The following is a 114,659-nucleotide window of genomic DNA, read 5'->3' on the forward strand; positions in this document are numbered from 1 at the left end:
CGATAATTTGATAACACTCAGTTTGAAGAAGCTGCTTTAGCGTCCACTATGTGGTTCTCGATGTACGGTCGAGAACAACGTCCTCGTCACGAGGACTCTATATAACTACATAATATAGAATCGATTCATCGCAAGATGTTTCGGCGGCTATAGCGAGAGGGAAACGCCCGGTCACATTCCGAACCCGGAAGCTAAGACTCTCAGCGCCGATGGTACTGCAGGGGGGACCCTGTGGGAGAGTAGGACACCGCCGGACTTAACGTAGAAACACCAGGAAAGCCATCCCTCCGGGGATGGCTTTCCTGCGTTAACAGGCCACCCACGCGGGTGCCCTGTTTTCGTTAAGCCGCTCTCTTTCGACCGCGTTCAGTAGCGTTCTCAAGACCCCGGCCGTACGCCTGCGGGGTGACGACGCCTCCGCTGCTCAGCTCAAACACTCGAACTCGGCACCCCGCGAATACCCCGACACCCCGCCCACAACGTAGACGCTGTGCGAGCGTCGACGTGCTCCAGCCGCGGTAAGAGCGGGCGTCTGCGAGCCGGGAGCTTACGGGACTGTGGCTATCTAGGAGGTCGTCCATCTGCTTGCTATAGCAAGCATCCTTTGCTTTGGCTCCCCATACTTAACGGGAGGGCCACGCACCCGGTGCTTTGCCCCTGTCGGTGAATCAGCGGTTGGGGAAGCCGTGGGGGAGACCGGTCAGAACCGGCGCGAGCCGGGCCAGACGCTCGCGCTCGAGGATGAGGGCGGTGTACTCACGTTCGCGGCGCACGGCGGCTACGCCGACGAGGAAATACTCGGCCGGAGCGTCAGGCAGCGGCCAGACGAAGGGGGCGACCTCGGCGGCGAGGGACTGAGCCAGATGTTCGCGGGTCACGGGGGTCATATGGGACGACTGGCGCAGGTACTGGGCAACACGACGGGCGAGGCGGTCGGGCAGGCGCGCGATATCGACCGTCTGCGACCAGGGCAGCAAGGCGTCTGGTAGGGGGCGCGGGACTTTTTTATTGCGCTGCACACGTTCGTGCTGGCTGTAGGTACCGGCCAGCAGGTCGCCGAGGCGCTTGGAACGCCCATTGAGCAGGGCAGTGATGGCGGCGAGACCTCCGACGGTCATGATGATCTCGAGCACGCCGGTTAGGGCGCGAATGAACGCGTGACGCAGGGAGATCGCTCCGCCGTCGTCTCGTACGATGCGGGCGCCGATGGCGAACTTGCCAAGCGAGCGGCCGTGCGTGAGGGTTTCGACCAGGACCGGCACGACCACCAGCGAGAAGACGAGGGCAACAACGTTCAGTGCCTGGGTGAGCGCGGCGTCGGTATAGGCCGCGAAACTCAGATAGAAGCCCAGAAGAATGAGCAGGTACAGGGCCAGATAGGCGATCGCGTCGATGATCGCCCCGGCGCCGCGGAGGATGACGCTGGCCGGCCGCACGTCGAGCGCGACCGCCTCACCGGTGACGAGTTCATCGTCACTGTCAAAATCAGCGGCACGGTCGGTGGGACGCGCGGTCTCCTTCATGTCTACTATTGAACCAGATGGATCTCGACGCATATACGGCCGCGCACCGCGCCGACTGGGACCGCCTGACCGAGCTCGGTGCCCGGCGGGGTCTGTCCGGTGCCCAGTCGGATGAGCTGATCGAGCGATATCAGGCCGGGGCCACTCAGCTCTCCGCGATCAAATCGACCGCCGGCTCTACCCTGGAAGGCGACCGGCTGTCGGTCGGCCTGTCCCGCGCCCGGCTGCGCTTCACCGGCGTGAGCGTCAATGTGTTGGCGCAGCTTCCCCGGTTTTTCGTTGCCCAGCTCCCCGCGGCTTTATATCGGCTCCGCTGGCTCACCCTCGCGGTCGCCGTGGTCACGGTCGTCGTCGCTGGACTGTACGCCGTGTGGGCCTACAACGATCCAAGGGTCTTGGCCAACCTGGGAACAGAGGCGCAACTCGCGCAACTGGCCAACGAGGACTTCGTGGGGTATTACTCCGCGAACCCGGCGGCCTCCTTCGCCGGATTCGTCTCGACCAACAACGCCTGGATCGCCGCGCAGTGCATCGCCTTCGGCATCACCGGGGTCTACGTGCCATTCATCATTCTGCAGAACGCCATGAACCTCGGCACCACGGCCGCCATCATGTTCGCCTACGACAAGGGCGACGTGTTCTTTCTCTACATTGCTCCGCACGGGCTGCTCGAGCTCACGGCGATCTTCGTTGCGGCTGCCGGCGGACTGCTCATTTTCTGGGCCTGGATCGCCCCCGGCGCACGTACCCGAGGTCAGGCACTCGCCGAAGACGGCCGAGCGCTGTTCACCGTGGCGATCGGACTGGTGTTCGTGCTGTTGGTGTCGGGCATTATTGAGGGCTTCGTCACCTCGCAGCCCTGGCCGTGGCCGATCAAGATCGGCATCGGAGCGGTGGCGCTCGGCGCGTTCCTGTTCTACATGATCGTGGTCGGCGGGCGCGCAAGCAGGGCCGGAGAAACCGGCGACCTCAGTGAGTTCGAAGCGGGGAGTACGCGCATTTACAGCGCGTGAGTCAGAGCCGCCCGGCCGCCTTCAGCGCGATGTAGCGGTCAGCCAGGGCGGGCGGAAGCTGCGCGGGGGAGGCGGTGACGACATCCGCTCCCAGCTGGCGGATGGCGGCCGACACGCGCGCCACGTCGAGCAGGGCCCGCTCAGCGGCCGCCGCGCGGTAGATCTCGTCGCGTCCGCCGCGGGTGGCCGCCGCGAGCACGGTAGCTGGGTCGAGCACGGAGGCCACGACCACCGTGTGCCGCTTGGTGAGCTGCGGCAGCACCGACAGCAGCCCGGTCGACGCTCCCGCAGCGTCGATGGAGGTGAGGAGCACGACCAGGGCATGCTGGCTCGTGACCGCGCGCACCTGGCCGGGAACGGCCGCCCAGTCCATTTCGATGAGCTCCGGGTCGATCAGCGCCATGGAATCGACCATCTGCGACAGCAGGGCCGCGCCGGTCGCTCCCTGCACCCGGCCGCGCACCCGGCGGTCGAAGGCGAGAAAGTCCACCCGGTCGCCGGCCACCGAGGTGAGGGCTGCGAGCAGCAGGGCCGCTTCGAAGGCGGTGTCCAGCCGGGGCTCGTTGTCGACGCGGGCTGCGGACGTGCGGCCGGTGTCGAGCAGAATCACGACCCGACGGTCGCGCTCCGGCCGCCAGGTGCGCACCATGACGTCGCCCCGCCGGGCCGTGGCCCGCCAGTCGATCGAGCGCACATCGTCACCGCGCACATATTCGCGCAGCGAGTCGAACTCGGTGCCCTGCCCGCGCACCATCACGCTCGTGCGTCCGTCGAGCTCCTTGAGTCGTGCGATACGGGAGGGCAGGTGTTTGCGGGCGTGAAACGGCGGCAGAACCCGGATGCGCCCCGGCGCGTTCAGTGAGGCCTGACGGTTCCACAAACCCAGCGGCCCCAGGGAGCGCACCGTCACCTGTTCGACCCGGCGCTCCCCCCGCCGAAACGGAGTGAGCGTCAGCGAGACCAGCCGCCGTTCGCCGCGCACAATCACCACCCGGCCGCGCACGAGGCCGGCACCCGCCGACGGCTGCCAGGCATCCCGCACCACGGCGTTCAGGCGCCGACGACCGGTATTCGTCAGGTACAACTCGCTCGTGGCCGATTCGCCGAGGCGAACGCGGGCGGGCAGCATCCGTTCGACCGAAACGGCGCGCGGCGACGCGGCTAGCGCCAGGTCGAGACTGCCGAGCAGAAGCACGAAGACCAGCCAGAGGGCGAGCACGCCGGCCGCCGCCTCCACGGAGGGCCCGAACAGCACGATGGGCACCGCGCCGAGGGCGAGGAGAAGAACGAACCGTCCGCTGAGCGTCATCGTTAGATCGGAACCTGAACCTGCTGCAGCACTCCGCGCAGAATCGCATCGACCGAGACGCCTTCGAGTTCGGCTTCGGGGCGCAGCTGCACACGGTGCCGCCAGACCGGCAGCGCCATGGCCTGCACGTGGTCGGGGGTGATCGAGTCGTAGCCGCTCAGCCAGGCCCACGCCTTGGTAGCGGCGAGCAGGGCGGTCGTGCCGCGAGGGCTGACCCCGAGCTTGACCGAGGGGCTCGTGCGGGTGGCGCGGGCCAGGTCCACGATGTAGGCGAGCACATCGGCGCTCGACCCGACCCGAGCGACGGCATCCTGCGCCGCGGCGAGTTCGGCCGCGCCGAGAACCGCGCTCACACCGGCACCGGCCAGATCGCGCGGATTGAAGCCGGCCGCGTGGCGGCGCAGCACCTCGATCTCATCGACCCGCTGAGGCACTTCGAGCACGAGCTTGAGCAGAAACCGGTCGAGCTGTGCCTCGGGCAGCGTATAAGTGCCCTCGTATTCGATCGGGTTCATGGTCGCCGCCACGATGAACGGCTCTGGCAGCTTCAGCGACTCGCCGTCGACGCTGACCTGACGCTCCTCCATCGCCTCGAGCAGCGCGGACTGCGTCTTCGGCGGCGTGCGGTTGATCTCGTCGGCGAGGCAGATGTTCGTGAATACCGGCCCCTGCCGAAACTCGAATTCGCCGGCCTTGGCGTCGTAAATGAGCGACCCGGTCACGTCGCCGGGCATCAGGTCGGGCGTGAACTGGATTCGTTTGGTGTCGAGACTGAGTGCGTGGCTGAGGGTGCGCACGAGCAGGGTTTTCGCTACGCCCGGCACGCCCTCGAGCAGCACGTGGCCGCGCGCGAGCAGCGCGATGATCAGCCCGGTAACCGCGCCGTCCTGCCCGACGACGGCCTTGCCGACCTCGGTGCGCACCCGGTTGAGGGCGGCCCGCAGCGCGGCGGCATCCGCTGCGTTGGTCGGCGCGGTGTCGATCTGATCAGTGGGAGTCGTCATGGGTCCATTCTCTCGGCTGGAGGGGGGAAGATTTCAGAAGAAGCGGATGCCGGCGCCCCGGCCCGCACGGCCTGGCTGGTCGCCGTTTCGAGGGCCTGCAGGGCGACTCCGAGCTCCATCAGCTGGGCATCGGAGACGGGGATGGCACCCACGAGAACCCGGCGAACCTCGTCGGGGGCGCGGCCGGTGATAAGCGCCACCGTGGCGATGACCTCGTCCAGGTGGGCGAGCCGGCCGAGGCCGACGGTTCGGGCGAGGCGTTGCACGGCGCCCACGCGCAGGGCGTCGATCGCCCGCAGGCGGGCGTTACTGCGCGCATAGAGTCGGGCTCGACCCTCCAAAGTCTCGCTCGCCTTCACCGTGACCGGCAGATTCTCGGCTACGAGCGGCCCGAAGCGCCGGCCGCGCCAGACTGCGGCGGCGACGCCGACGAGCGCGAGCAGCATGAGCACCGGGGTGACCCAGCCGGGCGTCAGGTCAGCGAGTGAGGGTGGCCCCGTGCGGGGCAGGTCGGCCAGGGTCGGCAGGTACCAGACCAGCGAGTCGCTCGGCCCGAGCAGGCCGAGGGCGAACGCCGCATTGCCGTAGCCGGTCACGTTCTCGTTGTTGAACACGCGCGGGTCGGGCACAAGCGAGACGAGGTCGCCGGTTAGTTCGTTCTGCACCTGCACCAGCGAGAAGGTGTCGGTGCCGCTCGGAAAGCAGCCGGTGACCAGCGGATGCTCGCCCTGCGGAATCGACAGGGTGTCGCCGCCCGGCACCAGCTCCCCGGCCCGGCTTGCGGCCGGAACCGAGCAGTCGGCCGTCAGCGTCTCCGCATCGGAGACACCGCCGAAGCCCACGGTGGGCGCCAGCGCCTGCAACGCCAAGAAATCCGGTGCAACGACCACCGTGCGCGCGGCGAGGTCGCCGAGTTCGCTCAGCTGCGACTGGTCGAGGTAGCTGTTCTCGTCATAGAGCAGCACGGTGGAATCCGCGCCGACCGCCCCGCGCACCTCGGCCAGGGAACCGGCCAGAGTCACGGTGACGCCCTGCTGGCGAAGCACTTCGACCAGGGCCATCGACCCGGCCGGAGCCGCGTTGTCCCCGGCCAGTGCCCGGCCGGCAGCCTGGCTGCCACCCGAGACGAGCACGGCGATGATGGCGATGGCCAGTATGCAGGCAGCGGCGATCACCCAGAACGAGGAGCGGCGAAGCAGCGCGCGCAGGGTCGGCGTTGCCACGGTCGTGGCGCTCGCAGGGCCACCACCGGCGCGGGCGCCGGGCGCAGCGGCATCCTCTGGAGACGTCAGCGTCGCGCTCATGACCGACCCGCCTCGGCCAGCGGGGTCAGCACGACGGGCATCGCAGAGCGCAACTCGGCCTCGAGCGCGGCCAGAGCGCGATAGTCGGGCTCGGTGCCGGCCTGCTCCAGATAGCGCACCCGGTCGAAGGTATCGGCGGCGAGAGCCAGGGCCGGGCCATGCGCCGGAAAGACCTGCCGGGCTCGGGTGGCGAAATCGTGCGCGGTCGTGCCGGGCGAGACAGCGAGCACCGTGCGTTCGGCGAGGCCGCGGGCCAGGGCGCGAAAAATTTCCTCGCAGGCCAGGCTCCAGTCGCCCGCGCTCGCCGCTGCCTCGGCGGCCGTGCGCATCTCGGCGCTGCTGCGCTGGTCGATCGTGCCGAACAGGTCGAGAGCGGCGCGGCGTCGCCTGGCCAACCTGGGGGCGCCGAACAGCAGCCAGCCGGCCACAAGCGCCGCGAGCACCAGCACGACCGCGACAATCGGCAGCCAGTCTTTCAAATTGCCGTCGCCGCTGATGGTCAGGGACTGGAGCCAGTCCAAAAAGGCCTGGGACGCCCGGTCGAACCAGGTGGGCCGGGCGGCGGCGTACGGGGCTTTGGCGAGTTCCTCGCGAAGCCACTGGCGGGCCTCTGCCGCGTCGGGAACCACCGGTACATCACGCGGCACGCCGAACGTGATGCGGTCAACCAGCGATCCGAGCTGCGCCAGGCTCAGAGCCGTCATGCCGCCGGATACCCCGTGCCGGGAGCGGTCGGTACCAGATACGGGTCGGGAACATTGCCGCCCTGCGCCGCCGATTCCACGTAGCGCGCCAGCTCGAGGTCGAGCCCCTCCTTGCGCATGCGCAGGTCGAGGTAGATCAGCGCTATGGCCGCCGACTGCACGACGGCCGCCACTGCGGCCACCGGAATAGCGATGATCAGGCTGAGGGCGGTGATGATGTAGGTCGTCTCGTCGGTGAATGCCCCGTTCGGGTCGATCAGCGACGCGCCGATTCCCATGAGCAGTGATACGGGCGTGGTGATGATCTGGGTGATCACCTGCACGATCAGGCCGATTAGCAGCAGTACGCCCAGGGTGCGCCAGAAGTAGCCGCGAGTGAGTGACCAGGATCGAACAACGGATGCCCGCACGCCCAGTTTCTCCAGCACGATCAGGCTCGGCACGACACTGGTTTTGGCGTACAAGAACGCGCTCACGGCCGCGAGCAGCAGGCCGCCGAAGATGCCGACCAGAACGCCGGCCACGAATCCGGCGGTACCGCCGACGCTGATCAGCGCCACGACAATGCCGGCGATCACGGCCACACCGATGAAGAGTGCCACGGTCAACAGCACGGTCCACAGCACCAGCGGCCAGAGACGGGTCGCCGCTGTGCGCCACAGCGCGCCGAGCCGTAGTTTCTCGCCGAGGGTCGCGCGGGCCACTTCGAGCACGATGACGGCCTGCAGCAGGGCCGAAGCGATGAGTGACAGGGCGATCGGGATAATGGCGGACAGCGCGCCGGCCAGTAACGAGCCGGCGGTGACGGCATCCTTTTGGTCGAGCGGGGCGCTGTCGATGCGGTCGATGGCCCAGAACGTGACGAGCCCGACAATGACCACGGTGATGAGCATGATCGCGGCCTGCACGATCAGACCGCTGCCGAAGGTTGCCTTCGGATTGCGGCGCAAGACCTGGAACGACGCGCCAAGCAGCGTACCGAATCCGATCGGTCTCAGTGGAATCAGCCCCGGCTTGGGCGGGGGCGCCCAGCCCTGCCCGGGGGCGCCGCCCGGGTACGGGCCGCCCGGGTACGAACCGTACGGATGCGGTGCGCTCTGATCGGGCGAGACGGGCGGCGCGAACTCCCCGTAGCGCGGTGCAACGGGGGCGTCGGGGGCTTGCCAGGGGTCTGTCACCATTCAATGCTGGCACAGGTCGATCAAGAAATGCGCTCAGAGGCACTCTGTCAGCGCGCTCAGCTACTCTTATGCCAGACTTTGCCCTACTCATCGGGCAATCTGCTGAGCGAACCACATCAGAACACACGTGACTGACGTTCTGGAAAGAGACCCATGACTGCACGAATTTTGGTTATCGATGACGATACCGCCCTGTCCGAGATGATCGGCATCGTTTTGCACGGCGAAGGCTTCAATCCGGGGTTCTGCGCCGATGGGTCCCTCGCCCTCGAGACGTTTCGCACCGAGAAGCCCGACCTGGTATTGCTCGACCTCATGCTGCCCGGCCTCGACGGGATCGAAGTGTGTCGGCTGATCCGCGCAGAATCGGGGGTCCCGATCATCATGCTCACCGCGCGGTCCGACACCACCGACGTGGTCAAGGGTCTCGAGTCCGGCGCCGACGACTACATGGTGAAGCCGTTCAACCCCAAGGAATTGGTCGCCCGCATTCGCACGCGCCTGCGCCCGCCCGCCGCCGACGGTGCCCTCGCCCTGCACATCGGTGACCTCGTTGTGAACGCGGTCGGCCACGAAGTCACCCGCGGAACGGCCGCGATCAATCTGACCCCGCTCGAATTCGACCTGCTGCTCGCCCTGGCGTCCAAACCCCAGCAGGTTTTCACCCGCGAGATGCTGCTGGAACAGGTCTGGGGCTACCACTACAAGGCGGACACCCGGCTGGTGAACGTGCACGTGCAGCGGCTGCGCGCCAAAGTCGAGCATGACCCCGACAATCCGAAGATCGTCATGACGGTGCGCGGTGTCGGCTATCGCGCCGGCACGGTCAGCTAGAGAACTACGACCGCCCATGTGCGCCCGGCGATTCCCGCAGAAACGGTTTCTCAAACCGTGCCCCAGCTGACCTATTGGAGCAGGCCGCGTAACTGGCCGAGGCTGGTGCGCGCGTCGTGGCGTTCCTCCCTGCAATTTCGTACGGTGACGATCTCGGTCGCGCTGTCCGGGCTGGCGATTCTGGTGGTGGGCGTCTACATGTCGGTCAGCATCGGCAACGACCTGTTTCAATCACGACTCAGCCAGGTGCTGCTCGAATCCGACCGTGCCACCAGCTCCGCGCAGAGCCTGTTCGATTCCTCCGATGCCACCGACCGGGTGCAGGTGCAGAACCTGCTCAGCTCGGCCCGCACCTCGATCTCGGCCGCCTCCTCGAGCCGGCTGGTCGCCGTGTTGCGGGTGCCTGGGCAGGATCCGTCGACCGTCGCGCCGCTCGACTCCTCGACGTTCGGGCAATCCACCGGTGTGATCGGCACCGACCTGCGCACCGAGGTGCAGGCCAACGACGGCGATCAGTTCTGGCAGTCGGTCACCCTGACCGGTGAGGATGCCACGACCATTCCCGGCATCGTGGTCGGGTCGCAGATCACGGTTCCGGTGGCCGGCCGCTATGAGCTGTACATCGCGTACAGCCTGCAGGATGCCGAAGCGACGCTCCTGTTCGTACAGCAGACCCTCGGGGTGGCCGGTGTCACCCTCGTGCTGCTGATCGGGGCCGTATCGTGGGTCGTCGTGCGCTTCGTCGTCACGCCGCTGCGCGTGGCCGCCGAGACGAGCCAGAAGCTGGCCTCCGGTGACCTGGAAGTACGCATTCCCGAGAAGGGTGAAGACGTCATCGCCACGCTTGCCCGTTCGTTCAACGGTATGGCCGACAGCCTGCAGAGCCAGATTCGTGAGCTCGCCGACCTGTCCGAAGTGCAGCAACGCTTTGTATCGGATGTCTCGCACGAATTGCGAACGCCGCTCACGACCATCCGCTTGGCCGGCGATGTGCTGTACGACCAGCGGGCGACTTTTCCGCCGGCCACCAGCCGCACCGCCGAGCTGCTGCACACCCAGGTCGAACGGTTTGAGCTGCTGCTGAGCGACCTTCTCGAAATCAGCCGCTACGACGCCGGGTCGGTGGAGTTGGAAAGTGAACCGACCAATCTGGTCTACCTCGCCGAGGATGCCATCGACAGCCTCCGCTCCCTCGCCGAGACCAAGGGCAGCGACCTGCGACTTCTCGCCCCCGGCGGGTACCTGAACGCCGACGTCGATCCGCGGCGCATCCGTCGGGTGCTGCACAACCTCATCGGCAACGCCATCGAGCACGGTGAGGGCAAACCCGTCGTGGTCTCGGTCGACAGCGACGCGAACGCGGTGGCGCTCGCCGTGCGTGACTACGGGCTCGGCATGAGCCAGGCCGAGGTCGCGCACGTGTTCGACCGGTTTTGGCGTGCTGATCCCTCACGCCAACGCACGATCGGCGGGACCGGACTGGGGCTGGCCATCTCGCGCGAAGACGCGAGCGTACACAACGGCTGGCTGCAGGTCTGGTCGAGCCCCGGCGACGGGTCGTGTTTTCGACTGACTCTGCCGCGCACGGCCGGCGCCATGCTCGAATCGTCCCCGATCCCGCTGCCGCCCGACGACGCCACGGCCGCGCTGGGCGAAATCGGGCATGTGCCCGGAATCGGCGGGGGCCAGCATGAGTAGTCGCAGTTCAGCCTGGCGCGTCGTTCCGGCGCTGCTCGTAGCGGTCAGTCTCGCCGTCGGTCTCGGCGGCTGCACCGGCATACCGCGCGACGGCGTGGTGCACGCCGGCAATGACATCGCGCCCGACGACAATCCGGCGCCGGTCTTTCTGCCCGCACTACCGCAAAAGGATGCTTCGGTCGAGTCCATCCTGCGCGGATTCATCGACGCCTCCTCCAGCCCGGAGAACAACTACGACATCGCCCGCCAGTTTCTGGCTCCGGCGTTTCAATCCAGTTGGGATCCTACTGCGGGCGTCACCGTCGACAACGGTTCAGGGCGCACCCTGACCGTCATCGACGACGCCACCACCCTCGTGGCCGTCACGCCGATCGCCGAAGTAGACCAGTCCGGGGAATACCGCGAGGTCGACGCGAGCCCGGTACCGTTGCGCTATGAATTTGCGCAGATCGGCGGCCAGTGGCGCATCAGCGCGGCCCCAAACGGCACCGTGATCGATGAGAACACCTTCAATGACGTGTTCAGCGCCCAGCCGGTCTACTTCTACGACCCGGGATTTCGGTTTCTGGTGCCGGACCTGCGCTGGTTTCCGCGCGGGGCATCCGCTCCGACCAAACTGGTCAATGCCGTCCTGAACGGACCGAGCGCCTGGCTGACCGGCGCCGTGGCCACGGCGTTTCCGGAAGGCTCCAAGCTCACCGCCGACGCCGTGCAGGTCGTCGGGCGGCAGGCCATGGTCGACCTGAACAGCGAAGCCCTCAACGCCGATCGGCAGACCCTGCAGCGTATGAAGGCCCAACTGGCGGCGAGCCTGCCGACGGGCCTGACCGTCGAAATCACCATCGACCAGAACTCCCAGGCCATCACTGATCTGGAGTCCGGCGCTCCGCTCGTGGATCCGCGCGTGGATGCCAGGGCGCTCGTGCTGCGCGGCGACGAGTTCGGTTTTCTCGCCGCGACCGGGCAGAGCGTCACTCCGCTCGACGGTTTGTCTGACGCCATCGCCCAGCTGGCCCCGACCGCCGTGACGCTCGCTTCGGGGCAGGGATCGGCTGCTGTACTGGCCAGCGACGGCGTATACCTCGTGCGGGCCGGCGACGACCCTCAACTGCTCGATACGCGTGCCGGACTGCTCGCACCCTCGATCGACAACGACCGCTTCGTCTGGTCAGTGCCGGCCAACGATCCGAGCGCACTGGTCGTCTATGGCCCGTCGGGGGAGGCGACCGTACTGCCGACGCCGTGGCCGGAGGCCACGTCTATCTCGTCGCTGAAGGTGTCCAGAGACGGCGCCCGACTGATCGCGCTGCTCGGCACCGGTTCCGAGACCCGATTCGTGGTCGCCTCCATCATTCGCACCGGCGTTGTGCCGACCGGCATCGGCGCGCCCGTGCTGCTGGCATCGGGCGGCGGGGTCGGCCAGGGCGCCACCTGGATCAACGAGTTGACCGTCGCATCGCTCAGCCTGCTGCCCAGTGGCGAGGCCCGCATCGTCGCCCAACAGATCGGCGGCGTCAGTACCGTTTTGGAATCCCCGGTCAGCAGCCGGTTCATCGTCGGCAGCAACTCGGTGCGCGACCTGCGAGCCCTCACCGACACCGGCAGCCTCGAGGTGCAACGCGGAGCGGGCTGGCAGGCCCGCATCGGAGACGTGACCCTGCTCGCCACCCAGCAAGGCCTCGGCGGCTAGCTTCTCCTCCCCAGCGGGCGTCCAGGTCCGTTTGTGCACCGCTGGCGAAGTCGCACAGTCCCCACCGGCATCCCGCGGCACACTGAGGCCATGAGTAGACAGCTGCGCGATCGACTGGCCGCCGCCGGCCGCGACGCCTGGGCCACGCTGCTGCCGACCGAGTGCAGCGGCTGCGGTGCCGTCGACCGTGCCCTGTGCGCGAGCTGCCGGCTGGCGCTGGCGCCCGCCGTGCACGCGGTCACCCGCGACGACGCCCTCATCTGGGCCGCTCTGACTTATGCGGGTTCTGCCCGCCACGTGATCGCCGCCTACAAAGACGGCGGTCGAACGGATGCCGCCGCCGCGCTCGCCGCGCCGCTGCGAGCGGCCATCGTGGCCGCGCTCGTCGCCGTGCCAAACCTGACCGAGCCGAATCAGCCCGGGAGCCCGCGCGACATCCACCTGGTCACCATTCCGTCGTCCCGCCTGGCCTGGCGCGTACGCGGCTACCACCCGGTCGACGCCCTGCTGCGCCGGGCCGGCCTGCACTCATCCCCGGTGCTCGTGCAGCGCACCGAGGCCCTCGACCAGGTGGGTCTCGGCCGGGCGGCGAGGGCCTCGAACAAGAACAACAGTCTTGTCGCCCGGCATCCGCTCGACGGGGTGTCGGTGATCCTCGTCGACGACATTGTGACGACCGGCGCGACCCTGCTCGAGGCGCGGCGTGCCGTGTTCGCTGCGGGCGGTATCGTCGTCGGTCTGGCCGCACTGGCGGAAACACGGCGTCTGCTCCCCGCGCACAACCCTCCTTAGGCAAACTGATGGATAAATACTGTGACTTATCTGACCGTCACGGCTACGGTGGAGACAAAGGCGCGTAATGATCGCCCAGTTGTCGGGCGGTCCGCCAAACTGGAGGTCGTCATGGAAACTAACATCGTCGGACGCAACCTTGGGATCACTGATCGCTTCCGGGATTACGCGACGGAGAAGGCCGAGAAAATTGCCCTCCTCGCCGAGAAGGCCGTCGCGCTCGAGATTAAGGTCAGCCGCCACCACGAGAAGAACGGCGCTGCCGTCGGCAACGACCGGGTCGAACTCACCCTGATCGGCAAAGGTCCGCTGGTGCGGGCCGAAGCAGACGGATCCGACAAGTACGCCGCCTTCGACGTGGCGCTGGGTCGTCTGCTCGAACGCGTTCGTCGCGCCAAAGACCGCAAGAAGGTGCACCGCGGCGGGGCCCACCGTCCTACCTCGCTGCACGAGGCATCCGCTGTGGGATTCAGCGTCATCGACATCACCCCCGCCAACCCCGAAACGCTCGAGCGGGTGCGCACCGGCGCGATCCCGATTGTGCAAGCGGATGCCCCAGAAGCCTCCGCCGAGGAGGACTACTGCCCCGTCGTCATCCGTCGCAAGGTGTTCGCGGCTGCTCCCATGTCCGTCGACGATGCCCTCTACTTCATGGAGCTCGTCGGCCATGACTTCTACCTGTTCCAGGACATCGAGACGAAGCGTCCCAGCGTGGTCTACCGCCGCAAGGGCTGGGACTATGGGGTCATTGAGCTCGACGGTTCGTCGAGCGAGTTGCAGGAGGCTGTGCCCGTTGCCAGCGGGCGTGCCAACTGACCAACTAGCATTGCCTTAGCCGCCGACCAGGTCGGTGCTCTGGCATCTGCCAGACGAGAGGTGCAGGCTTGTGCTGCAGAAGTCCGATTGGGCTGCCGCAGTGCGAGCCTGCACCGTTTGACTAGTGGAGTACATTCGTGGCGTCAATTCTTGAAAAGGTTCTTCGTGTTGGTGAAGGCCGCGTTCTGCGCCGCCTCGAAAACTATGCGAAAGCCATCAACGCGCTGGAAGAAGACTTCCATGAGCTCACCGACGACGAGCTGAAAAACGAAACCGTCACCCTGCGGGAACGGTATTCCAACGGCGAATCGCTCGATGACCTGCTGCCGGAGGCCTTCGCCGCCGTGCGCGAGGCCAGCACGCGCACCCTCGGACTGCGTCACTTCGACGTGCAGCTCATGGGCGGAGCAGCCCTGCACCTCGGCAACATCGCCGAGATGAAGACCGGTGAGGGCAAGACCCTCGTCGCCACCACCGCGGCGTATCTCAACGCGATCAGCAGCCGCGGCGTGCACGTCATCACGGTCAACGACTACCTCGCGAGCTACCAGAGCGAGCTCATGGGGCGCGTCTTTCGCGCCCTCGGCATGACGACCGGATGCATCCTTTCCGGCCAGACTCCGGCGCAGCGTCGCGAAATGTATGCCGCCGACATCACCTACGGCACCAACAACGAGTTCGGTTTCGACTACCTGCGCGACAACATGGCGTGGCAGGCCAGCGACATGGTGCAGCGCGGCCACTACTTCGCCATCGTCGACGAGGTCGACTCGATCCTCATCGACGAGGCCCGTACCCCGCTGATCATCTCCGGGCCGGCATCCGGTGAAGCGAACCGCTGGTTCAACGAGTTCGCCAGCCTGGCCAAGCGTCTCATTGCCGACGAAGACTTCGAGGTCGACGAGAAGAAGCGCACCATCGGTGTGCTCGAACCCGGCATCGAAAAGGTCGAGGACTACCTCGGCATCGACAACCTCTACGAGTCGGCCAACACGCCGCTGATCTCCTTCTTGAACAACGCCATCAAGGCGAATGCCCTGTTCAAGAAAGACAAGGACTACGTCGTCATGAACGGCGAGGTGCTCATCGTCGACGAGCACACCGGCCGTATCCTCATGGGCCGCCGCTACAACGAAGGCATCCACCAGGCGATCGAGGCCAAGGAGGGGGTCGCGGTCAAGGCCGAGAACCAGACCCTGGCCACGGTCACCCTGCAGAACTACTTCCGCCTGTACGCGAAGATCTCCGGAATGACCGGAACGGCCGAGACCGAAGCCGCCGAGTTCATGAGCACCTACAAGCTTGGCGTGGTGGCCATCCCCACCAACAAGCCGATGCAGCGCATCGACCAGTCCGACCTGATCTACAAGAACGAAGAGTCCAAGTTTCGTCAGGTCGTCGAGGACATCGTCGAACGACACGAAGCGGGACAGCCGGTTCTGGTCGGCACGACCAGCGTTGAGAAAAGCGAGTACCTGTCACGCCTGCTCGCCAAGAAGGGCGTGCGTCACGAGGTGCTCAACGCGAAGAACCACGCCCGTGAAGCTGCGATCGTCGCGCAGGCCGGTCGACTCGGTTCGGTGACCGTCGCCACCAACATGGCCGGTCGTGGTACCGACGTGATGCTCGGCGGCAACGCCGAATTCCTCGCCGTTGCCGAGATGAACGCCAAGGGCCTCAGCCCGGTCGAAACCCCCGACGAGTACGAACTCGCCTGGGACGACGTGTTCACCGCGGTCAAGACCAACGTCACCGAAGAGGCCGAGAAGGTGATCGCCGCCGGCGGTCTTTACGTGCTCGGTACCGAACGGCACGAATCACGCCGCATCGACAACCAGCTGCGCGGGCGCAGCGGACGTCAGGGAGACCCGGGCGAGAGCCGCTTCTACCTCTCGCTCACCGACGACCTCATGCGCCTGTTCAACGCCGGTGCCGCCGAGGCCCTCATGGGCCGCCAGGGCGTGCCAGACGACATGGCGATCGAATCCAAGGTGGTCAGCCGCGCCATCCGCAGTGCCCAGTCCCAGGTCGAGGGTCGCAACGCCGAGATCCGCAAGAACGTGCTCAAGTACGACGACGTTCTCAACCGTCAGCGCGAGGCCATCTACGGAGACCGCAGGCACATCCTCGAGGGTGACGACCTGCACGAACGCACCCAGACCTTCCTCACCAACGTCATCGACGAGGTGCTCGATGTGCACGCCGGCGACGGCAACGGTGACGACTGGGACTTCGATGCAATGTGGACCGAGCTCAAAACGCTCTACCCGGTGGGACTGACCATCGATGAGGTCGTCTCCGAGGCCGGCGACAAGGGCAAGATCAACCGCGACTTCATGCGCCGGGAGATTCTCTCTGATGCCAAGCTGGCCTATTCGCGCCGGGAAGTGAGCCTCGGAGCCCCGGCCATGCGCGAACTGGAGCGCCGTGTCGTTCTCTCGGTGATCGACCGTCGCTGGCGGGACCACCTCTACGAGATGGACTACCTGAAAGACGGTATCGGACTGCGCGCCATGGCTCAGCGCGACCCGCTGGTGGAATACCAGCGCGAAGGTTTCGCCATGTTCCAGCAGATGATGGGTCAGATTCGCGAGGAGACCGTCGGGTTCCTGTTCAACCTCGACGTTGAGGTGACTGCTGGGGCCGGTGCTGTCGCCGGGCCGGTCGTCGCTGCCAAGGGACTCACACCGGCCGACGCTCCGGAGGAGAAGCTCAGCTACACCGCACCGAGTGACTCAGGCGGAGTCGAGGTGCGCAACCAGCGCGGCCAGATTCAGCAGGCAGCCACTGACCGGGCCCGGCGCTCGGCCACCGTCGCGGCCAGCGACGACGAACCGGCCGAAGCAGCCGGCCCTCCTCAGCGCGGAGCGTTCGGGCAGAAAACCGAGGGTGCAGCCCCGGTGAACCGGGCCGAACGCCGATCGCAGGGTAAGAAGAACAGCTAGACCCCACGCCAGCACATCGATGTGCGCCCGTCCGGCGGCGCGCGGCGATGCGCGTGGGTGGGGCATCCGTCTGCTGGCCGGGCGGTTCTGGCCTCATAGGACGACGAGTACAGTAGCTCTCCAGCGCTGGTCCAGGGCTTCCAGCTGCAAGGAGACGACGTGCGCGCGGCGTTTGTCGTACACCACGATCACCGCGTTGAAACCGCCGGTCTCGGTCGGCCAGGTTTTGACCTGATCGATCCACAGTCTCGGCCGCTCCGCGACGATTCCCGTGATGGCTCTGGCACGAGAGGCGATCGTCACACGGATGTGAAGATGGGCGTAGACGTCGTCGGTGACCCATCGCGCGAGCTGCTCCAGGTCTCTGGCTCCGGCGATGGCCTCGATGGCCCGCAGTGCGAGGGCGCGCAGGAGCTGTTCTATTTCGTGCCCGTGCGCTGCTCCGATTGGTCTCGGGCCGGCACCGCGCGGGCTGACTGCGCGCTGGTCGACGCGGGGCTCCAACGGGTTGACCTGCAGACGGGCAGACCCGGAACCAGATGACGTCATTGTTCCTCCTGATATCGAACGTGCAACTCTTGTGGCGCAAAACCTAAGCAGTTTGATCGCTGCACTGTCGAGCGCTTAAAGAGCCTGTGCACAACCCGAGCGAGAACGCTCGGCGTCGGCTACTTTCAACGTGTGCGCTGGGATGATCTGTTTGACGACCTCGAAGGGCAACTCGAACGCGAGCTGCACGCCGAGGCCACTGACCTGCGCCTGCAGGAGGAACGTACGCGGTTGGAAAAGCTCTCCCTGCGCACCCGGTTGAGTAACGTGGTGCGATCGGCCGGCCTCGGAGGCACACTGCAACTGCGAATCGTACTGGTGTCCGGTGAGACCCTCTCGGTTCGACCGACGACGCTGGGCCGGGACTGGCTCGCGGCGGACCTGCCCGGCACCGCCAATGGGCGGGCTCAGTGCGTGATCCCGCTTTCGGCCGTCGCCGGGGTAGTGCTCAGCGCGGAGCAGAGCCTGGTCTCGCTCGCGGTCGAGTCAGAATCCACCGGAAAGCTCATCGAACGCGTCGGTTTTCCCTTTGTGCTGCGGGACCTGTGCCGGCGGCGGCGCTTCGTGGAACTCGACACTCGCGGTGGTGTCCTGGCCGGAAGCATCGACCGGGTGGCGCGTGACCATCTCGATCTGGCGGTGCATCCGCTCGGAACGCTGCGCCGCGCGCCGGAGATTCTGCACTACCGTCTCGTGCCGTTCTGGCAGATTCACGTTATTCGGCTCTGCTAGTTGTGGATAACTTTTTCACGACTTAGCGAAGTCGGGCACGATAGGGCCAATGCACCATCGGAATCGATTCAGAGAAGCGAGGTAACGGATGAAAACACCCCGTCCCACACGCACGCGCCGCCGCTTCTGGGTTGACCCCCGATTCATCATCGGGCTGGTGCTGGTCGCTGCTTCGATAGCGGGGGTCGGCGCGATTGTCGCCGGCACTGATCGCACTACGGCGGTCTATACCGCACGGCACACACTGACCGTCGGTGACCAGCTGAGGGCGGCCGACCTCGTTGAAACTCGGGTGCAGCTCGGCGGCGCGGCCGACCTGTATCTGGTTCCGTCGACTGGCTTGAAGGGTGGGCTGCTCGTCACGCAGACGATCCTGACCGGTGAACTGGTGGCCCGGTCAGCGGTCGGGGAATCGTCGGGGAGCGATGTGACCAGTGTCGTCGTCGACGTTCCCGGTCGACTGGCCGCCTCGATCGCGGCCGGTTCGGTCGTCGACATCTGGTCGGCGCGGGCGACCGGGCCGAGTGAGTACGCGCCGCCGACGATTCTCGTGGGGCAGGCTGTCGTCGTGCGGATCGTCGAACCGACCGGCATCATTGCCGCCTCCAGTGGGCAATCCGTGGAAATGCTCGTGCCGAAGGCCAACGTGGGCGCGGTGCTGGAGGCCATCATGAACGGCGATGCCCTCGCGATCGTTCCCGTGAACACCCCGGTGGTGCCCTGATGGCCCGGCTCGCGCTCGTGCTCGACCGAGCGACCGAGCAGCGCATGCTGGCCGACATCATTGATTGTGGGCACAGCGTGGTCACTCGCGTGGATACCGCCCGGGAGTTCCTTGAGACGCTGTCCCATGGGCAACCCCACGTCGTGGTCGTCAGTGGTCGCCGGGAATCCCTGACCGGCCAGTTGATCGCCGCCTGCGACGAGCGCGGCATTCGCGTTGTCGCCCTGACCGCGACGGAATTGGAGCGGCGGCACGCCGGCACCCTGGGCCTCTACGAAACTGTCGCGATACCCTGCGATTGGTCGGAGATTGAAGATTTGCTGGTGTCGGGGGTTGTCGTTCCGTTGCGGGTGGGGGAGCGGCACTTCACCGGCGGTGCACTCAATACCGGCTCGGTGATCGCGGTGTGGGGCCCGGCCGGCGCGCCGGGGCGCACGACACTGGCCATCAACATCGCGGCCGAAATCGCAGCGGCCGGTCACACCGTCGTGTTGGCCGACGTCGATACCTACAGCGCCTCGATCGCTCCGAGCCTGGGCATGCTCGACGAAGCGCCCGGCTTTGCCGCTGCCTGCCGTTTGGCCGGCAGCGACAGTTTGAACCAATCAGAGCTTGAACGTATCGCGCAACGCTACAACTCGCCCAAGGGTGCCTTCTGGGTGCTCACCGGCCTCGGCCGACCGTCGCGCTGGCCGGAACTGTCGACCGAACGGGTCACCCGCACCATCGACGCCTTGCGGCACTGGGTGGACTACGTCGTGCTGGACACCGGGTTCAGTCTGGAAAGCGATGAAGAGCTGACCAGCGACATGTTGGCACCCCGGCGCAACGCGGCCACCGTCACGGCCCTGCGGGTGGCCGACCATGTCGTGGCCTGTGGGCTGGCCGACCCGGTCGGTATGGCCCGGTTTCTGCGCGCTTGGAGTGACCTCACCGAGGTGATCGGCAGCAGCACGGTCAGCGTCGTGATGAACCAGGTGCGGGCGAGCGCGGTCGGGCTGAATCCGCGCGGGCAGGTCGCGGCAATGCTGCTGCGCTTTGGCGGCATCGAATCGCCCATTCTGGTGCCGCACGATCAGGGCGCCCTCGACGCTGCGGTCTTGACCGGCCGCAGCCTGCGGGACGCGAGCCCGAAGTCGTCAGCTCGAGCGAGCATCCGTCGGTTTGTACTGGAGGACCTCATCGTGGTTCCAGCCCGGGAATCAGAACGGATGCCGCGGCGGGTCAGGTGGCGCGGCCGTAAGGCCGCCCCGGCCACGTAACCCGCCGGATACACCTAGGCTATGGAGAGTGTCGACGCTCAGTGATCTCGTACTTGCCCAGGGCCGCAGCAGCGCGGAAGATGTGGACTGGCTCCACATGCTGGTCGCGGATGGCCAGCTGCTGGCCGACCTCGCCTTCGCGGATATCGTCGTGTGGGTTCCGACAACGTCTGAGAGTTTCGTCGCGGTCGCACACGCGCGCCCGTCGAGTGCCGCCACGCTGTTCTACCGGGACTTCGTCGGCCAGCACATCAAAGCGGAGTGGCGCAACCAGGTCACCGAAGCCTTTGAGACGGCGAAGATCGTCGACCGCGACGCTCCGGACTGGTACGAGGAGACTCCCACCCGGGTGCGGGCCATCCCGGTGTTGCGCCGGCTGAGCACGACCGGTGCTGAAGTGACCGCTGCTCCGGTTGCGGTGCTCACCCGCCACACCAACCTGAGTGAAGCGCGCACGCCGAGCCGTCAGGAGCTCACCTTCAACGACTGCGCGAACGACCTGTTCGCCATGATCGCCTCTGGCGATTTTCCCGACCTCGGTGCCCCGACCGGGCCGCGCCGTGGCGCGCCGCGCGCGTCGGACGGCCTGCTCCGACTCGATGTCGACGGCCTCACCACCTTTGCCAGCCCGAACGCGCTCTCCGCATTCAACCGGATGGGTTTCGCGGAGGAACTCGAGGGAGAGTCGCTCGCCGAGGTCACTACGAGCCTGCTCACCGGCACCGCCGTGGTCGACGAGTCCCTGCCGCTCGTCGTGACCGGGCGGGCGCCCTGGCGCACCGACATCGAGGCGCGCGGGGTCACCGTGTCGCTCCGAGCCATTCCCATTCGCAACCGGGGCGAACGCATCGGCGCGATCATTTTGTCCAGGGACGTGACCGAGCTGCGGCACCAGGAACGTGAGCTCATCACCAAGGATGCCACCATCCGGGAGATCCACCACCGGGTGAAGAACAACCTGCAGACCGTGGCCTCGCTGCTGCGCATCCAGGCCCGGCGTACCCAATCCGACCGGGCACGCGAGGCGCTGACCCAGGCGATGCGGCGGGTTGCGGCCATCGCCGTGGTGCACGACACCCTGTCGGAGGGGCTCAGCCAGATCGTCGACTTCGACGCCGTCTTTGAACGGGTGCTGCTGTTGACGGTGGAGGTGGCATCCGCTCACAACACCACGGTGCACCCGAAGTCGTTCGGCAGCTTCGGAACCCTGCCGAGCGCGTACGCGACGCCGCTCGCGCTCGTGCTCACCGAACTCGTCACGAACGCGGTCGAGCACGGCCTCGCCGGGCGGGAGGGCGAGGTCTCGATCGAGGCGCAGCGCAGCGACGAGACCCTCACGGTGATGGTGCGCGACACCGGTGCCGGGCTTCCGGAGGGCAAGGTCGGCTCCGGGCTCGGCACGCAGATCGTGCGCACCCTCATTCAGGGCGAGCTGGGCGGCACCATCGACTGGCACACCATGATGGGCAGCGGCACCGAGGTCACGATCGAGATCCCCCTGCGCTTCATGCAGGAGGGCTAGCTCCCTCCTGTCGCGCGGGTTTCTGCGCGAATTTCGGGACGGGGCCCAGGCCCCGTCCATGGGCCCAGTTTATAAACTGGGCCCATGTTCATAAGGTGGGCGCGGCGCGCGACGGCTCGCCGGGCACAAAAAAGCGAGCCCTCGGCCTTCCGGGAGTACCGGATGGCCGCAGGCTCGCGTTCTGTAGTTGTGCTGGCTCGCTAGGAAGCGCGGCGGGCGCGTGCGGCGCGACGCTTGAGTGCGCGGCGCTCGTCTTCGCTCAGGCCGCCCCAGACTCCCGAGTCCTGGCCGGTCTCGAGTGCGTACTGAAGGCACACCTCGGTGACGTTGCATCGGGCGCACACCGACTTTGCCTTCTCGATCTGGTCCACAGCGGGTCCAGTGTTGCCGACCGGAAAGAAAAGTTCCGGGTCAGCGGTGAGGCAGGCAGCTTTATCGCGCCAGTCCATAGGGATGCTCCTTTTATTACATGGGTGCACGGCCGATTGGCCAGAGTTGCAGGGGTGATAGCCGGTTGCAGGAAAGTGGGATCTGCGCGATAACCGCGTTGAAACAGCTCACGTCCCTGTGAGCGTCAACCGGGCCTCAAATATCGTCCCATAATAGAGGTATCAAATCAATAGTTTTGTATGGCTTTTCGCTGTGAACAGCGGCTCTGGTGCAGGGCGCCCAGCCTGGATTAACCTCCGGGCACTTCGACGCGCCCCAATGTTGGGGGTGCTGATCGCGCTCCTCGCCGTGGAAGCACTCGCCCTGTGGGCCTTCAGCGCCTGGTGGGTGCTCGAACTGCTCATCGCCACCCCGAACTCCGTCGGAGCCTCGCTGGCCCTGTTAGCCCTCACCGTGGTCGCTGCCGTATGGGTCAGCGCGATCACCGTCGGGGCGCTCCGCCGCCGTCCGTGGATTCGCGGCGCCGCCGTGACCTGGCAGCTCGTGCAGGTCATGATCGCTATCGGCTGTTTTCAGGGCATCTACGCCCGACCCGACGTCGGCTGGGCGCTGCTGGCCCCCTCGATCGTCGTGCTCGTGCTGGTTTTCAATCCGCGTGTGGTCGCCGCCACCAGTCACGAACCCGAGCCCGAAGCCGACTGACGCCGCTCAAGCTGCAGCAGCCTCGGGCCGTGACGACCAGATCAGGCGTCGATGCCGAGCTTCTTGCGCAGGCTCGCGACGTGGCCGGTGGCCTTGACGTTGTACAGAGCGTGGGTGATGATTCCGGCCTCATCGAGCACGAAGGTAGACCGCAGCACGCCGGTCACGAGCTTGCCGTAGAGGTTCTTCTCTCCCCAGGCACCGTAGGCGCGGTGAACCTCAAGGTCGGTGTCACTTAGCAGCGGAAAATTCACCGCGTCGTGCTCCTGAAACTTCTTGAGCTTGGCCGGAGCATCCTTCGACAGGCCGAGCACCTGGTAGCCGGCTGATTTGAGCGACCCGAGGTTATCGCGAAAGTCGCAGGCCTGGGTGGTGCAGCCGGGGGTCATGGCGGCCGGATAAAAATACACGACGACCTTGCTGCCGGCGAAGACCGCCAGCGAAACGGATGCCCCGTCCTGGTCGGTCAGGGTGAACTGGGGGGCTGTGTCGCCGACTGCAAGGCGTGCTGAATCCGTCATGCCTCCATCGTATCGATGTCGTATCTCAGCGGGCGGGGGCGAAGGTGGCGAGCAGGCGTTGCAGGGAATCCAGGCGCACTCGGCCGGTGTCGCCGAGCTCGCCAGCTTCAACGGCTTCGATGATGGCGCAATCCGGCGACCCGGGTAGGTGCGTGCAGCCGCGCGGGCAACGCTCGGCGATGGTGGCAAGGTCGGTGAACGCCTTCAAAATGTTGTCGGTGTTGATATGGCCCAGGCCAAAGGACCGCACGCCGGGGGTGTCGATAACCCACCCGCGGCCGGCATCCGTTTGTAGGCGCAGCGACACGGTCGACGACGACGTGTGGCGGCCGCGACCGGTGACGGTGTTGACGACGCCGATGGCCCGGTTGGTGCCGGGAACGAGCGCGTTCACCAGGGTGGACTTGCCCACGCCGGAGTGTCCGACGAAGACGGTGTCGTGGCCGACCAGCGCCGCCGAGATCTCCTCGATCGGCATGCCGCCCTCGCCGCTTTGGAACACCGGCAGGTCGAGTCCGGCGAAGTTGGCCAGAAAGGCTGACGGGTCGGCGAGGTCGGTCTTGGTGATACACAGGATGGGCTTCACGCCGGCGTCGTAGGCCGCGACCAGATAGCGATCCACCAAGCGGATGCGCGGCTCCGGGTTGGCCGCAGCGACCACGATCAGCATCTGGTCGGCGTTGGCCACGATCACACGCTCGACGGCGTCGGTGTCGTCGGCGCTGCGCCGCAGCAGGGTGTCCCGCGGCACGATGCGCACGATGCGGGCCAGGCTGCCCTCGGCACCGGTGGTGTCGCCGACGATGTCGACCCGGTCGCCGTTGACGACGGCGTTCTTGCGCAGCTCGCTGGCCCTGGCGGTCGTGATGCGCCGCTCGGTGGGCAGGTTCTCGTCGAGCATGACCGTGTAGCGTCCGCGATCGACAGAGAGGATGCGTCCGGTCAAGGCGTTCTCGTGGCTCGGGCGGGTCTTGGAGCGCGGTTTAGAGCCCTTGCGGCCGGGACGCACGCGCACGCTCGACTCGTCGAATTCGGGCTCGTCGTCGTCGGCGGAAGCCCACCAGGTGTCGCCGGGGTCGCCGGAGAGCTCGCCGGAATCGGCCAAGTCGTGAGGCCGGCCACGATCGTCATCCCAGGTGGGGTCGCCGGCGGGCGGCTCCACTGCCATCTACAGCGCCGCTTCGGTGAGCATCGCGTGCCACAGCTCGGGAAACTGGGGGAGGGTCTTGGCGGTCGTGCCGATGTTCTCGACGTCGACGCCCTCAATGCGCAGGCCGATCAGCGCTCCGGCGGTGGCCATGCGGTGGTCGTCGTAGCTGAGCCACTGGCCGCCGTGCAGGGGAGCGGGCTCAATCCTGAGGCCGTCGGGCAGCTCGGTGACCTTCCCGCCGAGCCGGTTGATCTCCGTGGCCAGCGCAGTGAGGCGGTCGGTCTCGTGGTTGCGAATGTGCCCGATGCCGGTGATCGTGCTGGGCGACTCGGCGAGGGCTGCCAGGGCCACGAGGGTGCAGGCGAGTTCACCGCCGGTGGACAGATCGAGCTCGACGCCGACAATACGCTCGCCGCCGGTGACGGTGAGGCGGTCGCCGGTGCGGGTGACGCTCGCACCGAATAGGGGAAGCAGCTGTTCGAGGTCGGCGCCGACCTGGGTGGTCTCGGCCGGCCAGCCGGTGATCGTGACGCTGCCGCCGGCCACAAGCGCGGCGCAGAGGAACGGCGCGGCGTTGGAGAGATCGGGTTCGACGTCGACCGTGCGGCCCGCGATCGGCCCGGGCGGGATGATCCACTCGCCGACGGCAGGAGTGGCCACGTCGACTCCGCGGGCGCGCAGCACCTCGATGGTCATCTCGATGTGCGGCAGACTGGGCAGTCGTTCGCCCGAGTGAGTCAGGTGCAGCCCCTGGTCGAACCGGGCGCCGGCCAGCAGCAGCCCGGAGACGAACTGGCTGGAGCTGCCAGCATCGATGGTCACCGCGCCGCCGGTGACCGCTCCACGGCCGTGCACGGTGAACGGCAGGGCGCGCTTGCCATCGTCGTTGATATCGCCGCCGAGGTCGCGCAACGCGCCGATGATGGGGCCCATCGGGCGGCGGCGTGCACCGGCATCCCCGTCGAATGTGGTCGGGCCGAGGGCGAGGGCGGCCAGCGGCGGCAGGAAACGCATCACCGTGCCGGCCAGCCCGCAGTCGATCGTGGTCGAGCCGAGCAGCTCGGACGGCGGGGTCACACGCAGGTCCGTGCCGAAGGCGCCGGTGCCGGGAACAGCCTCAATGGTGGCGCCGAGCTGACGCAGCGCGTCGACCATAAGGTCGCTGTCCCGTGAGTGCAGTGGCGAACGCAGCAGGGACGGTTCGCTGGCCAGAGCGGATGCGACCAGCTCCCGGTTGGTCAGCGACTTCGAGCCCGGCAGGGCCAGCACCGCCTGCAGCGGTGCGTCCGTGGTCGGCGCGGGCCACCAGGCATCCTCTTCGGTCGGCGAATTATCGCCGTACGGATCGAACTCCGGCTTGGAATATCTCGAGATCAACATCGGTTATCAGAATAGTCGGTGATAACAATCTGAGGGAGATCCGTAACGGTGTCAATGTTGTTGGAACGACCCCTGGCTGTGGGTAACAGCTTAGAATTGCGCGTGATGACTTCAGACACGCCCGTTTCCGCGGAAGACCTTTCCAGCAGCGACCCAGAACTCACAACCCTTGCCCCGACCAAGGCCGAACTGCGCGAGCAGACCCGCGGACTGTTCGAAGACCAGGCGTTGCCTTTTCTCGACCAGTTGTACGCGGCGGCCATGCGCATGACCCGCAACCCCTCCGATGCGCAGGACCTCGTGCAGGAAACCTTCGTGAAGGCGTTCGCCGCGTTCGCGCAGTACGAGCAGGGCACCAACCTCAAGGCGTGGTTGTACCGCATTCTCACCAACACCTTCATCAACCAATACCGCAAGAAGCAGCGCGAGCCCTACCAGGGCACCATCGACGAGCTTGAAGACTGGCAGCTCGGCGGCGCCGAATCGACCACCGCCATGTCGGGGCGTTCGGCCGAGGCCGAGGCCATCGACCACCTGCCGGACAGCGCTGTCAAAGACGCCCTGCAGTCCATTCCCGAAGACTTCCGACTCGCCGTGTACTTCGCCGACGTCGAAGGGTTCTCCTACCAGGAGATCGCCGAAATCATGAAAACCCCCATTGGCACCGTAATGAGCCGCCTGCACCGAGGCCGGCGACTCCTGCGCGAGCTCTTGGCCGGCTATGCGGTTGAGCGCGGGCTGGGCATGGGCCAGGGCCAGAAGACATCCAGGAGCGCAGACAAATGACCGATTGTGGTTGCGAGAAGGCCAAGGCCGAACTCGAGGAATACCTGCACAACGAACTTCGCAAGAATGATGCGGCCGATATTCGGGAGCACCTCGCGAGTTGCACCGACTGCAGCAGCGAGCACCTGGTTGGGCGCACGCTGACCGAGGTCATGCAGCGCGCCTGCAAGGAGACCGCGCCGGAAGACCTGCGCGACCAGGTTCTGCTGAAGCTCCGCGCGCTGCAGGCCTCGCACTAGAGCACCTGAGGCGCGCGTCTCAGGCACGCGGTGACGGTTCCACCTGCCCGAGCAGGAAGACGGCACCTGTCGCATCCGCTATCTGGGCGAAGGTTCCGAAGTCGGAATCCCACGGCTCCCGCAGCACGGCGCCACCGAGCTCCGTCGCCCGTGCCGCGGATGCCCGCACATCGGCGACGCCGAGATAGACCTGCCAGTTCGACGGTACTCCCGGGGGCAGCATGGCGTCGGCGTCGTACACCCCGCCGGTCATCGATTCGTCGTGGCCGAAGGTGCTGTACCGAAAGTCGGTTGTGTCGCTGAGCGGAATCGGCGTCCAGCCGAAAACCTCCTCGTAGAAGGCGATCGCGGCCGTGAAATCGCGGGTGATCAGCTCGTGCCAGACCGGCGTTCCAATCTCATTGTCGGCACCGAAGCCCCGGTGGCCGGCGGCCTCCCAGACTCCGACGGCCGCGCCGGCCGGGTCGGTCAGCACCGCCAGGCGTCCCTGGTCACCGACCGTCTGCGGCGGGGCGAGCACGGCAGCTCCCGCAGCCCGCGCGGCCCGAACCGTTTCGTCGACGCTGTCGGTCGCGAGGTACGTGGTCCAGAAATCCCGGTTGCCGCTCGAGGGGTCCTGGGCGGTCAAACCGGCGATGGCGGCATCGCCGTGAAAGAACATCGTGTACCGGCCGCTCCCAGCGCCGGTCTCGACAGCCCGCCAGTCGAGCAGCGCGGCGTAGAACGCAATCGACTTGGCCGGGTTGCGCGTCACAAGGTCGATCCAGCACGGCTCCCCGAGCCGGTTTTCGGTGCGAAGGGGCATGATCTCTCCTCGGGTTGCCTGCGAGCCTAGAACCGTCGGCGGACAATCGCAACGCCAGCCGACCCGCATCCGCTCAAACGCGGCAAGCGGATGCTGCCATCTGCGACCACAGACAGCCGCGCAGACAGCAATGGAGGGTGACAACGTCACCCTCCATTGCTACCTAAGTTGCTGTGACCGTTACAGCGTCAGGGCGTCGCGCTGCAGCTTGGCCTGCTCGATCGCGTGACGCTTGGCCGACCCGGCAGCCGGCGAGGCCGACGCGGGGCGGGAGAACAGCCGCATGGCGCGCGGGCCGAGCTTGTTGGTCTCGAGGTAGAAGAACGGCCAGGCTCCCTGGTTCTCCGGCTCGTCCTGCACCCAGGCGAGTTCGGCGTTCGGGTACTGGGCGGCCACGCTCTTCAGTTCAACGGCGGGCAGCGGGTAGTACTGCTCGACGCGCACGAGGGCGATCTCGGGGTTCGGGTTCTTCTCGAGTTCGTTCAGCAGGTCGTAGTAGATCTTGCCGGCCATGAACAAGACGCGCTTCACGGCGTTCTTGTCCTGGATGCGGGCATCGTCGATGACCGTCTCGAACTTGCCGCTGGTGAGCTCGGCCACGGCGCTGGTCGCTCCACGCAGGCGCAGCATCGACTTGGGCGTGAACACGATCAGCGGGCGGCGCGGGCGCATGTACGCCTGGCGGCGCAGCAGGTGGAAGTACGATGCGGGCGTCGACGGGCGCGCCACGGTCATGTTCTCTTCGGCACACAGCTGCAGGAACCGCTCGATCCGGGCCGACGAGTGGTCGGGGCCCTGACCCTCGTAACCGTGCGGAAGCAGCAGCACAACGGATGACCGCTGGCCCCACTTCTGCTCGGCGGAGGAGACGAACTGGTCGATGATGGTCTGCGCGCCGTTGGCGAAGTCACCGAACTGCGCCTCCCAGAGCACGAGGGCGTCGGCGCGTTCCACCGAGTAGCCGTACTCGAAGCCCATGGCGGCGTATTCGCTCAGCAGCGAGTCGTAGATCCAGAACCGGGCCTGGTTGTCCTTGAGGTTGGCCAGCGGCAGCCATTCCTGGCCGTTCACCCGGTCGTGCAGAACGGCGTGACGCTGCACGAACGTGCCGCGTCGGGCATCCTGTCCGGCGAAGCGCACCGGGGTGCCCTCGACCAGCAGTGAGCCGAGAGCGAGCAGTTCGCCGAAGCTCCAATCGATGTTGCCGTTGCGGCTCATGTCGAGGCGCTTCTGCAGAAGCTGCTGCAGCTTGTTGTGCACGGTGAAACCGGCCGGCTTGTTGTTGAACGCGTCGCCAATGAGCTGGATGACGCTTTCGGGAACACCGGTCGTCTCCGGCTCGCCGGCAGCGTCCTCGCGGGCCTGTGCGTCGGCGTCGGCCTTGGCTGTGGCGGCCATTTCCGGGGTGATGATCGGAATCGAAGCGGTCTGCGCGGCGTGCGTCTCCATGAAGGCGCGCTCGAGGCGGTCCTGGAAGTCGCGGTGGGCGGCTTCGTATTCTTCCTCTGTAATGTCACCACGGCCGACAAGCGCTTCGGTGTAGAGCTTGCGCACGCTGCGCTTGGCTTCGACCAGGTTGTACATCAGCGGCTGGGTCATCGAGGGATCGTCGCCCTCGTTGTGGCCACGACGGCGGTAGCAGATGAGGTCGACGACGACATCCTTCTTGAACTCCTGGCGGTAGGCGAACGCGAGCTCGCCGGCCCGAACCACGGCCTCCGGGTCATCCCCGTTGACGTGAAAGATCGGCGCCTGGATGGTCTTGGCGACGTCGGTCGCGTAGACGCTGGTGCGGGCATCCTGCGGCAGGGTCGTGAAACCGAGCTGGTTGTTGACCACGATGTGCACGGTGCCGCCGGTGCGGTAGCCGCGCAGCTGGCTCATCTGCAGGGTTTCGAGCACAACGCCCTGGCCCGCCATCGCGGCGTCGCCGTGAATGAGGATGGGTAGGGTGGAGAAGGTGCCGATCGGCTTGCGGTCCTGCTTGGCCCGCACGATGCCCTCGAGCACGCCGTCGCCGGCCTCGAGGTGCGAGGGGTTCGCGGCGAGCGACACCGGAATCTCGGCGCCGTCTTCACCGCGGAAGGTTCCCATGGTGCCGAGGTGGTACTTCACGTCACCGGAACCGTGCACGGTGCGCGGATCCTGCGTGCCCTCGAACTCGCGGAAGATCTCACCGTAGGTCTTGCCGGCGATGTTGGTGAGCACGTTCAGGCGGCCACGGTGGGCCATGCCGATCGCGACCTCGTCGAGGCCCTGCTCTGCGGCGCCCTGCAAAATGGTGTCGAGCAGCGGAATGGTGCACTCGCCGCCCTCGAGGCTGAACCGCTTCTGACCGACGTACTTGGTCTGCAGGAACGTCTCGAAGGCTTCGGCCTCGTTGAGCTTGGCGAGAATGCGCATCTGCTCGTGGTGTGTGGGCTTGACGTAGGACTTCTCGATCTTCTCCTGCACCCACTTGCGCTGGGCCGGGTCCTGAATGTGCATGTACTCGATGCCCGTGGTGCGACAGTAGGAGTCGCGGAGCACACCGAGGATGTCGCGCAGCAGCATCTGGCGCTGGGATCCGAAACCGCCGGTCACGAAGGACCGGTCGAGGTCCCAGAAAGTGAGGCCGTGGGTGGCGATGTCGAGGTCGGGGTGACTGCGCTGCGAGTACTCGAGCGGGTCGATGTCGGCCATCAGGTGGCCGCGCACGCGGAACGAGTTGATCAGTTCCTGCACGCGTGCGGTCTTGTCGACGGCGCTGGCGAGGTCGACGCTGATGTCCGGTGCCCAGTGGATCGGGTCGTACGGGATGCGCAGGGCCGAGAAGATCTCTTCGTAGAAGTTGTGCTGGCCGATGAGCAGCTCGTGCACGATCTTGAGGAACTCGCCCGAACCGGCACCCTGGATGACGCGGTGGTCGTAGGTGCTGGTCAGGGTGATGGTCTTGGAGATGGCCAGGCCGGTGAGCGTCTTCACACTCGAACCCTGGAACTCGGCCGGGTAGTCGAGGGCGCCGGCGCCGATGATGCAGCCCTGGCCCTTCATGAGGCGGGGCACCGAGTGCACGGTGCCGATGCCGCCCGGGTTGGTCAGCGACAGGGTCGCGCCGGCGAAGTCGTCGGCGGTGAGCTTGTTCTGGCGTGCGCGCGTGACGAGGTCTTCGTAGGCGGCGAGGTACTCGCCGAACGTCATCGTGTCAGCGCGCTTGATGGCCGGAACCAGCAGGGCGCGGGTGCCGTCGGGCTTGGGCATGTCGATGGCCAGCCCCATGCCGACGTGGGCGGGGGCGACGACGGAGGGCTTGCCGTCGACCTCGTTGTAGTAGACGTTCTGGCTGGGGAACATCTTGAGCGCGCGAATCAGCGCCCAACCGATCAGGTGGGTGAAGGAGACCTTGCCGCCGCGAGCTCGCTTCATGTGGTTGTTCATGACGATGCGGTTGTCGATGAGCAGCTTGGCCGGAATGGTACGCACGCTCGTGGCGGTCGGCACGGTGAGGCTGGTGACCATGTTGGTCGCGAGCGACTTCGCCATGCCGCGCAGCGGAACGACCTTGTCCTGCTTGACCGGCTCCGAGTCGTCGACGACGACGGCCTGCGGGCTGGTCACGGGAGCGTCGGCGGGAACCGGGGCCGGCTTGGGCGCACTCGAGGTGGTGCGGGCCGTCGGCTGGTTCTCGGTGACGGGTACGGGGGCTGCGGTCGGCGTTGCAGCGGGCGCCGCTGCAACGGGTGCGACCGGTGCCGGTGTGGCCGGGGGAGCGGATGCTGCCGGCGCCGCCGACTGCGCTGCCGCCGGAGCGTTCGCGGTTTGGTGGTAGCTCTCGAGCACCGGCCACCACGATTCATCCACCGACTGCTTGTCGATTAAATATCGTTCGTACAATTCGTCAACGAGCCACTCGTTTGCTCCGAATTCGCCTGACGTTGTCTCGTCAGAAGCTCCACCGGTTACCTGGCCTGACACCGTGGGATCGCCCACTCTCTGCTTTGAATTTGGATGCCCTCGGCGGGTCAATCGCCGGGTCAATCTGCGTTTTCAGTGAGTCTGTCGCTGACGATGTCGACCGCCAGGTCAGTCTGCCCATCTAGCCTAATCCCATCCCGCCGGGCCATAAACACCCCACTGAGCGGCTAGCGTTCTTGGTATGCAGTTCTATGGAACGACGCCCAGCCACGATTTGACCTACTCTGACGTGTTCCTGGTGCCCGGCCAATCGGCCGTCACCAGCCGTTTAGATGTCTCGCTGGCCCCGGATGACGGCACAGGCGCCACGATACCTATCGTCTCGGCCAATATGAACTCGGTCACCGGGCCGCGTCTGGCGGCCTCTCTGGCGCGGCGTGGCGGGCTCGGGGTGCTGCCGCAGGACATGCACCTGCAGGACCTGGATGCGGCCATCCGCTGGGTAAAAGACCAATCGGTTCGTTTCGACACGCCGTTCGTGTTCGCGCCCGACGACACCGTCGAGCGGGCGTTGCGGCAGGTTCCGGCCGTTCCCGGGCAGGGAATCGTGATCCACTCCGGTACCGGTGACTACCTCGGCTGCATCGCCGCCAGCCGACTGGCCACCGCACTGCCCGACGCTCGCCTGGGCGATCTGCTGCACGGTGAACTAACCGCGCTCGACGCCGATGACGTCGACGGGCCGCGTCGCGCGTTCGACCTGATGACCGAGGCCGACATCGACTTCGCCCCGGTACTGCACCACGGCGTCGTGGTCGGAACCCTCAGTCGCAAGAGCGCGCTGCGCTCCACGCTCTACCAGAGCACCCTCGATGGCCACGGACGGCTCAAGGTGGCTGCGGCGATCGGGATCAACGGTGACGTCGCGGCGAAAGCCCGCGCGCTCGCCGCGGCCGGCGTCGACATTCTGGTGATCGACACCGCCCACGGCCACCAGGACGGCATGCTGCGCGCGCTCGGCATCGTCGCCGACCTGAACCTCGGACTGCCGATCGTAGCCGGCAACGTCGTGACCAAGGACGCCGTGCGCGACCTGGTCGGCGCCGGCGCCACCATCGTCAAGGTCGGTGTCGGCCCCGGCGCCATGTGCACCACCCGCATGATGACGGCCGTCGGTCGGCCCCAGTTCTCGGCCGTGCTCGAAACGGCCACCGCCGCCCGCGAACTCGGCGCTCACGTCTGGGCCGACGGTGGGGTGCGCTACCCGCGGGACGTGGCGCTGGCACTCGCCGCCGGCGCGGCATCCGTCATGATCGGTTCCTGGTTCGCCGGAACCGCCGAAGCGCCAGGCACACTCAATACGGATGCCCATGGCGCGCTCTACAAGGAAAGCTGGGGAATGGCCTCGACCAAGGCCGTACAGGCCCGGTTCGAACGCCTCGACGCGTACGACCTCGCCCGCAAGACCCTGTTCGCCGAGGGAATCTCGAGCTCGAAGATTTACCTTGATCCGCTGCGGCCGTCGATCGAGGACCTGCTCGACATGATTACTTCGGGCGTGCGCTCCTCGTTCACCTACGCCGGGGCTACCACCGTGGCCGAATTTCACGAGAAGGCTCTCGTGGGCATTCAGTCGGCGGCCGGCTACGAAGAGGGCAAGGCGCTTCCCGTTTCCTGGTAGGGCTGCGATCGCGCTGTTGGGGCGCCGGTATTTCGCGGGGGCAGCATCCGCTGGTCGCCGGGCGAGTGTCAGATGCGCCCGGTATACTCGGATGAATAATGGATGACCCTCCCACCGCTGAACCGTCTTCTCATAAACCCTCGCCGCTAGGAGCTGGCGGTGTTGCCTGTGTCTGAGCTGATCATGCTCGGGTTCGGCCTCATCCTCACCGTCGGAACGGGCCTTTTCGTCGCCAGTGAGTTCGCCCTGGTGAATCTCGACCGCGCCGACCTCGAAGCGCGACAGGGTCGCGGGGAGACCCGCCTCGCACTGACCATCTCCGCGCTGAAAATCACCTCGACGCACCTTTCGAGCGCGCAACTGGGGATCACCCTCACCACCCTGCTCACCGGGTACACCATCGAGCCGGCCCTGTCGTCGCTGCTGCGCGCCCCGCTCATCACGATCGGGCTTCCCGGCGATGTGGTTCCGCTGTTCGGCACCACGATCGCCATTGTCACCGCGACCCTGGTGTCGATGGTCATCGGCGAGTTGGTTCCCAAGAACTTCGCGCTCGCCCTGCCCATCCAGACCGCGCGCCTGGTGATCCCGTTCCAGACCGTATTCACGACAGTGTTCAAACCGGCCGTGCTGGTGCTGAACAACAGCGCCAACGGTCTGCTGCGCGCCATCGGCATTGAACCCAAGGAAGAACTCTCCGGCGCCCGCACCGCCGAGGAACTCTCCTCGCTGGTGCGCCGCTCGGCCAGCGCCGGACTGCTCGAAAAGGACACCGCGACCCTGCTGCACCGCACGCTGCTGTTCTCCGGACACGATGCTTCCGACGTTATGTCGCCGCGGCCGCGGGTGGCGAGCATCCACCGCACCGATTCGGCGCAGGCCGTCATCGACCTCGCCCGCTCCACCGGTTACTCGCGGTTTCCGGTCGTCGACGAAAGCGTCGATGACGTCGTGGGCATCGTGCACGTCAAGCAGGCGGTAGCCGTGCCGCGCGCCCGGCGAGCGGATGTCCCGGTGTCGGCCCTGCAGACCGACCCGGTTCGCGTGCCGGAGACCATGAAGCTCGACGACCTGCTCAGCGAACTCCGAGGCCGCAGCTACCAGATGGCGATCGTTGTCGACGAGTACGGCGGAACGGCCGGTGTCGTCACCCTCGAAGACCTGGTCGAGGAACTGGTCGGCGAGGTGGCCGACGAGCACGACCGGGCTCGCGCCGGCGTGGTGCGCTCGCCCGATTCCCTGACCTTTCCCGGCATGCTCCGGCCAGACGAACTGCTCGAACGCACGAACGTCGTCGTGCCGGAGCAGGGCCCGTACGAGACCGTCGCCGGTTTCGTCATGAGCGAGCTGGGCCGGCTGCCGGTGATCGGTGATCGGGTTCCGGTCAACGGCGGCTTCCTCACCGTTGAGCGACTGGAGGGGCGCCGCATCGACCGGCTGCGCTTCACGCCGGAGGCTGTGCCGGAACCCGCATTGGCCGTTGACACCAAATCCGATCGAAAGAAGGTGAGCGACAAATGAGCGACGGGGCCGGACTTGCCTGGTTGGTCGTGCTCCTCGCAGCCAATGCCTTCTTCGTCGGGGCGGAATTCGCCGTCATCTCGGCCCGCCGCTCGCAGATCGAACCGCTCGCCGAAGCCGGCAAGCGCAGCGCGAAGACCGCGCTGTGGGCGATGGAACACGCGACACTGATGCTCGCAACCTCGCAGCTGGGCATCACCGTGTGCTCGCTGCTCATTTTGAACGTGTCCGAACCCGCGATCCACCATCTGCTCGAGGTGCCGCTGGGCCTGACCGGTCTGCCGGACGGCGCAATCGGCACCATCGCGTTCGTCGTTGCGCTGCTGCTGGTCTCCTACCTGCACGTCGTGTTCGGTGAGATGGTGCCGAAGAACCTGTCCTTCTCGGTGCCGGACCGCGCCGTGCTGCTGCTCGCGCCGCCGCTGGTGTTCGTGGCCCGGGTATTCAAGCCCCTGATCGTGACACTCAACGCCTGTGCCAACGGTGTGTTGCGTCTGTTCGGAGTGCAGCCGAAGAACGAGGCGACGAGCGCGTACACCCTCGACGAGGTTGCCACGATCGTCACCCAGTCCACCCGCGAGGGCGTGCTGAGCGATGGAACCGGAGCGCTCAGCGCCGCGTTCGAGTTCACCAACCTCAAGGTGCGCGATGTGGCGGTCTCTCTCGGCAAGCTGGTTAGCTTGCCGGAATCGGCCACGCCGGCCGACGTCGAGAAGGCCGTGACGCGCCACGGATTCTCCCGCTACGTGCTCGCCGATACTGAGGGCTATCTCACCGGCTACGTGCACTTAAAGGACGTGCTCGACCTCGATGTTGCCGCGGCTTCGGCCTATGCCGCAACGCTGGCCGTGCCAGACAGTTACGCGGGAAGGATCCCGGCCAAGCGCATCCGTGCCCTGATCTCGATCTTCGAAGACACCGACCTTGAAGACGCCCTCGCCACCATGCGGCGTTCGGGCGCGCACCTCGCGCGGTCCTTCACCGCCGAGGGCGAGACCACCGGGGTGCTCTTTCTGGAGGACATCATCGAGGAGCTGGTCGGCGAAGTGCAGGACGCCACGCGTCGCGACTAGCCCCGCAGCTTCTGACCGCCTAGACGTGCTCGCGTCAACGGCAAGCGGATGCTGCTCCCGCCTTGCCAAGACGTCGACGCGGGCGTAAATGTTCCCTGAAAAATGCACATTCACCTATGAAAGTGCAGAAAGGGAAAGCTCATGTTAAACCAATTGGAAACCTACTCGGTGCTTCCCGCGCGCGATCTGGCGCGTGCCCGGCGCTTCTACAGAGACGTGCTCGGCATGGAACCCGATGAGGAACGCGTGGAAGGGTTGCTCTACCGCACCCCGAAGGGCGCCGCTATCGTGGTGTACGAAACCGAGAACGGCATCGCCACGACCAGCGCGGATCGCGCGGCCTGGTTCAAGGACACCGAGGGCAACATCATCTGCGTGTCGCAGACCGTCGCCTTCGGCCGCAGCGAAGCCGGGAGCGGGAGGGCTCGCAGAGCTCCACGATCAGCGACTGACTCGCCATCGCCCGTGCCGGGGCGAACGAGCGGACGACCGGGCGGTGGGCCCGCGAGCAGACCGAAAACGACCTATCGTGGAGGCATGGTGAAACCGCGCGGCTGGCTTGAATGGGAGGCCGAACAGGCCCGCGACTGGGTCTACCGGCCCCAGGCCGGCGACGACAAGTATTCGCGCGGCGTCCTCGGCGTGCGCACCGGCTCCAAGGACTACCCGGGCGCCGCGGTGCTCGGCGTCGACGCGGCCGTGCGCACCGGCCTTGGCATGGTGCGCTACCTCGGGCCGCGCCGCGCCGCCACCCTCGTGCTGCAGCGCCGCCCCGAGATCGTGACCGTGCCCGGTCGGGTGCAGGCCTGGCTGCTCGGCTCCGGTATCAACGCCAGCACCAGAACGGATGCCGTCACCACAGCCCTGACGGAAGCCCTTGCGGAGGGCCTGCCCACCGTTCTCGACGCCGGCGCCCTCGATCTGGTCTCCCGGGCGATCGGTCCGACCGTGATCACCCCGCACGCTGGGGAGCTGGCCGCTATGCTCGCGCACGAGGCCAAGCCCGGTTCGGCCTCCCAGATCGCCGCCAACCCGGGGGAGTGGGCCATTCGCGCCGCGCGCCTGTTCGACGTGACGGTGCTGCTCAAGGGTGCCGTCACCCACGTAGCGTCGCCGTCGGGCGCCCGCCTGACCGTGTCGACCGGGCCGGCCTGGCTGGCTACGGCCGGCTCCGGCGATGTCCTCGGCGGCATTCTCGGTGCGCTCCTGGCCACCCACTCCGACCAGCTCGAAACTGATGCCGCCTCCCTCGCCCCGCTCGCCGCCACCGCCGCGCTCCTGCACGCCGAAGCGGCGATGCTCGCCTCCGCCGGCGGCCCGATTGCAGCCCTCGACATCGCCGATGCCGTGCCGCGTGCCGTCGCCGCGCTGCTCGATCACTGGGCCGACCCCGGCGCGCGCTAGGCGACCCGCAGCCTCAGTCGCTAAAGCGGAATGCGGGCGAGAAAGTCCCGGGTGCGGCACTGGGGTGTGGCCGCCCTGGCCAACCGCTGTTCGGCATGAACCGCTAACCTGCAGTCGGACCGCAGGGCGTCGAGCGTCGCAGCGACCTTTTAGGCCGACTGACCGCCAATTCGACGAAATATGACGGATGCGCCGGCTGGTCCCGCACGACGGCCGGCTGTGCGAAAGTAAAGCGTGCGAATTCACGACGAGACCGGTAGCGGTCAGCGACCCCGGCGGCATCCCCTCGCCGCACTGTGGTCGGCCTTCGCTCTCGTGCACCTGCTGCTGATTCTTCTGGCCGTGTTCGGGCCGGGGTATCCGCTCGGTGACGTCGAGGTGGTCTACCGCGGCTGGGCCGAGAACGCGGCCGCCGGCAGCATCGTGGGAATCACCGAAAACTTCGTCTACCCGCTGCTCGCCCTCCTGCCGATCTTCGCCGCGTTCGCGTTCGGCGGCCCGGCCTACCTCGCCACCTGGTTCGCGCTGGTGACGGCGCTGAACGCGGGGGCGTTTGTCGTGCTCGTGCGCGAACACCGCAGCGCGGCCTGGTGGTGGCTGCTCTTTCTGGCGCTGCTCGGCCCCATCGCGCTCGTGCGCATCGACGCGATCACGGTGCCCCTCGTCATCGTGGCCCTGCTCTGGCTGCGCCGGCGCCCGTTCTGGGGCACGGCCCTGCTCACGATCGCGACCTGGATCAAGATCTGGCCGGTCGCCGTGCTCGCCGCCCTGTTCGTGGCGTCGAAACAACGCTGGCGGATGCTCGGGGTCGCCGCCGCCGTCACCGCGGCGGTCGTGGCCGTGGCCGCGGCGCTCAGCCTTGCCCGCGGCAGCGGAATTCACGTGCTGAGTTTCGTGGCGGAGCAGGCCGGCCGGGGGATCCAGATCGAATCGCCCGTCGCCGTGCCCTGGCTCTGGCAGGCCGCGCTCGGCGTGCCGGGCAGTTTCGTCTACTACGACCATCAGATTCTTACCTTTCAGGTCGCCGGCACCGGCACCACCGTCCTGAGCGTTCTGATGACCCCGCTGCTGGCGGCCGCTGCCGCTGCCGTGCTGCTCCTCGGCGTACGCGCCCAACGCATGGGCGCTGGATGGCTCGCGATGCTGCCGCCGCTGACGCTCGCGCTGACGGTGACCCTGATCGCGTTCAACAAGGTGGGGTCGCCGCAGTTCATCAGCTGGCTGGCCGCACCGATCATTCTGGGACTCGCGCAGAGCGGCCGGGCCTGGCGTACACCGGCGCTGCTCGGGCTCGCGCTCGCCGCCCTCACCCAGGTCGTCTACCCCTACCTGTATGACTGGCTGCTCGTGGCCAACCCGCTTATGGTGCTCGTGTTGACCCTGCGCAACCTGCTCGAGTTCGTGCTGCTCGGCTGGGCGATCGGGGCGCTCTACCGGCCGAGGCCCGCGCGAATCCGGCCTGGCTAACCACCCCGACTCCAGGTGCACCCCTCGAAGCCGGATCAGGCGTCGATCAGGCGAGGAGCCTCATAGACCTCTGACGAGACGCTCGTATACTCGTTGTTGGATTCCACGGTCGTGGTGGCTTGCGGGGCTGCTGATCTCAATGGCGCACCCGCAGTGCTGCTATCGACCTCCACCGGTATTCAGGAGCATTCTTGTGAGTTCTCGATCCCGCCCGTCACCGGCCGTTGGTGTCAGTGCTGAGCCCGCAGTGAAGCCCGTGGCGTGGCATACCCTCTCTGCCACGGTCGTCGCCACGATGTTGGACGTTGATCCCGGTGCCGGTCTGCAGGACGGCTCGGTTGAGGCGCGACAGGAAGAGTACGCACCCAATGTCCTGGCCGAGCCCAGAAGGGTACCGGCCTGGCGCAAAATCATCCGTTTATTGGCGGAGAAAATGACGCTCGTGCTGGTGATCGCCGCGGTGGTGAGCGCCGTCGTCTCACGCGAATGGGAGACGCCTGTCGTTATCCTCGCGGTGATCATCCTGAACACGGCATTGAATTATCTGCAGGAACGACGGGCCGAAAACAGCCTCCAGGCGTTGCGAACTATGTCTGCGGGAACGGCGGTGGTTCGCCGTAACGGCACCGAGCTGGAGGTTCCTCGGTCCGCACTGGTGCCCGGAGATATTGTTCTGCTCGATGCCGGGGACTCCATTCCGGCCGACGGCCGCATCGTTGAAGAATCGCGGTTGCAGGTGGCCGAGGCCACACTGACCGGAGAATCCGAACCCGTCGGCAAGACGACGCGTGCCCTCACGGTTGCGAGCCTGCCGCCTGGCGACCGCGACAACATGGTCTTCATGAACACCGAGGTCACCCGTGGCCGGGCCACCATGGTCGTCACCGCTACCGGTATGCGCACAGAGGTCGGTGCAATTGCGGCTTTGCTCAGCGAGGTGAAGGGCGAACGTACCCCCCTCCAAAAGAGGATCGACCAGTTGGCACAGATGCTGACCGTGGTGGCCCTGCTCGTGGTATCCGTTGTCTTTGTGCTGGGTCTCATCCGTGGGCAGTCGTGGTCCGACCTGCTGATCACCGCGGTGTCGCTGGCCGTGGCGACAATTCCAGAGGGACTCACGGCGGTCGTCGCCTTCACTCTGGCGATGGGAGCCGCTCGGCTAGCGGGCCGTGGGGCCATTCTCAAGCAGCTCTCGGCGGTGGAAACCCTGGGCAGCGTCACCCATATCGCCACGGACAAGACCGGCACGCTGACCATGAACGAGATGACGGCACACCGCCTACACATTCACGGACACGATTTTCTGGTTACCGGCGAGGGCTATGCGACGGACGGAAAAATTTTGACCCCGGAGGACCTGCCGGTGCCCGACCTGACCGAGGCGTTACTGGCGATGGCGCTGTGCAACGATGCCGTCATCCGTGACGGCAGGCTGGTGGGAGATCCGACGGAAGGTGCGTTGCTCGTGTTGGCCGAAAAGGGCGGTCTCGATGTTGAAGCAGCCCGGCAAGCTCACCCGCGCGTGGCGGAGGTCCCGTTCGATTCTGAGTACAAATACATGGCCACCTTCCACCGGCTGGCGTCGACAACGCCCAACTCGAACCCGTCCGCGCCGCTGACCGTCGACCAGTGTCTGGCAAAGGGGGCCCCGGTCGCGCTGATGCAGCTGGCCGATTCGGTACTCACCGCGCAAGGAATCCGGCCGATCACCGAGGAACATCGCCGACGGATCCACGCTGCCGTCCAGAAACTGGCCGGGGAGGGCCTGCGCACACTCATGATCGCCGGGCGGCGGCTTGACGCCGTTCTCCCAGACGACGAGAAATCGTTGCAAGCCATGGTCACCGGTTTGACGATCTACGCAATCGTGGGAATTGTCGATCCTGCCCGTGCCGAGGCTGCCGAGGCCATCGCCGTGGCGCGGAGAGCTGGCATCCAAGTCCACATGATCACGGGTGATCACCTGATCACGGCTTCGGCCATCGCCAAGAATTTGGGCATTCCCGGCGACGCCGCGTCCGGTCCGGACCTGGACAAACTGGACGACGGCGAGCTTGGCCGACGTGCTGCCGGTTACGGCGTGTTGGCGCGGGTCACCCCGGCACACAAGATTCGAATGGTCAAGGCTCTGCAGCAGGGGGGCAATATCGTGGCGATGACCGGGGACGGTGTCAACGATGCCCCGGCCCTGAAGCAGGCCGACATCGGTATCGCAATGGGCATCACCGGGACGGATGTGTCCAAAGGCGCAGCAAATATGATCCTCACCGATGACAACTTCGCCACCATCGTGGCGGCGGTCAGAGAAGGCCGCGGCATCTATGCCAACATCCTGAAGTTCGTGAGATTCCAGCTCACCACAGCGTGGGGGTTCGTGCTCATCTTTTTGATCGCGGGCGTCACCGGGCTGGCCGGCGGTGCGCCGTTCACCGCCCTGCAGATCCTCTGGGTCAATATCATCATGGACGGCCCGCCCGCGCTCGCCCTCGGCGTGGATGCGGCGGAGCCGGGCACGATGCTGGAACAGCCTCGCCCGGCCAATGAACGGCTGCTGACCCGAGGTCGGCTCGTCCGAATCCTCGGGTTGGGGATTGTCATGGCCGCTGGCACCATCGCCGTCCTGACCCTTGCGCCGGTCGTGTTCCCGGACAGGGCCGATGATGCGGCATTCGCCGGCACCCTGGCGTTTACCACGTTCGTGTTTTACCAGGTGTTCAATCTGCTTAACGTGCGTTCGGACACGCACTCCGTATTCTCGATCCAGACCTTGACGAACCGGAGCATCTGGGTCGCCCTGGCGGCCGTGATCATCCTGCAGATCTGTGTGGTGCAGCTCCAGGTTCTGCAGGGGCTCTTCGACACCACAGAACTCACTGCATCCCACTGGGGCCTGGCCGTGCTGGTGGGGTCTTCCGCGCTCTGGGTCGAGGAAATCGGTAAGTTCCTGGTGCGGTCGCGGGTCCGCCATCGGCGCGGCCCGGCCCCGAGTAGCAGTGCGCGCAATCCCAGCTCAGACCATCACATCTAAGGAGTCACAATGCTTGTAGCTTTTTCCGTCGCACCGTCCGTCGCCGCCGACTCGCAGGGGTCGGTGCACGACGCGGTCGCCGCCGCCGTGCGCATCGTGCGCGACTCCGGGCTGCCCAACCACACCGATTCCATGTTCACCACCATCGAGGGCGACTGGGACGAAGTCTTTGCCGTGATCAAGGCGGCGACCGAGGCAGTGGGAGCCTTCGGGCCGCGCGTTTCCCTCGTGCTGAAGGCCGACATCCGCCCAGGTCACACGGGCGAGTTGACCGGCAAGCTCCAGCGACTCGAGAGTGCGTTAGGGCAAGGGAAATCCGACTGAGCGAACCGCCACACGGGCTTCACGTCCTGATTGGGCGGTTAGCTTGTCCGTTCGGAGTCGGGCGGATCATCGGCAGTCAGTGAGCCGGCGTGGGCGCGTATGGTCGGGTTCAGACGAACCTTGATCAGGCTGGCGATTGTGGTCACCGTCAAGACGACAGCGATGACGACAAGGCTCAGGTTGGTGCTGATCTCCGGCACGCGGTCGTCGATACCGTGTCCCCAGTGCAGAACGAGTTTCACGCCGATGAAAGCGAGGATGAGCGCCAGACCGGTGGAGAGGTACACCAACCGGTCCAGGAGTCCCTTGACGAGAAAGAAAAGCGCACGCAGCCCGAGCAAGGCGAAGGCGTTGGCGGTGAAGACGATGTACGGTTCCTCGGTGATACCGAAGATCGCCTGTCGTCGTGAGCGAGTGCATCCGGGGTTCTTCCACCAAGGATAGACACATGAAGCATAATTCGGTAATCTGAGAGCGTATTTTAGAACTGTTATTTCACAGGATTTGCCCCTAGCAAGGCCAACTGGGTGCCACCCATCGGCCTGCGGGCCGGCATCGCTGTCACCCCCGTTACCGATAAGGAGAACTACCAATGAGCGTTGACGGCGCGATCGACACCGTTGAACTGGTGCCAGCCCCGAGCAATAGCATCGTGGTCGGACACGATGGCTCAGACTGTGCCGATTACGCACTAGCCATGGCCCTTGAACTCGCCGACCAGTTGCACGTTCCCGTTGTTGTTGTGCGGGCGTGGTCCATCGCGACAGCTCCGCGGCCATCAAGTTGGGAGTTCGGATATGTCTCTTCGTTCGAGGAGTACCTCTCAGCGGTCCACGATGAACTGGTGCGGGACGCGCGGACCAGCGTCGAGAATCATCTCGCGGTCGTGGTGAGTTACCGGGCGGTTCATGCCAGCCCTGCGAAGAGCCTCATTGCCGTCTCACGAGACGCTCGTATTCTCGTTGTTGGATCTCGCGGTCGTGGCGGCCTCACGGGGATGCTGCTCGGTTCCGTGAGTGAGCAGTGCGTGCGGCACGCGACATGCCCCGTCCTGGTCGTGCGGCAGCGGGGACGCAAGGTGGAACACGAGTGAACGTGACCGACACCAGATTTTAATCAAGCCCATCTCCAGCAGAAAAAGAGCGAGAATTCCCTTGAATAGATCCACGATCAGCGCTTCGATGGACGACAACCCGTCCGGGCCAGCTACCCCGCCGATGAGGAGTCCGGCCAGGAGCAGCACGATGCCTTTCCTCAGAAACACTTCATGGGCGATCGACTTCCACCGCGTCTTGCGCGAGATGCCTCGCGCAAGAACAATTCCCACCAGAATTGCGGGCACTTCCAGCAAGACCAGAAGCAGCGGCATGTGTTCTTCGAACGAGATCTGCTGGCTGCCGAGGTAGGCGACGGCCACGGCGTAGGTGCCCACGCTCACGGATCCGTAATGGGCGGCGATAGAGGCCGCATCCGCTCGCTTGAACCGGCCCAGATAGCGCAGCACGGGGAACGCGAGCAGGGTGAGGCCAAAACCCATGGTCACCACGGCCAGCATCTGCGGCAACAGGTTGGCGAAGGGCTGCTTAGCGAGTTCCACGCCGTCTTTGAGGCCAATGGCCAGCAACAGCACGATGCTCACAAACTCGTACATCGCCGCCGGAAGACGCAACTCTGAACGCAGAAGACCGGCCACTGCTCCGAGCAGAAAGAAAAGAATGATGGGATCGATCACATTGTGGCTCTCTGATTTACTCTGCTCGAAGTTCGAAGAAGCGGCGCGACTCCATGGTGACCAACCCCGTCAATGCACGCTGAGCAAAACGTGCTAACACTAGCGTGTATTGCGGAGCGTGTGTCGTCTATGATCAGACGATGGCCGCCTGGACCTTTCTTACTAATCACGCACACGTGCTGCTCTGCGTTTCTCAAGACCCCGGGATGCGATTGCGCGATATCGCAGTAGAAGTGGGAATCACCGAACGCGCCGCCCAACGCATCATCGCCGAACTCGTCGCAGATGGCTATCTCACGCGTCACCGCGACGGACGGCGCAACAGCTATCAGCTCTACCCCGAGCTTCCTCTTCGGCATCCCCTGGAACGACACCACAAAATTGGTGAGCTTCTTGGAGCGCTTGGATTGGATCCATAGATCGTGAGTAGCCACCGCAGTCGACCCTGCCAGTCGCCGTTGCCCGCATCGCTGCACTCGTGAGTTCACCGACCGAAGCTACGCCGACCCACTAATTTGCGATAACTCAAATGGTGACGCTGCTCACACCGCGACACGCTGGTCGCGCAGATGATGTGCGGCGGGCAGACGGGCCACGAGAGCGCCATGGGGCTTAGGCTTGACGCATGCCCCTCACTCCTGACGGGTCGACGCAGCTGTCGTCGACCCGTATTCGTCTTGCCCTGTTAGCCCTGGCCCTGGGCGGATTCGGCATCGGCGCGACCGAATTCGTCGCCATGGGTCTGCTGCCAAACCTCGCCGCCGACCTGCTGCCCGGCCTGTACGCCAACGCACCGGATGCCGCCAACGCGCAGGCCGGCTGGCTCATCTCGGCCTACGCCCTCGGAGTCGTCGTCGGTGCGCCCACGATCGCTGCGGCCGCCGCGCGCTGGCCGCGCAAGCAGTTGCTGCTCGCGCTGCTCACCGCATTCACCCTCGGAACCATCGCCTCGGCCCTACTGCCGACCTTTGAGACCGTACTCGCGGCACGCTTTGTGGCCGGACTGCCGCACGGCGCCTACTTCGGCATCGCCTCGCTCGTCGCCGCCCACCTGATGGGCCCGGGCAAGCGGGCCCGCGGCATCGCGATCGTGCTCAGCGGCCTCACCATCTCCAACGTGATCGGGGTGCCGACCATCACCTGGATCGGCCAGATGAGCGGATGGCGCGTCGCCTACCTCGTCGTCGCCGCCATTTTCGCGCTCACCTTCGCGGCCGTCGCCGTGTTCGTACCGTTCCAGAACGGCAACCCGAAAGCCACCATGCGGGCCGAACTTCAGGCGTTTGGCAAACTGCAGGTGTGGATCACCCTGTCGATCGGTGCGATCGGCTTCGGCGGGCTGTTCGCCGTGTACACCTACGTCGCCCCGCTGGTGACCCTGATCACCGGGCTGAAAGCCGCGGCGGTGCCGCTCATTCTGGTGGTCGTCGGTCTCGGCATGACGGTCGGCAACTTCGCCGGGGGAGCGCTGGCCGATTGGAGCGTGCGCCGCACCATGTACATCTCGTTCGGCGTGCTCATCATCGCGCTCGTCACGCTCGGCCTGTCGGCGCAGGTCCTGGCCGGGCTGCTGGTGGGCATGTTCCTGGTGGGGGCGGCAGCATCCGCTTTGTCACCGACCATTCAGGCCCGGCTGATGGACGTCGCGCACGAGAGCCAGTCGCTCGCCGCGGCGCTCAACCACTCCTCGCTCAACGTAGGCAACGCGCTCGGCGCGGCCCTCGGCGGTGTGGCCATCGCGGCGGGGCTCGGCTATCTCGCCCCGGTGTGGATCGGCGTGGGGCTGAGCGGGCTCGGCGTGCTGCTGACCCTGCTCACCTTCAGCATCGACCGTCGGCGTCGTCGGCGCGGCCACCATGTGCCCTACGGGACGCAGCTGATCCCGGTCGTGCGCGAGCACTGACGCCGTCTGACCGTGCCCGCCTTAAACGACACTGACCGGCCCTCATCGAGAAGGCCGGTCAAGTTCAGACGAACAATCAGTCGGTCTGCAGCAGGATGCCGTCGTGGATGGCACGCTTGCGCAGCGCGACCTTGGTTCCCACGTCGTATCCGGCGAGGCGGTACTTTTCGCGAATGCGTTTGAGGTAGCTCTTGGCGGTCTCCTCGGAGATGCCGAGCTGGTAGGCGACGGCCTTGACCGGCTCGCCGGCACCGTAGAGCGCCATGACCCGGCGTTCCTGGGCGCTGAGGCGGGGACCTTCGACGTTCTCGGTGGAGTTGAGCGCGTAGTCGAGCTCGGCCGAGATGTACGACTTGCCATTGTAGGCGGCGCGAATGGCGTCGACGATCATGCTGGCTTCCTCGCTCTTCACGAGGTAGCCGAGCGCGCCTGCCGCGAGGGCTTCGCGCACCAGTGCCGGTTCGGAATAGGTGCTCATGAGTACCGTCTTCACACCGGTCGTCTTGAGTGTGGAGATCTTCAGCGACACCGGAATGTTGTCCTTGAGATCGAGGTCGAGCAGCACGACATCCACCGGAAACTCGGGATGCGTCAGCAGCTCGGGCCAGGTGGTCACCGCCGCTACCATCTCGATGTCATCAGCGGCGCTGCGGATCCACTCGGTGAGGGCACCCAGGAGCATCCTGTGGTCATCGACCAGGGCTAAACGGATGGGACGGTCTGTTGTCGTCATTTTCTGCCTCCTACTGGTTGCACCCTATCGCCTAAATCCCCAATACTAGGCATCCGCTGGATTGTCGACACTGCACTCGATGTCTACCCGCAGGCTCCCGGCCCGATTTGAGTCCACATGCGGGCCAACCGCACGAATCGCCTGCCAGGTTTCGGGATCGACACGCCGCCGGGCGACCCCCGTTGTAGTCAATTCGATGGGGAAACGCACCTTGCGGTGCGGACCCGCCCCATGTGTGGGGGCAATCGGTCCAAGGCGCAGCGAAACGGATGTCCCCGACCTGGCCGTATCCCCGATCAGCAGCCAAATTGTCAGCAGCAGCCCATCGCGTTGCGGCGGGGAGAGCAGTCCGGCCAGACCGGCCGGATCGCTGAGCGCGACGACCGGACCGAGAAATTCGCTCTCGGTGATGGCGTGGTGCAGCCAGGTTTCGGTGCGCCCCTCGATCAGGTGCAAGCGCAGTTGGGTAGCCAGGGAGGCCGCCGTGGTCGCCGTCGACGGCGTCAGTGGCAGTGCGGTGCGGCCCTGGGCAACATCGTCGAGCAGGGTCTCGGCGTCGAGGTCGAGCCGGGCCAGCTGCTCGGAGGCGAGCATCCCGACCGCGAATCGTGGCTGGGAGACCGTGCTCTGCACCAGAACGAGGTCGAGTTCGCGCTGCACCATGCGCCGGAACGCCTGCACGATGCTCGCACCGACCAGCGGTGGTGCGACAGCGAGGGCAATGGAGAGGATGTCGGGGCCGAGGGTGAGCAGGTCGGCGCGCGTTTCGAACAGTGTCGCCGCGCTCATCGCCAGACCGAGGGCCACGGTGGCCATGGTGATTTCGCCGGTCTCGCGTAAGGTCACGATCGACAGTAGAAAAGCGCCGACGGCGGGTGCCGCGGTCGAAAAGTTTCCCGCGCCGGTCGCGCCCGAGGATCCGGCCAGATCGAGCGCCACCACGACCGCACAGGCGCCCAGGGCCGCCAGGAACAACCAGAGCGGCAGGAGGGAGGCCAGTTTGTGTACCGCGAGGTGAACGGCCACCGCGGTGGCCAGCAGAATGACCCAGGCCAGAATGCTCAGCACCGGAATGTGCGCCGGGTCCCACTCAATGATCAGGCGCGCGAGCAGGAACACCGCGATGAAGGCCCCGCTGATGCTCATGCCGATACCGAGGTGACGGGCACCCAAACCGTTCTGGTCCGACCGAAAGACGGTGATGCGGCCGTCACCGCGCAGAATCGTGCGGGGAAACCGCAGCGGCAACAGGTCGGCGCGGGTGCGATGCGCGGCGGATGCCGGTGGCCAGCTGCGTTCGGATGATCCGCCGAGCAGACGCGAACCCACACCGCGGGCCCGCGGGTGGGTGGCGATGGGCGCGGTGTCGCTAAACTGGCTCACTTGGGAACCTCCAGCACAACCGTGGTTCCGGCGCCGGGCGAGGAGAACAGGCGGGCGTTGCCGCCGACATCCCGAAGCCGGGCAATCACCGATTCGGCCACACCGAGGCGCTCCGTTCCCACCTGGCCGAGGTCGAAGCCGACCCCGGTATCGGTGACCATCGCGCGAACAGTGCGGGCGTCATCTGTTATGGTCACGTCGGCGTGGTCGACACCGGAGTGACGGCGCACGTTTTCGAGGCATTCGGAGAGGGCCAGCAGAAAGGAATCGAGTACGTTGCTGGATAGCTGCACCTGCCCGCTGCCGTGCCAGTTGACGGTGAGGCCCATGCGTTCAAAGCGTTGGCGCACGGCGTCGAGGGTATCGCCGAGGGAGAGCACCGACGCCGGTTCCAGGCTGTAGACCCCGGAGCGACGGGGCGTCGGCAGGCCGCCGAGGCGCAGCTGGCGTAGGAGTCGTGCGTCATCACCGGCCTGCTTCTGCAGGGCGATCGGGCTCACCCCCACGCCGGAGTGGGCCAGCAGGGTGAGGGTGGCGAGCACCGTGTCGTGCAGCAGACGGGCGTCCTGACGGCGTTGCGCTTCCAGCTCGCTCGCGTACCGCTCGGCCCGGTGGGCGCGGCCGATCGCGGCGATGCGGTGCATCACCCGGGGCACGCTCTGCGCGATCCACCAGGCAGCGAGCGTGAACGCCAGCCACATGCTCACGGTCAGCGCCAGCAGCACCGTGCGGTCGGGCGCATCGACGGTCACGACGGCCACACTCGCGATGGTGACTGCGAAACTCGCCACGAGCAGCAGTATCCGGCGGGGGCTGGTCAGCAGCACGGCCGCGACCGCGCACATCGGCGCGGTGGAAACCATGCCGATGACGCTCTCCTCGATCAGGTTCAGGGGAACACCCGGATGGCTGGCGAAGCCCACGATGAATATGATCGCTTCTCCGCTGAGCACGGTCAGAACGGCCCAGCGCAGCGCCCCGGTGCTGCCGAGCAAGTATTGTCCAACGGCCAGAAACAGCACGAGCACGAGACACCAGAGGCGTGCGTCGGCCTCCAGCCCGCCCGGCACCAGCAGGCAGGCCAGCGTCGTGGCCGTACCCACGAGCCCGGCTGCCTGCACCGCTCTGCGCAGGAGGCGGTCGCGCTCCTTGAGGATGCGTTGCATGGGGGCCTGTCCGGTTTGGAAATGAACGTGTTCTATCAGCACCATACCGGGCGACACGCGCGCGGGTTCGCCCTAGTGCAGCACCCGTCGAATCTGGGCGCCGATTGCCTCGTTCTCAATGAGGAAACCATCGTGACCATAGCCGGATTCCAGCACGACCGCGGTGGGTCCATCAATATTGTTGGTCAGATGCGCGGCGATGGTGCGCTGGCCATCCACCGGAAAGAGACGGTCGCTGTCGATTCCGACGACGACCGAGCGGGCGCTGATCCGGCCCAGGGCGGTCGCGACGCCGCCGCGACCGCGACCGACATCGTGGGAGTTCATGGCTTCGACCAGCACGATGTAGCTGTTGGCGTCGAAGCGTCGGGTGAATTTGTTGCCGTGAAAGTCGAGGTACGACTCAACGGCGAAGCGGCCGTTGGCGCCGAGCGGACTGATGCCGCTCTGCCAGCCCCGGTCGAAGCGGGCGTTCAGCTCGGCCGGGCTTCGGTAGTTGAGCAGGGCCATTCTGCGGGCCAGGGCCAGCCCGCGGGTCGGGCCGTCGCCATCCGCTTCGTCGTAGTAGTCGCCGGCTCGAAAGGCCGGGTCGGTGCGGATGGCCTCGATCTGCACCGAGTTGAGGGCGATCTGGTCGGCGGTCGTGACGGGCGGCGCCGCCAGAATGATCAGGCGTTCGACCCGGGCGGGGGTCTCGATCGCCCATTCGAGGGCGTGCATGCCGCCCATGGAACCGCCGATGACGGCCGCCCAGCGTTCGATGCCGAGCCGGTCGCTGAACACGCGCTGGGCGCTGACCTGATCGCGAATGGTGAGATAGGGAAAGCGGATGCCCCACTCCAGCGCGTCGGGTGCGAGCGAGGCCGGCCCGGTGCTGCCTTGGCAGCCGCCGAGCATGTTCGGCGCCACGACGAACCACCGGTCGGTGTCGATGGCCAGTCCGGGGCCGACGATACCGTCCCACCAGCCGCCGGTCTCCTGGCCGGGTCCGGGAGCGCCGACCACGTGGCTGTCACCGGTGAGGGCGTGCAGCACGAGTACGGCGTTGTCGGCGGCCGGGTTCAGGGTTCCCCAGGTTTCGTAAGCGAGGCGGGCTGCCGGAAGGCTGCCGCCGGCCTCGAAGCTGAGCGGGCCGAGGTTTTGAAACTGGCGGTGGCCCACTGGGTCGCCGTCACGCCAGGCTCCGGTCGCCGGAGGCTTGCCGAGTACCGAGCGCGCCTGGGCTTCGGTAATGAAGCTCGACGGGACCGTGTCTGCTGACGATTGCCATTCCATACAGGTCCATTCTGTCGGTCGAATGAACCGCCCGGGCGCATGTTACGTCGTACGCCCGGGCTGGGCCGATTTGGTTTAGGCGTCGGCGCGGTCGCGCTTGACGACGGCGCGGGCGGCGGCCAGACCGGCCTCGAGGTCGGCCTTGAGGTCGACGACGTTCTCGATACCCACCGAGAGGCGCACCAGGCCGGGGGTGACGCCGGCGGTGAGCTGCTGCTCCGGGGTGAGCTGGGCGTGCGTGGTCGACGCCGGGTGGATCACCAGGGAGCGTACATCACCGATGTTGGCGAGGTGGCTGAACAGGCTCAGGTTGTCGACCAGGGCGCGGCCGGCCGAGACACCGCCCTTGAGTTCGAACGAGAGCACAGCACCGACGCCGAGCGGGGCGTACTTGTTGGCGTTGGCATACCAGGGGCTCGACGGCAGTCCGGCGTAGTTCACCGAGGCGATGTCGTCGTGGTTGTCGAGCCACTCGGCGATGTCCTGCGCGTTCTGCACGTGGCGTTCGATGCGCAGGCTGAGGGTCTCAATGCCCTGGATGAGCTGCCAGGCGCTCGCCGGGGCGATAGCGCTGCCGAGGTCGCGCAGCAGCTGCACACGCGCCTTGATGACGTAGGCGATGCCGTCGCCGACCGCGGTGGTGTAGCTGGCGCCGTGGTACGACGGGTCGGGTTCGGTCAGGCCTGGGAACTTCTCGACGTTCTTCGACCACTCGAACTTGCCGCCGTCGACCAGCACGCCGCCGATGATGGTGCCGTGGCCGCCGAGAAACTTCGTGGCCGAGTGCACGATGATGTCGGCGCCGTGCTCGAACGGGCGAATCAGATACGGGGTGGCGATAGTGTTATCGACGATCAGCGGAATACCGGCGGCGTGGGCGACATCCGCTACCAGGGAAATGTCAAGAACGTTGATGCGCGGGTTGCCGATGGTCTCGGCGAAGAACAGCTTGGTGTTCGGGCGCACCGCGCGCTGCCATTCGGCCGCGTCATCCTGGTCTTCGACGAAGGTGACCTCGATGCCGAGCTTGGCCAGGGTGTACTTGAACAGGTTGTAGGTTCCGCCGTAGATCGAGCTCGACGACACGATGTGGTCACCGGCCTGCGCAATGTTCAACACCGCAAAAGTGGATGCCGACTGGCCGGAAGACAGCAGCAGCGCCGCGGTACCGCCCTCGAGCGCCGCGACGCGCTCCTCGACGACGGCCTGCGTGGGGTTCTGGATGCGAGTGTAGATGTTGCCGAACTCGGCCAGCGCGAACAGATTCTGCGCGTGCTCCGCACTGTTGAACACGTACGACGTGGTCTGGTAGATCGGGGTGGCTCGCGCGTTCGTAACCGGGTCGGGACGCGCGCCTGAATGAACCTGCTTGGTCTCAAACTTCCACGATGAAGAATTGTCGGTCACGATAGCCTCCGCGTCATTCAGCGCGGACTCTCCAGCGCTCTGGCCCCGAGCCTAAAGATGCCCGAATGGCCGTGCAAGAGCCGGCGAAACACAACGTCATGTTGTGCGAGCGCTTACGTGCGATTGTCATGCGGCAACACGATCGTGCCGGTCGGCGTCGTCGCCGTCTCCCGGAACAGCCACCGTACTTTCGGCTGGACCAGGGGCTGAACCAGCCGTCGAACGACGGGCAGCGACAGCACGATGGAGGTAATCACGCTCAGCACGATCATGCCCGGCAACACCCACGCGGGCTGTGGACCGTCGAGCACACCCGTCTCCCGTAGCGGGTAGAGCACGAAGGTGTGCAGCAGGTAGATGTACATTGTCGCCGCGCCCAGCTCGGTGAACCAGGTCGTGCGCCGCGGAATCAGCATAAGGAATGCCACGATGAGCGCAAACGCGAGCAGCATGACGGCCAAACGGATGCCGCCGGCCCACCACGCGGAATAGTCAAACGTCGCGTACCCCTCGTCATAGAGCAGGAATCGGCGCACCTGCAGGGTGCGGAGGGCGTTGATATTGAACGCGATCACCAGGTAGAGCAAGGCGAATAGCCCGATCGCGCCGGCCCGCCAGCGCCAGACCAGGCCGTTGCGGAGCTCGAGCCAGGTGTCGGTCAGCAGCCACTGGCGCAGTTTCCAGCCGAAAACAAAGAACGGCAGCAGCCCGAGGGTGCGGGACAGGGCGAACGTACCGTCTATATTCGGCAGGTAGCCGACCCCGATCGAGATAATAATGCTGATGATGAGGGGATAGCGCAGGAACACGAGGTACGGCAGGACAATCCGCCACATCACCAGGGCGAGCAGAAACCACAGCGTCCAGCTCGCTGTGGAGTAATCCAGCACGAACTTACCGCCGAGGATCCAGCGCAGCACCGTCCAGATCGTCTCGAAGATGAGGTACGGAAAGACGATGTCGGTGAGCAGCCGGTGCATCTGCCGTGCGTTTGGCGGTCCCGACTTGGCGAAGTAGCCGCTCACGGCCACGAAAACCGGCACGTGGAAGGCGTAGATGAACAGATACAGCGTGTAGGCGACATCGGCTTCGCCGATGAGTTTGAGAATCGCGTGGCCGATCAGCACGAGGGTGACGGCCACCCAGCGCGCGTTGTCCCAGAGGGGTACGCGACGCTTCTGTGGTGGAGTGGTGGTGTCCAGTGCGCTCATTGACACCATTCTCCCGCCACAATGGAGAAATGAGTATTCGACGAGTGGTTGTGACCGGAGCAAGTTCAGGAATTGGAGCGGCGACGGCACGCCTGTTCCGGGAGCATGGTTGGAACGTGGTGGGGGTCGCACGGCGGGCCGACCGTCTCAAAGCGCTGCAGGCCGAAACCGGAGCGGATGTCTTCACCGCCGACCTCACGGTGCAGGCGGATGTCGACGCCTTGCGCGACTACCTCGCCGCCAGCGGCCCGGTGCACGCCCTCGTCAACAATGCCGGCGGCGCCAAGGGTCTTGACTCGGTCGAGGCCGGAAGCATCGAAGACTGGGCCTGGATGTTCGAGATCAACGTGCTCGCCGTCAAGCGGGTCACCACGGCCATTCTGCCGCTGCTGCGCGCCGGTATGGCCTCCGGGGCCGGATCGGCCGATATCGTGAACGTCACCTCGATTGCCGGGCACGTGGCTTACCTCGGCGGTGGCGGCTACAACGCGGCGAAGTTCGCCGCGCACGCCATGACCGAGGTGCTGCGCCTCGAACTGTCGGGGGAGCCGATTCGGGTGATCGAGATCGCGCCGGGCATGGTCAGAACGGATGAGTTCGGCCTGGTTCGCTTCGACGGCGACGCCGACAAGGCCTTCGCGGCCTACGAGAACGTTCCCGATCCGCTCTCGGCGGAGGACATCGCCGAGACGATCGTGTCGAGCGTTGAGCGCCCCGCGCACGTGAACCTCGACCTGATCGTGATCAAGCCGGTCGCCCAGGCATCGTCGACCCGCGTCGCCCGCGGCCCCCTAATGGTGCGCGAGGACTAACCGGGGGCCGCGGGTTCCGGCGCGGCCCGGCTGCGCGGGACCAGCGCCAATTCGCGCCCGGAGCGAGAGAGAGTTCTGGCCTGGCCACAACTCCCACGCGACGCGCCGCGCTGGACCTGAGCCAGTGCGCGGGAGTTCCGCCTCCCGCGGGGCACAGCAAACGGGCCGGACAGGATGTGCATCCTGGCCGGCCCGTTCGTTGCACTGCGGGGGTTAGTGCTCGACAGCCTTCTCGGCGCCATGCCCGGTGAGCGAACGCACCGACATCTCGGCGGCGAGCTTCGGGCTCTCCTTCACCGTGCTGGTGACCGATCCGAGCCAGCCCAGGAAGAATCCGAGCGGGATCGAGACGATGCCGGGGTTGCTCAGTGGGAAGATCGCGAAGTTCACGTCAGCACCGAACATGGAGGTCTCCGTACCGGAGAACACCGGCGAGAAGATGATCAGCAGCACGGCCGAGGCGAGTCCGCCGTACATGCTCCAGACCGCGCCCCGGGTGGTGAAGCCACGCCAGAACAGGGAGTAGAGGATGGTCGGCAGGTTGGCGCTCGCCGCGACGGCGAAGGCCAGGGCCACCAGGAAGGCAATGTTCTGCCCCTGCACGCCGATACCACCGGCGATGGCCAGGATGCCGATCACGATCACGGTGCGACGAGCGACCTTGACCTCGTCGTCGGGGTTTCCCTTGCCCTTCTTGATGACGGAGCCGTAGATGTCGTGCGCGAAGCTGGTTGCAGCCGTGATGGTGATGCCGGCCACAACGGCCAGGATCGTCGCGAACGCGATGGCCGAGATGAAGCCGAGCAGCAGCGGACCACCGAGAGCGAGCGCGAGCAGCGGGGCTGCCGAGTTCACTCCACCGGGAGCGGCGAGAACGGTGTCAGCACCAACGAGAGACGCGGCACCGAAGCCGAGCACCAGCGTGAAGATGTAGAACGCGCCGATGAGCCAGATTGCCCAGACCACCGAGCGACGAGCTTCCTTCGCGGTCGGAACCGTGTAAAAGCGCATGAGCACGTGCGGCAGGCCGGCGGTTCCAAGAACGAGGGCCAGAGCCAGGGAGATGAAGTCCAGCGGGTTGGCGCCGTACTTCAACCCCGGAGCCAGAATGTCGGCGCCCGAGGCGGAGATTGCGACGGCGCTGTCGAGCAGGTTCGACAGGCTGAAGCCGTTGATCGCCAGCACCCAGATGGTCATGGCGAACGCACCGATGATGAGCAGGAACGCCTTGACGATCTGCACCCAGGTGGTGCCCTTCATGCCGCCGACCAGTACGTAGACGATCATGAGCGCGCCGACGACGGTGACCACGATGGATTGGCCGAGCTTGTCGTTGATGCCGAGAAGCAGCGACACGAGTCCGCCGGCTCCCGCCATCTGGGCGAGCAGGTAGAAGAAGCAGACGGCCAGGGTAGTCGTCGCCGCTGCCACGCGCACGGGGCCCTGGTTCAACCGGAAGGAGAGCACGTCGGCCATGGTGAACTTGCCGGTGTTGCGCATGAGCTCCGCAACCAGCAGCAGGGCCACGAGCCAGGCGACGAGGAATCCGATCGAGTACATGAATCCGTCGTAGCCGCTGACGGCAATTGCGCCGACGATGCCCAGGAACGATGCCGCCGACAGGTAATCGCCGGCGATGGCGAACCCGTTCTGCGGTCCGGTGAACGAGCGGCCACCCGTGTAGTAATCAGCCGCCGTCTTGTTGTTGCGGCCGGAGCGGATGACGATGATCAGGGTCACCGCCACGAAGGCCAGGAAAATCGAGATGTTCAGGACCGGGTTGTTCTCAACCGGTTTGACCGCGGTGGCCAGTAAGTGCAGTGCGTTCATCGCTGTTCCATCCGCTCGAGTTCAAGGCGAAGTTCTTCGGTGCGGGGGTCGATCTTGCGGTTGGCGAAGGTCACGTACGTCATGGTGATGGCGAAGGTCGTGACGAACTGGCCGAGGCCGAGGAGCAGACCGATGTTGATGCTGCCGAAGACCGGCGTGGCCATGAAGTCGTGCAGGTAGGCCGCTGCGAGAACGTAGGCGATGTACCAGACGAAGAAGAAGATGGCCATTGGTACGACGAACTTGTTGCGGGTGCGCTTCAACTCGAGAAAACGGGGGGTCTTCTCAAACGCCTCGTAGTCGATACGGGACTTCGGTGGGGCGTCTTTCACTGCTTCACTCATGGGGCCTCCTTGCCTCAGGGACGGAAAATTTGGGTTTTGCGGAAAAAGTGTGGGTGCGCGGTGGGGGTGGGGAGTGGTCGTGACCGGGTTAGGAAACGGATGCTGACAACGCTCGTTTCAGATCGTCAAGAACGGTGGGGTCTTCGATGGTGGGGGGAACGGAATATTCTTCACCATCGACGATTTGCCGAATGGTTTTGCGAAGAATCTTGCCCGACCGCGTTTTGGGCAGTCGGTCGAGTATGGTGACGTCGCGAAACGCTGCGACCGGGCCGACATGCTCCCGGACGAGGGCGACGAGTTCTGCGGCGAGTACGTCGTGTTGCACCGTACTGCCGGCTTTGAGGGTAACGAATCCAGCGGCACGCTGACCCTTGAGCGGGTCGTGCACGCCGAGCACGGCGCACTCGGCGACGGCCGGGTGCAGCGTGAGAACCTCTTCGAGAGAGCCGGTCGACAGTCGGTGCCCGGCCACGTTGATGACGTCGTCGGTGCGGCCCATCACGAACAGGTAGCCGTCCGCGTCGAAATGACCGGAGTCACCGGTGGCGTAGTAACCCGGAAAAGCGGTGAGGTAGGAACTTTCGAATCGTTCCTCACTGCCCCAGACCCCGAGCAGGGTCCCGGGTGGCAGCGGAAGGCGGATGGCGATGTTGCCGTCCTTGCCGATCTTTTCGATCGGCTTGCCCTTGGAGTCCAGAATGGCGATGTCATACCCGGGAACCGGAACGGTGGCCGAACCCGGCTTCGTGGGCAACTCCTCGATGCCGAGCAGGTTGGCGCAGATCGGCCAGCCGGTTTCGGTCTGCCACCAGTGGTCGACCACCGGGCAGTGCAGCCCGTTATTGGCCCAGTGGAAGGTTTCGGGGTCGAGGCGCTCGCCGGCCAGGAACAGGCTGGTCAGGCTGGACACGTCGTGATTCTTCAGCTCGAGCAGGTCGGGATCGACGCGGCGGATGGCCCGAATGGCGGTCGGCGCGGTGAACAGCACCTTCACCTTGTGCTCGTCGACGACGCGCCAGAACGCACCGGCGTCGGGCGTTCCGATCGGTTTGCCCTCGTAGATGACCGTGGTCGCGCCCGCCAGTAGCGGTGCGTAGACGATGTAGGAGTGCCCGACCACCCAGCCGACATCGGACGCAGCCCAGTAGACGTCGCCGGGGCCTACGTTGTAGACATTGCGCATCGACCAGTTCAGGGCGACGGCGTGGCCGCCGTTGTCGCGGATGATGCCCTTGGGCTTGCCGGTCGTGCCGGAGGTATAGAGGATGTACAGCGGGTCGTCGGAGCGCAGGGCCACCGGGTCGGCCGGTGCCGCCGTGGCCTCTTCGTCGGCCCAGTCGAGCCAGACGGCATCCGCTTTCTGGTAGTCGGCGGCCGACCCGGGAATGCTGTCCCGGTTGCGTACGATCACCGTGTGCACCGAGCCCTGGCTGAGGGCGAGCGCTTTCTCGACCAGCGGCAGATATTCCACCCCGCGGCCGGGTTCCAGACCGCCGGATGCCGTGACGATGACACTCGGGCGGGCGTCATCAATGCGTACGGCCAGTTCGGTCGCGGCGAAACCTCCGAACACGACCGAGTGCACAGCCCCGATGCGCGCGCAGGCGAGCATGGCGACGACGGCCTCGGGGATCATCGGCAGGTAGATGATGACGCGGTCTCCGGTGCCGACGCCGTTGGCGCGGAGCACGCCGGCGAATCTGGCGACGCGGCCGAGCAGCTCGAGGTAGCTCAGCTGAACCCGGGTGCCGGTCATGGCGGAGTCGTAGATGAGCGCCGTGTGGGCGCCCCGGCCAGCCAGAACGTGCCGATCGAGGGCGTTGTAGCTCGTGTTGAGCATTCCCCCGGGAAACCAGCTTCCGGTAGCTTTGCCGTTGACGGCGAGTGCACGTGTCGGCTGCGTGATCCAGTCGATACCCTCGGCGGCCTCAAGCCAGAAGTCCTCCGGCGACGAAATGCTGCGTCGCCAGGCCTCCCGGTAGCCCCCACCTGATTCGCCGTTCATGTCTACCTTCTCCATCGAAGTGCCTCTGTATACAAAGAGTGGTTGAAGTATTGCATATAACCCAGCTATGTGGAATAGGATCGCTATTGTGTATACAGAAACCGCAATGTTGGGGTTAGACGTACCGCTTCGAGCTAGCGAGCGGGCGTACCGTCAGCTGCGCGGGGAGATTCTCAACGGCCTCCTCGCCCCCGGCGCTGCCCTGCTCGAAGTAGAACAAGCCGAGCGCATCGGCGTCTCCCGCACCCCGCTGCGCGAAGCGGTCGCCCGGTTGATCGCCGACGGTCTCGTTGTCGGCCGTCGCGGCCGCGGTTTCGAAGTGACCGACATCTCCGTCGACAGCATCTCCGAACTGTACGAACTGCGCCAGGCGCTCGAGGTGCAGGCGATCCGCCTGGCCGCGACTCGGCGCGAACCCGCACCGTTCCTGAAGCTGCGCGACGCGTTTGTGACGGCGCCGGAGCTGCTGGACCAGGGCGATATCGGTGTGCACCGCTACTACGTGCTGATCGACGAACTCGAAGATGCCGTCGACGCGGCCGTTGAAAACCCCTTTCTCGTCGGCGCCCTGCGCGCCGTACGCACCCACTTGGCCCGTATCCGTCGGCTGGCCCGGAGAAATCCGATGCGGCTTCGTGCCGCAGCGTCCGAGCACCTGCTGATTATCGACGCCATCATCGCCGGCGACCCGTCGCTGGCAGCCCATGCCACCCATATTCATCTTCACCAAAGCCTCTTGAGCGTCCTCGCGACGATCGACGAGGACTCGGCAACTGGTGTCAATCCGGCTCTTGTCGATTAACGACTCCGGCCGACTAACGAAGGGATCCACCGTGCAACTGCACCACGTTCGAGTTCACAAGAGCGACGAGAATCTGGCCCGCGAGGACCAGCTGGCCTGGAAGATCGCCGAGGTCGCCGCCGACCCCGCTCTGGTCTCCGAGGAAGTGACCGAGATGGTCATCAACCGCGTCATCGACAACGCCTCCGTTGCCGCGGCCAGCCTGACCCGTCGTCCAGTGATCGCCGCTCGCTCGCAGGCACTCTCGCACCCGCGTTCCAACGGTGGCGACGGCGCGACCGTGTTCGGCCTCGCGCCGGCTCGCCGGGTGTCCCCCGAATGGGCAGCCTGGGCGAACGGCGTCGCCGTGCGTGAACTCGACTATCACGACACGTTCCTGGCCGCAGAGTACTCGCACCCGGGTGATAACATCCCCCCGATCACCGCCGTCGCCCAGCACCTCGCCGCCTCTCGCGGCCTGACCGGCGGCGACCTGATTCGCGGCATCGCCACCGGCTACGAGATTCAGATCGACCTGGTGAAGTCGATCAGCCTGCACGCCCACAAGATCGACCACGTTGCCCACCTCGGCCCGTCCGTGGCCGCCGGCATCGGCACCCTGCTCGGCCTCGACAAGGAGATCATCTTCCAGGCCGTCGGCCAGGCGCTGCACACCACGACCGCAACCCGCCAGTCACGGAAGGGCGAGATCTCCAGCTGGAAGGCGCACGCCCCGGCATTCGCCGGCAAGATGGCCGTCGAGGCCGTTGACCGGGCCCTGCGCGGCGAGACCAGCCCAACGCCCATCTACGAGGGCGAAGACGGCGTCATCGCCTGGCTTCTCGACGGACCGGAGGGTTCCTACGACGTATCGCTGCCCAAACCCGGAAGCATCAAGCGCGCGATCCTGGACAGCTATACCAAGGAGCACTCGGCCGAGTATCAGGCGCAGGCCTGGATCGATCTCGCTCGCAAGCTACACAACGAGCACCCGGAGCTGCTCGTGGCCGGTGCGATCGAGAGCGTCGTGATCCACACCAGCCACCACACTCACTTCGTGATCGGCTCCGGCGCCAACGACCCGCAGAAGTATGACCCCACCGCGAGCCGCGAAACCCTCGACCACTCCATTCCGTACATCTTCACGGTGGCGCTGCAGGACGGCACCTGGAACCACGTCGATTCCTACAGCCCCGAGCGCGCGGGTCGACCCGACACCATCGCCCTCTGGAACACCGTCACCACGACCGAAGATGCGGAGTGGACGCGTCGCTACCACTCCCTCGACCCGGCCGAGAAGGCCTTCGGCGGTCGCGTGGAGATCGAACTGGCCAATGGAACCCGCCTGGTCGACGAGATCGCCGTCGCCGACGCGCATCCACTTGGCGCTCGCCCGTTTGCCCGCGCGGAGTACATCAACAAGTTCCGCACCCTGGCCGCGCCGGTGATGGAGGTGTCCGAGATCGAACGCTTCCTCGCGCTGGCCCAGCGCCTGCCCGAGCTTGGTGCTGCCGACCTCGGGGGCCTGACCATCGTGGCCAAGCCCGGACTGCTCTCCGGGGTCGCCACGCCGAACGGAATCTTCTAATGCTGTACGCCGGCACGACCGCCGCCGACAAGCGGATTGCCCTGCGCCAGGGCCTAAAAAGCGGCAAGATTTTGCGCTACCCCGGCGCGTTCAACCCGCTGTCTGCCAAGCTCATTCAGCAGAAGGGGTTCGAGGGCGTCTACATTTCGGGCGCCGTGCTCTCGGCTGACCTCGGCCTACCCGACATCGGCCTGACCACCCTCACCGAGGTGGCCAGCCGGTCGCAGCAGATCGCCCGCATGACCGACCTGCCGGCGATCGTCGACGCCGACACCGGGTTCGGCGAACCGATGAACGTGGCCCGTACCATCCAGACCCTCGAAGACGCCGGCCTGGCCGGCATGCACATCGAGGACCAGATCAACCCGAAACGCTGCGGTCACCTCGACGGCAAGCAGGTCGTGGATGCCGACACCGCGATCAAACGCATCCGCGCAGCGGTCGACGCGCGGCGGGACCCGAACTTTCTCGTGATGGCGCGCACGGACATCCGTGCCGTCGACGGGCTGGACGCGGCCGTCACGCGCGCCAAACAGCTGCAGGATGCCGGGGCCGACGCGATCTTTCCCGAAGCGATGGGCAGCCTGGCCGAGTTTGAAACGATTCGCGCTGCGGTGTCGGTGCCGATCCTCGCGAACATGACCGAGTTCGGCAAGGGCGAGCTGTACACCGTGCAGCAGCTCGAAAACGTGGGCATGAACCTGGTGATCTTTCCGGTGTCGCTGCTGCGCCTCGCCATGGGGTCGGCCGCCCGCGGACTCGACGCGATCGAAGAGACCGGCTCGCTCACCACGATGCTGCCGGAAATGCAGCACCGCGCGGACCTGTACGAGTTGCTCGATTATGCGTCGTACAGTCAGTTTGATTCGGGTATCTTCGATTTCACGTTGAACCCGCACATTTCGACGCCCAGTTCGACGCAGGCCTAAAGGAGCACAATGTCTGACACCCAAACTGTCGAACCACACATCTATAAGGGACTGACCGGCGTCGTCGTCGACACGACCGCGGTCTCCAAGGTCAACCCGGAGACCAACTCGCTGCTCTACCGGGGCTACCCGGTGCAGGAACTCGCGGCGAAGAAGAGCTTCGAAGAGGTCGCCTACCTGCTCTGGCATGGCGAACTGCCCACAGACCAACAGCTCGCCGACTTCGAGGCACTCGAACGTTCGCTGCGGCACATGAGCCCGGTGGTCAAGCGCATCATCGACGAGCTGCCGCTGACCGCGCACCCGATGGATGTCGTGCGCACCGCGGTGAGCGTCATCGGTGCGAGCGACCCCGACGCCGAGAATCCGTCGACCCAATCCGACCTCGACAAATCAATTCGTCTGTTCGCCCAGCTGCCGGCGATCGTCTCCTACGACCAGCGTCGCCGGCACGGCCTCGATTTGGTCGAGCCTCGCGACGATCTCGGCTACTCGGCGAACTTTCTGCACATGGCCTTCGGCGAGGTGCCGGAACTCGTCGTGGTCAACGCCTTCGACGTGTCGATGATCCTCTACGCCGAGCACTCCTTCAACGCGTCGACCTTCACCGCTCGGGTCATCACGTCCACCCTGTCCGACCTGTACTCGGCCGTGACCGGGGCGGTCGGGGCTCTTAAGGGTGCACTGCACGGCGGCGCGAACGAGGCCGTCATGCATACGTTCGCCGAGATCGGTCTCGAAGCCGGATCGGCGGCGCGGGCCGAACCGTGGCTGGAGAAGGCGCTCGCTGAGAAGCGCAAGATCATGGGCTTCGGGCACCGCGTCTACAAGAGCGGCGACTCGCGCGTGCCGACGATGCGGGCCTCGCTCGTCACCCTCGTGGAGCATTACCAGAAGCCGGAACTGCTCGAATTGTACGAAGCCCTCGAGACGGCGATGACGAACCGCAAGGCGATTCTGCCGAACCTTGACTATCCCTCGGGCCCGGCGTACCACCTGATGGGGTTCGACACCCTCACCTTCACACCGATCTTCGTGGCGGCGCGCATCACCGGGTGGACCGCGCACATTATGGAGCAGAAGAAGAGCAACGCGCTCATTCGTCCGCTGTCGGCCTATAACGGCGTCAATCAGCGGCAGGTGCCGTAGCGCTGTTCTTTTCAGAGCGGATGTCGCGCTGCCAGCTGGCAGCGCGGCATCCGCTGTGTGCGTAACGGGTCGGGATCTAGCTAGCATTGATGAATGACACTTGATGCCGAGGCCGTGCCCACTTCGCCCGCTATTGACCGCGAAATTCTGCAGTGGACCGACTTCGCTGAAGCGTCGCGCGAGTTGGCGACCCGAGTGCGGGAGAGCAGTTTTCACCCGGATGTCGTGATCGCCATCGCCCGCGGCGGCCTGCTGCTGGCCGGTGCCATCTCCTACGCGCTCGGCACCAAGAACTGCGGCAGCATCAACGTGGAGTTCTACACCGGCGTCGACGAGCGCCTGCCCGAGCCGGTGCTGTCGGCGCCGATGCTCGACGCACCGGCCCTGGCCGGCAAGAGGGTGCTGCTGGTCGACGACGTCTCCGACTCCGGCCACACCCTCGCGCTCGTCATGCGCCTGCTTGGCGAGACCGCCATGGAGGTGCGCACCGCGACGCTCTACACCAAGCCGCGCACCGTGCACGTGCCCGACTTCACCTGGCGCGAAACCGACAGGTGGATCGTGTTCCCCTGGTCGGCGCTGCCGCCGGTGCCGGGTGCGCCCGAGGATATTGCGCCCGAAGCGCTCGCCGACCTGACGGATGGGGTGCCCGCATGAGCGTGCACCTGGTCGGCGGCGGGGGAGACGCCGAGAGCGACTTTCCGGTCTTCGCGACGTTCCTGTCCGAGGTCACGGCTCAGGCTTTCACAGCCGACCGCGACGAACCGATCGTGGCGATCATCACCGTCGGCCCGGGCTCAGCCCACGCCGAAGAACTGGCCGCTGCTCTCGGGCTTACCGCCGAGGCTCGACTGACCGTGCTCGCCCCCGGCGACGTCGCGGCCCTCACCTCCGTGTCCGCGGTCGACGGTATCATCATCGGCGGCGGCGTGACCCCCGACTATCTCGCCGCACTGCTGCCGATCGCTGGGGAGATTCGCCGCCAGGTATCGGCCGGCGTGCCCTACCTCGGTTTCTCGGCCGGCGCCATGATCGCCGCCGAACGCGCCCTGATCGGTGGCTGGCGCATCGGCGGCGTCGAGGTCACGCCCCAGGACGTGTCGGAGGGCCTCGACGAGATCACCCTCGCCCAGGGCATCGGACTGCTCGACGTGACGGTGGACGTGCACGCCGCCCAGTCCGGCAGCCTGTCCCGCCTGATCGCCGCGACCGAGGCCGGCCTCATCGACGGCGGCCTCGCCATCGACGAGAACACCGTGCTCGTGGTCGGCGAGGGGGCCCTCCGCGTGCTCGGAGCCGGCAGTGTCTGGAACGTCAGCCAGGCCGATGGCGGCGTGCTCGTGAGCACCATCGGTGCCTGATCTGCCCACCTGATGGCGGTAATTCAGCGGATACGCCCGCTTCCGCGCACGCGCCGCTGCGCAGTGCGCTCGTGAACCTCGACGCCCTTGCGGCCAGCGGTGAGATCGACCCGGGGTGGGCGCGAGCACTCGCGCCCGTGGCCGATGACCTGGCTCGGGTTTCCGAGTTTTTGACGAGCGAACGGGCCGCCGGCCACGAGGTGTTACCAGCGCCGGAGCACCTGCTGCGTGCGTTCCGGCAGCCGTTCGACGCCGTGCGGGTGCTCATCGTCGGGCAGGATCCGTACCCCACTCCGGGGCATCCAATCGGTCTGGCCTTCGCCGTCAATGCCGACGTGCGGCCCGTTCCGCGCAGCCTCGGCAACGTCTTCACCGAACTCGGCACCGACCTGGGCCTGCCGCGCCCCGAGCACGGCGACCTCTCCGCCTGGTCGAACCAGGGCGTGCTGCTGCTCAACCGAGTGCTCAGCGTGCGGGCCGGCGCTGCCGGTTCGCATCGGCGGCACGGCTGGGAAACCGTGACCGACCAAGCCATTCGCGCCCTGGTGGGGCGGCGACATCCGCTCGTGGCGATTTTGTGGGGCAAGGATGCCGCAGCGCTCACGTCCCTGCTCGGCGACACACCCGTGCTCGAATCGGCGCACCCGAGCCCGCTGTCAGCCCGGCGAGGATTCTTCGGCTCGCGCCCGTTCAGCGCGGCCAACCGGTTGCTCACCGAGCAGGGGGCGGCTCCGGTTGCCTGGGAGCTTCCGGTAATCTGGAACCAACCAGAAAGGGGAGTGCCCGGTGCTTGAGGAAGAATACGAGCCTCGTCGTCGGCTGCCCCGCCACCTGCGGCCGGAAGTTGCCGCCGAGGCATCGTTCGAATACGAGATGCGCGAGGTGCGGGCGACCGATCTGCCGCACATTCGCGAGATCTACAACTACTACGTGGCCAACAGCACCGTCACCTTCGACGAGGATGCGATGACGCTCGCCGAGTGGCGCGACAAGTTCTACTACCTGAACAAGCAGGGCATGCCGTTCATCGTCGCGGTCTCGCCGGCCGGCCAGATTCTCGGGTATGCCCTGGTCAGCCCGTGGAAGCAGAAGAAGGCCTACCGCTTCACGGTGGAGAACTCGATCTACCTCGGCGCCGCATCGACGGGCAAGGGTCTCGGGCGCGAGCTGCTCGGCGAGCTGATCAAACGCTCCAAGGCGGCCGGCCTGAAAGAGATCATCGCCGTCATCGCCGACCAGGGAGCGGATGCCTCGATCAAGCTGCACCGCGACTTCGGCTTCGAGGAGATCGGCCGCATGGGCAAGGTCGGCTTCAAGTTCGAGCGCTGGCTCGGCACGATTCTGCTGCAGAAGAGCCTGAAGTAGCCCCTCTCTCGCGACCTGTCAGAGGCGGGGGGTGTTCAGGCGGCCCACCGCGTTGAGCACCGCGCGGCGGGGGTAGATGCTCGCGACCCGCGCGAGCACGGCGTTGCGCGTTCCGACCAGCACAACGGAAGGCGTCACCGAGCGGTCGAGCGCAGAGAAAGAGGCGCGCATGACTTCCTCTACGGTGAGCGGCGTCCCCTTCTTGCCGCCGCTGGTCTGGGCGACCTCGAAGAACTCGGTGTCGGCCGGGCCGGGGCAGATTGCGGTCACCTTGAGGCCGCTGGCCCTGGTCTCGTAGCTGACCGCCTCGGTGTAACTGAGCACATACGCCTTGGTCGCTCCGTAGACCGCCATGCGCGGCACCGGCTGGAACGCCGCCGTGCTGGCCAGATTCACCAGCGCCGCGGTGTGCGGATTCAGCGAGGCCGTCTCGACCAGGTCGGGCAGAAAAGCGTGGGTCAGCGCGGTCAGGGCGTGCACGTTGAGGGCCACCTGCTCACGTTCCCGCTTCTCGTCGGAGTCGAGCACGGTGCCGAAGGTCGCGAAGCCCGCATTGTTCACGAGCGTGCCAATGGTGATCGAACGCTCGCGCAGGTCGCGCACCAGCTCGGTGACGGCATCCGCTTCGGTGAGATCGAGCGGAATCACGGTGGAGACCGTGCCGTATTTCTCGGCCAGGTCGACAGCGAGGGCTTCGAGGCGGGCCTGACGACGGGCGACGAGAACGAGATCCGCGCCGCGCTCGGCGAGCTTGTGGGCGTATCCGACCCCGAGTCCACTCGACGCTCCGGTGATAAGCGCGGTGGTACCGATGGGGTTGTACAAAGCGCTGGCCATGGCTTGAGGCTAGCCTTACTGCGCGTGCATAACCAGTGTTGGCTGCCCGCCGGTCCCGGTCGAACTAAGCTCGGCACATGGCTGATCCACACGAATTGACCGCCCTGGAACAATGGCAGGCCCTGCAGAGCCGCGAAATCAGCCCGAGCGAACTCACCGAGCATTACCTCGGGCGCATCGAGAAATTCAACCCGGCGCTCGGCGCTTTCGTCACCGTCACCGCGGATGCCGCTCGTGCCAGGGCCCGGTTCGTCGAAGAACGGATGCCCCGCACCGCCCCGCTCTGGGGTCTCCCATTCGCCGATAAAGACCTGTACCTGCGCGCCGGGGTACACGCCGGGTTCGGGTCGCGCCTGTTCGACGGCTACGTACCCAACCAGTCCGACGACCTCGTTCAGGCGCTCGACAACGCCGGCGGGGTCAGCCTCGGCACGACCAACACCCCCGAATTCGGCCTGGCCTCCTACACCGAAAGCCTCGCAGCGCCGCCCGCGCGCACCCCGTGGAACCTCGCGCTCGGTGCCGGCGGATCCAGCGGCGGCGCCGCCGTCGCGGTCGCCGCCCGGCTGCTGCCGTTCGCGCCCGGCTCCGACGGCGGCGGGTCCATTCGCATTCCCGCTGCCGCCTGCGGACTGGTCGGGCTCAAGCCGAGCCGCGGGCGCGTGCCCGCCGCCTCCGGCATCGACAAGCTCGGCGGCCTCCCGGTCGGCGGCCCGCTCGCCCGCACCGTAGCGGATGCCGCGCTGCTGCTCGACGCCATGATCGCTCCCCGAGACGGTCACCCCGACCACCACTACGCCCTGCGCGCCCCCGGCGATGAAACGCCGCTGCTCGCGGCGGCGGTGCGCGGCGAAGGCCGGTTTCAGCTCGGCGTCATGACCACCTCGGCCTGGGATAACGACTACTCCATAGCGATCGCCCCCGAAGCGCAAGCCGCCCTCGACCTGGCCGTCGCAGGGTTCGCCGCCCTGCACCACGGGCTCGAAGAGACCGCTTTGAAGCCCGACGCCAGCTACGTGCCGGCGTTCCGCACCATCTGGCAGGCCGGAGCTGCCGGTATCCCGGCTGAAACCGAGGCCGAGATCGCCCTGCTCGAACCGCTGACCCAGTGGCTGCTGGCCCGCGGCCGCGCGCTCGGTGCCCGCGACCTGGCCGAGGCGCTCGCCGCACTGACCGCGTTTGAGCGGTCGTTCATTCACCAGTTGTCCAAATTCGATGCCGTGCTGACCCCGGCCATGGCCCTGACGCCGCGACCGGTCGGCTGGTACGACGCCGACGACGCCGAGGCCAACTTCGCCCAGCAGGTGCAGTACACGCCGTTTACCTCGATGATCAACGTGAGCGGGTTGCCGGCCATCGTGCTGCCGGTGCACCAGACCGACGACGGCCTGCCGATGGGCGTGCAGCTCATCGGCAGGCCGGGCGGCGAGGCCACGCTGCTCGCGCTCGGCGCGCAGCTGGAGCGGCGCATCCGCTGGCAGGATCGGGTGCCGCCCGAGCCGGCGTAACCCTGGCAGCCGGGGCTACTGTCGGGTGGACACCGGCCGCGACGGCCACCAGAACCGGTCATCGACCAGAAACACCAGCGCCGGCACGAGCACGGTGCGCACGACGAGGGTGTCCATCAGCACCCCGATGCAGACGATCACACCGATCTGGGTGAGGGCCACCACGGGAAGCACCCCGAGCACGGCGAACACCGCCGCGATCAGAATTCCGGCGCTCGTGATCACCGCGCCGGTCGACGAGAGCGCCCGCACCATGCCCTCGCGCGTGCCGTAGCGTTTGGCCTCTTCGCGGGCCCTGGTGGTCAGAAAGATATTGTAGTCCACACCGAGTGCCACCAAGAACAGGAACGCGAACAGTACGACGTTGGTGTCGAAGGCCTTGAAACCGAGCAGGTTCTGAAAAATCAGGTTCGAGGCGCCGAGGCTGGCGAAGAAGGTGCCGAGCACGGTCACGATGAGCAGCACCGGCGCCACGAGCGAGCGCAGCAGCAGCGCCAGAATCAGAAAGACGATGCCGAGGATCAGTGGCAGAATCAGGTCCTGGTCGCGTTCGGCCGTGGTTTTCGTGTCGAGGGCCGTGGCATCGCTGCCACCGACCAGCGATTGCGACACCGCGGCCGGGGCATCCGCTAACTCGGTGCGCAGCGCGGCGATGGCCGTGAAGGTTTGGTCGCTGCCCGGCTCGCTGTCAAGCGTGACATCGATGCGGGTGAGGCCGCCGGCGTTCTCGCCAGCCACAGCCGAGGAGACGCCAGGGGTTTTCAGTGCGACCGCTACGGCGTCGGCGGATGCCGCATCCGGCGCCAGCACAACGGTCTGGCTGGTCAGCCCAGCTGAAAAAGACGCATCCACGATGTCCTGTGCAACGACCGACTCCGGGTTGCCGAGCAACTGATCGGTCTGGCTCAGCCCGACGGCGGCGCCGTTCAGCCCGAACGCGAGCGACCCGATCGCGAGCACGGACACGACCGTGATGATCACCGGATGCTTCGACACGCCTCGGCCGAGCCTGGTCCAGAAGCCGGTGCGCGGGGCGGCGGCCCCTGCCTGCACCCGCGGAATGAACGGCCAGAACAGCCCGCGCCCGCACACTACGAGGGCGGCCGGCAGCACGAGCAGGGCGAACAGGATGGCGATGATCACGCCGATGGCGCAGGCGATGCCGAGCGCCCGGTTACCAGCCAGTTCGGCGAACACCAGGGTGGCCAGGCTCAGCGCGACCGTTCCGCCGCTCGCCGCGATCGCCGGGCCGGCGCTCGTCACGGCGGTGCGCATCGCCTGGTTGCGGTTCTCGGTGTGCAGCAATTCCTCGCGGTAGCGGGCCACGAGCAACAGGGCGTAGTTGGTGCCCGCGCCGAAGACCAGCACCGACAGGATGCCCGAGATCGACGCGTCGAGGGCGAAACCGAGCGGCTCGGCCAGCGCCCCGGCCACCTTGCCGGCCAGGCCGTCGGCCAGGCCGACCACGACGAGCGGCACGATCCAGAGCACCGGGCTGCGGTACGTCACGATCAGCAGCACAGCCACGACGACCACGGTCACCAGCAGCAGGCGAAAATCAGCTCCGGCGAAGGCATTGGTGATGTCCGCCTGAAAACCGACCGGCCCGGTGACATAGGCGTTCAGACCGCTGGGCATTCCGGCCGACGCCGTCGAACGAATGTCGGTGGCCGTGTTCTCGATATCGGCCGTTGCCGTCGCGGCCTGAAGTGGCATCACGCTCAGGGCGGCCTGGCCGTCCTCGCTGAACTGGGGAGTCGCTGCCCGGGGGGCGATCGACGCGGCACCGAGCTCCTCGGCGGCGGCGGTGATCGCGGTCTTGTCGGCCGGCGTTAGCGCGGCACCGTCGCGGCTCCAGACCACGATCGCCGCGGTCTGATCGGCCGAGGGAAACTCGGCGAGGAGCTTGGTGACCTGTGCGGCCTGGCTGCTTTCCGGCAACCCGGCGGCCGGAAAATCTGCGGATTCATTAGCCGGAAGCAGGGCGAACAACAGTCCGACGGCAATGATGGTACCGAGTAGAACCGCCCAGGCGGTGCGTTTGCCGGTGATGAAGCGTGAGATGGCGAGCACAGTTCCTCCCAGAACCTCGATAATCGCTATCCTAGCTAGGTAAACGAGGCTCCAAGATTGTTTTGAATTAATCAAAACAACTGCTAGGGTCGAAGTATGCCTTTGACCGATGCCAGCCACGATGACGCGGGGCTTCGCCTGGCCGCAGCCGACGCCGCCGCGCTGGCCGACAGCATCCGTTCTGCCGGTCTCAAGGTGACCGCGCCGCGGCTGGCGGTGCTGCGCGCCCTTACCGACAAGCCGCACTCCAACGCCGACGCCCTCTTCGGCGCGGTATATTCCGACCTGCCGGGCACGTCGTTGCAGGCGGTCTACGGGGTGCTCGCCTCGTTCACCGCCGCCGGGCTGGTGCGCAAGATCGAACCGGCCGGTTCGCCCGCGCTGTTCGAACGCCGAGTGGGCGACAACCACCACCACATCGTCTGCACCCGCTGCAGCGTGGTGCACGACGTGGACTGCGCCGTCGGCCACTCTCCCTGCCTTACTCCAGCGGATGCGCTCGGTTTCGACGTGCGCGCCGCCGAGGTCATCTACTGGGGCCTCTGCGCACGGTGCCAGGCCGACACTTTGGCCCCCTAAACTTCCCCCGACAACCTCGCGTTGCTGTTCACAATCAAGGAGCACCATGACTATCAAGCCCACAACAGACCAGACGGGAACGCCCGTCGCCAGCGACGCGCACTCCCTCACCGTCGGTGCCGACGGCGTTACCGCCCTGCACGACCGTTACCTGGTCGAGAAGCTCGCCCAGTTCAACCGCGAGCGCATTCCGGAGCGCATCGTGCACGCCAAGGGCGGCGGAGCGCACGGCGAGTTCGTCGTCACCGGCGACGTCTCCCAGTACACCCGCGCGGCCGTGTTCCAGCCGGGCACGAAGACCGAAACCCTGCAGCGCTTCTCCAGCGTCGCTGGCGAACAGGGTAGTCCAGACACCTGGCGCGATGTTCGCGGTTTTTCGGTGAAGTTCTACACGAGCGAGGGTAACTACGACATCGTCGGAAACAACACCCCGGTGTTCTTCATCCGCGACGGCATCAAGTTTCCCGACTTCATCCACTCGCAGAAGCGTCTGCCGGGCACGGGCCTCCGCGACGCGACCATGCAGTGGGACTTCTGGACGCTCTCCCCGGAGTCGGCACACCAGGTCACCTACCTCATGGGCGACCGCGGCCTGCCGCGCTCCTGGCGTGAGATGCCCGGCTTCGGTTCGCACACCTACCAGTGGATCAACGCGGCCGGCGAGCGCTTCTGGGTGAAGTACCACTTCGAATCCAACCAGGGCAACGTGGAGATGGAAGGCTCTGAGGCCGAGCTCATCGCGGGAGCGGATGCCGACTACTACCGTCGCGACCTCTCCGACGCCATCGCCGCCGGCAACTTCCCGTCCTGGAATGTCTCCGTGCAGGTCATGCCGTACGAGCAGGGCAACACCTACCGGTTCAACCCGTTCGACGTGACCAAGGTCTGGCCGCACGCCGACTTCCCGCTGATCCCGGTGGGCACCCACACCCTCAACCGCAACCCGGCGAACTTCTTCGCCGAGATCGAGCAGGCGGCGTTCTCGCCGGCCAACCTCGTTCCCGGAATCGCGGCGAGCCCCGACAAGATGCTCATGGCGCGCATCTTCTCCTACCCCGACGCTCAGCGCTACCGCGTGGGCACCAACTACGCGCAGCTGCCCATCAACGCTCCCACGAGCCCGGTGAACAACTACTCGCAGGACGGCGCGCAGCGTCACCACTTCAACTCAGCCGACCAGCCGAACTACGCGCCCAACTCCCTCGGCGGCCCCGTCGCCGACCCGGCTGCTGCCGGCGAGGGCGCCTGGGAGGGGGACGGTACGCTGCTGCGCGCCGCCGCGACCCTGCGCAGTGAAGACAGCGACTTCGGCCAGGCCGGAACGCTGTACCGCGAGATCTACGACGACGCCGCCAAGGCCCGGTTCCTCGACACCATCACCGGTGCCATCAGCGGTGTGACCCGTCCAGAGGTCACCGAGCGCGCTATCTGGTACTGGACTAGCGTCGACACCGACCTCGGTGCCAAGCTGCGCGCGAACCTCGCCGTGTTCGCCGAAGCCGCTGCCGTTGACGCGGAGTACGTCGCCGCGAAGTAGCACGTCTCGGTTGATCACAACCGCCCGGCCTGTTCGCAGGCCGGGCGGTTTCGTGCATCCGCTCGCGCTAGCGGATATAGCCGCCGTTTTTCAGGCCGGCTTCGATCTCGAAGCGGTTCGTGAGCGGATTGCGCCCGGCGACCGCGTAGAGCAGAGGAAAGACCATGCCGAAGCGCTGCCACTGGCGTTTGTGCACGGCCTCGTGCTCGAGCACGGCCGCGGTGACGTTCTGGTTGGTGAGGTAGCAGCCGCCCACACAGGAGCCGCCGCGTCCGAAGGTCCACGGCGGCATGCCGCGAAACACGAACAGTCCGGCCCGTTTTTCGACCCGCCCGGTGCTCCAGATCGAGCCCCAGACCAGCCCGAATGCGGTTGCGTACAGGAAGCCGGCGCGGCTGAACGGTGAATCGAAGAGGAGGCGGCGCATCCGCTCAGCCTAATTCTTCCGCCCGTCGTTCTCGGTGAACCCGGGACGACCGTAGGCCTCGAGCAGGCGCAGCCACACCTCGCTAAGAGTGGGGTAGCTCGGGACCGCGTGCCACAGCCGGTTGATCGGAACCTCGCCAACGATGGCGACCGTGGCCGAGTGCAGCAGTTCGGCGACGTCCTGCCCGACGAAGGTGACGCCGAGCAGCACCTCCCGGTCGAGGTCGACGATGGCCCGGGCCTTGCCGACGTAGCCGACTGCGAGCACCGCGGAGCCACCCAGGTTGGCCAGGTCGTAGTCCAGGATGCGGATGCGATATCCCGCCTTCACAGCGGATGCCGCGGTCAGTCCCACCGACGCCACCTCCGGGTCGGTGAAGGTCACCTGAGGAACGGCGGCGTGGTCGGCCGTCGCCACGTGAGCGCCCCACGGTGCGTTATCGACCGGGGTGCCGGCCGCGCGAGTCACGATGGCATCGCCGGCCGCGCGGGCCTGGTACTTGCCCTGGTGGGTGAGGAGCGCCCGGTGGTTGACATCGCCGGTGGCGTAGAGCCAGTCGCCAGCGAGCGTTGGGGAGTCGCCCTGCACGAGCAGCGTGTCGTCGACGGCGAGCCAGTCGCCGCCGTTGAGGCCGACGGTGTTGAGGCCGAGGTCCTGGGTGCGCGGCGTGCGGCCGATGGCCACGAGTACTTTCTCGGCTGTCACCGTGCTGCCGTCGTCGAGGGTGAGCGTGACAGCGCCGCCTTCGCGGTGCGCCTCGGTGGTGGAGGGCCCGACGAGCACGGTGACGCCGTTCTCGATCAAGGCGGCGGTGACGAGTTCGCCGGCGAACGGCTCCTGGCCGCCGAGCAGGGGGCTGCGGGCGATGACGGTCACCGCCGACCCGAGCGAGGCGTATGCGGCGGCCATCTCGGCGGCGACGACACCGCCGCCGATCACGGCCAGGCGGGGTGGAATCTGCTGGGCGCTCGTCGCGTCCCGGCTGGTCCAGGGGTCAATGTCTGTCAGCCCGGGGATATCGGGCAGCAGCGCCGCCGACCCGGTGCTGATGACGACGGCGTGGGTGGCGGTGAGAACGGTCACCGCGCCATCCGCTTGCGTCACGGTGACTTCTTTGATGCCGGTAAGGCGGGCGTGGCCGCGTACCAGGGCAATGCCGGCGGAGTCGAGCCACTTGGCCTGGCCGTCGTCTTTCCAATTGCTCGCAATGGAATCGCGTTGTTTCAGGGCGGCGCGCACGTCGACGGTACCGGTGACGGCCTCGGCGGCGCCGGGTACCCGGCGGGCTGCCGCGAGGGCGGCGCCGCTGCGCAGCAACACTTTCGACGGCATGCAAGCCCAGTAGGAGCATTCGCCCCCGACCAGGTCGCTCTCGACGACGACCGTGGTGAGGCCGCCCTGCGCGGTGCGATCGGCGACGTTCTCGCCGACAGCGCCGCCGCCGATCACGATGACGTCGTAGCTCTGACTCGACATTGAATCTCCTTGACGGGGGGTGGCGGTGTGCGGGTTTGGAGTAGCCTACCCGAGGTTCTGGCGAATGAGTTGGTCGCCTCGGCGGCTCCGGGCCCACCTTCTGGCCTTGGGCCCAGTTTATAAACTGGGCCCAAGGACGGGGCCTGGGCCCCGTCCCAAAAGGGAGGGGTCAGCGGCCCACGAAGATGGCGGGGGTTCGGGTGAGAAAGGACTGCATGCCGATTAGGGAGTCCTCGGTTTGCACCAGGCGGGCGAGGGCGGGCTGCAGCGCTGCCTCAGCGGATGCCGCCCCCTCCCGCTCTGCCAACCGCGCGTTGGCGAGGGTGGCCTGGATGGCGAGGGGAGCCTGGGCGGCGATCTTGTCGGCGAGCTCGAGGGCGCGGTCGACCTGGGTGCCGTCGGGCACGATCTCCTGCACGAGTCCCATTCGGTGGGCCTCGGTGGCGTCGAACAGGTCGCCAGTGAGCAGCCAGCGCATGGCATTGCCCCAACCCGCCGTGCGCGGAAACCGAATGGTCGCCCCGCCGAACGGCAGGATTCCCCGGGCCACCTCGATCTGCCCGAACTTCGTGGATTGCGCGGCGACCACGATGTCGCTCGCGAGCATCAGCTCGATTCCGAGGGTGAGACAGGTGCCCTGCACGGCGATGACGACCGGTTTGCTCACCGAAATGCCATCCACTTGCCACGGATTGATGCCGCCCTCCGGCACCATGTCGAGTCCGTTCGGGCCGAGCCTCGGGCCGATATCGGCGAGGTCCAGCCCGGCGGTGAAGTGCTCGCCGACCGCGTAGATCAGTCCGACGCGCAGTTCGGGGTCGCGGTCCAGCTCCCCGTAGGCGAGTGACAGCTGCTGCAGCAGGGCGAAATCGGCGGCATTGCGTTTCTCGGGCCGGTTCAGCCCGATCAGCAGAATGTGGCCGCGGCGTTCGGTGAGAATGCGGGGCTGGTCGGTCATGCGGGCCTCCATTGGCTGGTGTGAATTCTGACTCGTGTGAAATCCTGCGGTCCTGACCGGACTGTATGGTCCTGCGCCCGGGCATAACTCCTGCAATTTGTGTGGGGTCCCACGGAGTTGCCCGGAAAGACACGGATACGCCGTCAGCCGGCCAGAAATTGCAGGAGTTATGCGGCAACGGTGCCCGCTGACTTTGTGGGGAAGCCGGGCTCAGCGCGTGAGCGCCCCGATGATGCGCAGGATGCTCGGGAGGTCGTCGTTCGCCGCCTCGGGCGAGGCGGGCGCGAACCCGGTGATGGTCGCGCCGGCGAGGGTGAACTCGGCGCGCAGCGCGGTGATCGCGCCGCCGAGATCGGCCACGCTCAGTCCGAATGGAATCAGGTCGCTCAGGCCGTCGAGCGCCGACGGGTCGAGTACGTCGAGGTCGATGTGCACGAAGACATGCGTGGCGCCGGTCGCCGCGATGGCCGCGACGAGCGCGGCCGGGTCGGCCAGCTCCGAGCACGACACGCTCACCAGGCTGCGCTCGTGCAGCAGCACGTCTTCGGCGTCGTCGACGTCGCGAATGCCGGCCAGCACCACGTTCTCAAGCGGCACGGTGCTCGAAGCCTGCAGGTCGAGTTCGGTCGGCCCCTCGCCGCTGATCGCGCGCAGCACCATGCCGCAGAACCCGCCCGACGGCGAGGATTCCGGCGTGTGCAGGTCGGGGTGGGCGTCGAACCAGACCACGGCCAGATCATTCGGATGCGTGCGCGCCGCGTGCTCCACCGCGGCCAGCGTGATGCCGCAGTCGCCGCCGATCGACAAAGCCCAGTCGGTGGTGTCCTTTAAAATCTTGGTGTGGCGCTCGCGCACCTGCGCGATCGCGGAGAACCGGTGCACGCCGGTATCGAGCGCATCACCGGCCTCGACCGGCACGTCGACCAGGCGCGTGGCCGAGAACGGCAGGTCGCCCTGAATGGCCGCCGCCCCGTCGACCAGGCGCATCGCGCGCGGAGAAATCGAACCCTGCCACTGCGGCACTACAACGAAGGTGGGAGCCATACCTCAGTATGGCGCAGCCGCCGGGGCCGCAAGCATCCGCTTCGCCAGCAGCGAATTTCTCCTCCGTCAAACGACGCCTCAGTGGACAACTTTGGTGGGTGTGACGGGCTCGCAGCCACTCAAAGTTGTCCACTCAGCGACTAGCCCTCGATGGCTGCGGTGTTGCCGGCCTTGAGAGCCGCTAGTCGGGCATCCACTTCGGTCAGCTCGCCGAGGTCGTCGAGGCTTTCGAACTGGGCATCGAGGCTCGACGCTGCGAGCTCCTGGGCACCGCGCACACGGGCTTCTTCGCGGCGGATCTTGTCTTCGAACCGGTTGACCTCGCTGGTGGGGTCCATCATATCGATGCTCTTGACGGCGTCCATCACCTGAGCCTGCGCCTGGGCGGTCTTCGACCGGGCGATCAGCTCGGCGCGCTTGTTGGTGAGCTGCACCAGCTTCTCTTTCATGGCGTTCAGGCCGGTCTTGAGCTGGTTGACGATGGCCGTCTGCGACTGGATCTGCGGTTCGGCGGCCCGCGCCTCCTTCTCGTCGCGAAGCTGGCGGCCGAGCGCGACCTTGGCAAGGTTGTCGAACTTGTCGGCGTCGGCGGCGTTGCCGACGAGGCGCAGGTCGTCGGCCTTGCGGCTGGCCGCGAGGGCCTTGTCGCCCCACTCCACGGCAGCTTCCTGATCTTCGCGGTGGTCGTCTTCGAGCAGTCGCAGGTTGCCAATGGTCTCGGCGATGGCGCTTTCGGCGTCGGAGATGCTGCTGGAGAAGTCGCGCACCATCTGGTCGAGCATTTTCGCGGGGTCTTCCGCCGAGTCGAGGATCGAGTTGATGTTCGCCTTCGCGAGCTGGGCAATACGGCCGAAGATGGACTGCTTGGTCATTCGGAGGTCCTTTCAAAGGAGTGACCCTGGGCGAGGTCTCGCCAGGAACGTGCGTGCCTGTTGCAAAGTTTAGGGTGACCGGCAGACACGAGTCTGGGAACCGTCGAAAATCCGAACCGGGAGCGATGTTGCCCCGTGTTACAGGGGCGCTCGCGTGCCACGCGCGCCCCGCTCACAATGGAAACAACACGACACGACGGGAGCCGCGCCATGAACCAAGAATTCACGAACCGGATGCTCGCCGTCGTCGAGGTCACCACCGCGCGTCCCGACCGCCCCGCGTATCACGCCAAGGTGCAGGTGCTCAATGCCCGCGTCGTCACCGAGGCCGACAAAGCCGGCTGGACCGTCACGCGGGTCGCTGCGGCCGACGTCACGCCCGCCGCCCTGCTTCGCCTCACAGCGGATGCCGACGCCCTCGTCATCGTCGGCGGCGAAGACGTCACCCCCCACCTCTACGGCGGCTCCACCGGCTATGAGGGCGAGACAGCGCACTTTGCCGCCGCCGACGAGGGGCAGATCGCTCTCGTGCAGCGCGCCCTCGCGCTCGGCACCCCGCTGCTCGGCATCTGCCGTGGCCTGCAGATCATCAACGTCGCCCTCGGCGGCAACCTGGTGCAGCACATCGACGACGGCATCCACAAAAACATCGGCGTGCCGATCGACCAGATCCTCTCCACCCACGACGTCACGCTCAGCAATGACAGCACCCTCGCCGCGAGCCTCGGCCGCGTCGACATCTCGGTGCAGAGTGCCCACCACCAGATCGTCGACCGCCTCGGTTCCGGCCTCGTTGCTGCCGCGCACGCTCCCGACGGCCTGATCGAAGCCCTCGAACACGAAACCGCGCCGATCATCGGTGTGCAGTGGCACCCCGAGGCGCCCGATGCCCCGGTCGACCAGCTGGCGCTGCTCCTGGCCGGCCTCGCCGCCCAGCACGACGCCCGGGCGCGGGTCACGAACGCGCTCGCCGCCTAAGTTCGCACCGGCGAAGCAAGCCGCAGCACCTCGCACGCCTTAGGCAGCAGCCGAGAACGTAGCATCGAGCGCCGCCACGAGATCCGCCACCAGATCAGCGGTGTCCTCGAGGCCCACCGAGAAGCGCAGGTGCCCGAACTCGCGAAACGCGGCCGGGTAGGCCGCGACGCGCGGCCCGGAATTGTCGACGTGCACGATGAGGGACTCGTCGTGGCCGAGTGACACGGCCGAGGTGATCACGCGCAGGTTCGCGACGAACCGGTTCTGCGTGGCCTTGTCGCCGGCGACCGCGAAAGCGAGCACCCCGCCGAACCCGTGCGACAGCTGTCGCAGCGCGACGGCGTGCTGCGGATGCGACGCCAAACCCGGGTAGGCCACGAACGCCACCCGCGGGTCGGCCTCCAGAAGGCGGGCGATGGCCAGCGCCGACTCGCAGTGCTGCCGAATGCGCAGCGGCAGGGTGACCGAGCCGCGCATGATCAGCCAGGCGTTGAACGGGCTGATCACACCGCCGACATCGACCATCGCGTCGAGCTTGATCCGGCGGATCAGCGCTGCCCCGCCGATCACCGCGCCGCCCATCGCATCGCCGTGCCCATTGATGTACTTGGTCAGCGAGTGCACGACCAGGTCAGCTCCGTGCTCGATCGGGCGAAACAGCGGTGGTGGCGTGAACGTGTTGTCTATGGAGAGCAGCGCGCCGGCCTCGTGCGCGATCGTCGCGACGGCCGCGACATCCGTTACCGCGGTCGTGGGGTTGCCGACCGTCTCAATGTGAATCAACCGCGTCGACGAGCGGATGGCGCCGCGCACCGCCGCCAGGTCCGTCGCGTCGACGAAGGTGGCCTCGATCCCGTACTTCTCCGGCAACAGCTCCGTGAACAGTCGATAGGAGGCCTCATAGGTCACGTTGGCGACGACGACGTGGTCGCCGCTCTTCAGCAGGGTGAAGAACACGGCGTGCAGCGCCGCGACCCCGCTGGCCAGCGTCACCGCGTCCTCGCCGCCTTCGAGCACGGCGAGCTTCTGCTGCAGGCCCTGCTGGTTAGTGCCGGTGTTGCGGGTGTAGAGACCGGGGGTCGCACCCGACCAGCTCAGCGTCGACGGGTCCTCCGGCAGGGCATACGAGTTGGCCATGACGATCGGCGTGCGCAGCGCGCCCGACCCGGCGTCGATCTCGTTGCCGGCATGCACCGACTGGGTCTGGAAGCCCAGCGTGGTCGGGTCGTGTTTGTCGGGCCGCGGTGCCGGGCTCGTGGTGGGCGTCGGTTCGGTGCGAAGGCTCATTCCACCACGCTAGGCCCATCGCGGAGTGCGGCGCCGAACGTTACGCGCCATCGGCATCTGGCCGGGCCGAGATCACGAAAAAGCCCCGGCACTTCTCGCCTGGGGGGAGGTGAGAAATATACCGGGGCCAATCGTTGGAGTGGGGGAACTCCGTTTATAACCGTACGGGGGACGGCCTGAGAAGAGGCTGATAAAAATGGAAAAAGGAGTCTACCCCCACCGGGCAGCCAGCCGTTCCCGGTCGGTCGGTTTGTTATGCATCCGTTGCAACCGCAGGCATCGCGGGCCGCCCCCGTCCGGGTGCACCCCGCCGCGCTGTTTTAACTCTTTGGAAACATCTAGGAGACATCCCGACAAATCCACGTGGTCATTCGTGAGCAAGAAAAGTCACTGACAGTGAATTTACGAACAGTGACCCACCCGGATGGGAGGTCGAACAGTTGAAGATCGCAGGCTGTGGGTATCGACCACGAATTGCGCGAAGCGGATGCCGCCCACCAGCGCTACCCCAACCCCGCGCCGCCACAACGCGCGAGAGCGGAAAAATTGTTGCTTCAGGAGTGCTTAGGCAACGAATTTCCCGCTCTCGCGAACCGGAACGGGGAAGGCATCGATTGGTCGGGTGAGTCGATGTCGATCCCGGGGAGCAACGGGTCAGGCGGCCTGGTGTTTGCCGGCGCCGACCGCGCTCGTGGCGTGGGTCCAGGCGAGCAGCTCGGCCTGCGCGCGCCGACGGCTCGCAGCAGTCTGTTTGGGGGGTACCGGAACGTTCATGCGGGAGCCGGGGCAATCCGTGGTGGAGTTGGCCAACGAGTGATAGGTCGCGAACCGGGTATCCGACGTGATCCATACCATTTGCTGGCATTCTGGGCACTCTGTCTGCAACATTTTCACGATTGTCCGTTCCATCGCCGACTCGGGTAATCGGTTCGATAGCTCCAATCTAGTGGGGATAGACAGGTCAATGTCCTCCCCACTCGTGGGGACAGCAGAAAACCCGGAAGGGTGGTATTTTGCCGCGGAGTCAGCGACCGGCCGCGTAGCCCTGAGCCCCGCGCGGGTTAGCCGCCGCCTGCAGCAGCCCGGTCTGCGGCTCCCGAGTGACCGCCGAGATGCGGCCGAGTGCCCAGTCGCCGGCGCGGGTAATGCGGTGGCCACGCTGTTCCAGCTCGGTGATTACCGCATCGCCCAGCCGATCCTCCACCACGGCGCCGCCGGGCTCCCAGGTGCGCGGCCAGAACGAACCCGGAAACGAGGTGCTGTGAAACGCGGGCGCATCGATCGCCTGCTGCGGGGTGTAGCCGCCGACGATCGTGCGCAGCAGGTACAGCAACTGCCACTGGTCCTGCTGGTCGCCGCCGGGGGAGCCGAGCGCCGTCACCGCCTGCCCGTCCTTCAGCACGAGCGTCGGCGTGAGGGTCGTGCGCGGCCGCTTGCCGCCGGTCAGTGCCGAGGGTGCGCCCGGCTCGAGCCAGGTCATCTGCAGCCGGGAGCCGAGGCAGAACCCCAACTCGGGAATCGTCGGCGACGATTGCAGCCAGCCACCCGACGGCGTCGCCGAGACCATGTTGCCCCAGCGGTCGACGACGTCGATGTGGCAGGTGTCACCGCGCAGTTCGCCGGTCGAGAGCGTTTCGGGCTCGGCCACGGTGCGAGATGGTGCAGCGCTGGCCGGCGCGGCCACCGTCGGTTCGCCCACCCCAGCGGATGACCCCGCACCCTGATCTAACAGCGCCTCCGTTGTGTAGTCGGTGCGCAGTACCGGGTAGTACGGGGCGTGGCCGGGAACGATGCCCGGGCGAAACTCGTGCGAGGCGGTATCCGTGATGAGTGCCCGCCGGGTGGCCGCGTAGTCGGCCGAGAGCAGGTATTCGAGCGGCACAGAGTTAGTGGGCACCGCGGCATCGCCGTAGTAGGCCTCCCGATCGGCGATGCTAAGTTTCTGGGTCTCGAGAATCGTGTGCGCGCCCAGCGCGGTCGAGGGGTCGAGGTACTCGTCGCTGAAGCCGTCCAGAATCATCAGGGTCGCCAGCAGCGCCGGTCCCTGGCCCCAGGCGGCGGTCTTGGCGATCGTGTAACCCCGAAACTCGACGGTCACGGCCTCCTCGATGCTCGCTTCGAAGCCGGCCAGATCCGCCAGGGTCATAACACCGGCGTGGTCGGTTCCCGAGGAATGGCGGTGCGGCGTGCGCCCGAAGTCGACGATGGCCCGGGCCACGAACCCCTCCCGCCATTCCAGCCTGGCCGCGTCGATGCGCCCCTCGCGGGTCGCGACGGCCGCGTCCGCGCTGGCCGCGAGCAGACGGTCGAGGCTTCGCGCCCAGGCCGCATTGGTCACGAGGTCGCCGGCCTGTGGAAGGCGACCATCCGGCATCCACTGCGCTGCCGAGGTGGGCCAGTGCTCGGTGAACAGCGTCGCGACGGAGGTGATCGTGGCGACGACCCGTCCCAGAATCGGATGCCCGTCGCGCGCGTACCCGAGGGCGAACGCGAGCACGTCAGACAGCTCCCAGGTGCCATAATCGCGCAGCAGCACGAGCCAGGCGTCGACCGCGCCGGGAACGGCCGCGGCGAGCACACCAGACCCGGGAACCAGGTCGAGGCCTTTCGACCGGTAGTGCTCGATGGTGGCGTTCTTTGGGGCCGGGCCCTGCCCCATCAAGATGCGGGGGGCATCGGGTTCGCTGGCGGTGACGAAGACGCCGGTCATGTCGCCGCCCGGACCGTTGAGATGGGGTTCGACGATGTGCAGCACGAAGGCGCCGGCCACGGCCGCGTCGAAGGCGTTGCCGCCGCGTTCGAGCACGGCCTGGGCGCAGGCCGTCGCGAGCCAGTGCGTCGAGGCGGTCATGCCAAATGTTCCCTGCAGGGTCGGACGGGTGGTGAAGGTGTTCGCAGCGGTATAGGTCACCCGTCTACCCTCGCACGAGTGTGGGCGGGGTGCCGGTCGGCACCCCGCCCACCGCTGATTACGGCGTGACCCGATAGCGGGTGAGCATGCCGACGGCTCGCCACTTCGACTCATTTACGTCGAATCAGCTCGATTTGTGCAATGATCAGGCGCACTAAGTGCCCGCTCAGGCCGGAGGTCTCCGGCCGGTCGAGCACAACCGGCGCGGCGCGGCGCGAACTCGACATCGGGAGAGACGCACCATGAACTTTGATTGGGAATTCAACGGATTGCCGCTGCACGTCCTCATCGTGCACGCCGTCGTGATCGTGGTTCCGCTGGCGGCACTATGCACGCTGCTCACTGCATTCTGGCCGGCCGTTCGGCGGCGGCTGGGTATCGTGACGCCGCTCGTGGCCCTCGCCGCGCTCGCGCTGGTCCCCCTGGCGGTGCAGGCGGGAGAGTGGCTGCAATCCCGCCTCGTCAACGTCACCCCGCTGCTCGGAACCCACACTGCGCTCGGTCGCACCATGCTGCCGTGGGTGATCGCCCTGTTCCTCGTGGCCGTCGTGCAGTGGGTCTGGTATCGCTATTTTGTCGGTGCCGGCGGGCGTTTCGCATCCGCTGTGCCGAGCCGCAGGGGACGTCTAGTAGCCACCATCATTCTCGACCTGGCCGTTCTGGTCAGCGCGATCGGAGCTGTGGTGACCGTGGCGCTCATCGGAGAATCGGGATCACGCGCGGTCTGGACCGGTCTCTTCACGTCGTAACTTCCTAGCCCTGTGGGTGCCGCACAGAGGTGCGGCACCCACCGGGCCGGTCAGCTGCGCGGCCGGGGCGGCTGTGGTTTCTGGAAGGCCAGTTCGCCGCCGACGCGCCCGCCGAACGGGCGGCCGTGATCGGCGAACTCTTCCCGAAAATAGCCCATCCGCCACGGGCCCATTTCAAGCCGCGAACCGGTGCGCAGAATCTGTCCGTTGCCGATGCTGCGGCCGTCTTCGGCCGGCCGGGAACTGCCCCCGACCTCACCGATCGCAAACAGGCGGTACTCGTCGTTGTCATCGTGGCGAATCTCGGCGTGCAGGGGTTTCAGGCCGGGCAGTTGCAGGTCCGCGTCGGCCGACGAACCGATAGTCGTCGTGCCCGGAAGCAGGTTGAACTCTCGGGGCATCTGTCCGTTCCAATTCTTCGACCCCACGACGAAAATGAGGCGCGGGCGCCCGCTTCCCGGCGTGTAGTGCGTCGTCGTGACCCGGCGGCGGCTGCGCCGGTCGAAGGTCGGCGCGAGCGGAAACACGGTCGACGGTGGAAGCGGAATCGCCACCGGCATGCGGGCCTGCCCGCGCATGCGGGCCTGCACCAGCGGTCCGAGTGCATTTCTCGACCCGAGAACGATGTGCGGTGACCGCGTCACCAGACGTTGCGTGACGGATGCCTGTACGTCGCCCAGTCGGGCGATGAGCCCGACGGGGCCGGTGACGGACACCGTCAATCCACGATTCGCCAACTCGCCGGCCAGTGCGCGCAACGGTTCCAGGTTGAGTGCCCGGCCCTGCACGAACATTTCCGGGTTGCTCGTGTAGATGGTCACATCTCTGCCGTCTGCAGTGATCGTGCCTTGCATGGTGTCGGCGGCTCCAAAAGTGTCGCCGGTCGAACCGTCGGAGGAGCCATCGGGCCGGGCCGATGGCTCCTCCAGCGAGAAGGCGAGATCGATGTGCAGATCGATGTTCGAGGCCGGGGGCACGCTCGCGGAGGAGCCCATGATTAGCCGCGGAAGGGATCGGAGCCGACGGATTTCTGGTCGCTCGTCGTTACACGCAGGGTGCCGTTGAACTTCCACACGGCTCGCGGAGCGTCTGGACCGATATCGCGGGGAACCTCGACGACCATATCGATGAAGCTGTAGTTGATCGCTGCACCTTTGCCCGTGAGATAGGACCACATTTCCTGGCCGAGATCGGTCCAGTCCTTGATGGTGCGCTCCTCGGAGTCAGCGGAGTTCTCGACATTGCCCAGGTATGTCTGTCGTTCGGTCACGGTAAGTTCCTTTTCGCTCGCACAGAGAATGGTGCAGGTTCCGGCAAGTGCACCGGTCAGGAGGAAGAGAACCTCGAGATTTACCTAGCCTATTTACCTAGCTGTGTGGCGTAAAGGATTTTGGGTAAAACGGGAACGGGCATTATTCGGCGTCGAGGTCGGTCTCGAGAATCTTCACGAGTGAGTCGAGAGCCTCCTCGGCGCCCTCACCCTCGGCCCGCAGCACGACGGTGTCGCCGTTGGAGGCGCCGAGGCTCATGATCGAGAGGATGCTCGAGGCGTCCATGGCGTCGTCGGCCGGTTCGCCGGCCATGGCGATGGTCACTTCGAGGGGCAGCTCGCCCACAGCGGCGACGAAAATTCCGGCCGGGCGAGCGTGCAGGCCGACGCGGCTGGCGATGACGGCGGTTCGTTCAGACATGGGATCCTCCAGGGGTAGGCGCGTGAAAAGTACGGTGAAACGGGTGTGGCGGGTTAGAGCCCCAGCGTGTTAAGTATGGGTAGTTTCTCGCGAACGATGCGACGGGCATCCGCTGCCGAATGCGCTGTCAGAGCCAGTTTGGCCAGCTGCTCGGCCTCGGGGAGCGTCACGCTGGCGAGCACAGCGGCGACGGCGGAGAGAGCCCGTGCGGTCATCGACAGCGTCGTGACGCCAAGGCCGACTAATACGACCGCGAGGGCGGGGTCGGCAGCGGCCTCGCCGCAGACACCGACGGGTTTGTTGTGGCCCTCGTCGCGCGATCCGGCCACGGTCAGCCGAATCAGCTGGAGCACGGCGGGCTGCCACGGGGTGTTGAGGCCCGCGAGCGGGCCGAGCTGGCGGTCGGCCGCCATGGCGTACTGGGTGAGGTCGTTGGTGCCGAGGCTGACGAAATCGACGTGTTCGAGAATGCTCGCGGAGGTCAGGGCAGCGGAGGGGACCTCGACCATGACGCCGGGCGTTTTCAGGCCAGCTGCGGCACAGAGGCTGGCGAAATGTTCGGCTTCCTCGGCGGTGGAGATCATCGGCGCCATCACCCAGACCTGGGCTTCGGTGCCCTCGGTGGCCTGCGCGATGGCCTGCAGCTGGCGTTCGAGCACGCCGGGCGAAGTAAAATCGGTGCGGTAGCCGCGCACGCCGAGGGCCGGGTTGGGCTCGGACGCATCGGTCAGAAACGGCAGTGGTTTGTCGGCGCCGGCATCAAGCGTGCGCACGACCACCTTCTTGCCCGGAAAAGCGTCGAACACGCCGCGATAGGCCTCAACCTGTTCGGCGATGGTGGGCTCGGTGTCGCGTTCCAGAAAGCAGAACTCGGTGCGCAGCAGCCCGACGCCTTGGGCACCGGCTGCCGCAGCCTTGACCGCATCCTTTGCGCCACCGACATTGGAGAGCAGCGGAACCAGGTGGCCGTCCTTCATTCGCCCGGTCCCGTCGAACACGGCGAGGGCGGCGGTGGTTGTCTCCCACGCCTTGGCGAGCGCGACCTCGTCGCCGCCGGGGTCGACCAGGACCGTGCCGGCGGCTCCGTCGACGAAGACCAGGGTGCCGTCAGTGAGAGAGTCGACCCCCACTGCGGCGACCACGGCCGGCAGCCCGAGGGCGCGAGCAATGATGGCCGTGTGCGACTGGGGCCCGCCGCTCGAGGTGACGAGGGCCATGACTTTCGCCGGGTCGAGGGTGGCGGTGTCGGCCGGCGCGAGGTCCTCGCCGACCAGAACGAACGGAGTGTCCGAATAGGGAATTCCGGGCGCGGGAACGCCGCGCAGCTCGGCGACGATACGCCCCCGCACATCGAGGACGTCGGTCGCTCGCTCGGCCATGTAGCCGCCGAGATTGTGCAGCATCTCGGCCACCGACGCGGCGGCGTCCCAGATTGCGCGTTCCGCCGAGGCGCCGTTGTTGATGAGCTTCACGGCGGCCTTCACCAGCATCGGGTCGTTCGCCATTAGTGCTGTGGCTTCCAGCACCTCCCGGCCGGTGCCCGAAGCCGAGGACGAGCGGGCCGTGAGGTTGGTCTGCACGGCTTTCGCCGCGGTGCGCAGCAGAGCGGATGCGTCTTCCGCGCTTGTTCCCGCAACCAGCTGCTCGCCGACTGCGGGTTCACGAACCGCTTTGGGCATCAGCAGGATGGAACCGATGATGCGTCCGGGGCTGACTCCGACTCCGGAGAAGGTGCGGCCGGTCTCGGCCTGGTCTGCCGGTGCCTGGCCTGCACCGGCACTGCCTGAAAGCGTCTGCACGATCATCCTCGATTCCTTCATCCCAGCATTCGGCTGGCGTCACTGTATTGCGGAACTGCGGTCGCGCGTGTCGTTTTGGCTGCGCTGGTTCGCGCGGCGCCGGCACCGGATCAGGCGTTGACGAGCACGGCTTCCGGAGCGTCAACCGGACGCTTCCGCACGGCGTAGCGCTTGAGTCCGACAACGGCAAACGCTGATACAACAGTACCGATCGCGATTGCGAGCAGGAACAACCAGAAGTTGTCGATCGCAAAGAACACGAAGACGCCTCCGTGCGGTGCCTTGCTCGTGATGTTCCAGGCCATCGACAGTCCACCGGTGACGGCGGCGCCGAGCATGCTGGCCGGAATTACGCGGAAGACGTCGGCGGCGGCGAACGGAATGGCACCCTCGGAGATGAAAGAGAGCCCGAGAAGCCAGGCCGCCTTGCCGTTCTCCCGCTCAGCGAGGCTGAACAGCTTGCGGTCGACCACGGTGGCCAGGGCCATCGCGAGCGGCGGCACCATGCCGGCGGCCATGACCGCGGCCATGATCTGCCACGGTGCCTGGTTGGCGAGGGTGGCTGCGCCGAGGCCGGCGACGGCGAAGGCGTAGGCCACCTTGTTGACCGGGCCGCCGAGGTCGAAGGCCATCATGAGGCCGAGAATGACACCGAGAATCACAGCGGATGCCCCGGTCATGCCGTTCAGCCAGTCGCTCAGTCCCACGGTCAGCAGGGCGATCGGACCGCCGAGCACGATGAACATCAACCCGGAGGCGACGATCGACGCGATCAGCGGAATGATGACGACGGGCATAAGGCTGCGCAGCCAGCGTGGAACGTTGATTTTGGCGATGTTCACAGCGACGACACCGGCGAGCAGTCCGCCGACGATGCCGCCGAGGAACCCGGCACCCATGAATCCGGCCACGGCACCGGCGACGAAGCCGGGAGCGATGCCGGGGCGATCGGCGATGGCGAAGGAGATGTAGCCGGCCAGGGCGGGAACCAGGAAGCCCATCGACAGGGCGCCGATCTTGAAGAAGACCGCTCCCAGATAGATGTTCAGGCCCCCGTCGGGAAGGTTGAACAGGCTGTTGTTCAGCACGACTGCATCGGCGACCTTGGTGATCTCGAAGCCGCCGAGGGCGAAGCCGAGGGCGATCAGCAGGCCTCCGCCGGCGACGAACGGAATCATGTAGCTGACACCGGTGAGCAGGGCTCGCTTGAGCTTCTGGCCCAGGTGCTCACTCTTCTCCTCTGACGAGCCCCCGAGGTCAACGGTGCCGCTGACGCGACGGGTGTTCGGGTTGAGCGCGGCGGCCAGGGCTTCCTCGATCAATCGTCCGGGTTCGTCGATTCCGCGCTTGACCGGGGCATTGATGACGGGCAGTCCGGCGAAGCGTTCCCGGCCACGCACGTCGACGTCGACGGCGAAGATGACGGCGTCGGCCGCTGCGATGACGGTGGGGTCGAGCGGGGTGAGTCCGGCCGAGCCCTGGGTCTCAACCTGCAGGTCGACTCCGACGGCCTTGGCGGCGGCCACGAGGGAGTCGGCGGCCATGTAGGTGTGGGCGATGCCGGTTGGGCAGGCCGTGACGGCGACAATGCGCTTCATGCCGGACCGTGCGGGGCCGGTGCCGGCGTTCGCGTTTTCGGCACTGCCGGCGTGGGCGCCGGCAGCAACCGGCACCGGGGCGACGACGTTGCCCACGAGTTCGACGATCTGCTGCGCGGTCGACGCGTCCCGCAGGGCCGCGGTGAAGTCGTTCTTCATGAGCGACCGGGCCAGCTTGGCCAGAATCTTCAGGTGCTCCTGGTCGGCGCCGTCCGGCGCCGCAATGAGAAAGACGAGGTCGGCCGGGCCGTCCTTGGAACCGAAGTCGACCGGCGTCGATAGGCGGGCCAGTGCCAGGGTGGGCTCCAGCACGGCCGTGGAACGGCAGTGCGGAATGGCGAGCCCGCCCGGGATGCCGGTGGCGGTCTTCGCTTCGCGGGCCAGGGCATCCGCGTAGAGAGATTCGATCTCGGTGGCTCGGCCGGCGCCGACGACGAGCTCGGCCAGGTGCCGAATGACGTCTTTCGGCTCGGTACCGAGATAGGTGTCCAGAGCAACAAGCTCCGGGGTAATCAGTGCACTCACTGGTCATCCTCCTTTGGATGTGTGGCCAGGACCGGCTCGGAGGCCAGGACTGGGGCAAGGTCCGTCACGGTGACGGCGCTGGGGTTGGTTTGGTGCAGGGCGGGAACAGTGGAACCGGGCAGGGAGGCGGCGGCAGCGCCGTGGGCGGCGGCTTGGCGCAGGCAATCGGGGGCACTCGCGCCGAGGTTGCTCTGCAGCAGGTAGCCGGCCAGGGCCGAGTCGCCGGCACCGACCGTGCTTACGGCGAGCATTGGGGGAGTCGTGGCGAGCCAGCTTTCGGCGGCAGTGACGAGCACGGCGCCCTTCGCTCCGAGGGTGGCGAGCACGGCGCCGACACCACCGGCGATGAGAACGCGAGCTGCGTCGACGACGAGATCGGGGTTTGCTTCGAGCGTGTCGCCGTCGAAGAGGCCGCTCAGCTCGGCGAGTTCCTCACCGTTGGGCTTGAGCAGGTCGGGGTGGGCCAGAGCTGCCGCGGCGAGCGGGCCGCCGGAGGAATCCACGGCGACTTTCGGCGCGTGGCTACCGAGTCGGGTGCGCAGCTCGCCGATGATGCGCGCGTAGAAGTCGTCGGGCACGCCGGGGGGTACCGATCCGGCCAGCACCAGCCAGCTCGCGCCGACCGACTGTTCCAGAACGAGTTCCACCAGGGCATCCTGCTGGGCGAGGCTCAGTACGGGGCCGGGTTCGTTGAGCTTGGTCGTGGTGCCGTCGGGTTCTGTGATCGCGACATTGCTGCGGAGGGGCGCGCCGATCGGCAGGCCGAGGTGTGGAATTGACTGGCTGGTGAGGGCGAGCAGCACCGGATCGTCGGCGTCACCGGGCAAAATGGCGAGGCTTGAAATGCCGCTCGCTTCGAGGGCGCGGCAGATGTTGACGCCCTTGCCGCCGGGTTCGCTGTGGGCGGCCACGGCCCGCTGCACCTCGCCGCGTTCGATCGGGCCGGCCAGCTCGATGGTGCGGTCGAGGCTCGGGTTGGGGGTCAGGGTGACGATCATGCGATCACCACGTCGACGTCGGCCGCGGCGAGGGCTGCGGCCAGATCAGCGGATGGCGGGGCATCCGTTATCAGGGTATCGATGGCCGCGAGGGCGGCGAAACAGACGAGGGTCTCCTGGTCGAGCTTGCTGGAATCGGCGAGCACGACGACGCGCCTGGCTGAGGTGACGATGGCCGCTTTGACGGCCGCTTCGACCGAGTCGGGGGTGCTGAGTCCGAAGGTGGCGCTGATGCCGTTGGTGCCGATGAAGGCGATGTCGGGGCGCAGCAACCCGAGCTGCGCGACGGTTCCGGCGCCGACGATGGCGCTGGTCAGCCCGCGCACGCGGCCCCCGAGAATGTGCAGCTGGATTGTCTCGTTGCTGGAGAGTTTGCCGGCGATCGGCACCGCGTTGGTGATCACCAGAAGTTGGTCGCCGCTGACAGCCGGAGTGAAGCTGGCCAGGCGGTCGGCGAGAAGCTCCGTGGTGCTGCCGGCGTCGAGCAGGATCGAACCGGTGCGACTGGCCGGAATCATGCGCATGGCGGCGTCGGCGATGCGCGACTTCTCGTCGAGGTGCTGGGTCTGGCGTTCGTCGAGGCTCGGTTCGGACAGGCTCAGGCGGTCGATGGCGACCGCGCCGCCGTGCACGCGCCGCAGCTGGCGGGCGGCTTCGAGGGTGTCGAGGTCGCGGCGTACGGTCTCGGCGGTGATGGCGAATCGCGTGGCGAGGTCGGTGACGGTGACCCGGCCCTGGGTTGCCACGAGTGCGGCGATCAAGAGTTGACGTTCTTCGGCGAACACGAATGCCTCCTCGACGGTGAGTGATGTTGGTCACGAAGTTGGTTTCATTGACTTTAGCTGTGTTTATTTTTGTTTGTCAAGAAAAGAGAAGATAAACAAAGAAATATTGCTGCGCAGCGGCACGCGGATGCTGCCGGTCGGGCATGTCGGTGGGCCCCGGTAGCGTAATTGGTATGAAGATTCTGCACACCTCGGACTGGCACATCGGGCGCACCTTCCATACCCATTCCACGCTCGAGCACCTCGGTCTCGTGTTGGACGCACTGGTTGCGGTGGTGGTGCAACGCGGTGTCGACGTGGTGGCCGTGGCCGGTGATGTCTTCGATTCCGCAATGCCCTCCAAAGAGAGCTACGCGCTGCTGACCGACACGCTGCGGCGGTTGAAAGAGGCCGGGGCATCCGTTGTGATGACCAGCGGCAATCACGACTCGGCCACCCGGCTCGGGTTTCAGGCTGAGTGGGCAGCGCTGGCCGGCATCCACATCCTGACCCGGCCCGAGCAATACGCCTCGCCGATCACCCTCACCGACGAGCACGGCCCGGTTCATTTCTATGGCATCCCCTACCTGGAGCCGGCCCTCATTCGCCACCTGCACCCCGGTGTACCGTTGAAAACGCAGGAGCAGGTGCTCGACTTCGCCATGACGCGCATTCGGGACGACCTGGCGCTGCGCCTCACTGCGGGCGGCCGGGGTGGCCGCAGCGTCGTCCTCGCGCACTGTTTCGCGGCCGGCGTCGCCCCGGCTGCCGAGTCGAGCGATGTGGAGCGCGATATCACCGCCGGCGGGCTCGACCTCGTACCGCTGTCGGTGTTCGACGGCTGCGACTACGTCGCGCTCGGCCACATTCACGGGCGAGCCACCCTCACCCCGCGGGTGCGCTACTCCGGGGCGCCGCTGCACTACTCTTTCGCCGAGGCCGGCAAGCCGCGCGGTGCCTGGCTGGTCGAACTCGGCGCCGACGGCCTGGGCTCCGACGCTGGTGCCGTGGAGTGGGTCGACCTGCCCGTTCCGCGCCGGCTCGCGGTACTCACCGGCGAACTCGCCGACCTGCTCGCTGACGAGGCATTCGCCGACAACGAGGGCGACTGGGTGAAAGCCATTCTCACCGACCGGGTGCGCCCGCTCGACGCGATGCGGGCGCTGCAATCCCGATTTGTCCACGCGGTGACGCTCGAGCACCGCCCCACGATCACTCTCGATGCGGAGGGCTCCACCTACGCCGAGCGCATTCGCGCGGCCACGGGGGATACCGAGATTGTGGCTGGCTTCCTGTCGTTCGTTCGCAACGGGGTCGGTCCCAGCGAGTTTGAAAGTGCATTGGTCGCAGAACTGTTAAACGAACAGAGTGTGAAGGAGGTGAACGCATGAAGATCCAGCGACTGCGTCTGGCCGGATTCGGGCCATATAAGACTGAACAAATTGTCGATTTCGAACGTTTCGATGCCGACGGCATCTTTCTCATCACCGGCAAGACCGGCGCCGGCAAATCCAGTATTCTCGACGCTATCTGCTTCGCTCTCTATGACCAAGTGCCGCGGTTTCCCGATGGAAAGCAGCCGTTGCGTAGCGACTACTGCGAGCCCGATGATCCCACCTTTGTCGAACTCGACTTCAGCCTGCGCGGGCGTGAGTATCGCCTGTTGCGCAGCCCCGCCTACGAGCGGGCGAAGAAGAACGGCACCGGAACCACCACCGCGGCGCCCACCGCTGTACTGCAGGTGCTCCACGGCACCGAGTGGCAAGGCCTTGCGGCCAAACCACACGCGGTCGGCCTGGAACTGAGCACGATCCTGCCCCTGAAGGCCGACCAATTCCTGCAGGTGATCCTGCTCGCCCAAAACCGGTTCCAATACTTTCTGCTGGCCAAGACCGATGAACGCCGTGCCGTGCTGCGCACCCTGTTCGGGACCACCCGATTTGAGCAACTGGAAACCGCGCTCGTGCAGCGCCGCAAATCACTCGACGACCGGCTCGCTGACGTGCAGCGCGACATCGTCGAACACACCACCGCTGCCATGCACCAGCTTCGGCTTTCTGAACCGCCCATCGCCCCCGACCTGGGCTGGTTTCAGGGCGCTCTGGCCGACTTGACCAGCGCAGTCGACGCCGCCGCAGAGGAGTCGGCCAGTGCGGCCGCTCTGCTGTCTGAAGCCACTGCCGACCACCGCGCGGCCACGGAGACCCAGCGGCGTCAGGGCCGCCGCGCTCTGGCCGACACCGCTCTCGCCACCCTCGACGGCCGCCGGGCCGAGGTCGAGGAAGAACGCAGCACACTGCTGCGGGCCGCCCGAGCGGCACGGGTCTGGCCGCACATTCGCAGCAGCCGGGCCGCGACTGCCGACTGGCAGGCCGTTCTGGCCGCTGAAACCTTGGCGCGGGTCGCCTGGCTGCCGTTCGGCGACAGCAGCGCCGGTGTCAGCGGCAGCACGGCGCAGAGCGAGTCCGAGCCGGTGCTGCGCCCGATCATGGACGCCCTCGTGAGACGTCTCGGAGCGCTCGCGGAGGTACTCGCGGAAGAGAAGCAGCTCCCTGCCCTGAACCACGAGATCACCGCTTTGTTCGACGTGCTCACCGGCCACACCAACGGTTTGACGCGTGCGCAGAATCGCATCGATGAGCTGCCTCAGCAGATCGATTTCGTCGGCGAGCAACTCGCGGCCGCAACCCTCGCCGCCTCCGGCGAGACTAACGCCGACGACGCCGTGCGCCGGTCCGACGCCGCGTTCACGGCCGCCGAAAACGTGGTGTCGTTGCAGACCGAGCTGGCCGGGGCGGGCGCTCAACTGCTCGACCGCAGTCGGGACAACGCGGCGGCCGCCGTTGCCTACGAGGCCCTCGTGGCTCGTCGGTTCGCCGGGCAGGCGTCCGAATTGGCCAGCCGCCTCGTCGATGGTGTGCCCTGCCCGGTCTGCGGTTCGGTCGAACACCCGGCTCCCGCAGCAGCGGAGGGCGAACAGGTCACTGCAGCCGACCTCGATTCGGCCCAACTGCAGATGCAGGGCCGGCAGCGCGAACTGGCCGATGCTCAGGAGACCCAGGCCGCCCTGACGAATCGTCTCGGGCAGGCGCAGGCGCTGGCCGGGCAACGAAGTGTTGACGAGCTCCGCGCCGAAGGCGTGGCTGCCCGGGCCCGGTTGGCCACCGCGCGCACGGCTGCCGGCCTGGTCGGTGGGCTTCGGCAGGAAAACGCCGACCTGCGGGACGCCCAGGCCGACGCACGAGCCGCGGTGGTGAGCCTCCGGGCGGCACGCGATACTGCGGCAGACACCCACAGCGAACGGTCGGGGCAGCGTGACCTGCTCGTGGCCCGCGTGGGAGCGCAGCGTGGTGATCGCGATACCGTGACCGACCAGGCGCGCGCTCTGCAGCACGAGCTGGACTGCGCTCGCGCCCTCGACGACGCCCTCGTGCTCAGCCAGCAGCGCGCCGCGGCTCGTGATGCCGCCGACCTCGACCTCGCGAGCCAACTGGCGGAGCAAGCCTTTGATGACGAGGAAACCGCTGCCGCGGCGCGGCTCGACGAGCGCCAGACCGCACAGCTGGCGAACGATGTGCGGTCCTATGACGACCAGCGTGCAGCGGCCCTGGCGGCAGTGGCAGATCCTGAGCTGATCGATCTTGCGCCAGATCCGGTCGATCTTGAGCCATCCCGGCTGGCGTTCGCAGCCGCGAGCGGCGCGCGCGATGACGCTGTGGGCGCGCACAGCTCGCTCGCCGAACGTGCCGGCCAGCTGGACGTGCTCGTGCGGGGCGTTACAACGCGATTCGCGGCATCCGCTGATCTGCTCGACGAACACTCCCAGGTACGAGGCCTGGCCGACGTCGTGCAGGGAGACGAACCGAACACGAAACGGATGCGGCTGGAGACTTACGTTCTAGCCGCCCAGCTGGAAGAGATCGTCGTGGCGGCCAACCTGCGGCTGCGCACGATGACCAGCGGCCGCTACGCCCTCGAACACGATGACTCCCGAGTGAAGGGCGGTGCTCGGTCGGGACTGGGGCTGGCGATCCGCGATGAGTTCACCGGTCGAGCCCGGGCGACGCACTCTCTTTCGGGTGGCGAGACCTTCCTGGCCTCGCTTGCTCTCGCGCTCGGACTGGCGGAGGTGGTGACCGGGCAAGCCGGCGGCATCACGCTCGACACCCTGTTCGTCGACGAGGGGTTTGGCTCGCTCGACAGCGAGACCCTGGAGACGGCCATGAGCACCCTCGACACCCTGCGCGCCGGCGGACGCACGATCGGCCTGATCAGTCACGTCGACTCCATGAAAGAGCAGATCCCGGCGACCCTGCGTATCTCGGTCACCGACCAGGGCTACAGCCGAATCGAGGCCAACGCACCCGCCGAATGACCGTTCGTGGGCGGTACGGAATCGTTCCCGGACCGTCCAAGCGCCGTTCGAGGCCACCGGGCTGACCACAAGAGGTGGGCTTCAGCCATTGCCCATCCGCGGTGAGCCTGTCACGATCGGAGCGTTGCCGCAACGAAGCGAGCTGCGCCAGGGAACCCGAATGAAGAAGATCCTCTATATCGACCTCGACAACACCCTCGTCAACGTGCAATCGGGGATCGACCGACTCACCAACGCCGAGTACATCCGCTATGAGAAGCGGCTCGACGAGGTGCCGGGTATTTTCGCCCGCATGGAGCCGATCAGCGGTGCCATTGACGCGTTTCACACCCTCGCCCAATCGTTCGACACCTACATTCTGTCGATGGCACCGTGGGGAAATGCGAGTGCCTGGCAGCACAAGCTGGAGTGGGTGCAGGAACATCTCGGAGTGGATGCCGGCGGGCCGGCCTATAAGCGGCTCATTCTTTCGCACCACAAGCACCTGAACCGCGGCGACTTTCTGGTCGACGACGGATTGGCCGTTGGCGCTGACCGGTTCGAGGGCGAGCTGATCAAATTTCTGACCCCGCTGTTCCCCGACTGGAACACGGTGACCCGCTACCTGCTCGAGCGTGCCGACAACAATTCATCCCCGACGAGCGAGCCCTATTCTCGGCACCGCCCGGCGCTGCAGCGCGGGGCGGCGCTGCAGCGCTGACCGCGCATTCTACGGGCTTCGTACCGGTCCAAATGCTGTAACCCGATTTCGCTCATCGCGCAAGAAAACAGGTGAATTTGGCACTTGAGCAGGGGTGCTCGCCGTTGTATATTGATCTTGCTTAGACCAGTCCGATTGCCCTGCCGACCGGACTGGTCTTTCCTTGTCTGCCCTCCCTGCCGGCGACCTCGCTGACAACCCTGGGACGCCCCTGCCGCCGGCTCGCGGCGAATCATACAGGGTCCTGAAGTCTTGACTAGGGGTTTACCCACATGTAAATCTGGGGTAATCTCACTTTCAGACAGGCTCGGATGGGTCCCGGCGGCTTACCCGGACAGATTTGGGCCACCAGATGATTGGGTGAAGATGATGGTGGAACTAAAGAAGATGACGGAACTGAAATCGGATTTCGTTCCGATGGGTGAAGTCAGCGCTGATGAACGCTCCCGAATGGCGTTCGGCAAGGCTGGTGTGCACCGCGACGATCGTTACGCCGTCGCGGTGAACGCTGAGGGCGAGATCCTGCTCACCCCGCTCGTGTCCATTCCGCGCCGTGAACTCTTGGTGTGGGATGACGAAGGCATCCGCGCCGCTCTGGTGCGAGGTCTCGAGCACAGCAGCAAGGACGAGACCAACGAGGGTGGCGACTTCACCCGGTACGCCGATGAGGAGCACGCTGTCGACGAGTCGGCCGCGCCCGCCGAGCCTCAGTCATGAGTTTTACGCTTCTTCTCACGAGGGAAGCGGCCTCGGGATTATCCATCCTCGAAACAAAACCACAATTGGTCGGCCGTCTGAAGCGGGTGCGTACGGCCCTCGGCCGGCTGCAGCTGAACCCTGACGACCCGGCATTGCGCTCACACAAGTATGTGTCGCTCGCTGGCAAGAAGGGGGAGGCCGTCTGGGACTCCTACATAGAGCACCGCACGCCGACGGCCGGGCGCATCTACTGGCACTACGGTCCCGGCCTTGATCGCATCACCGTTGTGATAATCACGCCGCACCCGTAGCGGGTGCCGCGCCTGCACGCATCGGCTGCTCCGCTCTAGAACGGGTGGAGCAGCCGGTGCAGGAACTGGCGGGTGCGTTGCTGCTGGGGGTTCCGCAGCAGCTGCTTCGGGTCGCCGTGCTCGACGATCGTGCCGCCGTCGACAAAGGCGATCTCGTGCGCGACCTCGCGGGCGAATTCGAGCTCGTGAGTGACGATGACCATGCTCCAGCCTTCGTCGGCCAGCTCCTTGATCAGGCGCAGCACGTCGCCGACGAGTTCGGGATCGAGAGCGGATGTCGGCTCGTCGAATAAAAGCAGCTGTGGTCGCAGCGCCAGCGCGCGCACGATGCCGACGCGCTGCTGCTGCCCGCCGGAAAGTTCGAACGGGTAGCTGTCCCGCTTGTCGGTCAGTCCGACACGCTCGAGCAAAGCGAACGCCTCGGCAGTTGCCTCGGCAACCGGGCGGCGCTGCACCACGACCGGTCCCTCAATCACGTTCTGCAGAACGGTCTTGTGCGGAAACAGGTTGTAGTGCTGAAAGACCATAGCCGAGCGGTCGCGAAGGGCGGCCAGCTGTTTCGGCGTGGTCTTCGCGGCGAAATCAAGGGTCACGGGCACGGAGGTGGCTCCGCGTCCGGGCGTCCGGCCGGCACCGGGTCGGTCAACAGGGGAGGCTGCCGCGACCTCGATCGTGCCGCCGTCGGGCAGTTCGAGCCCGTTCAGGCAGCGCAGAATTGTGGTTTTTCCCGAGCCCGACGGACCGATCAGGGCGAGCACCCGGCCGCGGCCCACCGTGAGGTCCACCGATTCCAGCACGCGGTTGGTGCCAAAACTTTTCTGCAGGCCGCGCACGCGGAGTAGTGGAACAACGGGCTCGGCCGCACGATCTGCGGCCGGAAGATCAGCGGGCGACATAGCGGTCCAATCGTCTCTCGAGAAAACCCTGGCCGGTGGAGAGCACCAAGCAGATGACCCAGTAGATGAGGGCTGCTTCGAGATAGAGCAGCATGAACTTATTGCTGAACGCAGCCACTTGCTGCGCCTCGCGGAACAATTCGGTGACCAGGATCAGCGAGGCCAGCGAGGTGTCCTTGACCAGGCTGATGAACGTGTTCGACAGCGGCGGCACCGACACCCGAGCTGCCTGCGGCAGGATGATGCGGGTGAGGGCGCGCCGGTGCGACATGCCGATCATGTAGGCGGCTTCCCACTGGCCCTTGGGCACCGAGAGAATTGCGGCGCGAATGACCTCGGCTGCATAGCCGCCGACGTTGATGGAGAAGGCCACCACGGCGCTCGGCCACGGGTCGATGGTCACGCCGATCGACGGCAGCCCATAGAAGATCACGAACAGTTGCACCAGCAGCGGAGTGCCGCGCACGATCGAGATGTAGCCGCGGGCGATGCCCGATAGCCAGCGGCGGGTCGACAACCTCATCAGGGCCAGCGCAATCGCGAGCACGAGCCCGATCGCAAACGACATCAGGGCGAGCGGAATCGTGCCTCGAATGGCGCCGTCCAGCATCGGCCAGAACGAGCTGACGAATAACTCCCAATCAGGCTGGATCATCGATGAGCGTTACTGGCTGACGTCGGCGCCGAAGTACTTGTCGGAGAGCTTGGCGAGCGTTCCGTCGGCCGTGAGGGTCGCGAGGGCTGCGCTCACGGCGTCGGCCAGCGCGGTGCCGTCCTTCGCGAAGGCGAAGGCGCTTTCCGAACGGTCTTCGGTCTCCGCAGCGATCTTCAGATTGTCGGCGCCGTTGGACTTCTGGTAGTCGAGAAAGGTGAGTTTGTCGTTGACTGTGGCATCGACTCGACCCTGTTCGACCAGGGCGACCGACTGGGCCCAGCCCTCGACTCCTTCGACGGTCGCGCCGCTCTCGGTGGCCAGGGCGTTCCAGTTGCTGGTGAGGGACTGCGCCGTGGTCAAGCCCTTGAGGCTCGCGAACGACGTGATTGACGTGTTGTCGGCGGGAACGACGATGACTCCGGTGGAGTAGGTGTACGGCGTGGAGAACACGTACGATTCGAGGCGTTCTGGGGTTATCGACACCTGGTTGGCAATGGTGTCCCAGCGGCCGGCGGTGAGGCCGGCGAAGATGGCGTCCCACTGGGTCTCTTCGAATTTCGCTTCGACGCCGAGCTCGTCGGCAACGGCGCGGGCCACCTCGACGTCGTAGCCGGTGAGCTCGCCCGAACCGTCTTCGTGGAACGAGAACGGCCGGTAGGTGCCTTCGGTGCCGATGGTGAGGGTACCGGAGTCGAGCACGCTGCTGAGCGAGTCGTCGGTGCCAGTTGCGCTGTCCGCCGCGGGGGCGGAGCAGCCCGTAAGGGCGAGGGCAGCGATCGACAGCACGGCGACGGGAATGAATCTGAGCTTCATGAAAGGAATGCCTAACGAACTCGTTGGGGCGGGCGGGTTGTGCCGCGCTGCCCCAGAATGTGCGGAGGCCGCGGGTAGCGGCGTCCTAAGCGTAACAAGGCGCTGGCGGCCCTGAATATTCCTGTTACGTTCAATGAAGCGGCGCACTCGGCCGATCTGCCGGCCGCTCAGACCGCCGGCTAGGAGCGCACGGCCAGGGCGAACGGCAGCACCGCCGAAGCCCCGTGCTGGCGCAGTACGCGGCTCGCCACGGTCAGGGTCCAGCGGCTGTCGGCCAGGTCGTCGATGAGAAGAATGGGGCGGCCGGCGAACGGGGCAAGGGCCTCGGCCAGCTCGGGGCCCACAGCGAAGCGGTCCCACACGCTTGACAGCCGGTAGGCACTGTTGCCGCCCGGCTCCCCGGTGGGGCCGCCGTTCGCCCAACTCAGGGCGCCGAGCCAGGGCAGCCGACCGATACTAGCGAGTGACGCTGCCACCGAATCGATCAACAACGGATGCCGCCGCGACGGCACCCCGACGATGGCCACCGGCCGGTCGGCCCACCCCCACTCGGCGAGCACGCGCACACAGGCGGCCAGCATGGCCGGCGGGGCGGCGGCATCCGTGCCTTGCGTCTCGAACAGGTCGCGCAGGGGACCGCCCCAGCCGAGGTCGGTCAGTCGGGCCAGCGCGCGGCCGGGCTCGGCGCGATCGCCGAGCGCAATCTTTCCGGTCGCCGCGACGCCCAGGTTGTTCATGCCGGTGGGCCACTGGGCGCGTACGTCGATGGCGACGCCGACCCGGTCGAGCGATTTCGCGGCCGTCGCAGCGGCGTCGTCAGCCACATCGCTTGGATACCAGACGCCCTGGCAGTTGTCGCAGCGACCGCAGGCCACTGCGCTGTCGTCGTCGAGGGCTCGCTGCAGAAATTCCATCCGGCATCTCGTGGTGTTCTCAAATTCGAGCATGGCCTGCTGCTCGCCGAGCCTGGCGGCCGCGATGCGTTCGTAGCGCTCCTGGTCGTAGACCCAGGGCTGCCCGGTGGACTGCCAGCCGCCCTTGACCCGGTGCACGGCGCCGTCTACGTCGAGCACCTTGAGCAGCAGCTCGAGCGGCGTACGTCGAAGGTCGACCCGGGCTTCGAGCGCCGGCGTCGACAGGGGAGCTCCGGCGGCTTCGAGTGCGCCGATCACGGCGAGGGCCTTGGCCTGGTTGGGCATCGAGGCGGTGGCGAAATAGTGCCAGATGGCCTCGTCTTCGGCTCCGGGCAGCAGCAACACATCGGCCGACGCCGTGGCCCGGCCGGCACGGCCGACCTGCTGGTAATACGCCACGGGGGAGGACGGCGCGCCCAGGTGCAGCACGAAGCCGAGGTCGGGTTTGTCGAAGCCCATCCCGAGGGCGCTCGTGGCGATGAGGGCCTTGACCTGGTTGGTCTTGAGCAGCCCTTCGGATTCCTCGCGTTCGGCCGTGTCGGTCTGGCCGGTGTATGCACGCACGGCGTGACCGGCTTCGCGGAGCAGCCGCGCGGTGTCCTCGGCGGCCGCGACCGTGAGGGTATAAATGATGCCGCTGCCCGGCAAGTCACCGAGGTGGCTGAGCAGCCAGGCCAGCCGGGCCCGCGAATCGGGCAGGCGCAGCACCCCGAGTCGCAGCGACGACCGGGCGAGCGGGCCGCGAATGGTGACGACCTCGGCCGTGCCCGCCGTGGTGCCGGTGCCGGCACCGTTGAAGCCGGTGGCGACCATACCCACTTGCTCCGCGACATCCTGCACGACCCTGCTGTTGGCGGTGGCCGTGGTGGCGAGCACCGGGACGCCCGTCGGCATCTGCGCGATCAGCTCGCGCAGGCGGCGATAGTCTGGGCGAAAGTCGTGGCCCCAGTCCGAGATGCAGTGTGCTTCGTCGACCACGAGCAGGCCCACACGGGCGATCAGGGTGGGCAGCTGCTCATCCCGAAAGGACGGATTGTTCAGTCGTTCCGGCGACACCAGCAACACGTCGACCTCATCGGCGTCGAGCTGGCGCAGCACATCGCTCCACTCGTGCGCGTTCGACGAGTTGATCGACACCGCACGCACCCCGGCCCGGGCCGCAGCGGCCACCTGGTCGCGCATCAGCGCCAGGAGCGGAGAGACCAGAATGGTCGGGCCGGCGCCCTGGCGTCGAAGCAGCAGCGTGGCCACAAAATACACGGCCGATTTTCCCCACCCGGTGCGCTGCACCACGAGGGCGCGGCGGCGGTGGTCTACCAGGGTTTCGATGGCCTCGTACTGTCCGTCATGCCAGGAGGCGTCGTCTCGCCCCACGAGCGTACGCAGAATGGCCAGAGCGGATGCGCGGGTGTCGGTCATCCTTCAAGGGTGCCAGATGCCGCCGACACTGCGGGGCACTGCACGACCTGGTAGATCGCGCCATCCGGCGTGCGAGAGACCAGGCCCGCGTCGACGAGGTATCGCCGCAGGGTGACCACGTCGTCGACGACCACCGTGAGACGGATGCCCAACTCGCGTTCCGACATTCGCTCTGGTGGCAGCGCAGCGGCGACCCATCCCAGTAGTTCGTCACGATCAGGCTGCTTCGCCGGGTATTGCTCTATCCGCTCGTTTCGAATGAACCGTTCCGCACCGTCGCGCCGCACTTCGGGTGTGCTCTCCAGGAGTTCACCGAACACCGCGGTGACGGCATTACCGTCAGCATCGAGCAAACCGGCATCCTGGAGCGCGGCGGCGGCCTTCGCTCGTTTGGATTCGGCCAGGTCAGCAGACCCCTCAAGTGCCGCAGCGGCCCACACCGTCCTGCGATCGGGGTGGGCGAGTGCCGCGACGACGCGGCGCCATTGGTTAGCCATGTCCCCAGTGTGTTGCCCGCGGCAATCCTCTGCAACCTCCTCAGATTCTCACTGCTCTCGCTGGTCACTGGTGCGTGTCGCGGGGCATCCGTCGCGTTCCGACGGGATCGCTCAGTAGGCTCGGTGGGTGAACGTGATTCAGGAGATCGAAACGCGACTGCCGGAACAGGCCGTCGTCGGTTTCCGCCGACTCATCGGGCAGGCCCGCGTGAAAGATGCGGTGCTGTTGCAGGAACGGGCCATGGCGCGCATGGTAGCCCCGGCGCAGTGGATTCTGACCCGGGTCGGGGCCGACGGCATCCGCTTGACCAAAGCCGGGCACCTGCCGCCCGCGGTCGTCGTCGAAGCCTCCGCCGAGCTCGACTGGGGCTGGCCGATCAGCGTCAACCGCGAGGTGCACCTGCGACCGCTGCAGGAGCTGCGCGGGCACCTGCGCGACGTCGGACTGCTGCGGGTCAGCAAAGGAATGCTGGTGCTCACCAAAAAGGGCGCCGCCCTGTCCGGCTCTCCCCGCGAACTCTGGTGGCATCTCGCCCGCACCATTCACTCCAGCCGCACGCCCGCCGTCGCTGACGCCACCCGCCTGCTGCTGCTCTTCGTCGCGACCCGCGGGCTGGCTCGCCGCGACGACTACCTCACGACCCTGTCTCGCGCGCTCGGATCGCTGGGCTGGGTCCAGTCCGACGGCCAGGAACCGACGACGGAATCGGTCTGGCACCTCGTCGACACCAAATGGCGCCTGCTCGACCGGCTCGGCGCGTTCGAGCAGACCGAGGCCTGGCACGGCGACCGCGGCACCGTCACGGTCGGTGGCGCGGCCTTCGCGCGCGCTGCATTGCAGGCCGACGCACCGGATGACGCGCCCGCCGAGTAGGTAGCCGGCCGCGGCATCCGCTTGTCTGCGCGGGTGGTTGGATGGATGAATGGATGCCACACCGGACTACATCGCTGATTTCTCCGTTTTTCTGCAAGCGTCACCGTCGTCATATCACGCCGCCGCTGAAGTCGCCCGGCTGCTCGATGCGGCCGGTTTCACCCGGCTGAGCGAGTCGGAGGCGTGGACCGATGCCGCCACCGACTGCTACGTCGTGCGCGACGGCGCCGTGATTGCTTGGTCGCAGCCGGCCAACGCCGGGCCCACCACGCCGTTTCGCATTCTCGGCGCCCACACCGACTCCCCGAGTTTCAAACTCAAGCCGAAGCCCACGATCGGCTCGCACGGCTGGCTGCAGGCCGGCGTCGAGGTTTACGGCGGGCCGCTGCAGAACTCCTGGCTCGACCGTGAGCTCGAATTAGCCGGCCGGCTGGTCACGCAGGATGGCACCGAGCACCTCGTGCGTACCGGGCCGTTCCTGCGCATCCCGCAGCTCGCTGTGCACCTCGACCGCGAGGTCAACAACGGCCTCACTCTCGATCGGCAACGTCACCTCACGCCCGTCTTCGGTGTCGGCGAGGCATCCGAGGCTGACCTGCTCGCCCACCTGGCCGGTCTGGCCGGGCTCAAGGCAGCGGATGTTGCCGGTTACGACATCCTCAGCAACGACACCCAGCCGCCCGCCACCTTCGGGCTGGGTAACGCGCTGTTCGCCGCCGGACGCCTCGACAACCTTTCCTCGGTCTACGCCGGCCTGCACGCCCTCATCGCGACCAGCGACCAGAAATCGGGCGGCTCGATCAGCGTGCTCGCCGCATTCGACCACGAGGAACTCGGTTCGCAGTCGCGTTCCGGAGCGAGCGGACCGCTGCTGGACGACATTCTCACCCGCATCGGCCACGGCCTCGGCGCTACCGGCTCTGATCGCCTGCAGGCCTACGCCGAATCGTGGTGCCTGTCGGCCGACGCAGGACACGCCGTGCACCCGAACTATCCCGAGCGCCACGATCCGGCCAACCATCCCATTCTCGGCGGCGGCCCGCTGCTCAAGATCAATGCCAACCAGCGCTACGCAACGGATGCCCACGGCGCCGCCCTCTGGGCCCGCACCTGCGCCCAGGCGGGCGTCGACTACCAGGAATTCGTCTCCAACAACACGGTTCCCTGCGGCTCAACGATCGGACCGCTGACCGCGACCCGGCTGGGCATCCGTGTGGTCGACGTGGGCGTGCCGCTCTTGTCGATGCACTCGGCCCGGGAGCTGTGCCACGTCAACGATCCGCAGGCGCTCGCCGCGGCAACCGCAGCCTTCTTCGCACCGGAAGTGTAGCGGACCGCCGGCTCAGGCGGTCAGCTCGTCGGCACCATTGATGCGCGCGAGCCGCGCGCGGGCGGCATCCTCTGAGGTTGAAGAGGGACCGAGCAGGGTCCCCACCACCCCGAGAACGAGCCGGGTACCTAAAACAACAGGCAGACGAGACCGCTTGAGGCCCAGCATGTCGCGATACTCGCGGGGAATCGACGCCACGGCGCCGGCGAACATGATGCGGTAGAACGGCAGCATGCCGCGGCTGAGCGGCGGGTAGCGGATGAACCGCACGGCTTCCGCGACGCGTGCGTCACTTTTCAGGGTGCCGGAGCTGCGAAATCCCTTGAGCTGGGCGGCGAGTTCGTCGGCCGAATGCGGTGCATTCTGCACTCCGATGAGTTCGCCGGCCGTGGCCCATTCGTTGACGTAGCGGTCGGCGCCGCCCGGAATCGTGTCGCCCCAGAGCAGATGGGATTGCAGAAAAGCGTCGGTGAAGACGACGTGCACCCACGACAACAGCTCGGGATCACCCGCGGCATAGGGGCGTTCCTCGCCACGCGCGTCGAGGTAGGTGCCGCTCACCCGGTCGTGAAAATGGGCGACCCGACCGGATTCCCTCTGGGCGACGACGGTATCGGCGAAAGTCACCGTGATGAGCCACTGAATGGTGCCGGAGAGACGGCCGAGAGGGTCTGCGTGATACCGGGACCAGTCGTGCACGCCGGCCATAGCGCCCGGGTGCAGGGTCTGCATGAGCAGCGCGCGAATGCCGGCGACCATGGTCGCCATGCCCCCGTGAACGGCCCAAGCGGCACTGCCAGGGCCGAAGTAGCCGGCATCGTCGCCGGTGGCGATCTGGCCGACCCATTTCGGCCGACCTTCGCTGTTCCCCGAGAGCGTCACCAGGAGGTGCGAGCGCCAGCTGTCCGTGAATCTGCCCATTCTCGGATGATAGCCCCGACTCGCTGGACGCCCGCCGCGAACGACGGCGGCACAAGCGGTGAGTTTCGAAGTTCTTCGGGGAAGACCCGGCATTACTGGGCACGGGGCCCGGGCCGAGAACGGGGCCCAGTTTACAAACTGGGCCCCGTTCGCAACATAGAACATGTTCGTGGAAAACCCGAGCGAGACCAGTTCGAATCCCGTCATCACGGCGGTGGAGCAGGATCGGGAGATTCTGTTGGCGGCAGACGAGTTCCATCGCCACGGTCGACCAGGTCGGCGTCAGAAATCGTGCGTGAACTGGTCATGGCGGTACTCCCACACGGTCGTCGGCCGGGGCCGAAAGGACGACCCATCCGCACCTGTTGCGCAGAAGGCAATTGCTACGACAGCTGTACGCCGGTTCGGTCCCGGGCACACCCCTTGATTGCCCGCTCGGCACTGCATCCGCTGACACCCGAAGTAGGCTAGTTAGGTGAACAAGGGATACACAACACGATGACCGCGTCCGTGAAGGCAACTGATCTGGCAGCACCCAGTACCAACAGAAAAGTCATCGCGCTGGCCGTCGCCGGTGCCCTCGGCGGGTTTCTGTTCGGGTTCGATTCTTCGGTCATCAACGGCGCGGTCAATGCGGTGCAGCAGGAATTCGGGCTGAACGCCACTTTGACAGGTTTCGCGGTAGCGTGCGCGCTGCTCGGCGCCGCGGCCGGAGCATTCTTCGGTGGGCGCTTCGCCGACCGCTACGGACGCATCCCCATGATGGTGCTCGGCGGCGTCGTGTTCCTGATCAGCTCGATCGGCTCCGGCTTCGCGTTCGGCGTCGTCGACCTGATCGTCTGGCGGGTGGTCGGCGGACTCGGTATCGGTCTCGCATCCGTCGTCGCACCGGCCTACATCGCCGAAATTTCACCCCGGCAGATGCGCGGCCGGCTCGGCTCGTTGCAGCAGCTCGCGATCACCCTCGGAATCTTCACGGCCCTGCTCTCCGACGCCGTGTTCGCCGAGAGCGCGGGCGGCGCCGGCAGCGAGTTCTGGTTCGGCGTCGAAGCCTGGCGCTGGATGTTCCTGGCCGGTGCCGTACCCGCCATCGTCTACGGCGGTATCGCGTTCATCCTGCCGGAATCCCCACGTTTTCTCATTCTGAAAGACAAAGAAACGGATGCCCGCGCCGTCTTCACCCGGCTCTGGCCGAGCGGTGACGTGGACCGGGAGATTCGCGACATGCGCCGCTCGATCGAGGTCGATGCCCGCTCGCACAAGTCCGGTTCGCTGCGCGGCAGAGCGTTCGGTCTCAAGCCGATCGTCTGGGTCGGCATCATCCTCTCGGTGTTCCAGCAGTTCGTCGGCATCAACGTGATCTTCTACTACTCGACCACCCTGTGGTCGGCGGTCGGTTTCGCGGAATCGAACTCACTTACCATCTCGGTGATCACCAGTGTGACCAACATCCTGGTCACCCTGGTCGCGATCGCCCTGGTCGACCGGATCGGACGGCGACCAATTCTGCTGGCCGGGTCCATCGGTATGACGGTGTCGCTCGCCACAATGGCGGTCGCGTTCAGCCAGTCGGTCACTCTCGACGGTGAGCTCAGCCTGCCCGGGGCCTGGGCCCCGATCGCGCTGGTTGCCGCGAACCTATTCGTGATCTCGTTCGGAGCTTCCTGGGGACCGGTGGTGTGGGTGCTCCTCGGTGAAATGTTTCCCAACTCCATTCGCGCCAAGGCCCTCGGGTTGGCCGCGGCCGCCCAGTGGATCGCGAATTTTCTCATCACGGTCAGCTTCCCCCCGATGGCGGATGCGTCCCTGCCGATCACCTACGGGCTCTACGCTCTGTTCGCCGGGCTCTCGTTCTGGTTCGTGCTGCGCAAAGTGCCCGAAACCAACGGAATGTCACTCGAGGAAGCCGACACCCTGTTGCCGCCGAAAAACTCGGCCAGGAAGACTACTGCGACCAACTAAGAACTAAAGCAGTGCGCGGTAAAACCCTCAAGCCCCCGAACGGGCTGTCGCGTCGAGCGGGGTTTGCGGATAACTTCACAACACAAGATTGTGGAGTGTGACCATGCCCGAACGTGGATACGCCGTTATATGTTTGAAAACCACCGGACTGTTCCCGTATCAGCGGGATCGGGTCGTCGAGGTCGCCGTGGTGCACCTCGACGAGGGTGGTCGCATTGCTGAGCGCTGGGAAACGGTGATCAACCCCGGAAGCAACGCCGGCGACGTGGCGAACCACGGCGTCAGCACGGCCGAACTGCTTCGCGCGCCGACCTTCGAGCAGATTGCACCGCGCCTGGTCGATCTGCTGCGCGGCCGGGTATTGGTGACGCACAACGCCCAGTTCGTCACCGGATTTCTGATGCGCGAGTTCGAGCTGATTGGCTACGCCCCCGGGCGCGGACTGGAGGCGGTCTGCACCATGCAGTTGGCCCGCACGTATTTGCCCGGGGCCGGTCGGCTCCTCGTCGATTGCTGCGCCGCCTATGACATCGAAATCGGACCAGGCCCCGGTGCTCTGGTGCAGGGCGTGGCGTGCGCGAGCCTGCTGGCCGCCTACGTGCACGGCTCGCCGACAGCTGCACCGTGGATCGACGCGCTTGACCGCGCCGAGCGTTCTGCCTGGCCGAGAATTGCGGCGGGTACCGACGCCGAGTGGGTGCAGCGCGACCCGTTAACTCCGCGCGACGTGGTGGCAAGACCGAGCTTCCTGGCCCGCGCGGCCGTGAAACTCCCCGACTACACCGGCCCTGAGGAACACCTCGACTACCTCGCCCTGCTCGATTTGTGCCTGCTCGATCGGGTTCTCGGGCCTCGGGAAACACATGAACTTCGGGTCCTGGCCGAATTCAGTGGCATCAATGCCGCGGAGTGCACCGCGCTGCACCGTCGCTATTTCGAGGATCTCGTGCGGGTGGCCTGGTCGAACGGAGCTCTCAGCATCGCGGATTCCGCCGATCTGATCGCGGTCGCACGCATGCTCGACGTCGCTCCGGAGGTCGTTGCCGCAGCACTGGCGGCACCCGCATCGGTGGTGCAGCTGCCGATCGCGTCGATCGACACCGTGCTGCTGGAGCAGGGCGACATCGTCGTGCTGACCGGTGACATGGCCCGTGCCCGCTCCGACTGGAGCCGGGAATTGGTCGCACGGGGCCTGTCCCTGGGTACGGCGGTCACCCTGCGCACCCGGCTGCTCGTGGCCGCGGACCCGGCGTCACTCACCGGCAAGACCGGCAAGGCTCGGGACTACGGCATTCCGATCGTCTCCGAATTCGGCCTGCGCTCTCTCATCGGGGTGCGCTGACCGCGTTCATTCGTGGCGTGAGCCCTCGCCGGCCGACCATTTCTCTTCAACGTGGCCGAACCGTCAGGCGGCGAGGGCTATGACCCAGGCGAGGGCCAAAAAGGCGACCACCGCAAAACCTACGTTCCCTGGTCGAGGTGGCCGATCGTGGCGAGCGCGTCGAGCAGACCCCGACACGGACTAGCGCCGACCCCTCGCTAGACTGGCTGCCGGGGGCAATGACATGAAGAAGAACTACAAGGCGGCCGCGATTCTGCTGATCGTGCAGGGCGGACTGATGGAATTCAGCGTCTTCATCGGAGTCATTCCCCTGCTCCTGCTCGGGGTAGAGCAGGGCACCATCTCGGAACATTTCTCGTTCATCGTGCCGTACCTGCAGGACAATCTTTATCTCATGATGGTGATGAGCGGAGTGTTCGGTGCCCTGCGACTGATCGGGGCGATCGGAATTCTGCGCGATCGCCTGTGGGGCCTGGCACTCTCGGTCATCAATTGCATCGTCACGATGGCACTGATGATCTCTCTTCTTCCGGCCGGAAATCTCGACGGAATCTTCTCAGGAACAGCACTGATCCTGATTCTGACCGCCTACTTCGGCACCCAGAAAATCTCCGATGCTGTGGCCGAAGCGCCGGCGAGGGTCGAGCAGCACCAATGACCTGTCGAACTGGTCAGAGGGTCGCCCGGCGCCAAGCCGGTGACGGCCACCAGCTCTCCCCAGCGGATGCGGCACCTGTCCAGCACCGTCAGTGCCGTACCCGACCGGCGGTCATCGCGCAGCAGTCCCAGCAACGGATTGCCGGGCTAGCGGCGGCGCGGAGCGGCTTTCTCCGCGCACATGATGCAGAGGTCAGCGGCCGGTTTAATCTCCAGCCGCCCTTGCGGAATGCGTTCGCCGCCGCGCACGCACAGGCCATAGCTGCCGTCGACGATCCGCTGCAGGGCCCGATCGATCGCCGCGAGTTCTTCGACGGCTTCGCCCTGGAACCCCGACATGCGTGACCATTCGGTGCGCAGCGAGGACGCCTCAGCGTCGTGGGCGCCGTCGGCCGAGCCGTCGCTGCGCGAGCTTTGCACGCCGGCAAAGGTGTCTGCGAGGCGCTGGGACTCTAGGTTCAGTTCACGCCGGCGTTCGCTGAGAGCGGTCTCAAACGCGTGTAGTTGAGCGGGGTCAAAGGGTGAAACGGTCATGTTCCATGGTCTCACGGCCCGGTTGGCCGCTGTGGGCTGGTCCGTCAACGGGCCGGTGTGAGCAAGCGCGGCTCAGATCTGGCCGCGCAGGTACTCCTCGATCGTCACTCCGCGGGCCGCAGCGCGCTGCACCAGGCGCCGGTGTTCCTCGGCGCTGAGCGAGAGCATCACCCGGTGCAGCTCACTGGTGCTGCGTATCGCGTCGGGGCCGTGCGGGTCGGTGAGGTCGCGGTGGTCCTCGCCGATGTCATCCCTGAGGTCGTCGAACGAGAACAGCTCGTCGTGCGAGTAAGCGGCGGCCCGCTCGGTGACCCGGCCCGAGGTGAGGGTCGGCGCGCCCGTGCCGCTCTGCCCGACGGATGCCGCAGCTCGCGCCCCCACCACCGGTTCGGCTACCGCAGCAGCCCCGGCAAAACCAGGCCCGGCCGGTGCCGGCCGACCGCGTTGAAACGCCTCGGCCGCGCCGCGCGCACGCTCATCGGCAGCCTCGTTGAGCGGATGCCCGACATGTCCCTTGACCCATTCGAAGCGGTACCGGCGGCCGGCGATGGCCTCGTCGATCTCCTTCAGCAGGTCGAGGTTCATCACCGGTTTGCCGTCGCCCTTGCGCCAGCCCTTGGCCTTCCAGCCCTTCATCCACTTCGTCACCGAGTTGATCACGTACTGGCTGTCGCACAGCACCAGCAGGTCGTCGTCGATGTGCGCTGTCGCGCGAAACAGTTCGAGCACGGCCTTCAGCTCGCCCTGGTTGTTGGTGGCGTGCTTCCAGCCGCCGGCCGCCCACGACGAGTCGTCGACGTACCAGGCCCAACCGGCCGGTCCGGGGTTTCCGAGGGCAGAACCGTCGGCGGCGGCGGTGATCGTCATGTGCGGGCCTTTCAAACAGCGGATACGCAGGGCGCAGGTCGTCCAATTCTGCCACGCCCGGCATCCGCTGCCCGTATCACCGGACCACGCCTGGAATGTGTCCGTCATGTAACAGCGCCCCAACATCCCACCGAACAGCCTGTGATGATCTGGTGATCGGAAGGTAACGGGTGCCACGTTGGCCGGAAACACGCGCTGGCTAACGTCGAAGCAGGGAAGCCGCCCGGGCTGCCTGCAGCTCTGCACCACCTCCTGAGGGGATTTCGATGACATCCAGCACCGTTGAATCAGCACCAGGCACCACCGCACCCAGTACCGATGAGGCGGTGCTGGTGCACCGTCCGGGTCGATGGATCGACAATTGGAACCCCGAGAACAAGAAGCAGTGGCAACAGGGTGGCAAACTCATCGCCTCCCGCAACCTGAAATGGTCGATCTTCGCCGAGTTCCTCGGCTTCGTGGTCTGGCAGCTCTGGAGCATCGTCGTCGTGTCGCTGCCGGCCGCCGGCTTCACCTTCTCCACCGCCGAGGTGTTCTGGCTCATCTCCATGCCGAGCCTCGTCGGCGCCACGCTGCGCTTCCCGTACACCTTCCTGGTCCCCAAGTTCGGTGGCCGCAACTGGACGATCATCTCGGCCGGACTGCTGTTGATCCCGTCGATCGCTCTCGGCTTCTGCGTCGGCAACCCGGACACCCCGTTTGGCGTCATGCTGTTCGTCGCCGCGCTCGCCGGCTTCGGCGGCGGCAACTTCGCCAGCTCGATGTCGAACATCACCTACTTCTACCCGCAGAGCCAGAAGGGCTACGCGCTCGGCCTGAACGCGGCCGGCGGCAACCTCGGCGCTTCGATGGCCCAGCTCATCGTGCCGATCGTGATCACCCTCGGCGCTGTCGGTACCCTCAATATCTCGCTCGCCGGCTGGTTCTGGATCCCGTTCATCCTGGTGGCCATGTGGGGCGCCTGGAAGTACATGGACAACCTCACCAACGCCAAGGCCGACTTCGCCGGATCCATCGCCGCAGTGAAGGAGCCGCACTTCTGGATTCTCGCCGTGCTCTACATCGGCACCTTCGGTTCCTTCATCGGCTTCGCGAGCGTCTTCCCGAAGCTCATCGCCGACCAGTTTCCCGCCTACTCCACCTTCCAGGTCGCGTCCGCCTCGCTGTCGCTCGCCTTCATCGGCGCCTTGGTCGGTTCGCTGGCACGCCCGGCTGGCGGACGCCTCGCCGACCGCTTTGGCGGGGCATCCGTCACCGTCGCAGCCTTCGGCGTCATGGCCGTCGGTGCCCTCGTGGTGGTCGCGGTGCTGCCGCTCGGAAACTTCTGGGCGTTCCTCGGCAGCTTCCTGCTGATCTTCGTCGCCACCGGAATCGGCAACGGCTCGACCTACCGTATGATTCCGAGCGTGTTCTCGGCCAAGAGCGGAGTGAAAGACGCCCACCAGAACTCGGGTGACGTCAACACGCAACGCAAGACGGCAGCAGCCCTCGGCCTCATCTCGGCTGTCGGAGCCTCCGGCGGATTTATCATCCCGCAGGTGCTCGGCCACTCCAAGACAACGACCGGCGACTACTCCAGCGCGATCTACGCCTTCGCCATGGCCTACGTCGTCATGATGTGTGTCACCGCCTTCGTCTACCTCCGCCGCGGCTCGTCCGTCGCCGGCCAGAAGATCTAGGAACCCATGCCCGTGGCCCGAACCCACTGCCCGTACTGCGCCCTGCAGTGCGCGATGACGCTGACCCCGGTCGAAACGCCGGTTAAAACGGATGCCGCAGCATCCGTTTCGCAGGCCACCGCAGTCGTGACGGTCACGGGCCGGGAGTTTCCGACCAACCGCGGGGGCCTGTGCAAGAAGGGCTGGACCTCTGCTGAACTGCTCACATCGCCGGACCGCATTCTCGAACCCCTGCTGCGACAGGCTGACGGTACCTTCGAGCCGGCCTCCTGGAGCGACGCACTCGACCTCGTCGCCTCGAAACTCCGCGAGGCCCGGGCGGAACACGGGGCTGACGCGGTCGGCGCGTTCGGCGGCGGCAGCCTGACCAACGAGAAGGCCTACCAGCTCGGCAAGTTCACCCGAGTGGCGCTTCGTTCCAGCCGCATCGACTACAACGGCCGGTTTTGCATGTCGAGCGCCGCCGCCGCGGGAAACCGGGCGTTCGGCCTCGACCGGGGATTGCCGTTTCGGGTCGACGAGCTCGACGCGGCCGACACCATTTTGATTCTCGGCTCCAACGTGGCGCAGACCATGCCGCCGTTCATCGGCCACCTCGAGGGCGCCCGCGCCGCTGGCGGCCTCGTGGTCGTCGACCCCCGCCGCACCGCGACCGCCCGACTCACCGACGACGGCGCCGGCATGCACGTGCAGCCGACCCCCGGCAGCGACCTCGTGCTGCTGCTCGGCCTGACCCACATCGTCATCGCCGAGAAACTCGCCGACCTCGATTATCTGGCGAGCCGCACCACGGGCTTCGACGCGGTGCGCCGCAGCGTGAGCCAGTGGTGGCCGGCCCGGGTACAGGAACAGACCGGCGTGCCGGTCTGGCAGCTGCGTGAACTAGCCCGGCGCCTCGCTGGCGGGGCTGCGCGCGGAGCAGCGACCGGCAGCGGCACCTACATCCTTACCGGGCGGGGCGTCGAGCAGCACGCCGATGGCACCGACACGGCCACCGCCGCGATCAATCTCAGCCTGGTGCTCGGCCTTGTTGGCACGACGCACTCCGGCTACGGCACGCTCACCGGCCAGGGCAACGGGCAGGGTGGACGTGAACACGGGCAGAAATGCGACCAGCTGCCCGGCTACCGCAAGATCAACGATCCCGCCGCGCGCGCGCATGTCGCTGGGGTCTGGGGTGTCGACCCCGATAGCCTGCCTGGCGTTGGGCTTCCCGCGGTCGAGTTGCTCAGCTCGCTGGGCGAGCCGGGCGGCATCCGCTGCCTGCTCGTGCACGGCTCTAACGTGGTCGTCTCGGCTCCGAACGCAAACCGGGTGCGCGCCGCCCTGAAAACCCTCGACTTTCTGGTCGTCGCCGACTTCTTCTTCTCCGAAACTGCCGTGCTCGCCGATGTCGTGCTGCCGGTGACCCAGTGGGCCGAAGAGGAGGGCACGATGACCTCGCTCGAGGGCCGCGTCATCCGTCGCCGCCTGGCCGTCGACGCGCCGGAGGGCGTGCGCAGCGAACTGTGGATCTGGCAGGAACTCGCTCGCCGGCTCGACTCGGCGTCAACGTTCAGCGCCGAAGCGTCCGAGGTGTTCGACGAACTCTGCCGGGCGTCGGCGGGAGGCCTGGCCGACTATTCCGGGCTCAGCTATGAGTTGCTCGACTCCGAAGAGCCGGCCTTCTGGCCGTATCCCGCAGGGTCCACCGGAACGCCCCGCCTATTTCTTGACCGCTTTGCCCACCCCGACGGCCGCGCCCACCTCGTCGCCGTCCAGGCCAGTCGCCTCGGTGCACCGGCGCAGGTCGACGGCACCCTCACGCTGATCACCGGCCGCCTGCTCGAGCACTACCAAAGCGGCACCCAGACCCGGCGGGTGCGCGAGCTCGCCGATGCCCAGCCGGAGGCCCGACTGCAGCTGCACCCGGCTACCGCGGAGCAGCTCGGCATCATCGACGAGGCCTGGGTCGAGGTCAGCAACGACCGGGGAACGGTGCGCTGCCGGGCCGAGGTGAGCACCGACATCCGCTTTGACACGGTCTTTCTGCCGTTTCACTTTGCCGGCGATCAGCGTGCCAACCTGCTGACGGACGACGAGACCGATCCCGTGAGCGGTATGCCCGAATTCAAGAAGACGACCGTTCGAGTGCGTGCGCTCGTGGAAGCAGGCGCCCATGTCTGAACACCGGAACTCTGAGCACATCGTGCTGGTCGGCTACGGCCCGGTCGGTGCCCGTTTCGTCGACGAGCTGCTGCCGCTCGTGCGGCAGGGCGCGGCGATACTGACCGTAGTCGGGGCCGAGAGCGCGGACGCCTACAACCGGGTGCTCATCGCCGAATATGCCGTCGGCAACGCCGACCGGGAGAGCCTGGATATCACCGACACGCTCGCCGCCCGAGAGGCTGGCGTGCACCTGCGCCTGGGCCTGAGCGTCACGGCCATCCTCCGCAGTCGCCGTGCGGTGTCGCTCAGCGATGACACGCTGTTGCGCTACGACCGGCTCGTGCTCGCCACCGGCGCCCGTGCCAACGTGCCCACCCTCGACGGCGTCACCCGCGTACACCGCGATCGCCAGGCGCCGCCAGCGGATGCCGCCACCCTCGACACCAGCGGCGCCCCACTCCCGCGCGGGGTCACCGTGCTGCGTGACCTCGACGACGCGCAGCGGGTGCTCGCGGCCGTGACTGCCGGAGCCCGCATCGTCGTGCTCGGCGCGGGCGTGCTCGGTGTGGAGATTGCTCTCGCTGCGGCGACCGCCGGTGCCCAGGCCTGCGTGGTTTATCACGGCGAGATTCCCATGGCACGCAACCTCGACCGCGGCGGCGGCAGCGTGCTCGCGCAGAGCGCCCGCCGGGCCGGCGTGACCATGGTCAACCACTCTCGCGCCGAGAGCCTGCTCTTTCACGAGGACGACGACGGAGTGGACCGGTTCGACGCCCTGATCTGTGCTGACGGCAAGCAGATCCACGGCGACCTGCTGCTGCTCTCCTGCGGTGTCGGCGCCCGCATCGAGCTGGCCCAGCTGGCGGCCCTGCCGGTGTCGACCGGAATCCTGGTCGATGAAAACCTACAGAGCTGGGGAGACCCGCGCATCTACGCGATCGGCGACTGCGCGCACGTGGCTCCTGCGCCTCGCGCCGGCGCTTCCACCGCGCTGCCCTCCGGCGGGCCCAGCGGCCTGATCGGGCCGGGCTGGCGCCAGGCCGACTGGTTGGCAGCGCGATTCACCGTCGAGATGGTAGGCCGGGGTGCGGCGTTGCCGCTGGCGGCTTCGGTGTCGGCCGTGGTCATGCTGAAGTCCGAGGGCATCGACGTCGTGTCGGTGGGAAACACTGGCGCCGACCCGTGGGATCGTGCCGCTGATAACGCCAGCATCGACGCCCACGCTGCCGGCTGCTCCGGGGCACCGCTGAGCGTCTCGCAGTGGGCCGACCCCGAGCACGGGCGCTACGTGAAAATGGTCACCCGTGACGGTATTCTCGAGGGGTTCGTCTGCGTCGGCATGCCGCGCACCGCCGCCGAACTGACGCTGCTGTTCGAGCGCGGCAGCGAACTGCCAGCCGATCGCTCCGTCCTGCTGCGCTACGACGGGCCGGACTACGAGCCCTCCGCGGGCAGTGCGTTCGACCCGGGTGCGACCGTGTGCTGGTGCAACGGGGTCACGGTCGGAGCCA

At 66.5% G+C, this 114,659-nt stretch carries 99 protein-coding genes, 1 rRNA gene and 1 pseudogene (1 of these 101 running past the window's edge); 52 read left to right on the forward strand and 49 right to left on the reverse strand.

Annotated features, from left to right (window positions below):
* Positions 1 to 139: 139 nt before the first annotated feature.
* Positions 140 to 256, forward strand: a 5S ribosomal RNA gene (gene rrf, locus BLS91_RS09725).
* A 412-nt stretch (positions 257 to 668) separates the two neighbouring features.
* Here rrf and BLS91_RS09730 read toward each other — a convergent pair.
* Complete coding sequence (locus tag BLS91_RS09730; protein ID WP_092340538.1) at positions 669 to 1,523, reverse strand: RDD family protein; 855 nt, start codon at positions 1,521 to 1,523, stop codon at positions 669 to 671.
* A 17-nt stretch (positions 1,524 to 1,540) separates the two neighbouring features.
* On the opposite strand from BLS91_RS09730, the gene BLS91_RS09735 reads away from it, so the two are divergent.
* Positions 1,541 to 2,536 (forward strand): stage II sporulation protein M, encoded by a 996-nt coding sequence (locus tag BLS91_RS09735; protein WP_092340539.1) that lies wholly within the window; start codon positions 1,541 to 1,543, stop codon positions 2,534 to 2,536.
* A 1-nt stretch (position 2,537) separates the two neighbouring features.
* Here the strand turns inward: BLS91_RS09735 and BLS91_RS09740 are convergent, their stop codons facing one another.
* From BLS91_RS09740 to BLS91_RS09760, 5 genes are read right to left on the reverse strand one after another with little or no spacing between them, the layout of a single operon-like run.
* The gene (locus BLS91_RS09740) at positions 2,538 to 3,845 is read right to left on the reverse strand and encodes a DUF58 domain-containing protein (protein ID WP_092340540.1); all 1,308 of its coding nucleotides are present in this window, start codon (positions 3,843 to 3,845) and stop codon (positions 2,538 to 2,540) included.
* Between the two features lie 2 nt (positions 3,846 to 3,847).
* Positions 3,848 to 4,849, reverse strand: a complete 1,002-nt coding sequence (locus BLS91_RS09745) for an AAA family ATPase (protein WP_092340541.1) — start codon at positions 4,847 to 4,849, stop codon at positions 3,848 to 3,850.
* Complete coding sequence (locus BLS91_RS09750) at positions 4,846 to 6,153, reverse strand: DUF4350 domain-containing protein (RefSeq protein ID WP_174774948.1); 1,308 nt, start codon at positions 6,151 to 6,153, stop codon at positions 4,846 to 4,848. Before BLS91_RS09750 ends, BLS91_RS09745 begins: the two co-directional genes overlap by 4 nt.
* Positions 6,150 to 6,857 (reverse strand): DUF4129 domain-containing protein, encoded by a 708-nt coding sequence (locus BLS91_RS09755; protein ID WP_092340542.1) that lies wholly within the window; start codon positions 6,855 to 6,857, stop codon positions 6,150 to 6,152. Before BLS91_RS09755 ends, BLS91_RS09750 begins: the two co-directional genes overlap by 4 nt.
* Entirely contained in the window at positions 6,854 to 8,035 is a 1,182-nt protein-coding gene (locus tag BLS91_RS09760) for a hypothetical protein (RefSeq protein WP_134505142.1), read from the reverse strand. The genes BLS91_RS09755 and BLS91_RS09760 overlap by 4 nt, the downstream gene beginning before the upstream one ends.
* A gap of 156 nt (positions 8,036 to 8,191) precedes the next feature.
* Here BLS91_RS09760 and mtrA point away from each other — a divergent pair, with 156 nt between their 5' ends.
* The 6 genes from mtrA to secA all read left to right on the forward strand — a co-directional run bounded on the left by mtrA (position 8,192) and on the right by secA (position 16,813).
* Complete coding sequence (gene mtrA, locus BLS91_RS09765) at positions 8,192 to 8,872, forward strand: MtrAB system response regulator MtrA (RefSeq protein WP_092340544.1); 681 nt, start codon at positions 8,192 to 8,194, stop codon at positions 8,870 to 8,872.
* A 57-nt stretch (positions 8,873 to 8,929) separates the two neighbouring features.
* Entirely contained in the window at positions 8,930 to 10,570 is a 1,641-nt protein-coding gene (gene mtrB / locus BLS91_RS09770) for an MtrAB system histidine kinase MtrB (RefSeq protein WP_174774949.1), read from the forward strand.
* Positions 10,563 to 12,260, forward strand: a complete 1,698-nt coding sequence (locus BLS91_RS09775) for an LpqB family beta-propeller domain-containing protein (RefSeq protein WP_158252829.1) — start codon at positions 10,563 to 10,565, stop codon at positions 12,258 to 12,260. The genes mtrB and BLS91_RS09775 overlap by 8 nt, the downstream gene beginning before the upstream one ends.
* Positions 12,261 to 12,350: 90 nt before the next feature.
* Positions 12,351 to 13,052, forward strand: a complete 702-nt coding sequence (locus tag BLS91_RS09780; RefSeq protein ID WP_092340546.1) for a ComF family protein — start codon at positions 12,351 to 12,353, stop codon at positions 13,050 to 13,052.
* 111 nt (positions 13,053 to 13,163) lie between these two features.
* Complete coding sequence (gene hpf / locus BLS91_RS09785; RefSeq protein ID WP_092340547.1) at positions 13,164 to 13,868, forward strand: ribosome hibernation-promoting factor, HPF/YfiA family; 705 nt, start codon at positions 13,164 to 13,166, stop codon at positions 13,866 to 13,868.
* A 137-nt stretch (positions 13,869 to 14,005) separates the two neighbouring features.
* Complete coding sequence (gene secA / locus BLS91_RS09790) at positions 14,006 to 16,813, forward strand: preprotein translocase subunit SecA (RefSeq protein ID WP_092340548.1); 2,808 nt, start codon at positions 14,006 to 14,008, stop codon at positions 16,811 to 16,813.
* A gap of 93 nt (positions 16,814 to 16,906) precedes the next feature.
* Here secA and BLS91_RS09795 read toward each other — a convergent pair whose 3' ends face one another.
* Positions 16,907 to 17,362, reverse strand: coding sequence for an Rv3235 family protein (locus BLS91_RS09795; protein ID WP_092340549.1), 456 nt, complete (start codon positions 17,360 to 17,362; stop codon positions 16,907 to 16,909).
* A 132-nt stretch (positions 17,363 to 17,494) separates the two neighbouring features.
* On the opposite strand from BLS91_RS09795, the gene BLS91_RS09800 reads away from it, so the two are divergent.
* The 4 genes from BLS91_RS09800 (at position 17,495) to BLS91_RS09815 (ending at position 21,602) form a co-directional block, all read left to right on the forward strand.
* The gene (locus tag BLS91_RS09800) at positions 17,495 to 18,094 is read left to right on the forward strand and encodes a hypothetical protein (protein ID WP_092340550.1); all 600 of its coding nucleotides are present in this window, start codon (positions 17,495 to 17,497) and stop codon (positions 18,092 to 18,094) included.
* An 88-nt stretch (positions 18,095 to 18,182) separates the two neighbouring features.
* The gene (locus tag BLS91_RS09805) at positions 18,183 to 18,818 is read left to right on the forward strand and encodes a hypothetical protein (protein ID WP_092340551.1); all 636 of its coding nucleotides are present in this window, start codon (positions 18,183 to 18,185) and stop codon (positions 18,816 to 18,818) included.
* A complete protein-coding gene (locus BLS91_RS09810; RefSeq protein ID WP_092340552.1) occupies positions 18,818 to 20,080 on the forward strand; it encodes a CpaE/TadZ family protein in 1,263 nt (420 codons plus the stop codon). The genes BLS91_RS09805 and BLS91_RS09810 overlap by 1 nt, the downstream gene beginning before the upstream one ends.
* Before the next feature lie 28 nt (positions 20,081 to 20,108).
* Positions 20,109 to 21,602, forward strand: a complete 1,494-nt coding sequence (locus BLS91_RS09815; protein ID WP_092340553.1) for a sensor histidine kinase — start codon at positions 20,109 to 20,111, stop codon at positions 21,600 to 21,602.
* A 200-nt stretch (positions 21,603 to 21,802) separates the two neighbouring features.
* On the opposite strand, the gene BLS91_RS09820 is transcribed toward BLS91_RS09815, so the two are convergent.
* A complete protein-coding gene (locus BLS91_RS09820; RefSeq protein WP_035837005.1) occupies positions 21,803 to 22,051 on the reverse strand; it encodes a WhiB family transcriptional regulator in 249 nt (82 codons plus the stop codon).
* A 268-nt stretch (positions 22,052 to 22,319) separates the two neighbouring features.
* On the opposite strand from BLS91_RS09820, the gene BLS91_RS09825 reads away from it, so the two are divergent.
* On the forward strand, positions 22,320 to 22,694 hold the full coding sequence (locus BLS91_RS09825; RefSeq protein WP_198412709.1) for a hypothetical protein: 375 nt from the start codon (positions 22,320 to 22,322) through the stop codon (positions 22,692 to 22,694).
* 41 nt (positions 22,695 to 22,735) lie between these two features.
* On the opposite strand, the gene bcp is transcribed toward BLS91_RS09825, so the two are convergent.
* From bcp to aroA, 3 genes are read right to left on the reverse strand one after another with little or no spacing between them, the layout of a single operon-like run.
* Positions 22,736 to 23,215, reverse strand: coding sequence for a thioredoxin-dependent thiol peroxidase (gene bcp / locus BLS91_RS09830; RefSeq protein WP_092340555.1), 480 nt, complete (start codon positions 23,213 to 23,215; stop codon positions 22,736 to 22,738).
* 25 nt (positions 23,216 to 23,240) lie between these two features.
* Positions 23,241 to 24,383, reverse strand: a complete 1,143-nt coding sequence (rsgA, locus tag BLS91_RS09835; protein ID WP_092340556.1) for a ribosome small subunit-dependent GTPase A — start codon at positions 24,381 to 24,383, stop codon at positions 23,241 to 23,243.
* The gene (gene aroA / locus BLS91_RS09840) at positions 24,384 to 25,745 is read right to left on the reverse strand and encodes a 3-phosphoshikimate 1-carboxyvinyltransferase (RefSeq protein ID WP_092340557.1); all 1,362 of its coding nucleotides are present in this window, start codon (positions 25,743 to 25,745) and stop codon (positions 24,384 to 24,386) included. It lies immediately after the preceding gene.
* Positions 25,746 to 25,850: 105 nt separating this feature from the next.
* Between aroA and BLS91_RS09845 the strand changes: the two genes are divergently transcribed.
* Entirely contained in the window at positions 25,851 to 26,531 is a 681-nt protein-coding gene (locus BLS91_RS09845) for a sigma-70 family RNA polymerase sigma factor (RefSeq protein ID WP_092340558.1), read from the forward strand.
* Positions 26,528 to 26,770 carry a zf-HC2 domain-containing protein gene (locus BLS91_RS09850; RefSeq protein ID WP_092340559.1) on the forward strand — a complete coding sequence of 81 codons (243 nt, stop codon included), beginning with the start codon at positions 26,528 to 26,530 and terminating at the stop codon, positions 26,768 to 26,770. Before BLS91_RS09845 ends, BLS91_RS09850 begins: the two co-directional genes overlap by 4 nt.
* Before the next feature lie 19 nt (positions 26,771 to 26,789).
* Here the strand turns inward: BLS91_RS09850 and BLS91_RS09855 are convergent, their stop codons facing one another.
* Together BLS91_RS09855 and BLS91_RS09860 are read right to left on the reverse strand one after the other, a co-directional pair.
* Positions 26,790 to 27,575 carry a VOC family protein gene (locus BLS91_RS09855; RefSeq protein ID WP_092340560.1) on the reverse strand — a complete coding sequence of 262 codons (786 nt, stop codon included), beginning with the start codon at positions 27,573 to 27,575 and terminating at the stop codon, positions 26,790 to 26,792.
* A gap of 180 nt (positions 27,576 to 27,755) precedes the next feature.
* A complete protein-coding gene (locus BLS91_RS09860) occupies positions 27,756 to 31,529 on the reverse strand; it encodes a multifunctional oxoglutarate decarboxylase/oxoglutarate dehydrogenase thiamine pyrophosphate-binding subunit/dihydrolipoyllysine-residue succinyltransferase subunit (protein WP_092340768.1) in 3,774 nt (1,257 codons plus the stop codon).
* A gap of 181 nt (positions 31,530 to 31,710) precedes the next feature.
* Here BLS91_RS09860 and guaB1 point away from each other — a divergent pair, with 181 nt between their 5' ends.
* The 7 genes from guaB1 to BLS91_RS09895 all read left to right on the forward strand — a co-directional run bounded on the left by guaB1 (position 31,711) and on the right by BLS91_RS09895 (position 41,967).
* Complete coding sequence (guaB1, locus tag BLS91_RS09865; RefSeq protein WP_092340561.1) at positions 31,711 to 33,150, forward strand: GMP reductase; 1,440 nt, start codon at positions 31,711 to 31,713, stop codon at positions 33,148 to 33,150.
* A gap of 183 nt (positions 33,151 to 33,333) precedes the next feature.
* Complete coding sequence (locus BLS91_RS09870; protein WP_092340769.1) at positions 33,334 to 34,671, forward strand: hemolysin family protein; 1,338 nt, start codon at positions 33,334 to 33,336, stop codon at positions 34,669 to 34,671.
* Positions 34,668 to 35,744: a hemolysin family protein gene (locus BLS91_RS09875; protein ID WP_092340562.1), complete on the forward strand. Its 1,077-nt coding sequence runs from the start codon at positions 34,668 to 34,670 to the stop codon at positions 35,742 to 35,744. Before BLS91_RS09870 ends, BLS91_RS09875 begins: the two co-directional genes overlap by 4 nt.
* 141 nt (positions 35,745 to 35,885) lie before the next feature.
* A complete protein-coding gene (locus BLS91_RS09880) occupies positions 35,886 to 37,148 on the forward strand; it encodes an NAD(P)H-hydrate dehydratase (protein ID WP_233206166.1) in 1,263 nt (420 codons plus the stop codon).
* A 234-nt stretch (positions 37,149 to 37,382) separates the two neighbouring features.
* On the forward strand, positions 37,383 to 38,615 hold the full coding sequence (locus tag BLS91_RS09885; RefSeq protein ID WP_092340563.1) for a glycosyltransferase 87 family protein: 1,233 nt from the start codon (positions 37,383 to 37,385) through the stop codon (positions 38,613 to 38,615).
* Positions 38,616 to 38,754: 139 nt separating this feature from the next.
* Entirely contained in the window at positions 38,755 to 41,643 is a 2,889-nt protein-coding gene (locus BLS91_RS09890) for a cation-translocating P-type ATPase (protein WP_092340564.1), read from the forward strand.
* 9 nt (positions 41,644 to 41,652) lie between these two features.
* Positions 41,653 to 41,967: a thiamine-binding protein gene (locus BLS91_RS09895; protein WP_092340565.1), complete on the forward strand. Its 315-nt coding sequence runs from the start codon at positions 41,653 to 41,655 to the stop codon at positions 41,965 to 41,967.
* 38 nt (positions 41,968 to 42,005) lie between these two features.
* Here BLS91_RS09895 and BLS91_RS21170 read toward each other — a convergent pair whose 3' ends face one another.
* On the reverse strand, positions 42,006 to 42,746 hold the full coding sequence (locus tag BLS91_RS21170; protein ID WP_420838500.1) for a TerC family protein: 741 nt from the start codon (positions 42,744 to 42,746) through the stop codon (positions 42,006 to 42,008).
* Between BLS91_RS21170 and BLS91_RS20635 the strand changes: the two are divergent.
* Positions 42,665 to 42,970: pseudogene (locus BLS91_RS20635) on the forward strand (universal stress protein); the annotation flags it as partial. The gene BLS91_RS21170 and the pseudogene BLS91_RS20635 sit on opposite strands and share 82 nt — an antisense overlap.
* On the opposite strand, the gene BLS91_RS09910 reads toward BLS91_RS20635, so the two are convergent.
* Positions 42,908 to 43,699 (reverse strand): sodium-dependent bicarbonate transport family permease, encoded by a 792-nt coding sequence (locus BLS91_RS09910; RefSeq protein ID WP_241983002.1) that lies wholly within the window; start codon positions 43,697 to 43,699, stop codon positions 42,908 to 42,910. The pseudogene BLS91_RS20635 and the gene BLS91_RS09910 sit on opposite strands and share 63 nt — an antisense overlap.
* Positions 43,700 to 43,839: 140 nt before the next feature.
* Between BLS91_RS09910 and BLS91_RS09915 the strand changes: the two genes are divergently transcribed.
* Together BLS91_RS09915 and BLS91_RS09920 are read left to right on the forward strand one after the other, a co-directional pair.
* Positions 43,840 to 44,118: a helix-turn-helix transcriptional regulator gene (locus BLS91_RS09915; protein ID WP_092340567.1), complete on the forward strand. Its 279-nt coding sequence runs from the start codon at positions 43,840 to 43,842 to the stop codon at positions 44,116 to 44,118.
* 206 nt (positions 44,119 to 44,324) lie between these two features.
* On the forward strand, positions 44,325 to 45,602 hold the full coding sequence (locus BLS91_RS09920; RefSeq protein ID WP_092340568.1) for an MFS transporter: 1,278 nt from the start codon (positions 44,325 to 44,327) through the stop codon (positions 45,600 to 45,602).
* A gap of 76 nt (positions 45,603 to 45,678) precedes the next feature.
* Here BLS91_RS09920 and BLS91_RS09925 read toward each other — a convergent pair whose 3' ends face one another.
* The 6 genes from BLS91_RS09925 to BLS91_RS09950 form a co-directional block, all read right to left on the reverse strand.
* Positions 45,679 to 46,335 carry a response regulator transcription factor gene (locus BLS91_RS09925; protein WP_092111590.1) on the reverse strand — a complete coding sequence of 219 codons (657 nt, stop codon included), beginning with the start codon at positions 46,333 to 46,335 and terminating at the stop codon, positions 45,679 to 45,681.
* 45 nt (positions 46,336 to 46,380) lie between these two features.
* The gene (locus BLS91_RS09930) at positions 46,381 to 47,718 is read right to left on the reverse strand and encodes a hypothetical protein (RefSeq protein WP_092340569.1); all 1,338 of its coding nucleotides are present in this window, start codon (positions 47,716 to 47,718) and stop codon (positions 46,381 to 46,383) included.
* A complete protein-coding gene (locus tag BLS91_RS09935) occupies positions 47,715 to 48,884 on the reverse strand; it encodes a sensor histidine kinase (RefSeq protein ID WP_092340570.1) in 1,170 nt (389 codons plus the stop codon). The genes BLS91_RS09930 and BLS91_RS09935 overlap by 4 nt, the downstream gene beginning before the upstream one ends.
* Positions 48,885 to 48,956: 72 nt before the next feature.
* Positions 48,957 to 50,159 (reverse strand): homoserine O-acetyltransferase MetX, encoded by a 1,203-nt coding sequence (gene metX, locus BLS91_RS09940; RefSeq protein WP_092340571.1) that lies wholly within the window; start codon positions 50,157 to 50,159, stop codon positions 48,957 to 48,959.
* A gap of 75 nt (positions 50,160 to 50,234) precedes the next feature.
* Positions 50,235 to 51,566, reverse strand: a complete 1,332-nt coding sequence (locus BLS91_RS09945) for a bifunctional o-acetylhomoserine/o-acetylserine sulfhydrylase (RefSeq protein WP_092340572.1) — start codon at positions 51,564 to 51,566, stop codon at positions 50,235 to 50,237.
* A 113-nt stretch (positions 51,567 to 51,679) separates the two neighbouring features.
* On the reverse strand, positions 51,680 to 52,777 hold the full coding sequence (locus BLS91_RS09950) for an acyltransferase family protein (protein WP_233197384.1): 1,098 nt from the start codon (positions 52,775 to 52,777) through the stop codon (positions 51,680 to 51,682).
* A 29-nt stretch (positions 52,778 to 52,806) separates the two neighbouring features.
* Between BLS91_RS09950 and BLS91_RS09955 the strand changes: the two genes are divergently transcribed.
* Positions 52,807 to 53,589, forward strand: coding sequence for an SDR family NAD(P)-dependent oxidoreductase (locus tag BLS91_RS09955; RefSeq protein WP_174774950.1), 783 nt, complete (start codon positions 52,807 to 52,809; stop codon positions 53,587 to 53,589).
* A gap of 213 nt (positions 53,590 to 53,802) precedes the next feature.
* Here BLS91_RS09955 and BLS91_RS09960 read toward each other — a convergent pair whose 3' ends face one another.
* From BLS91_RS09960 to BLS91_RS09970, 3 genes are all read right to left on the reverse strand, one after another.
* A complete protein-coding gene (locus BLS91_RS09960) occupies positions 53,803 to 55,419 on the reverse strand; it encodes a solute symporter family protein (RefSeq protein WP_092340575.1) in 1,617 nt (538 codons plus the stop codon).
* On the reverse strand, positions 55,416 to 55,763 hold the full coding sequence (locus tag BLS91_RS09965) for a DUF485 domain-containing protein (protein WP_092340576.1): 348 nt from the start codon (positions 55,761 to 55,763) through the stop codon (positions 55,416 to 55,418). Before BLS91_RS09965 ends, BLS91_RS09960 begins: the two co-directional genes overlap by 4 nt.
* An 88-nt stretch (positions 55,764 to 55,851) precedes the next feature.
* On the reverse strand, positions 55,852 to 57,771 hold the full coding sequence (locus BLS91_RS09970) for an AMP-binding protein (protein WP_092340772.1): 1,920 nt from the start codon (positions 57,769 to 57,771) through the stop codon (positions 55,852 to 55,854).
* Between the two features lie 88 nt (positions 57,772 to 57,859).
* Here BLS91_RS09970 and BLS91_RS09975 point away from each other — a divergent pair, with 88 nt between their 5' ends.
* The 8 genes from BLS91_RS09975 (at position 57,860) to BLS91_RS10010 (ending at position 64,944) form a co-directional block, all read left to right on the forward strand.
* The gene (locus tag BLS91_RS09975; RefSeq protein WP_338061566.1) at positions 57,860 to 58,573 is read left to right on the forward strand and encodes a GntR family transcriptional regulator; all 714 of its coding nucleotides are present in this window, start codon (positions 57,860 to 57,862) and stop codon (positions 58,571 to 58,573) included.
* Positions 58,574 to 58,604: 31 nt separating this feature from the next.
* Positions 58,605 to 60,140, forward strand: coding sequence for an MmgE/PrpD family protein (locus BLS91_RS09980; RefSeq protein ID WP_092340578.1), 1,536 nt, complete (start codon positions 58,605 to 58,607; stop codon positions 60,138 to 60,140).
* On the forward strand, positions 60,140 to 61,069 hold the full coding sequence (gene prpB, locus BLS91_RS09985) for a methylisocitrate lyase (RefSeq protein ID WP_092340579.1): 930 nt from the start codon (positions 60,140 to 60,142) through the stop codon (positions 61,067 to 61,069). The genes BLS91_RS09980 and prpB overlap by 1 nt, the downstream gene beginning before the upstream one ends.
* Positions 61,070 to 61,078: 9 nt before the next feature.
* Positions 61,079 to 62,218 (forward strand): bifunctional 2-methylcitrate synthase/citrate synthase, encoded by a 1,140-nt coding sequence (locus BLS91_RS09990; protein ID WP_092340580.1) that lies wholly within the window; start codon positions 61,079 to 61,081, stop codon positions 62,216 to 62,218.
* Positions 62,219 to 62,311: 93 nt separating this feature from the next.
* Entirely contained in the window at positions 62,312 to 62,875 is a 564-nt protein-coding gene (locus tag BLS91_RS09995; protein ID WP_092340581.1) for a phosphoribosyltransferase, read from the forward strand.
* The gene (locus tag BLS91_RS10000; protein ID WP_092340582.1) at positions 62,872 to 63,579 is read left to right on the forward strand and encodes a Type 1 glutamine amidotransferase-like domain-containing protein; all 708 of its coding nucleotides are present in this window, start codon (positions 62,872 to 62,874) and stop codon (positions 63,577 to 63,579) included. The genes BLS91_RS09995 and BLS91_RS10000 overlap by 4 nt, the downstream gene beginning before the upstream one ends.
* Before the next feature lie 71 nt (positions 63,580 to 63,650).
* Entirely contained in the window at positions 63,651 to 64,373 is a 723-nt protein-coding gene (locus BLS91_RS10005) for a uracil-DNA glycosylase (RefSeq protein ID WP_092340583.1), read from the forward strand.
* A complete protein-coding gene (locus BLS91_RS10010; protein ID WP_174774951.1) occupies positions 64,366 to 64,944 on the forward strand; it encodes a GNAT family N-acetyltransferase in 579 nt (192 codons plus the stop codon). The genes BLS91_RS10005 and BLS91_RS10010 overlap by 8 nt, the downstream gene beginning before the upstream one ends.
* 18 nt (positions 64,945 to 64,962) lie before the next feature.
* Here the strand turns inward: BLS91_RS10010 and BLS91_RS10015 are convergent, their stop codons facing one another.
* On the reverse strand, positions 64,963 to 65,781 hold the full coding sequence (locus BLS91_RS10015) for an SDR family NAD(P)-dependent oxidoreductase (protein ID WP_092340584.1): 819 nt from the start codon (positions 65,779 to 65,781) through the stop codon (positions 64,963 to 64,965).
* A 77-nt stretch (positions 65,782 to 65,858) separates the two neighbouring features.
* On the opposite strand from BLS91_RS10015, the gene BLS91_RS10020 reads away from it, so the two are divergent.
* The gene (locus BLS91_RS10020) at positions 65,859 to 67,289 is read left to right on the forward strand and encodes an amidase (RefSeq protein ID WP_092340585.1); all 1,431 of its coding nucleotides are present in this window, start codon (positions 65,859 to 65,861) and stop codon (positions 67,287 to 67,289) included.
* 15 nt (positions 67,290 to 67,304) lie between these two features.
* Here the strand turns inward: BLS91_RS10020 and BLS91_RS10025 are convergent, their stop codons facing one another.
* The gene (locus tag BLS91_RS10025; protein ID WP_092340586.1) at positions 67,305 to 69,362 is read right to left on the reverse strand and encodes an MMPL family transporter; all 2,058 of its coding nucleotides are present in this window, start codon (positions 69,360 to 69,362) and stop codon (positions 67,305 to 67,307) included.
* 96 nt (positions 69,363 to 69,458) lie between these two features.
* On the opposite strand from BLS91_RS10025, the gene BLS91_RS10030 reads away from it, so the two are divergent.
* Both BLS91_RS10030 and BLS91_RS10035 read left to right on the forward strand, forming a co-directional pair.
* Positions 69,459 to 69,941, forward strand: a complete 483-nt coding sequence (locus BLS91_RS10030) for a Fur family transcriptional regulator (RefSeq protein WP_092340587.1) — start codon at positions 69,459 to 69,461, stop codon at positions 69,939 to 69,941.
* 46 nt (positions 69,942 to 69,987) lie between these two features.
* Positions 69,988 to 71,478: a catalase gene (locus BLS91_RS10035; RefSeq protein ID WP_092340588.1), complete on the forward strand. Its 1,491-nt coding sequence runs from the start codon at positions 69,988 to 69,990 to the stop codon at positions 71,476 to 71,478.
* A gap of 67 nt (positions 71,479 to 71,545) precedes the next feature.
* On the opposite strand, the gene BLS91_RS10040 is transcribed toward BLS91_RS10035, so the two are convergent.
* The 5 genes from BLS91_RS10040 to BLS91_RS10060 form a co-directional block, all read right to left on the reverse strand.
* Positions 71,546 to 71,905: a Fe-S oxidoreductase gene (locus BLS91_RS10040; RefSeq protein ID WP_092340589.1), complete on the reverse strand. Its 360-nt coding sequence runs from the start codon at positions 71,903 to 71,905 to the stop codon at positions 71,546 to 71,548.
* A 9-nt stretch (positions 71,906 to 71,914) separates the two neighbouring features.
* Positions 71,915 to 73,381 carry a dihydrolipoyl dehydrogenase family protein gene (locus BLS91_RS10045; RefSeq protein WP_092340590.1) on the reverse strand — a complete coding sequence of 489 codons (1,467 nt, stop codon included), beginning with the start codon at positions 73,379 to 73,381 and terminating at the stop codon, positions 71,915 to 71,917.
* Positions 73,382 to 73,550: 169 nt separating this feature from the next.
* Entirely contained in the window at positions 73,551 to 74,339 is a 789-nt protein-coding gene (locus BLS91_RS10050) for a crotonase/enoyl-CoA hydratase family protein (protein ID WP_092340774.1), read from the reverse strand.
* A gap of 210 nt (positions 74,340 to 74,549) precedes the next feature.
* Complete coding sequence (locus BLS91_RS10055) at positions 74,550 to 75,383, reverse strand: arginase family protein (protein ID WP_092340591.1); 834 nt, start codon at positions 75,381 to 75,383, stop codon at positions 74,550 to 74,552.
* 140 nt (positions 75,384 to 75,523) lie between these two features.
* On the reverse strand, positions 75,524 to 76,255 hold the full coding sequence (locus tag BLS91_RS10060) for a PspA/IM30 family protein (protein WP_092340592.1): 732 nt from the start codon (positions 76,253 to 76,255) through the stop codon (positions 75,524 to 75,526).
* Positions 76,256 to 76,465: 210 nt separating this feature from the next.
* Between BLS91_RS10060 and BLS91_RS10065 the strand changes: the two genes are divergently transcribed.
* A complete protein-coding gene (locus BLS91_RS10065; RefSeq protein WP_092340593.1) occupies positions 76,466 to 77,233 on the forward strand; it encodes a gamma-glutamyl-gamma-aminobutyrate hydrolase family protein in 768 nt (255 codons plus the stop codon).
* 39 nt (positions 77,234 to 77,272) lie between these two features.
* On the opposite strand, the gene BLS91_RS10070 is transcribed toward BLS91_RS10065, so the two are convergent.
* The 3 genes from BLS91_RS10070 to BLS91_RS10080 form a co-directional block, all read right to left on the reverse strand.
* Positions 77,273 to 78,520, reverse strand: a complete 1,248-nt coding sequence (locus BLS91_RS10070) for a trans-sulfuration enzyme family protein (protein ID WP_092340594.1) — start codon at positions 78,518 to 78,520, stop codon at positions 77,273 to 77,275.
* 654 nt (positions 78,521 to 79,174) lie between these two features.
* Complete coding sequence (locus BLS91_RS10075) at positions 79,175 to 79,375, reverse strand: hypothetical protein (protein ID WP_092340595.1); 201 nt, start codon at positions 79,373 to 79,375, stop codon at positions 79,175 to 79,177.
* Positions 79,376 to 79,544: 169 nt separating this feature from the next.
* Complete coding sequence (locus BLS91_RS10080) at positions 79,545 to 81,371, reverse strand: gamma-glutamyltransferase family protein (RefSeq protein WP_092340775.1); 1,827 nt, start codon at positions 81,369 to 81,371, stop codon at positions 79,545 to 79,547.
* A gap of 302 nt (positions 81,372 to 81,673) precedes the next feature.
* On the opposite strand from BLS91_RS10080, the gene BLS91_RS10085 reads away from it, so the two are divergent.
* Positions 81,674 to 82,180, forward strand: coding sequence for a hypothetical protein (locus tag BLS91_RS10085; RefSeq protein ID WP_092340596.1), 507 nt, complete (start codon positions 81,674 to 81,676; stop codon positions 82,178 to 82,180).
* Positions 82,181 to 82,230: 50 nt separating this feature from the next.
* On the opposite strand, the gene BLS91_RS10090 is transcribed toward BLS91_RS10085, so the two are convergent.
* From BLS91_RS10090 to BLS91_RS10120, 7 genes are all read right to left on the reverse strand, one after another.
* On the reverse strand, positions 82,231 to 83,175 hold the full coding sequence (locus tag BLS91_RS10090; RefSeq protein WP_092340597.1) for an FHA domain-containing protein: 945 nt from the start codon (positions 83,173 to 83,175) through the stop codon (positions 82,231 to 82,233).
* 2 nt (positions 83,176 to 83,177) lie between these two features.
* Positions 83,178 to 83,450 carry a hypothetical protein gene (locus tag BLS91_RS10095; RefSeq protein ID WP_369827297.1) on the reverse strand — a complete coding sequence of 91 codons (273 nt, stop codon included), beginning with the start codon at positions 83,448 to 83,450 and terminating at the stop codon, positions 83,178 to 83,180.
* A gap of 142 nt (positions 83,451 to 83,592) precedes the next feature.
* Positions 83,593 to 83,871 carry an HPr family phosphocarrier protein gene (locus BLS91_RS10100; protein ID WP_092340598.1) on the reverse strand — a complete coding sequence of 93 codons (279 nt, stop codon included), beginning with the start codon at positions 83,869 to 83,871 and terminating at the stop codon, positions 83,593 to 83,595.
* Between the two features lie 53 nt (positions 83,872 to 83,924).
* Positions 83,925 to 85,676 (reverse strand): phosphoenolpyruvate--protein phosphotransferase, encoded by a 1,752-nt coding sequence (gene ptsP, locus BLS91_RS10105; RefSeq protein WP_092340599.1) that lies wholly within the window; start codon positions 85,674 to 85,676, stop codon positions 83,925 to 83,927.
* A gap of 104 nt (positions 85,677 to 85,780) precedes the next feature.
* Positions 85,781 to 87,793, reverse strand: a complete 2,013-nt coding sequence (locus BLS91_RS10110; RefSeq protein WP_092340600.1) for a PTS fructose transporter subunit IIABC — start codon at positions 87,791 to 87,793, stop codon at positions 85,781 to 85,783.
* Positions 87,790 to 88,791, reverse strand: a complete 1,002-nt coding sequence (locus tag BLS91_RS10115; RefSeq protein WP_092340601.1) for a 1-phosphofructokinase family hexose kinase — start codon at positions 88,789 to 88,791, stop codon at positions 87,790 to 87,792. The genes BLS91_RS10110 and BLS91_RS10115 overlap by 4 nt, the downstream gene beginning before the upstream one ends.
* Positions 88,788 to 89,576 carry a DeoR/GlpR family DNA-binding transcription regulator gene (locus BLS91_RS10120; RefSeq protein ID WP_092340602.1) on the reverse strand — a complete coding sequence of 263 codons (789 nt, stop codon included), beginning with the start codon at positions 89,574 to 89,576 and terminating at the stop codon, positions 88,788 to 88,790. Before BLS91_RS10120 ends, BLS91_RS10115 begins: the two co-directional genes overlap by 4 nt.
* A 173-nt stretch (positions 89,577 to 89,749) precedes the next feature.
* Between BLS91_RS10120 and BLS91_RS10125 the strand changes: the two genes are divergently transcribed.
* From BLS91_RS10125 to BLS91_RS10145, 5 genes are all read left to right on the forward strand, one after another.
* A complete protein-coding gene (locus tag BLS91_RS10125; RefSeq protein ID WP_092340603.1) occupies positions 89,750 to 90,946 on the forward strand; it encodes an exonuclease SbcCD subunit D in 1,197 nt (398 codons plus the stop codon).
* Entirely contained in the window at positions 90,943 to 93,930 is a 2,988-nt protein-coding gene (locus BLS91_RS10130) for an AAA family ATPase (protein WP_092340604.1), read from the forward strand. Before BLS91_RS10125 ends, BLS91_RS10130 begins: the two co-directional genes overlap by 4 nt.
* Positions 93,931 to 94,090: 160 nt before the next feature.
* Complete coding sequence (locus BLS91_RS10135; RefSeq protein WP_092340605.1) at positions 94,091 to 94,630, forward strand: 5' nucleotidase, NT5C type; 540 nt, start codon at positions 94,091 to 94,093, stop codon at positions 94,628 to 94,630.
* Between the two features lie 387 nt (positions 94,631 to 95,017).
* A complete protein-coding gene (locus tag BLS91_RS10140; RefSeq protein ID WP_092340777.1) occupies positions 95,018 to 95,347 on the forward strand; it encodes a hypothetical protein in 330 nt (109 codons plus the stop codon).
* Positions 95,344 to 95,640, forward strand: a complete 297-nt coding sequence (locus BLS91_RS10145) for a hypothetical protein (protein WP_092111002.1) — start codon at positions 95,344 to 95,346, stop codon at positions 95,638 to 95,640. The genes BLS91_RS10140 and BLS91_RS10145 overlap by 4 nt, the downstream gene beginning before the upstream one ends.
* Positions 95,641 to 95,675: 35 nt before the next feature.
* Here the strand turns inward: BLS91_RS10145 and BLS91_RS10150 are convergent, their stop codons facing one another.
* The 5 genes from BLS91_RS10150 to BLS91_RS10170 form a co-directional block, all read right to left on the reverse strand.
* Positions 95,676 to 96,536, reverse strand: coding sequence for an amino acid ABC transporter ATP-binding protein (locus BLS91_RS10150; RefSeq protein ID WP_092340606.1), 861 nt, complete (start codon positions 96,534 to 96,536; stop codon positions 95,676 to 95,678).
* The gene (locus BLS91_RS10155) at positions 96,523 to 97,191 is read right to left on the reverse strand and encodes an amino acid ABC transporter permease (protein ID WP_092340607.1); all 669 of its coding nucleotides are present in this window, start codon (positions 97,189 to 97,191) and stop codon (positions 96,523 to 96,525) included. The genes BLS91_RS10150 and BLS91_RS10155 overlap by 14 nt, the downstream gene beginning before the upstream one ends.
* A gap of 9 nt (positions 97,192 to 97,200) precedes the next feature.
* The gene (locus BLS91_RS10160) at positions 97,201 to 98,004 is read right to left on the reverse strand and encodes an amino acid ABC transporter substrate-binding protein (RefSeq protein WP_092340608.1); all 804 of its coding nucleotides are present in this window, start codon (positions 98,002 to 98,004) and stop codon (positions 97,201 to 97,203) included.
* Between the two features lie 179 nt (positions 98,005 to 98,183).
* Complete coding sequence (locus tag BLS91_RS10165) at positions 98,184 to 100,337, reverse strand: RecQ family ATP-dependent DNA helicase (RefSeq protein WP_092340609.1); 2,154 nt, start codon at positions 100,335 to 100,337, stop codon at positions 98,184 to 98,186.
* The gene (locus tag BLS91_RS10170) at positions 100,334 to 100,834 is read right to left on the reverse strand and encodes a DUF2087 domain-containing protein (RefSeq protein ID WP_092340610.1); all 501 of its coding nucleotides are present in this window, start codon (positions 100,832 to 100,834) and stop codon (positions 100,334 to 100,336) included. Before BLS91_RS10170 ends, BLS91_RS10165 begins: the two co-directional genes overlap by 4 nt.
* Positions 100,835 to 100,961: 127 nt before the next feature.
* Between BLS91_RS10170 and BLS91_RS10175 the strand changes: the two genes are divergently transcribed.
* Positions 100,962 to 101,708 (forward strand): hypothetical protein, encoded by a 747-nt coding sequence (locus BLS91_RS10175; protein ID WP_104130169.1) that lies wholly within the window; start codon positions 100,962 to 100,964, stop codon positions 101,706 to 101,708.
* 49 nt (positions 101,709 to 101,757) lie between these two features.
* A complete protein-coding gene (locus tag BLS91_RS10180) occupies positions 101,758 to 103,038 on the forward strand; it encodes a M18 family aminopeptidase (protein WP_092340612.1) in 1,281 nt (426 codons plus the stop codon).
* A gap of 12 nt (positions 103,039 to 103,050) precedes the next feature.
* On the opposite strand, the gene BLS91_RS10185 is transcribed toward BLS91_RS10180, so the two are convergent.
* Positions 103,051 to 103,959 (reverse strand): oxygenase MpaB family protein, encoded by a 909-nt coding sequence (locus tag BLS91_RS10185; RefSeq protein ID WP_092340613.1) that lies wholly within the window; start codon positions 103,957 to 103,959, stop codon positions 103,051 to 103,053.
* A 498-nt stretch (positions 103,960 to 104,457) separates the two neighbouring features.
* Here BLS91_RS10185 and BLS91_RS10190 point away from each other — a divergent pair, with 498 nt between their 5' ends.
* The 3 genes from BLS91_RS10190 to BLS91_RS10200 all read left to right on the forward strand — a co-directional run bounded on the left by BLS91_RS10190 (position 104,458) and on the right by BLS91_RS10200 (position 107,921).
* The gene (locus BLS91_RS10190) at positions 104,458 to 105,921 is read left to right on the forward strand and encodes a sugar porter family MFS transporter (RefSeq protein WP_092340614.1); all 1,464 of its coding nucleotides are present in this window, start codon (positions 104,458 to 104,460) and stop codon (positions 105,919 to 105,921) included.
* Positions 105,922 to 106,024: 103 nt separating this feature from the next.
* Positions 106,025 to 107,263 carry an exonuclease domain-containing protein gene (locus BLS91_RS10195; protein ID WP_092340615.1) on the forward strand — a complete coding sequence of 413 codons (1,239 nt, stop codon included), beginning with the start codon at positions 106,025 to 106,027 and terminating at the stop codon, positions 107,261 to 107,263.
* A 223-nt stretch (positions 107,264 to 107,486) separates the two neighbouring features.
* A complete protein-coding gene (locus BLS91_RS10200; protein WP_092340616.1) occupies positions 107,487 to 107,921 on the forward strand; it encodes a hypothetical protein in 435 nt (144 codons plus the stop codon).
* Between the two features lie 146 nt (positions 107,922 to 108,067).
* On the opposite strand, the gene BLS91_RS10210 is transcribed toward BLS91_RS10200, so the two are convergent.
* Entirely contained in the window at positions 108,068 to 108,454 is a 387-nt protein-coding gene (locus tag BLS91_RS10210; protein ID WP_092340618.1) for a TraR/DksA family transcriptional regulator, read from the reverse strand.
* 72 nt (positions 108,455 to 108,526) lie between these two features.
* On the reverse strand, positions 108,527 to 109,321 hold the full coding sequence (locus tag BLS91_RS10215) for an RNase H family protein (RefSeq protein WP_092340619.1): 795 nt from the start codon (positions 109,319 to 109,321) through the stop codon (positions 108,527 to 108,529).
* 266 nt (positions 109,322 to 109,587) lie between these two features.
* On the opposite strand from BLS91_RS10215, the gene BLS91_RS10220 reads away from it, so the two are divergent.
* The 3 genes in view from BLS91_RS10220 to BLS91_RS10230 are tightly spaced (at most 6 nt apart) and all read left to right on the forward strand, a layout consistent with a single transcriptional unit that may run on beyond the window.
* Complete coding sequence (locus BLS91_RS10220; RefSeq protein ID WP_092340620.1) at positions 109,588 to 111,000, forward strand: MFS transporter; 1,413 nt, start codon at positions 109,588 to 109,590, stop codon at positions 110,998 to 111,000.
* A 6-nt stretch (positions 111,001 to 111,006) separates the two neighbouring features.
* A complete protein-coding gene (locus BLS91_RS10225; protein WP_092340621.1) occupies positions 111,007 to 113,166 on the forward strand; it encodes a molybdopterin oxidoreductase family protein in 2,160 nt (719 codons plus the stop codon).
* Positions 113,159 to 114,659, forward strand: the 5' portion of a protein-coding gene (locus tag BLS91_RS10230) for an FAD-dependent oxidoreductase (protein WP_092340778.1). It continues 152 nt past the right edge of the window; 1,501 of the gene's 1,653 nt are visible here — the first part of the coding sequence; it begins with the start codon at positions 113,159 to 113,161; its stop codon lies beyond the right edge, outside the window. Before BLS91_RS10225 ends, BLS91_RS10230 begins: the two co-directional genes overlap by 8 nt.

The organism is Cryobacterium flavum (genome assembly GCF_900103805.1).
Lineage (GTDB): Bacteria > Actinomycetota > Actinomycetes > Actinomycetales > Microbacteriaceae > Cryobacterium > Cryobacterium flavum.

Excerpts from the sequence above, each read along its gene's own strand:
- BLS91_RS09730 (WP_092340538.1), bottom strand. The coding sequence starts at position 1,523 with ATGAAGGAGACCGCGCGTCCCACCGACCGTGCCGCTGATTTTGACAGT.
- BLS91_RS09735 (WP_092340539.1), top strand. The coding sequence starts at position 1,541 with ATGGATCTCGACGCATATACGGCCGCGCACCGCGCCGACTGGGACCGC.
- BLS91_RS09740 (WP_092340540.1), bottom strand. The coding sequence starts at position 3,845 with ATGACGCTCAGCGGACGGTTCGTTCTTCTCCTCGCCCTCGGCGCGGTG.
- BLS91_RS09745 (WP_092340541.1), bottom strand. The coding sequence starts at position 4,849 with ATGACGACTCCCACTGATCAGATCGACACCGCGCCGACCAACGCAGCG.
- BLS91_RS09750 (WP_174774948.1), bottom strand. The coding sequence starts at position 6,153 with ATGAGCGCGACGCTGACGTCTCCAGAGGATGCCGCTGCGCCCGGCGCC.
- BLS91_RS09755 (WP_092340542.1), bottom strand. The coding sequence starts at position 6,857 with ATGACGGCTCTGAGCCTGGCGCAGCTCGGATCGCTGGTTGACCGCATC.
- mtrA (WP_092340544.1), top strand. The coding sequence starts at position 8,192 with ATGACTGCACGAATTTTGGTTATCGATGACGATACCGCCCTGTCCGAG.
- BLS91_RS09775 (WP_158252829.1), top strand. The coding sequence starts at position 10,563 with ATGAGTAGTCGCAGTTCAGCCTGGCGCGTCGTTCCGGCGCTGCTCGTA.
- BLS91_RS09780 (WP_092340546.1), top strand. The coding sequence starts at position 12,351 with ATGAGTAGACAGCTGCGCGATCGACTGGCCGCCGCCGGCCGCGACGCC.
- hpf (WP_092340547.1), top strand. The coding sequence starts at position 13,164 with ATGGAAACTAACATCGTCGGACGCAACCTTGGGATCACTGATCGCTTC.
- BLS91_RS09795 (WP_092340549.1), bottom strand. The coding sequence starts at position 17,362 with ATGACGTCATCTGGTTCCGGGTCTGCCCGTCTGCAGGTCAACCCGTTG.
- BLS91_RS09805 (WP_092340551.1), top strand. The coding sequence starts at position 18,183 with ATGAAAACACCCCGTCCCACACGCACGCGCCGCCGCTTCTGGGTTGAC.
- BLS91_RS09810 (WP_092340552.1), top strand. The coding sequence starts at position 18,818 with ATGGCCCGGCTCGCGCTCGTGCTCGACCGAGCGACCGAGCAGCGCATG.
- BLS91_RS09820 (WP_035837005.1), bottom strand. The coding sequence starts at position 22,051 with ATGGACTGGCGCGATAAAGCTGCCTGCCTCACCGCTGACCCGGAACTT.
- bcp (WP_092340555.1), bottom strand. The coding sequence starts at position 23,215 with ATGACGGATTCAGCACGCCTTGCAGTCGGCGACACAGCCCCCCAGTTC.
- rsgA (WP_092340556.1), bottom strand. The coding sequence starts at position 24,383 with ATGGCAGTGGAGCCGCCCGCCGGCGACCCCACCTGGGATGACGATCGT.
- aroA (WP_092340557.1), bottom strand. The coding sequence starts at position 25,745 with ATGTTGATCTCGAGATATTCCAAGCCGGAGTTCGATCCGTACGGCGAT.
- BLS91_RS09845 (WP_092340558.1), top strand. The coding sequence starts at position 25,851 with ATGACTTCAGACACGCCCGTTTCCGCGGAAGACCTTTCCAGCAGCGAC.
- BLS91_RS09850 (WP_092340559.1), top strand. The coding sequence starts at position 26,528 with ATGACCGATTGTGGTTGCGAGAAGGCCAAGGCCGAACTCGAGGAATAC.
- BLS91_RS09855 (WP_092340560.1), bottom strand. The coding sequence starts at position 27,575 with ATGCCCCTTCGCACCGAAAACCGGCTCGGGGAGCCGTGCTGGATCGAC.
- guaB1 (WP_092340561.1), top strand. The coding sequence starts at position 31,711 with ATGCAGTTCTATGGAACGACGCCCAGCCACGATTTGACCTACTCTGAC.
- BLS91_RS09870 (WP_092340769.1), top strand. The coding sequence starts at position 33,334 with ATGCTCGGGTTCGGCCTCATCCTCACCGTCGGAACGGGCCTTTTCGTC.
- BLS91_RS09875 (WP_092340562.1), top strand. The coding sequence starts at position 34,668 with ATGAGCGACGGGGCCGGACTTGCCTGGTTGGTCGTGCTCCTCGCAGCC.
- BLS91_RS09880 (WP_233206166.1), top strand. The coding sequence starts at position 35,886 with ATGTTAAACCAATTGGAAACCTACTCGGTGCTTCCCGCGCGCGATCTG.
- BLS91_RS09890 (WP_092340564.1), top strand. The coding sequence starts at position 38,755 with ATGGCGCACCCGCAGTGCTGCTATCGACCTCCACCGGTATTCAGGAGC.
- BLS91_RS09895 (WP_092340565.1), top strand. The coding sequence starts at position 41,653 with ATGCTTGTAGCTTTTTCCGTCGCACCGTCCGTCGCCGCCGACTCGCAG.
- BLS91_RS21170 (WP_420838500.1), bottom strand. The coding sequence starts at position 42,746 with ATGGCCGCGGAGCTGTCGCGATGGACCACGCCCGCACAACAACAACGG.
- BLS91_RS09915 (WP_092340567.1), top strand. The coding sequence starts at position 43,840 with ATGGCCGCCTGGACCTTTCTTACTAATCACGCACACGTGCTGCTCTGC.
- BLS91_RS09920 (WP_092340568.1), top strand. The coding sequence starts at position 44,325 with ATGCCCCTCACTCCTGACGGGTCGACGCAGCTGTCGTCGACCCGTATT.
- BLS91_RS09925 (WP_092111590.1), bottom strand. The coding sequence starts at position 46,335 with ATGACGACAACAGACCGTCCCATCCGTTTAGCCCTGGTCGATGACCAC.
- BLS91_RS09935 (WP_092340570.1), bottom strand. The coding sequence starts at position 48,884 with ATGCAACGCATCCTCAAGGAGCGCGACCGCCTCCTGCGCAGAGCGGTG.
- metX (WP_092340571.1), bottom strand. The coding sequence starts at position 50,159 with ATGGAATGGCAATCGTCAGCAGACACGGTCCCGTCGAGCTTCATTACC.
- BLS91_RS09950 (WP_233197384.1), bottom strand. The coding sequence starts at position 52,777 with ATGAGCGCACTGGACACCACCACTCCACCACAGAAGCGTCGCGTACCC.
- BLS91_RS09955 (WP_174774950.1), top strand. The coding sequence starts at position 52,807 with ATGAGTATTCGACGAGTGGTTGTGACCGGAGCAAGTTCAGGAATTGGA.
- BLS91_RS09960 (WP_092340575.1), bottom strand. The coding sequence starts at position 55,419 with ATGAACGCACTGCACTTACTGGCCACCGCGGTCAAACCGGTTGAGAAC.
- BLS91_RS09965 (WP_092340576.1), bottom strand. The coding sequence starts at position 55,763 with ATGAGTGAAGCAGTGAAAGACGCCCCACCGAAGTCCCGTATCGACTAC.
- BLS91_RS09970 (WP_092340772.1), bottom strand. The coding sequence starts at position 57,771 with ATGAACGGCGAATCAGGTGGGGGCTACCGGGAGGCCTGGCGACGCAGC.
- prpB (WP_092340579.1), top strand. The coding sequence starts at position 60,140 with ATGCTGTACGCCGGCACGACCGCCGCCGACAAGCGGATTGCCCTGCGC.
- BLS91_RS09990 (WP_092340580.1), top strand. The coding sequence starts at position 61,079 with ATGTCTGACACCCAAACTGTCGAACCACACATCTATAAGGGACTGACC.
- BLS91_RS09995 (WP_092340581.1), top strand. The coding sequence starts at position 62,312 with ATGACACTTGATGCCGAGGCCGTGCCCACTTCGCCCGCTATTGACCGC.
- BLS91_RS10000 (WP_092340582.1), top strand. The coding sequence starts at position 62,872 with ATGAGCGTGCACCTGGTCGGCGGCGGGGGAGACGCCGAGAGCGACTTT.
- BLS91_RS10015 (WP_092340584.1), bottom strand. The coding sequence starts at position 65,781 with ATGGCCAGCGCTTTGTACAACCCCATCGGTACCACCGCGCTTATCACC.
- BLS91_RS10020 (WP_092340585.1), top strand. The coding sequence starts at position 65,859 with ATGGCTGATCCACACGAATTGACCGCCCTGGAACAATGGCAGGCCCTG.
- BLS91_RS10030 (WP_092340587.1), top strand. The coding sequence starts at position 69,459 with ATGCCTTTGACCGATGCCAGCCACGATGACGCGGGGCTTCGCCTGGCC.
- BLS91_RS10035 (WP_092340588.1), top strand. The coding sequence starts at position 69,988 with ATGACTATCAAGCCCACAACAGACCAGACGGGAACGCCCGTCGCCAGC.
- BLS91_RS10040 (WP_092340589.1), bottom strand. The coding sequence starts at position 71,905 with ATGCGCCGCCTCCTCTTCGATTCACCGTTCAGCCGCGCCGGCTTCCTG.
- BLS91_RS10045 (WP_092340590.1), bottom strand. The coding sequence starts at position 73,381 with ATGTCGAGTCAGAGCTACGACGTCATCGTGATCGGCGGCGGCGCTGTC.
- BLS91_RS10050 (WP_092340774.1), bottom strand. The coding sequence starts at position 74,339 with ATGACCGACCAGCCCCGCATTCTCACCGAACGCCGCGGCCACATTCTG.
- BLS91_RS10055 (WP_092340591.1), bottom strand. The coding sequence starts at position 75,383 with ATGGCTCCCACCTTCGTTGTAGTGCCGCAGTGGCAGGGTTCGATTTCT.
- BLS91_RS10060 (WP_092340592.1), bottom strand. The coding sequence starts at position 76,255 with ATGACCAAGCAGTCCATCTTCGGCCGTATTGCCCAGCTCGCGAAGGCG.
- BLS91_RS10065 (WP_092340593.1), top strand. The coding sequence starts at position 76,466 with ATGAACCAAGAATTCACGAACCGGATGCTCGCCGTCGTCGAGGTCACC.
- BLS91_RS10070 (WP_092340594.1), bottom strand. The coding sequence starts at position 78,520 with ATGAGCCTTCGCACCGAACCGACGCCCACCACGAGCCCGGCACCGCGG.
- BLS91_RS10075 (WP_092340595.1), bottom strand. The coding sequence starts at position 79,375 with ATGGTATGGATCACGTCGGATACCCGGTTCGCGACCTATCACTCGTTG.
- BLS91_RS10080 (WP_092340775.1), bottom strand. The coding sequence starts at position 81,371 with ATGACCGCCTCGACGCACTGGCTCGCGACGGCCTGCGCCCAGGCCGTG.
- BLS91_RS10085 (WP_092340596.1), top strand. The coding sequence starts at position 81,674 with ATGAACTTTGATTGGGAATTCAACGGATTGCCGCTGCACGTCCTCATC.
- BLS91_RS10090 (WP_092340597.1), bottom strand. The coding sequence starts at position 83,175 with ATGGGCTCCTCCGCGAGCGTGCCCCCGGCCTCGAACATCGATCTGCAC.
- BLS91_RS10100 (WP_092340598.1), bottom strand. The coding sequence starts at position 83,871 with ATGTCTGAACGAACCGCCGTCATCGCCAGCCGCGTCGGCCTGCACGCT.
- ptsP (WP_092340599.1), bottom strand. The coding sequence starts at position 85,676 with ATGATCGTGCAGACGCTTTCAGGCAGTGCCGGTGCAGGCCAGGCACCG.
- BLS91_RS10115 (WP_092340601.1), bottom strand. The coding sequence starts at position 88,791 with ATGATCGTCACCCTGACCCCCAACCCGAGCCTCGACCGCACCATCGAG.
- BLS91_RS10125 (WP_092340603.1), top strand. The coding sequence starts at position 89,750 with ATGAAGATTCTGCACACCTCGGACTGGCACATCGGGCGCACCTTCCAT.
- BLS91_RS10130 (WP_092340604.1), top strand. The coding sequence starts at position 90,943 with ATGAAGATCCAGCGACTGCGTCTGGCCGGATTCGGGCCATATAAGACT.
- BLS91_RS10135 (WP_092340605.1), top strand. The coding sequence starts at position 94,091 with ATGAAGAAGATCCTCTATATCGACCTCGACAACACCCTCGTCAACGTG.
- BLS91_RS10140 (WP_092340777.1), top strand. The coding sequence starts at position 95,018 with ATGACGGAACTGAAATCGGATTTCGTTCCGATGGGTGAAGTCAGCGCT.
- BLS91_RS10145 (WP_092111002.1), top strand. The coding sequence starts at position 95,344 with ATGAGTTTTACGCTTCTTCTCACGAGGGAAGCGGCCTCGGGATTATCC.
- BLS91_RS10150 (WP_092340606.1), bottom strand. The coding sequence starts at position 96,536 with ATGTCGCCCGCTGATCTTCCGGCCGCAGATCGTGCGGCCGAGCCCGTT.
- BLS91_RS10155 (WP_092340607.1), bottom strand. The coding sequence starts at position 97,191 with ATGATCCAGCCTGATTGGGAGTTATTCGTCAGCTCGTTCTGGCCGATG.
- BLS91_RS10160 (WP_092340608.1), bottom strand. The coding sequence starts at position 98,004 with ATGAAGCTCAGATTCATTCCCGTCGCCGTGCTGTCGATCGCTGCCCTC.
- BLS91_RS10165 (WP_092340609.1), bottom strand. The coding sequence starts at position 100,337 with ATGACCGACACCCGCGCATCCGCTCTGGCCATTCTGCGTACGCTCGTG.
- BLS91_RS10170 (WP_092340610.1), bottom strand. The coding sequence starts at position 100,834 with ATGGCTAACCAATGGCGCCGCGTCGTCGCGGCACTCGCCCACCCCGAT.
- BLS91_RS10180 (WP_092340612.1), top strand. The coding sequence starts at position 101,758 with ATGGATGCCACACCGGACTACATCGCTGATTTCTCCGTTTTTCTGCAA.
- BLS91_RS10185 (WP_092340613.1), bottom strand. The coding sequence starts at position 103,959 with ATGGGCAGATTCACGGACAGCTGGCGCTCGCACCTCCTGGTGACGCTC.
- BLS91_RS10190 (WP_092340614.1), top strand. The coding sequence starts at position 104,458 with ATGACCGCGTCCGTGAAGGCAACTGATCTGGCAGCACCCAGTACCAAC.
- BLS91_RS10195 (WP_092340615.1), top strand. The coding sequence starts at position 106,025 with ATGCCCGAACGTGGATACGCCGTTATATGTTTGAAAACCACCGGACTG.
- BLS91_RS10200 (WP_092340616.1), top strand. The coding sequence starts at position 107,487 with ATGAAGAAGAACTACAAGGCGGCCGCGATTCTGCTGATCGTGCAGGGC.
- BLS91_RS10210 (WP_092340618.1), bottom strand. The coding sequence starts at position 108,454 with ATGACCGTTTCACCCTTTGACCCCGCTCAACTACACGCGTTTGAGACC.
- BLS91_RS10215 (WP_092340619.1), bottom strand. The coding sequence starts at position 109,321 with ATGACGATCACCGCCGCCGCCGACGGTTCTGCCCTCGGAAACCCCGGA.
- BLS91_RS10220 (WP_092340620.1), top strand. The coding sequence starts at position 109,588 with ATGACATCCAGCACCGTTGAATCAGCACCAGGCACCACCGCACCCAGT.
- BLS91_RS10225 (WP_092340621.1), top strand. The coding sequence starts at position 111,007 with ATGCCCGTGGCCCGAACCCACTGCCCGTACTGCGCCCTGCAGTGCGCG.